This is a genomic window from Bacillus sp. LH1 (genome assembly GCF_057924895.1).
On sequence record NZ_CM175007.1, the window covers coordinates 2,474,774 to 2,590,116 of the forward strand.

The 115,343-nt window shown below is 32.2% G+C and carries 103 protein-coding genes, 8 pseudogenes, 2 riboswitches and 2 other annotated features (2 of these 115 running past the window's edge); of the genes and pseudogenes, 86 read left to right on the top strand and 25 right to left on the bottom strand.

The genetic code is table 11. The annotated features are described in order from the left end of the window. Both ACX9TM_RS12825 and ACX9TM_RS12830 read left to right on the top strand, forming a co-directional pair. Positions 1 to 1,296, top strand: partial view of an acyl-CoA carboxylase subunit beta gene (locus ACX9TM_RS12825; RefSeq protein ID WP_000886744.1) — the 3' portion only. It extends 246 nt beyond the left edge of the window; the window shows 1,296 of its 1,542 coding nt (coding positions 247-1,542); its start codon lies off the left edge, out of view; it ends in the stop codon at positions 1,294 to 1,296. Between the two features lie 49 nt (positions 1,297 to 1,345). Next, on the top strand, positions 1,346 to 3,286 hold the full coding sequence (locus ACX9TM_RS12830; RefSeq protein WP_000806472.1) for an AMP-binding protein: 1,941 nt from the start codon (positions 1,346 to 1,348) through the stop codon (positions 3,284 to 3,286). Positions 3,287 to 3,596: 310 nt separating this feature from the next. Here the strand turns inward: ACX9TM_RS12830 and ACX9TM_RS12835 are convergent, their stop codons facing one another. Then, positions 3,597 to 4,034: a hypothetical protein gene (locus tag ACX9TM_RS12835; RefSeq protein ID WP_172459103.1), complete on the bottom strand. Its 438-nt coding sequence runs from the start codon at positions 4,032 to 4,034 to the stop codon at positions 3,597 to 3,599. 563 nt (positions 4,035 to 4,597) lie between these two features. On the opposite strand from ACX9TM_RS12835, the gene ACX9TM_RS12840 reads away from it, so the two are divergent. Together ACX9TM_RS12840 and ACX9TM_RS12845 are read left to right on the top strand one after the other, a co-directional pair. Continuing rightward, positions 4,598 to 4,954 (top strand): hypothetical protein, encoded by a 357-nt coding sequence (locus ACX9TM_RS12840; protein WP_000535577.1) that lies wholly within the window; start codon positions 4,598 to 4,600, stop codon positions 4,952 to 4,954. A 105-nt stretch (positions 4,955 to 5,059) separates the two neighbouring features. Next, positions 5,060 to 5,593 carry a GNAT family N-acetyltransferase gene (locus tag ACX9TM_RS12845; RefSeq protein WP_000990082.1) on the top strand — a complete coding sequence of 178 codons (534 nt, stop codon included), beginning with the start codon at positions 5,060 to 5,062 and terminating at the stop codon, positions 5,591 to 5,593. Positions 5,594 to 5,860: 267 nt separating this feature from the next. Here the strand turns inward: ACX9TM_RS12845 and ACX9TM_RS12850 are convergent, their stop codons facing one another. After that, a complete protein-coding gene (locus ACX9TM_RS12850; RefSeq protein ID WP_000136052.1) occupies positions 5,861 to 6,469 on the bottom strand; it encodes a hypothetical protein in 609 nt (202 codons plus the stop codon). A 708-nt stretch (positions 6,470 to 7,177) separates the two neighbouring features. After that, a complete protein-coding gene (locus ACX9TM_RS12855; protein WP_000376554.1) occupies positions 7,178 to 7,315 on the bottom strand; it encodes a DUF3956 domain-containing protein in 138 nt (45 codons plus the stop codon). 165 nt (positions 7,316 to 7,480) lie between these two features. On the opposite strand from ACX9TM_RS12855, the pseudogene ACX9TM_RS12860 reads away from it, so the two are divergent. Then, positions 7,481 to 7,591, top strand: a pseudogene (locus tag ACX9TM_RS12860) (DinB family protein); the annotation flags it as partial. A gap of 62 nt (positions 7,592 to 7,653) precedes the next feature. On the opposite strand, the gene ACX9TM_RS12865 reads toward ACX9TM_RS12860, so the two are convergent. The 3 genes from ACX9TM_RS12865 to ACX9TM_RS12875 form a co-directional block, all read right to left on the bottom strand. Continuing rightward, positions 7,654 to 8,670, bottom strand: a complete 1,017-nt coding sequence (locus ACX9TM_RS12865; RefSeq protein WP_001160045.1) for a D-alanyl-D-alanine carboxypeptidase family protein — start codon at positions 8,668 to 8,670, stop codon at positions 7,654 to 7,656. Between the two features lie 175 nt (positions 8,671 to 8,845). After that, a complete protein-coding gene (locus ACX9TM_RS12870) occupies positions 8,846 to 10,003 on the bottom strand; it encodes a sensor histidine kinase (protein ID WP_001243312.1) in 1,158 nt (385 codons plus the stop codon). Further along, positions 9,993 to 10,688 carry a response regulator transcription factor gene (locus tag ACX9TM_RS12875; RefSeq protein WP_001038807.1) on the bottom strand — a complete coding sequence of 232 codons (696 nt, stop codon included), beginning with the start codon at positions 10,686 to 10,688 and terminating at the stop codon, positions 9,993 to 9,995. The genes ACX9TM_RS12870 and ACX9TM_RS12875 overlap by 11 nt, the downstream gene beginning before the upstream one ends. Positions 10,689 to 10,880: 192 nt before the next feature. On the opposite strand from ACX9TM_RS12875, the gene yqeK reads away from it, so the two are divergent. The 6 genes and pseudogenes from yqeK to ACX9TM_RS12905 all read left to right on the top strand — a co-directional run bounded on the left by yqeK (position 10,881) and on the right by ACX9TM_RS12905 (position 17,253). After that, a complete protein-coding gene (gene yqeK, locus ACX9TM_RS12880; protein WP_025689453.1) occupies positions 10,881 to 11,489 on the top strand; it encodes a bis(5'-nucleosyl)-tetraphosphatase (symmetrical) YqeK in 609 nt (202 codons plus the stop codon). Positions 11,490 to 11,502: 13 nt separating this feature from the next. Continuing rightward, a pseudogene (locus ACX9TM_RS12885) lies at positions 11,503 to 12,206 on the top strand (DUF3885 domain-containing protein). Beyond that, on the top strand, positions 12,203 to 12,940 hold the full coding sequence (gene mtnN / locus ACX9TM_RS12890) for a 5'-methylthioadenosine/S-adenosylhomocysteine nucleosidase (RefSeq protein WP_000151939.1): 738 nt from the start codon (positions 12,203 to 12,205) through the stop codon (positions 12,938 to 12,940). The pseudogene ACX9TM_RS12885 and the gene mtnN overlap by 4 nt, the downstream one beginning before the upstream one ends. Before the next feature lie 42 nt (positions 12,941 to 12,982). Further along, positions 12,983 to 13,831, top strand: a complete 849-nt coding sequence (locus ACX9TM_RS12895; protein WP_000617037.1) for a GNAT family N-acetyltransferase — start codon at positions 12,983 to 12,985, stop codon at positions 13,829 to 13,831. A 191-nt stretch (positions 13,832 to 14,022) separates the two neighbouring features. Beyond that, positions 14,023 to 14,397: a hypothetical protein gene (locus ACX9TM_RS12900; protein WP_001059022.1), complete on the top strand. Its 375-nt coding sequence runs from the start codon at positions 14,023 to 14,025 to the stop codon at positions 14,395 to 14,397. A 174-nt stretch (positions 14,398 to 14,571) separates the two neighbouring features. After that, the gene (locus ACX9TM_RS12905) at positions 14,572 to 17,253 is read left to right on the top strand and encodes a M4 family metallopeptidase (RefSeq protein WP_000527065.1); all 2,682 of its coding nucleotides are present in this window, start codon (positions 14,572 to 14,574) and stop codon (positions 17,251 to 17,253) included. 332 nt (positions 17,254 to 17,585) lie between these two features. On the opposite strand, the gene ACX9TM_RS12910 is transcribed toward ACX9TM_RS12905, so the two are convergent. Continuing rightward, positions 17,586 to 18,812, bottom strand: a complete 1,227-nt coding sequence (locus tag ACX9TM_RS12910; protein ID WP_000162827.1) for an AraC family transcriptional regulator — start codon at positions 18,810 to 18,812, stop codon at positions 17,586 to 17,588. 591 nt (positions 18,813 to 19,403) lie between these two features. On the opposite strand from ACX9TM_RS12910, the gene ACX9TM_RS12915 reads away from it, so the two are divergent. The 7 genes from ACX9TM_RS12915 (at position 19,404) to ACX9TM_RS12945 (ending at position 30,022) form a co-directional block, all read left to right on the top strand. After that, entirely contained in the window at positions 19,404 to 21,065 is a 1,662-nt protein-coding gene (locus tag ACX9TM_RS12915) for an LPXTG cell wall anchor domain-containing protein (RefSeq protein WP_000719303.1), read from the top strand. An 87-nt stretch (positions 21,066 to 21,152) separates the two neighbouring features. Then, positions 21,153 to 21,953: a class C sortase gene (locus ACX9TM_RS12920; RefSeq protein WP_072770207.1), complete on the top strand. Its 801-nt coding sequence runs from the start codon at positions 21,153 to 21,155 to the stop codon at positions 21,951 to 21,953. 156 nt (positions 21,954 to 22,109) lie between these two features. After that, complete coding sequence (locus ACX9TM_RS12925; protein WP_065212717.1) at positions 22,110 to 24,347, top strand: MSCRAMM family protein; 2,238 nt, start codon at positions 22,110 to 22,112, stop codon at positions 24,345 to 24,347. Between the two features lie 156 nt (positions 24,348 to 24,503). Further along, positions 24,504 to 25,067, top strand: coding sequence for a class I SAM-dependent methyltransferase (locus ACX9TM_RS12930; RefSeq protein WP_000225731.1), 564 nt, complete (start codon positions 24,504 to 24,506; stop codon positions 25,065 to 25,067). Positions 25,068 to 25,306: 239 nt separating this feature from the next. After that, the gene (locus tag ACX9TM_RS12935; RefSeq protein WP_000559863.1) at positions 25,307 to 25,786 is read left to right on the top strand and encodes an SRPBCC family protein; all 480 of its coding nucleotides are present in this window, start codon (positions 25,307 to 25,309) and stop codon (positions 25,784 to 25,786) included. Between the two features lie 79 nt (positions 25,787 to 25,865). Next, on the top strand, positions 25,866 to 29,036 hold the full coding sequence (locus tag ACX9TM_RS12940; RefSeq protein ID WP_063219960.1) for an ATP-binding cassette domain-containing protein: 3,171 nt from the start codon (positions 25,866 to 25,868) through the stop codon (positions 29,034 to 29,036). Between the two features lie 173 nt (positions 29,037 to 29,209). Then, complete coding sequence (locus ACX9TM_RS12945; protein WP_000472635.1) at positions 29,210 to 30,022, top strand: MerR family transcriptional regulator; 813 nt, start codon at positions 29,210 to 29,212, stop codon at positions 30,020 to 30,022. Between the two features lie 71 nt (positions 30,023 to 30,093). Here ACX9TM_RS12945 and ACX9TM_RS12950 read toward each other — a convergent pair whose 3' ends face one another. Together ACX9TM_RS12950 and ACX9TM_RS12955 are read right to left on the bottom strand one after the other, a co-directional pair. After that, positions 30,094 to 31,320 carry an MFS transporter gene (locus tag ACX9TM_RS12950; RefSeq protein WP_000673890.1) on the bottom strand — a complete coding sequence of 409 codons (1,227 nt, stop codon included), beginning with the start codon at positions 31,318 to 31,320 and terminating at the stop codon, positions 30,094 to 30,096. Positions 31,321 to 31,660: 340 nt separating this feature from the next. Continuing rightward, on the bottom strand, positions 31,661 to 32,377 hold the full coding sequence (locus ACX9TM_RS12955) for an SDR family oxidoreductase (RefSeq protein WP_000029108.1): 717 nt from the start codon (positions 32,375 to 32,377) through the stop codon (positions 31,661 to 31,663). Between the two features lie 353 nt (positions 32,378 to 32,730). Here ACX9TM_RS12955 and ACX9TM_RS12960 point away from each other — a divergent pair, with 353 nt between their 5' ends. The 5 genes and pseudogenes from ACX9TM_RS12960 to ACX9TM_RS12980 all read left to right on the top strand — a co-directional run bounded on the left by ACX9TM_RS12960 (position 32,731) and on the right by ACX9TM_RS12980 (position 36,720). Beyond that, positions 32,731 to 33,069 (top strand): winged helix-turn-helix transcriptional regulator, encoded by a 339-nt coding sequence (locus tag ACX9TM_RS12960; RefSeq protein ID WP_000365536.1) that lies wholly within the window; start codon positions 32,731 to 32,733, stop codon positions 33,067 to 33,069. Between the two features lie 133 nt (positions 33,070 to 33,202). Next, positions 33,203 to 33,955 carry a class I SAM-dependent methyltransferase gene (locus ACX9TM_RS12965; protein ID WP_001003873.1) on the top strand — a complete coding sequence of 251 codons (753 nt, stop codon included), beginning with the start codon at positions 33,203 to 33,205 and terminating at the stop codon, positions 33,953 to 33,955. Positions 33,956 to 34,091: 136 nt separating this feature from the next. Continuing rightward, complete coding sequence (locus ACX9TM_RS12970; protein ID WP_000833447.1) at positions 34,092 to 34,925, top strand: alpha/beta fold hydrolase; 834 nt, start codon at positions 34,092 to 34,094, stop codon at positions 34,923 to 34,925. Positions 34,926 to 35,042: 117 nt separating this feature from the next. Continuing rightward, positions 35,043 to 35,851: pseudogene (locus tag ACX9TM_RS12975) on the top strand (VOC family protein). 116 nt (positions 35,852 to 35,967) lie between these two features. Continuing rightward, positions 35,968 to 36,720 (top strand): aminoglycoside phosphotransferase family protein, encoded by a 753-nt coding sequence (locus tag ACX9TM_RS12980; protein WP_000242836.1) that lies wholly within the window; start codon positions 35,968 to 35,970, stop codon positions 36,718 to 36,720. Positions 36,721 to 36,798: 78 nt separating this feature from the next. On the opposite strand, the gene ACX9TM_RS12985 is transcribed toward ACX9TM_RS12980, so the two are convergent. Beyond that, the gene (locus ACX9TM_RS12985) at positions 36,799 to 37,125 is read right to left on the bottom strand and encodes a hypothetical protein (RefSeq protein WP_002195523.1); all 327 of its coding nucleotides are present in this window, start codon (positions 37,123 to 37,125) and stop codon (positions 36,799 to 36,801) included. On the opposite strand from ACX9TM_RS12985, the gene ACX9TM_RS12990 reads away from it, so the two are divergent. Then, a complete protein-coding gene (locus tag ACX9TM_RS12990; protein ID WP_001069556.1) occupies positions 37,116 to 37,928 on the top strand; it encodes a hypothetical protein in 813 nt (270 codons plus the stop codon). The genes ACX9TM_RS12985 and ACX9TM_RS12990 overlap by 10 nt on opposite strands. A 14-nt stretch (positions 37,929 to 37,942) precedes the next feature. On the opposite strand, the gene ACX9TM_RS12995 is transcribed toward ACX9TM_RS12990, so the two are convergent. Next, entirely contained in the window at positions 37,943 to 39,634 is a 1,692-nt protein-coding gene (locus tag ACX9TM_RS12995; protein ID WP_001190028.1) for a M3 family oligoendopeptidase, read from the bottom strand. Positions 39,635 to 39,804: 170 nt separating this feature from the next. Between ACX9TM_RS12995 and ACX9TM_RS13000 the strand changes: the two genes are divergently transcribed. The 3 genes and pseudogenes from ACX9TM_RS13000 to ACX9TM_RS13010 all read left to right on the top strand — a co-directional run bounded on the left by ACX9TM_RS13000 (position 39,805) and on the right by ACX9TM_RS13010 (position 42,205). Further along, the gene (locus ACX9TM_RS13000) at positions 39,805 to 40,398 is read left to right on the top strand and encodes a DUF4030 domain-containing protein (protein WP_001225383.1); all 594 of its coding nucleotides are present in this window, start codon (positions 39,805 to 39,807) and stop codon (positions 40,396 to 40,398) included. Between the two features lie 70 nt (positions 40,399 to 40,468). Next, positions 40,469 to 41,839 (top strand): aminotransferase-like domain-containing protein, encoded by a 1,371-nt coding sequence (locus tag ACX9TM_RS13005; RefSeq protein WP_000280110.1) that lies wholly within the window; start codon positions 40,469 to 40,471, stop codon positions 41,837 to 41,839. A 20-nt stretch (positions 41,840 to 41,859) separates the two neighbouring features. Then, positions 41,860 to 42,205, top strand: a pseudogene (locus ACX9TM_RS13010) (carboxypeptidase regulatory-like domain-containing protein). A 218-nt stretch (positions 42,206 to 42,423) separates the two neighbouring features. Here ACX9TM_RS13010 and ACX9TM_RS13015 read toward each other — a convergent pair. Next, positions 42,424 to 43,080: a CPBP family intramembrane glutamic endopeptidase gene (locus tag ACX9TM_RS13015; protein WP_000448287.1), complete on the bottom strand. Its 657-nt coding sequence runs from the start codon at positions 43,078 to 43,080 to the stop codon at positions 42,424 to 42,426. Positions 43,081 to 43,401: 321 nt separating this feature from the next. Here ACX9TM_RS13015 and ACX9TM_RS13020 point away from each other — a divergent pair, with 321 nt between their 5' ends. Next, the gene (locus ACX9TM_RS13020) at positions 43,402 to 43,605 is read left to right on the top strand and encodes a hypothetical protein (RefSeq protein WP_000290886.1); all 204 of its coding nucleotides are present in this window, start codon (positions 43,402 to 43,404) and stop codon (positions 43,603 to 43,605) included. A 27-nt stretch (positions 43,606 to 43,632) separates the two neighbouring features. Here ACX9TM_RS13020 and ACX9TM_RS13025 read toward each other — a convergent pair whose 3' ends face one another. Continuing rightward, a complete protein-coding gene (locus ACX9TM_RS13025) occupies positions 43,633 to 43,875 on the bottom strand; it encodes a hypothetical protein (protein WP_002195526.1) in 243 nt (80 codons plus the stop codon). A 110-nt stretch (positions 43,876 to 43,985) separates the two neighbouring features. Here ACX9TM_RS13025 and ACX9TM_RS13030 point away from each other — a divergent pair, with 110 nt between their 5' ends. From ACX9TM_RS13030 to ACX9TM_RS13045, 4 genes are all read left to right on the top strand, one after another. Next, complete coding sequence (locus ACX9TM_RS13030) at positions 43,986 to 44,912, top strand: zinc-binding dehydrogenase (protein ID WP_000438854.1); 927 nt, start codon at positions 43,986 to 43,988, stop codon at positions 44,910 to 44,912. Between the two features lie 81 nt (positions 44,913 to 44,993). Next, on the top strand, positions 44,994 to 45,851 hold the full coding sequence (locus tag ACX9TM_RS13035) for an NAD-dependent epimerase/dehydratase family protein (protein ID WP_061457223.1): 858 nt from the start codon (positions 44,994 to 44,996) through the stop codon (positions 45,849 to 45,851). Positions 45,852 to 45,906: 55 nt separating this feature from the next. Continuing rightward, positions 45,907 to 46,404 (top strand): DUF421 domain-containing protein, encoded by a 498-nt coding sequence (locus ACX9TM_RS13040; RefSeq protein ID WP_001021703.1) that lies wholly within the window; start codon positions 45,907 to 45,909, stop codon positions 46,402 to 46,404. Positions 46,405 to 46,660: 256 nt separating this feature from the next. After that, positions 46,661 to 47,290 (top strand): class I SAM-dependent methyltransferase, encoded by a 630-nt coding sequence (locus ACX9TM_RS13045; protein ID WP_000397610.1) that lies wholly within the window; start codon positions 46,661 to 46,663, stop codon positions 47,288 to 47,290. A 252-nt stretch (positions 47,291 to 47,542) separates the two neighbouring features. On the opposite strand, the gene ACX9TM_RS13050 is transcribed toward ACX9TM_RS13045, so the two are convergent. Together ACX9TM_RS13050 and ACX9TM_RS13055 are read right to left on the bottom strand one after the other, a co-directional pair. Continuing rightward, complete coding sequence (locus ACX9TM_RS13050) at positions 47,543 to 48,244, bottom strand: class I SAM-dependent methyltransferase (RefSeq protein ID WP_001079448.1); 702 nt, start codon at positions 48,242 to 48,244, stop codon at positions 47,543 to 47,545. After that, a complete protein-coding gene (locus ACX9TM_RS13055) occupies positions 48,241 to 49,143 on the bottom strand; it encodes an SMP-30/gluconolactonase/LRE family protein (protein WP_000492432.1) in 903 nt (300 codons plus the stop codon). Before ACX9TM_RS13055 ends, ACX9TM_RS13050 begins: the two co-directional genes overlap by 4 nt. Before the next feature lie 142 nt (positions 49,144 to 49,285). Between ACX9TM_RS13055 and ACX9TM_RS13060 the strand changes: the two genes are divergently transcribed. Together ACX9TM_RS13060 and lysS are read left to right on the top strand one after the other, a co-directional pair. After that, positions 49,286 to 49,456 carry a DUF2197 domain-containing protein gene (locus ACX9TM_RS13060; RefSeq protein ID WP_000551042.1) on the top strand — a complete coding sequence of 57 codons (171 nt, stop codon included), beginning with the start codon at positions 49,286 to 49,288 and terminating at the stop codon, positions 49,454 to 49,456. Positions 49,457 to 49,525: 69 nt separating this feature from the next. Continuing rightward, positions 49,526 to 49,782 (top strand) — a binding site (T-box leader). An 81-nt stretch (positions 49,783 to 49,863) separates the two neighbouring features. Beyond that, positions 49,864 to 51,417 (top strand): lysine--tRNA ligase, encoded by a 1,554-nt coding sequence (gene lysS, locus ACX9TM_RS13065; protein WP_000558598.1) that lies wholly within the window; start codon positions 49,864 to 49,866, stop codon positions 51,415 to 51,417. A gap of 59 nt (positions 51,418 to 51,476) precedes the next feature. On the opposite strand, the gene ACX9TM_RS13070 is transcribed toward lysS, so the two are convergent. Further along, positions 51,477 to 51,905 carry a cell wall hydrolase gene (locus tag ACX9TM_RS13070; protein ID WP_001128402.1) on the bottom strand — a complete coding sequence of 143 codons (429 nt, stop codon included), beginning with the start codon at positions 51,903 to 51,905 and terminating at the stop codon, positions 51,477 to 51,479. A gap of 150 nt (positions 51,906 to 52,055) precedes the next feature. Here ACX9TM_RS13070 and ACX9TM_RS13075 point away from each other — a divergent pair, with 150 nt between their 5' ends. From ACX9TM_RS13075 to ACX9TM_RS13085, 3 genes are all read left to right on the top strand, one after another. Further along, complete coding sequence (locus tag ACX9TM_RS13075) at positions 52,056 to 52,970, top strand: acetamidase/formamidase family protein (protein ID WP_000285667.1); 915 nt, start codon at positions 52,056 to 52,058, stop codon at positions 52,968 to 52,970. Between the two features lie 127 nt (positions 52,971 to 53,097). Further along, on the top strand, positions 53,098 to 53,805 hold the full coding sequence (locus ACX9TM_RS13080; protein WP_000238994.1) for a response regulator transcription factor: 708 nt from the start codon (positions 53,098 to 53,100) through the stop codon (positions 53,803 to 53,805). Further along, entirely contained in the window at positions 53,802 to 54,785 is a 984-nt protein-coding gene (locus tag ACX9TM_RS13085) for a sensor histidine kinase (RefSeq protein ID WP_002183605.1), read from the top strand. Before ACX9TM_RS13080 ends, ACX9TM_RS13085 begins: the two co-directional genes overlap by 4 nt. 236 nt (positions 54,786 to 55,021) lie before the next feature. On the opposite strand, the gene ACX9TM_RS13090 is transcribed toward ACX9TM_RS13085, so the two are convergent. Beyond that, positions 55,022 to 55,648, bottom strand: a complete 627-nt coding sequence (locus tag ACX9TM_RS13090; RefSeq protein ID WP_000376264.1) for a DUF6518 family protein — start codon at positions 55,646 to 55,648, stop codon at positions 55,022 to 55,024. Positions 55,649 to 56,205: 557 nt separating this feature from the next. On the opposite strand from ACX9TM_RS13090, the gene abc-f reads away from it, so the two are divergent. The 5 genes from abc-f to ACX9TM_RS13115 all read left to right on the top strand — a co-directional run bounded on the left by abc-f (position 56,206) and on the right by ACX9TM_RS13115 (position 62,118). Further along, a complete protein-coding gene (abc-f, locus tag ACX9TM_RS13095) occupies positions 56,206 to 57,834 on the top strand; it encodes a ribosomal protection-like ABC-F family protein (protein ID WP_000661373.1) in 1,629 nt (542 codons plus the stop codon). 20 nt (positions 57,835 to 57,854) lie between these two features. Continuing rightward, positions 57,855 to 58,439 (top strand): GNAT family N-acetyltransferase, encoded by a 585-nt coding sequence (locus ACX9TM_RS13100; protein ID WP_000343078.1) that lies wholly within the window; start codon positions 57,855 to 57,857, stop codon positions 58,437 to 58,439. A 258-nt stretch (positions 58,440 to 58,697) separates the two neighbouring features. Continuing rightward, positions 58,698 to 59,468 (top strand): ABC transporter ATP-binding protein, encoded by a 771-nt coding sequence (locus tag ACX9TM_RS13105; protein WP_000404266.1) that lies wholly within the window; start codon positions 58,698 to 58,700, stop codon positions 59,466 to 59,468. Continuing rightward, complete coding sequence (locus ACX9TM_RS13110) at positions 59,443 to 61,377, top strand: ABC transporter permease (protein ID WP_000144161.1); 1,935 nt, start codon at positions 59,443 to 59,445, stop codon at positions 61,375 to 61,377. Before ACX9TM_RS13105 ends, ACX9TM_RS13110 begins: the two co-directional genes overlap by 26 nt. 69 nt (positions 61,378 to 61,446) lie before the next feature. After that, the gene (locus ACX9TM_RS13115; protein ID WP_000744466.1) at positions 61,447 to 62,118 is read left to right on the top strand and encodes a lipoprotein BA_5634 family protein; all 672 of its coding nucleotides are present in this window, start codon (positions 61,447 to 61,449) and stop codon (positions 62,116 to 62,118) included. Between the two features lie 65 nt (positions 62,119 to 62,183). Here the strand turns inward: ACX9TM_RS13115 and ACX9TM_RS13120 are convergent, their stop codons facing one another. Then, complete coding sequence (locus ACX9TM_RS13120; protein ID WP_001165491.1) at positions 62,184 to 62,525, bottom strand: DUF3914 domain-containing protein; 342 nt, start codon at positions 62,523 to 62,525, stop codon at positions 62,184 to 62,186. 279 nt (positions 62,526 to 62,804) lie between these two features. Here ACX9TM_RS13120 and ACX9TM_RS13125 point away from each other — a divergent pair, with 279 nt between their 5' ends. From ACX9TM_RS13125 to ACX9TM_RS13180, 12 genes are all read left to right on the top strand, one after another. Next, positions 62,805 to 64,046 carry an esterase/lipase family protein gene (locus ACX9TM_RS13125; protein ID WP_000517073.1) on the top strand — a complete coding sequence of 414 codons (1,242 nt, stop codon included), beginning with the start codon at positions 62,805 to 62,807 and terminating at the stop codon, positions 64,044 to 64,046. A gap of 87 nt (positions 64,047 to 64,133) precedes the next feature. Continuing rightward, on the top strand, positions 64,134 to 65,159 hold the full coding sequence (locus tag ACX9TM_RS13130) for a homoserine dehydrogenase (RefSeq protein WP_000701770.1): 1,026 nt from the start codon (positions 64,134 to 64,136) through the stop codon (positions 65,157 to 65,159). Positions 65,160 to 65,248: 89 nt separating this feature from the next. Continuing rightward, positions 65,249 to 66,697 (top strand): MocR-like pyridoxine biosynthesis transcription factor PdxR, encoded by a 1,449-nt coding sequence (gene pdxR / locus ACX9TM_RS13135; RefSeq protein WP_000471646.1) that lies wholly within the window; start codon positions 65,249 to 65,251, stop codon positions 66,695 to 66,697. A 4-nt stretch (positions 66,698 to 66,701) separates the two neighbouring features. Continuing rightward, on the top strand, positions 66,702 to 67,616 hold the full coding sequence (locus ACX9TM_RS13140) for a D-alanine--D-alanine ligase (RefSeq protein ID WP_000690435.1): 915 nt from the start codon (positions 66,702 to 66,704) through the stop codon (positions 67,614 to 67,616). A 73-nt stretch (positions 67,617 to 67,689) separates the two neighbouring features. Next, positions 67,690 to 67,795: riboswitch (TPP riboswitch) on the top strand. Positions 67,796 to 67,922: 127 nt separating this feature from the next. After that, positions 67,923 to 68,612 (top strand): thiaminase II, encoded by a 690-nt coding sequence (gene tenA / locus ACX9TM_RS13145; RefSeq protein WP_000144509.1) that lies wholly within the window; start codon positions 67,923 to 67,925, stop codon positions 68,610 to 68,612. Between the two features lie 397 nt (positions 68,613 to 69,009). Further along, positions 69,010 to 69,273 (top strand): DUF3937 domain-containing protein, encoded by a 264-nt coding sequence (locus tag ACX9TM_RS13150; protein WP_002082716.1) that lies wholly within the window; start codon positions 69,010 to 69,012, stop codon positions 69,271 to 69,273. Between the two features lie 361 nt (positions 69,274 to 69,634). Continuing rightward, positions 69,635 to 69,955, top strand: coding sequence for a heterocycloanthracin/sonorensin family bacteriocin (locus ACX9TM_RS13155; protein ID WP_001071366.1), 321 nt, complete (start codon positions 69,635 to 69,637; stop codon positions 69,953 to 69,955). Positions 69,956 to 70,448: 493 nt separating this feature from the next. Then, the gene (locus ACX9TM_RS13160; protein WP_002041181.1) at positions 70,449 to 70,934 is read left to right on the top strand and encodes a hypothetical protein; all 486 of its coding nucleotides are present in this window, start codon (positions 70,449 to 70,451) and stop codon (positions 70,932 to 70,934) included. A 311-nt stretch (positions 70,935 to 71,245) separates the two neighbouring features. Continuing rightward, a complete protein-coding gene (locus tag ACX9TM_RS13165) occupies positions 71,246 to 73,633 on the top strand; it encodes an RNaseH domain-containing protein (protein ID WP_063219965.1) in 2,388 nt (795 codons plus the stop codon). 206 nt (positions 73,634 to 73,839) lie between these two features. Then, positions 73,840 to 74,604, top strand: a complete 765-nt coding sequence (locus tag ACX9TM_RS13170; protein WP_000732187.1) for a DUF3959 family protein — start codon at positions 73,840 to 73,842, stop codon at positions 74,602 to 74,604. Positions 74,605 to 74,746: 142 nt separating this feature from the next. Then, on the top strand, positions 74,747 to 75,163 hold the full coding sequence (locus ACX9TM_RS13175) for a DUF3995 domain-containing protein (protein ID WP_000905581.1): 417 nt from the start codon (positions 74,747 to 74,749) through the stop codon (positions 75,161 to 75,163). Positions 75,164 to 75,283: 120 nt separating this feature from the next. Then, positions 75,284 to 75,487: a hypothetical protein gene (locus ACX9TM_RS13180; protein ID WP_000878369.1), complete on the top strand. Its 204-nt coding sequence runs from the start codon at positions 75,284 to 75,286 to the stop codon at positions 75,485 to 75,487. A gap of 328 nt (positions 75,488 to 75,815) precedes the next feature. On the opposite strand, the gene ACX9TM_RS13185 is transcribed toward ACX9TM_RS13180, so the two are convergent. After that, a complete protein-coding gene (locus ACX9TM_RS13185) occupies positions 75,816 to 76,028 on the bottom strand; it encodes a hypothetical protein (RefSeq protein ID WP_000362067.1) in 213 nt (70 codons plus the stop codon). Positions 76,029 to 76,237: 209 nt separating this feature from the next. Here ACX9TM_RS13185 and ACX9TM_RS13190 point away from each other — a divergent pair, with 209 nt between their 5' ends. From ACX9TM_RS13190 to ACX9TM_RS13265, 16 genes and pseudogenes are all read left to right on the top strand, one after another. Further along, the gene (locus ACX9TM_RS13190) at positions 76,238 to 77,242 is read left to right on the top strand and encodes a DUF1835 domain-containing protein (RefSeq protein WP_000565687.1); all 1,005 of its coding nucleotides are present in this window, start codon (positions 76,238 to 76,240) and stop codon (positions 77,240 to 77,242) included. Between the two features lie 145 nt (positions 77,243 to 77,387). Beyond that, a complete protein-coding gene (locus ACX9TM_RS13195; RefSeq protein ID WP_000282687.1) occupies positions 77,388 to 77,792 on the top strand; it encodes a hypothetical protein in 405 nt (134 codons plus the stop codon). Between the two features lie 159 nt (positions 77,793 to 77,951). After that, positions 77,952 to 79,187 (top strand): cytochrome P450 family protein, encoded by a 1,236-nt coding sequence (locus ACX9TM_RS13200; protein ID WP_000062123.1) that lies wholly within the window; start codon positions 77,952 to 77,954, stop codon positions 79,185 to 79,187. Between the two features lie 267 nt (positions 79,188 to 79,454). Next, entirely contained in the window at positions 79,455 to 80,738 is a 1,284-nt protein-coding gene (locus ACX9TM_RS13205; RefSeq protein WP_000106396.1) for an MFS transporter, read from the top strand. Then, on the top strand, positions 80,728 to 81,360 hold the full coding sequence (locus tag ACX9TM_RS13210) for a Vat family streptogramin A O-acetyltransferase (RefSeq protein ID WP_065382646.1): 633 nt from the start codon (positions 80,728 to 80,730) through the stop codon (positions 81,358 to 81,360). Before ACX9TM_RS13205 ends, ACX9TM_RS13210 begins: the two co-directional genes overlap by 11 nt. A 70-nt stretch (positions 81,361 to 81,430) precedes the next feature. Beyond that, the gene (locus tag ACX9TM_RS13215; RefSeq protein WP_000046095.1) at positions 81,431 to 81,586 is read left to right on the top strand and encodes a DUF1540 domain-containing protein; all 156 of its coding nucleotides are present in this window, start codon (positions 81,431 to 81,433) and stop codon (positions 81,584 to 81,586) included. A 180-nt stretch (positions 81,587 to 81,766) separates the two neighbouring features. Beyond that, positions 81,767 to 81,979 (top strand): annotated as a pseudogene (locus tag ACX9TM_RS13220) (cytochrome P450); the annotation flags it as partial. A gap of 162 nt (positions 81,980 to 82,141) precedes the next feature. Next, positions 82,142 to 82,543: an IS200/IS605 family transposase gene (gene tnpA / locus ACX9TM_RS13225; RefSeq protein ID WP_000606464.1), complete on the top strand. Its 402-nt coding sequence runs from the start codon at positions 82,142 to 82,144 to the stop codon at positions 82,541 to 82,543. Between the two features lie 5 nt (positions 82,544 to 82,548). After that, positions 82,549 to 83,628: an RNA-guided endonuclease TnpB family protein gene (locus ACX9TM_RS13230; RefSeq protein ID WP_000084148.1), complete on the top strand. Its 1,080-nt coding sequence runs from the start codon at positions 82,549 to 82,551 to the stop codon at positions 83,626 to 83,628. Positions 83,629 to 83,778: 150 nt separating this feature from the next. Further along, positions 83,779 to 84,114, top strand: a pseudogene (locus ACX9TM_RS13235) (cytochrome P450); the annotation flags it as partial. A gap of 109 nt (positions 84,115 to 84,223) precedes the next feature. Continuing rightward, a complete protein-coding gene (locus ACX9TM_RS13240; RefSeq protein WP_000954442.1) occupies positions 84,224 to 84,802 on the top strand; it encodes a cysteine dioxygenase family protein in 579 nt (192 codons plus the stop codon). Positions 84,803 to 84,977: 175 nt separating this feature from the next. Continuing rightward, a complete protein-coding gene (locus ACX9TM_RS13245) occupies positions 84,978 to 85,829 on the top strand; it encodes a Cof-type HAD-IIB family hydrolase (RefSeq protein WP_063220392.1) in 852 nt (283 codons plus the stop codon). Positions 85,830 to 86,280: 451 nt separating this feature from the next. Beyond that, positions 86,281 to 88,068, top strand: coding sequence for an ATP-binding protein (locus ACX9TM_RS13250; RefSeq protein ID WP_001088552.1), 1,788 nt, complete (start codon positions 86,281 to 86,283; stop codon positions 88,066 to 88,068). Between the two features lie 234 nt (positions 88,069 to 88,302). Then, positions 88,303 to 90,429, top strand: a complete 2,127-nt coding sequence (locus ACX9TM_RS13255) for a peptidoglycan D,D-transpeptidase FtsI family protein (protein WP_000743775.1) — start codon at positions 88,303 to 88,305, stop codon at positions 90,427 to 90,429. A gap of 76 nt (positions 90,430 to 90,505) precedes the next feature. Further along, complete coding sequence (lepB, locus tag ACX9TM_RS13260; protein WP_063220391.1) at positions 90,506 to 91,036, top strand: signal peptidase I; 531 nt, start codon at positions 90,506 to 90,508, stop codon at positions 91,034 to 91,036. A gap of 258 nt (positions 91,037 to 91,294) precedes the next feature. Beyond that, entirely contained in the window at positions 91,295 to 92,482 is a 1,188-nt protein-coding gene (locus ACX9TM_RS13265) for a macrolide family glycosyltransferase (RefSeq protein ID WP_063220390.1), read from the top strand. Positions 92,483 to 92,572: 90 nt separating this feature from the next. Here ACX9TM_RS13265 and ACX9TM_RS13270 read toward each other — a convergent pair whose 3' ends face one another. After that, positions 92,573 to 93,253 (bottom strand): aspartate/glutamate racemase family protein, encoded by a 681-nt coding sequence (locus ACX9TM_RS13270; RefSeq protein ID WP_065382407.1) that lies wholly within the window; start codon positions 93,251 to 93,253, stop codon positions 92,573 to 92,575. A 154-nt stretch (positions 93,254 to 93,407) separates the two neighbouring features. Further along, positions 93,408 to 93,523, top strand: a riboswitch (SAM riboswitch). Positions 93,524 to 93,663: 140 nt separating this feature from the next. Between ACX9TM_RS13270 and ACX9TM_RS13275 the strand changes: the two genes are divergently transcribed. The 4 genes from ACX9TM_RS13275 (at position 93,664) to ACX9TM_RS13290 (ending at position 96,960) form a co-directional block, all read left to right on the top strand. Further along, positions 93,664 to 94,212, top strand: a complete 549-nt coding sequence (locus ACX9TM_RS13275) for an ECF-type riboflavin transporter substrate-binding protein (protein WP_001038210.1) — start codon at positions 93,664 to 93,666, stop codon at positions 94,210 to 94,212. Between the two features lie 10 nt (positions 94,213 to 94,222). Continuing rightward, positions 94,223 to 95,923, top strand: coding sequence for an ABC transporter ATP-binding protein (locus tag ACX9TM_RS13280; RefSeq protein WP_063220388.1), 1,701 nt, complete (start codon positions 94,223 to 94,225; stop codon positions 95,921 to 95,923). Continuing rightward, positions 95,916 to 96,716 carry an energy-coupling factor transporter transmembrane component T family protein gene (locus ACX9TM_RS13285; protein WP_000556372.1) on the top strand — a complete coding sequence of 267 codons (801 nt, stop codon included), beginning with the start codon at positions 95,916 to 95,918 and terminating at the stop codon, positions 96,714 to 96,716. The genes ACX9TM_RS13280 and ACX9TM_RS13285 overlap by 8 nt, the downstream gene beginning before the upstream one ends. A 136-nt stretch (positions 96,717 to 96,852) precedes the next feature. Next, entirely contained in the window at positions 96,853 to 96,960 is a 108-nt protein-coding gene (locus ACX9TM_RS13290; protein WP_000120182.1) for a YjcZ family sporulation protein, read from the top strand. 92 nt (positions 96,961 to 97,052) lie between these two features. Here ACX9TM_RS13290 and ACX9TM_RS13295 read toward each other — a convergent pair whose 3' ends face one another. Further along, complete coding sequence (locus ACX9TM_RS13295) at positions 97,053 to 98,321, bottom strand: LytS/YhcK type 5TM receptor domain-containing protein (RefSeq protein ID WP_000348330.1); 1,269 nt, start codon at positions 98,319 to 98,321, stop codon at positions 97,053 to 97,055. A gap of 396 nt (positions 98,322 to 98,717) precedes the next feature. Here ACX9TM_RS13295 and ACX9TM_RS13300 point away from each other — a divergent pair, with 396 nt between their 5' ends. Beyond that, positions 98,718 to 98,867: a DUF3954 domain-containing protein gene (locus ACX9TM_RS13300; RefSeq protein WP_000754941.1), complete on the top strand. Its 150-nt coding sequence runs from the start codon at positions 98,718 to 98,720 to the stop codon at positions 98,865 to 98,867. A gap of 313 nt (positions 98,868 to 99,180) precedes the next feature. Here ACX9TM_RS13300 and ACX9TM_RS13305 read toward each other — a convergent pair whose 3' ends face one another. From ACX9TM_RS13305 to ACX9TM_RS13315, 3 genes are all read right to left on the bottom strand, one after another. Then, the gene (locus tag ACX9TM_RS13305; protein WP_072770317.1) at positions 99,181 to 101,178 is read right to left on the bottom strand and encodes a YVTN family beta-propeller repeat protein; all 1,998 of its coding nucleotides are present in this window, start codon (positions 101,176 to 101,178) and stop codon (positions 99,181 to 99,183) included. Positions 101,179 to 101,840: 662 nt separating this feature from the next. Continuing rightward, positions 101,841 to 102,305, bottom strand: a complete 465-nt coding sequence (locus ACX9TM_RS13310) for a hypothetical protein (protein ID WP_001109242.1) — start codon at positions 102,303 to 102,305, stop codon at positions 101,841 to 101,843. A 307-nt stretch (positions 102,306 to 102,612) separates the two neighbouring features. Beyond that, positions 102,613 to 103,077 (bottom strand): hypothetical protein, encoded by a 465-nt coding sequence (locus ACX9TM_RS13315; protein WP_000796393.1) that lies wholly within the window; start codon positions 103,075 to 103,077, stop codon positions 102,613 to 102,615. A gap of 581 nt (positions 103,078 to 103,658) precedes the next feature. On the opposite strand from ACX9TM_RS13315, the pseudogene ACX9TM_RS13320 reads away from it, so the two are divergent. The 5 genes and pseudogenes from ACX9TM_RS13320 to ACX9TM_RS13340 all read left to right on the top strand — a co-directional run bounded on the left by ACX9TM_RS13320 (position 103,659) and on the right by ACX9TM_RS13340 (position 106,562). Continuing rightward, a pseudogene (locus ACX9TM_RS13320) lies at positions 103,659 to 103,893 on the top strand (hypothetical protein). A gap of 59 nt (positions 103,894 to 103,952) precedes the next feature. Next, positions 103,953 to 104,147: pseudogene (locus tag ACX9TM_RS13325) on the top strand (DNA-entry nuclease); the annotation flags it as partial. Between the two features lie 185 nt (positions 104,148 to 104,332). Then, positions 104,333 to 104,713: a hypothetical protein gene (locus tag ACX9TM_RS13330; RefSeq protein WP_000450247.1), complete on the top strand. Its 381-nt coding sequence runs from the start codon at positions 104,333 to 104,335 to the stop codon at positions 104,711 to 104,713. Positions 104,714 to 105,483: 770 nt separating this feature from the next. Further along, positions 105,484 to 105,954, top strand: a complete 471-nt coding sequence (locus ACX9TM_RS13335; protein ID WP_000210489.1) for an NUDIX hydrolase — start codon at positions 105,484 to 105,486, stop codon at positions 105,952 to 105,954. Positions 105,955 to 106,265: 311 nt separating this feature from the next. Further along, the gene (locus ACX9TM_RS13340; protein ID WP_000253417.1) at positions 106,266 to 106,562 is read left to right on the top strand and encodes a hypothetical protein; all 297 of its coding nucleotides are present in this window, start codon (positions 106,266 to 106,268) and stop codon (positions 106,560 to 106,562) included. 33 nt (positions 106,563 to 106,595) lie between these two features. Here the strand turns inward: ACX9TM_RS13340 and ACX9TM_RS13345 are convergent, their stop codons facing one another. Beyond that, complete coding sequence (locus ACX9TM_RS13345; protein ID WP_000654538.1) at positions 106,596 to 107,477, bottom strand: protein kinase domain-containing protein; 882 nt, start codon at positions 107,475 to 107,477, stop codon at positions 106,596 to 106,598. A gap of 127 nt (positions 107,478 to 107,604) precedes the next feature. Between ACX9TM_RS13345 and ACX9TM_RS13350 the strand changes: the two genes are divergently transcribed. The 6 genes from ACX9TM_RS13350 to ACX9TM_RS13375 form a co-directional block, all read left to right on the top strand. Then, the gene (locus tag ACX9TM_RS13350) at positions 107,605 to 108,111 is read left to right on the top strand and encodes a GrpB family protein (RefSeq protein ID WP_065382469.1); all 507 of its coding nucleotides are present in this window, start codon (positions 107,605 to 107,607) and stop codon (positions 108,109 to 108,111) included. Positions 108,112 to 108,276: 165 nt separating this feature from the next. Further along, a complete protein-coding gene (locus ACX9TM_RS13355) occupies positions 108,277 to 109,266 on the top strand; it encodes a zinc-binding dehydrogenase (protein WP_000644512.1) in 990 nt (329 codons plus the stop codon). Between the two features lie 247 nt (positions 109,267 to 109,513). Continuing rightward, entirely contained in the window at positions 109,514 to 110,113 is a 600-nt protein-coding gene (locus tag ACX9TM_RS13360; RefSeq protein WP_001110125.1) for an undecaprenyl-diphosphatase, read from the top strand. 288 nt (positions 110,114 to 110,401) lie between these two features. After that, positions 110,402 to 112,540: a penicillin-binding protein gene (locus tag ACX9TM_RS13365; RefSeq protein ID WP_001170947.1), complete on the top strand. Its 2,139-nt coding sequence runs from the start codon at positions 110,402 to 110,404 to the stop codon at positions 112,538 to 112,540. A 160-nt stretch (positions 112,541 to 112,700) separates the two neighbouring features. Further along, positions 112,701 to 112,959: a binding site (T-box leader), on the top strand. A gap of 65 nt (positions 112,960 to 113,024) precedes the next feature. Next, positions 113,025 to 114,257: an MFS transporter gene (locus ACX9TM_RS13370; protein ID WP_000793342.1), complete on the top strand. Its 1,233-nt coding sequence runs from the start codon at positions 113,025 to 113,027 to the stop codon at positions 114,255 to 114,257. A gap of 167 nt (positions 114,258 to 114,424) precedes the next feature. Further along, positions 114,425 to 115,343 carry the 5' portion of a serine hydrolase domain-containing protein gene (locus ACX9TM_RS13375; protein WP_000598049.1) on the top strand. It continues 107 nt past the right edge of the window, so only the first 919 of its 1,026 coding nucleotides appear in the window; its start codon is at positions 114,425 to 114,427; its stop codon lies off the right edge, out of view.

A 115,343-nucleotide genomic window follows, 5' to 3' on the forward strand; every position in this document is an offset into this window, starting at 1 on the left:
TGTGTAATGGCCAATGATTCTACTGTAAAAGCTGGATCATGGGGATCACGCACAGTTGAAAAGATTTTACGTATTCAAGAAACAGCTGAAAAACTACGTGTTCCGTTATTTTATTTAGTCGACTCTGCTGGAGCGCGCATTACAGATCAAGTAGAAATGTTCCCAGGGCGCCGTGGTGCAGGAAGAATCTTCTATAATCAAGTGAAATTATCAGGTAAAGTTCCTCAAGTATGCTTATTATTTGGACCTTCTGCAGCTGGTGGTGCCTATATTCCAGCCTTTTGCGACGTTGTAATGATGGTAGAAGGAAATGCATCTATGTATTTAGGATCTCCTCGTATGGCTGAGATGGTTATCGGTGAGAAGGTAACTTTAGAAGAGATGGGCGGAGCTCGTATGCATTGCTCTGTATCAGGATGCGGAGATGTTTTATGCAAGACAGAAGAAGATGCGATTACACAAGCAAGACAATACATTTCATATTTTCCAAATAACTACTTAGAAAAGACTCCATTGGTTACACCTCAAGAACCGAAACAATTCGATAAAACGTTAGAACAAATCATTCCAGAAAATCAAAATGCTCCTTTCAATATGAAAGATCTCATTAATAGAGTTATTGATGAAGGTTCCTTCTATGAAGTGAAAAAATTATTTGCTCAAGAGCTAATTACAGGCTTAGCACGTATTGATGGTAAGCCTGTTGGTATTATTGCAAATCAGCCGCGTATGAAGGGCGGCGTATTATTCCATGATTCAGCTGATAAAGCTGCTAAGTTTATTAATTTATGTGATGCATATCATATTCCATTATTATTCCTTGCGGATGTACCAGGATTTATGATTGGAACAAAAGTAGAGCGTGCTGGTATTATTCGCCATGGTGCAAAAATGATTTCTGCAATGAGTGAAGCAACTGTACCGAAGATTTCTATCGTTGTTCGTAAAGCATATGGTGCTGGTTTATATGCGATGGCAGGTCCAGCATTTGAACCAGATTGTTGCCTGGCATTACCGACAGCCTCTATTGCGGTAATGGGTCCAGAAGCTGCGGTTAATGCTGTATATGCAAATAAAATTGCAGCTTTACCAGAAGAAGAGCGTGCTAGCTTCATTGCTGAAAAACGTGAAGAGTATAAGAAAGATATTGATATTTATCATTTAGCATCAGAGATGGTGATTGATGGTATTGTTCATCCAAACAATTTACGTGAAGAATTAAAAGGACGTTTCGAAATGTATATGAGTAAATATCAAGTATTCACGGATCGTAAACATCCTGTATATCCAGTTTAAAAGCCCTATTTAGGGCTTTCTTGCTCAAAAAGTTAAGGAGGGGAAAACATTGAAACAAGCAGTTTGGTTTCCAACAGAAGAGTACAAGGAAAAAACACGTTTATATGGTTGGATGAAATCATTGGGATATGAAGATTATGAAACTTTTTATAATAAATCTATCGAGGAAACAGCTTGGTTTTGGGGAGAGGCAGAAAAGGCAGTAGGCTATCAATGGATGAAACCTTATACAGACGTGTTAGATTTAGAAAATGGTACACCGTTTGCACAGTGGTATAATGGCGGAACATGTAACGTTGTAGAATCAGCTTTATCCCGCTGGCTTGCGGATGAAGAGACGAGAATACAGCCAGCACTTCAGTACGAAGGGGAAAATGGAACTTCAAAATCATTTACATATGAAGAGCTTGACAACTGGGTAAGTCGTGTTGCAAATGGTTTGAAACACGCGGGTATTGAGAAAGGTGACCGTGTAACAATTTATATGCCGATGATTCCAGAAACAGTTGTTGCGATGCTAGCTGTAATGAAAATCGGAGCAATTATTTCACCAATATTCTCAGGCTTTGCGTCTGATGCAGTCATGACACGTGTGCAAGCGGCAGGTTCAAAAATGATTATTACCGCAGATGGATTTTCACGCCGCGGTAAAATTGTTTCTTTAAAAGATGAAGTAGATAAAGCTTGTGAACATTGCCCAACTGTTGAAAAAGTTGTTATCGTTCGTCATGCAGGAAATGATTTTACACCACATAACTATGACTTTTCGTGGAGTACGCTAGAAAAAGAAAAACCATTCATACATGCCGAGGAAATGCAAAGTGATGATCCATTAATGCTCATTTATACATCAGGAACGACTGGTAAGCCGAAAGGAACAGTACACACGCATGCAGGATTTCCTTTGAAAGCAGCTTTTGATGCAGGATTTGGAATGAATATTAAACAAGGTGATCGTGTATTATGGGTAACTGATATGGGCTGGATGATGGGGCCGTTTCTATTATTCGGTTCACTCATTAATGGAGCAACGATGGTTATGTACGAAGGTGTTCCAGACTTCCCAGAAGCAGACCGGTTATGGGAGACAGTTGATAAATATGAGATTACTCATCTAGGTATTTCGCCAACGTTAATCCGAGCATTGATGGCAAAAGGTGATGAGTATGTCAATAAACATTCTTTAAAGAGTTTGGAAGTATTCGCATCAACAGGAGAACCTTGGAATCCTGATCCATGGATGTGGCTGTTTGAAACGGTTGGAAAAGGAAATGTCCCAATCTGTAACTACTCAGGTGGAACTGAAATCTCTGGTGGGATTTTCGGTAATGTTCTTATTAAGCCAATAGCACCGATTAGTTTTAACGCATCTTTACCAGGAATGGCAGCTGTCGTACTGGATGATCAAGGTAAACCAATTCGAGATGAAGTCGGAGAATTATGCTTAGAGAAACCTTGGGTAGGTATGACGAAAAGCTTCTGGGAAGATGATGAACGTTACGTAAACACATATTGGTCGCGTTTTGAAAATAAATGGGTCCACGGTGACTGGGTCATTTACGATGGTGAACAATATATCATCACAGGGCGTTCAGACGATACGTTAAATATTGCAGGTAAACGTATTGGACCTGCTGAATATGAATCTATTCTTGTGAAACATAACGATGTAATCGAAGCTGCTGCAATTGGTGTACCTGACGAAGTAAAAGGTGAAGTTTGTCATTGTTTTGTAGTGTTAAGAGATCATGTAACATTCACAGGAGAATTAAAGAAAGAATTAATGAGTTTAGTAAACTCTCATATTGGAAAAGCGTTGTGTCCTAAAGACATCCACGTTGTAGAAGATTTACCGAAAACACGTAATTCTAAAGTAATGCGCCGTGTTATTAAAGCAGCTTACTTAGGAAAAGAATTAGGTGATTTATCATCGCTTGTAAATCCTGAAGTAGTTCCGTTTATTCAGGGGTTACAGTCTAGTAAATTATAAAGTTAGAAAGGATCTCTATATAAATAGAGATCCTTTTTTTATGTTTATAAAAAGAAAAGAAGTGAATTTGATGAAGAAGAAAAATTTTACTATTAGTGTTAAGTATGTTTTTTAGTTTTAATCAAAATACGATATTATGGAATGTCTATTCAATGGAGAAATACTAATTTACAACAACAAGGTGATGACAAAGTGTGAATGCTTATATGTCTGTTTAAACCTTTACGTGTTAATATATAAAAAGCTGACTATAAGCAGTCAGCTTTTTATATATTACATTCTAGTATTTGCCGGGCAGTAATGCCCCCATCTAAAAATTCAGCAAAAGCAAGGAAGTAGGTGAGGGATCAACTTTCCGGAAAAGCCCGATGGGTTCCAAAAGACATATTCTTTCCTTTACGTTGACATTAAAAATATTACCAATTTTTTCTTTTACAATGGCAACAAATAAAGAAACATTTACAACGACACTTATTTCGTTTAGAACTCCAATTATCATCACGATGACACTTTTCTTTAGATTTCCACCAATCATCATTACAATGTTTTTCCTGAGAACTCCAATCGTCATCACAATGACACTTTTCTTTAGATTTCCACCAATCATCATTACAATGCTTTTTCTGAGAACTCCAATCATCATCACAATGATGCTTTTCTTTAGATTTCCACCAATCATCACAGCAATGCTTTTTCTGAGAACTCCAGCAATCATTTTTCCAGGACATTTATTTCTACCTCCTTTCAATAGTGTTCATATTATTCTATGTTTTAATAAAAAAATGGCTTGTTTATTAACCTACTATTTTATCTTTATATGATAGAGTGTCTTCTACTCGATATAGAATTCATACAAACTATGCTAATTTTTAAGAGAAAGTGGAGAGAACTACTACTAGTTATGGTATTTTTCAATAAACACTTGTTGAAGAAAATGTTCTGATTACAAATAATATCTTATTTTCGAGTACGCTTTTTAAATGTATATTTCACAATGAAAAATGGGAAATCCACAAATAAAGTCTATGTATATGTGAGTTAATGGGAAAATCTAGTGTGTTTTTAAGGGGCGTCTTATTTAAAAGAAAAAAGGTTTGTTTTAGAAAGTGGTGTCTAAACATTAAATGGAGTAGGACTAAATTCACGGCCGCTCATTAAAAAGCTTTTAATTAGGAGAAGTCTGTTTTTATAATGAATAATGAAAAGAAAGTTTGGTACAATTGTTTGTTTTTTTCTTTTTATGTGTTTGCCTCGTACCCTTTTAAGCTAGTGGACATACTTTACTAATAGAAAGGATTAGGGGGTGAGGTATTGGGTTCTCGATTTAATAATTGTAAAAAGAAGTGTACATGTAAACAAGATGATTGTTGGGAAGTATTCGAAGAGTGTAAAAAAGAACAGCATGAGAAATGTGATAATTCTTGTGTACAAGGAATTAGAGATGAACTTAAGAAATTAATTAATCGAACAGTTCAAATTAATACAGAGGGACGTACTTATGTAGGTACTGTTTCGTCTGTCAGTTGTGATGTAGTTAGGCTTGCGGCTATTCCAGGATCGGTTGGAGTAATTATTTCCATTTGTAAAATTGAAGCAATTTTCCCACCTGTTACAACGGTTACTGCTGACTTTGATTTTAATGGTATTGATGTAGCAAACAAAGCATAATTAAGCTGCTTTTTTGTAAAGCCATTCACATGAATGGCTTTATTTTAATTTCATATAAAAGGAGAATATATTCTTTATATAGAAATAAGTTTGAGGTTATAAAGCATGATGTACGAAAGGAGCAAGGAAGTGATTAAACTAGAAAGTTTTAAGAAATCTGATTTTAAACAATTAATAAATTGGATTAATTCCGAAGAATTTCTAATACAATGGTCAGGAAATGCATTCACATTCCCTTTAGACGAACAGCAATTAGAGAAGTATATAGAAAGTGCAAATACACTCGCTTTCAAAGTGGTAGATGAAGAGACTTCAGACGTTATTGGTCATATTTCGCTTGGGCAAATAGATAATATTAATAAGTCCGCTAGAATTGGAAAAGTATTAGTTGGTAATACGAAGATGAGAGGACGTTCTATAGGAAAACATATGATGAAAGCAGTACTTCATATTGCTTTTGACGAATTAAAACTACATAGAGTAACTCTTGGTGTGTATGATTTTAATACATCGGCCATTTCATGTTACGAAAAAATAGGGTTTGTAAAAGAAGGCTTATTAAGAGAGTCAAAAAGAGTAGGAGAAACGTATTGGAATTTATGGGAAATGAGTATGTTAGAATATGAATGGAAGAAGTAGCAACGATAGTAATTTATAATTATATTATGTTAACAAAGGGGCTTGGTGGGTATAGTGGATAATAAAACAAAAATAATTTCAATTGCAGCTGTTTCGGGGGAGAGCTAGTATGTTAAAACTAACAAAGAAACCATTTTTGAAAAAGGCCCACCTGCATTGTTTCTGAGGAATAAGAGGGTGAGCCATAATTAAACGAAACTGAATGAATCTAGAAAAATTGTAACTAAAGTATGCATCAACAATGTATTGAAAGGGATGAATAGTCCTTTATAGATTATTCCATATATAGCAAAACTGGTTAGCTTCTGATTTAAGCGCTACTAAATGATTATTATTAATAGAGTTATTCGTATACATTCTGTTCTTTTGGATGTTAAGTACCGTATAATTCACATCGTTTCGTTCATTTGAAAATGTTGATTCATTTAATAGTGTGAGTGTCGAGTTAATGTTGTATTTATCAATTCGCTCTTTTTTTCCTTTGAAAAACAGTTTGATAAGATGTGGCTCATTATTAATGAATAAGCCAAGTTCAGGTGATGAACGGACGATTAAATCATCTGATTTCCAATGTGATTTACCTGGATCAAACCAAGAGATGTCTTTATTTTTAATGAATTTTTTGTATTGCTTTATGACATCAATGTAGTTTTGTTTTTTTTTCTGATCAACCGTTTGTACTAATGTTTCGAAATATTCAAAAGGTAGTTTGTTTTGATGAAATTTAATAACAGTTTCTCGTAATTGTTTCCAGTAATCAAAAGCTGGTTGATATTCAGGTTGGGATTTTAGATTTTTTATAAAGGTTGTTTTAGCTGTACTACCTTTCAGTGTGAAGTCTAAAAATTGTGTAAGCCCTACTTTAATTTCTGTCATATTACATCCCCTTCCAAACATTATTCATTTAATAATAGACGAAAAATCCGACATTTTTAAAGAAATGAGCTAGATGCTAGAAAATCCAATGTCCATGCACAATAGATACGGGAAAGCCAATCCGTAAGTATAAATGATGGACCATTCAATTGAAGATACATTAGGTAATAGGATTTTACCAGGTGATAGGTTATTAATATAATCAGATAGTGAGCTGATTTTAAAAGATAACAATATAGATTATTTAGCTTGGATTTGAGAAAAAAAGTACATGGGAATAAAGAGGGATATAGGGAAATTGGCCCTCATCAAAAAATATAAGTTGGTATCAGTATACCGTAGAGAATGAGTGTATAGAACATACAAGTAAAAGTATTGGCTAGCACACTTAAAATAAGCCGTATAAAAAGTTAATCATTGGTGCTTTGATTATATAACGTCTGCGAAATAAATAGTGTGAAGGACAGCTATTCTAACAAGTATTTTATGTAACGTTCGTATATTTAAATTTTTTTGTAATTAATCGAATTCTAATTTTTTAGAAACGGATAATGAGGTATGGGTGGTGCTCTTTTTATTGAATAAAATGAGTTTATTTTTCGGAATTTCCTTACAATATAAAAATTAAAATTTTATTTGTTGTTAAGAAAATATATGAGGAAAATAAAAAAAGAGGGCTAATGCCCTCTTTTTCTTTTAATTTGGTAATTAATCACAGATTGGTATCCCAAGTACTCTTAGAGCTAATGCTACTTGAAGGGAAATCTCTAATCTAGCAATTTCAATACCAGCTACTGAAAGAACTAAAAAAGGTTGTCCGTTTACAAATACAACGCAACTATCCATAGTTAAGCCTCCTTTCTAGTAATCTACTATAGTATATGAGTAGAACTTTAAAGTGTAATAGTTCAATTGTTGGATTTAATAGAATTAATAGATTAACCCATTTAAACTAAACAAACGAACACAACGAAAGGAAACAGAGATGGATGTATGCCTCAAAAAACATAGGTTTTAAGACATGTAATGGGATATGAAATTTATCATATTGGTCAGCTATCTATATGGGCGAGAGAGTTAAACTTGCAACCAGTTTCAGCAAATTTGCTTGGAAGAGGATGATAGAATTAAAAACCGACTTGCATCTCAAGCGCAAGTCGGTTTTATATATATAAGAAGATTTCTTAATTGAAATCCTCGGATTTTTTCTGACGTATATGTAAAAACATTAAGGTGGTAATGATTAAAAAAATCATTATAGTTTGTATAATTAAATTTTTAAACTGAAGCAATATTGTCCAAGATGTAAGGGCGTCTTTAAAAGCTTGGAGTGCAGAGTACGAGGAAGGATCAAAACCATACTGGAGCAACTTTTTTGTTTCAATAAATGAAATGTTTTCTTCATCTGCATCTAATATTACTGAAATTAGTCTAGTATCTCCAAGTTTTGCTGTACTGACAAAACTATAATTACCGTTAGTTGAAAAACTAGTTTGTAAGCCATCAACACCTTGAAGTTTAATGTTTTCATTAAGGGAATATATCATTTTATTCGTATTGAAAACCTGGGAATCTTTGAAGGTAAATTGGTAAGAGGTTAGTTTCGTAATATTCAATACATCTGGAAAATCTTTTACTAATCGTGCTGCTAGTTTAGCTGCGTCTATCGCTGTTGTAGTTGATTGTTTATTTGTATTATTATTAATTCCAGTAGAGTTTAGAAATGGAGATGGTTGTAATAACTTTAGTTCTTTTGCTTTTTTATTCATTAATACTGTAAAGTTATCTTCATTTCCAGCAATGTGTTCTGCTAGAGCGAGTGCAGAACGATTATTCCCTGCCAGTAGCAATGCATGAAGTAAATCACGAACCGTTGTTTTATCATTCGATGTTACTTGTATAGGGCTTGTTTCTACTCGGAAAACTTCGTTACTTATTTGTACGAAGTCATCTAACTGTATCTTTTTATCATTTAGTTGCTCCAATACGATATATTCTGTCATTAATTTAGATAAAGCAGCTGATTGTACTGGGGTTTCTTCATTTTTTTTATAAACAATTTCACCTGAATTAGCATTTATTAAAATAGCTGATTTAGCTTGAATAATCGGACCATTTACATAAAGATAAAAATATAAAACGATAAGAGCAGTAATAAAAAAAGATAATAATAAAATAGCAAATTTCTTTAAGAATTGCATAAGCGATCCTCCTATTATGACATCAATAATAGTATTGTAAAAAGGAATGCTTAATTAGGAAGAAAGAAAAGGTAAAGAATTTCTAAAGAATTATAAAGGATTATTAAATTTAGGGTAATTATGGAAAAAGTTCAATTTCTTATATGGTAAGAAATTGAACTTTTTATTTGTAATATTAACATTTGTATGGGAGTAGTTTTACAGTGAATGTTGTTTTTTCGTCATCACTATATACTTCAATTGTTCCTTTATGCAATTCGACTATACTTTTTGCAATTGCTAATCCAAGTCCAGATCCACCAGTGTTTGTAGAGCGAGATTTCTCAACGCGATAAAAACGTTCAAAAATATGAGGTAAATCCGTACTAGGAATAGGTTGTCCGTAATTTGTTATATCAATTGTAATCATATTATTACTTTCATAAGCAGTAAGGTCAATATAGCGACCTTCGCTTCCATAAGCGATAGCGTTTATAATAAGATTTTCAAACACACGCACTAATTTGTCACCATCAGCTAATACCATGAGCTTTTGAGACGGGAAAGAAGGCCGACATTCTATATTAGCTTCTTGAACCTGTATGCGGAATTGAACAGTTAATTGTCCAAGTAACTCTACAATATCAATAGGAACAGAATACAAGCTTAATTCTTTATTTTGAACACGTGTATATTCGAACAAGTCATTCATTAATGCATTAAGACGAGTTACTTTATCGTAAATGACTTGAATATAGTATCGCAATTCCACTTCATCTCTATAATTATCATGATGGATTAAATTTACGTATCCAACTATAGAAGTAAGGGGAGTGCGTAAGTCATGTGATACATTTGTAATAAGTTCACTTTTTGCTTGTTCCGCTTGTCTTTCTTCATCAATTGAGACTTTTAATTGTTCAACAATTTCATTGACCCCGATTGCTAATTCTTCTAGATAATTATGATTTACAATAGAAACTTTATGATTGAAGTTTCCATTTGCAATATAACGAATTTCTTCTATCATTTTTTTTATACAAGTTTCATAATAAAGTTTTTTCTCGTGACGATAAAAAATGTAAAGATAGGATGAAAAAATAGAAAATAAAAACAAATAAGATACAATCATCATCCATAAAGACTCTTTAATCCCTTTATACTTTTCATAACCAAAAATTCGAATGAATTCTTTACCGAGTTCGGTTAGAGTAAGTGAACTTTCAATTACACTCGTAACGAGGCGATAAATAATTAGTTCAGTAATAGGAGTGAGTGTGATAGCTAATAAAAGCCAAAAAATAAGTTTCCATTTAGGAATATCTTTTAATATATCAAATGCTTCATTTCTCAATTTTATAGCCAACTCCCCAAACAGTATGAATAAATTTTTCTCCATTTATTACTGTTTCAAGTTTATCTCGTAAGTTGCTAATATGGACCATTACCGTCTTATTTGAACCATAACCATCTTCATTCCAAACGCGTTCGAAAATTTCTTCTGAACTAAATACTCTTCCTGTATTACTCGCAAGTAAATATAAAATATCGAATTCAATAGAGGTTAGTTTAATGTACTCTCCATTTACTTTAACTGTATGATTATGTTTGTGTATTTCAACAGAGCGAATACGAATAATACCATCTTCATTCTTTTGCGAAGTAGCATTTTGGAAAGAGGATCTTCGTAATAAAGCTTTCACTCTAGCTACTAATTCTAATGGATTGAATGGTTTGATCATATAATCATCAGCACCTGTCATAAGGCCTAATATTTTATCCATATCTTCTGCTTTTGCACTAAGCATTAGAATTGGTACAGTATTATTTTCACGCACTTCCTGACAAACTTCTAATCCGTTTCGTTTTGGCATCATAATATCCAAAATCATAAGGTCAACTTCATATGTAGAAACCTTTTGCAATGCTTCATCGCCATCATAAGCTTTATAAATGTTATAGCCTTCATTTCGCAAATAAACAGCAAGTAATTCAACAATTTCTTTATCATCATCAATAATTAATATATTTTTATTCATTGTGTAGTTCCTTTCCTTACAAATCATCAACATTACTATAATATCAAACATTTATGTACTTGTAGCGATGATTCTGTATAAAATTTCATGTAACGTATTAAAAAGGAGTAAAAAGATTAATAACGAATATAAAATAACAAGGATATTTAGATTCTACATTATAATGAAAGTTAGTTATAAGGGGGATTTTCTATGTTATGTAATGATATATATTCATTTACTCCAACTGGAAAAATAGACAATGATATTAAAGCTTTTCTACTAAAATATAATAAAGAGTTTACATATAAACATTCAATTCGTGTGGCAAATGAGGCAAAAAAGATTGCAGAAAAGTTTCACGTAGATAAAGAAAAAGCAGCAATTGCAGGATATTTACATGATATTAGTGGCATTTTTCCAAACGAGGAGCGGATTGCAGTTGCTGAAGAATTTGGTGTAGCAATAGTGGAAGCGGAAAGAAAGTTTCCTATGATTATTCATCAAAAATTATCGAGGGTAATCGCAAAAGAAATATTTAAAGTCGAAGATGAAGAGATTTTAAATGCAATTTGTTGCCATACAACGTTGCGTAAACATGCAACGAAGATGGATTTAGTATTATTTGTTGCAGATAAAATAGAATGGGATCAAAAAGGGACACCACCATATTTAATAGAAATAAAAAAAGAATTGGGAAAATCTTTGGAAAAAGCAGCTTTTGTATATATTTCATATTTGTGGGAAAGGAAAGATACATTGAAAGTTATACATCCGTGGCTAGAAGAAGCATATTGGGATTTAAAAAGAATTGTACAGTAGAAAGGACAAGGAAATGCAATTAAAAGAATATATGAATCAAACATTTCCAGGAGTTACATTAGGACCCTACTTATATTCTCAGTGGGAAAATCATTTACATTTTGATTTCGGAAAAGATAAATATCAAATTGTAGAAGAAACCGACGATTTAAATATGGAATACTTTTCTCAACTTTGAAGACATATTTTCAAAAGAAGATGTAGTGTTTGCAGTGACAAATGTTTATAGATTTAAAAAGGAAAACATAAAAACTTCACAGAAAATAAATATATACAATAAATATATTAAGAAAAGAGATTTAAGATTTCATATAAGATAAGAAACATTACCGTTTTTATTTGAAGATGAAGAAGCAGATTTATCCCGCTATTTGCCGGGCAGTAAGACCCCCCACTGATTAAAGTTTCACTTTATATTGTACATATCAATTTTCTTTTAAATGTCTTGCGGAAGATATTAAATATGAACCGCTGATACAAGCTGCTAATCATGAGGATTTTTCTGATCTGTATCTTCGATTTGGACGAAAAAAAGAAATCTCTTATCCAGATGTATTTCTCATAAATGCAAAGAAAGATATTGTGATGTTTATGTATGATGATAGAGGATGTGAAGTAATTGCGAAGAATAAAGAAATAATACGAGATTCATATAAGAAATACAAAGAATGGATTCCAGATTATGAACGAGAAAGTATAGATAACTTATTTAAATGACAATAGGGGAAGTGAAGCGTGTAATGAAACGTATTGCAATTGTATCTGCATGGGAACCAGAACTGACGTATTTGCATCAACATTATCCGAGTGAACGTGTTGAAAAAAGAGCAGCTTGGGAATTTCATTTTCATACTATTAATGAGCTGGAAATTATATCAGTTGTTACTGGTGTCGGTAAAGTAAGCTGCGCTAGTTGTGTACAATTGTTAATTAGTGAGTTTCAGCCAGATGAGTTGTTTATGACAGGAATATGCGGAAGTTTATCAAACAAGGTGAAAAACGGTCATATTGTAGTGGCACTAAACGCAATACAACACGATGTTACTGCAGCTGGCTCAGGGGAAGATGTTTTTAATTTATATAACGGTAGAACAGCACCTATTGAAACAACAAAATCACTTGTAAGAAGAATAAAAAAAATACGATCATATGATCCAATACATTTCGGTACATTTTTATCCGGAGATCAACGTATTCGTAGTTCAGAAATGAGATATTTACTCCATACCGTATATGGAGCATTGGCAGTTGATCAAGAAGTAGCAGCTTTCGCCTATGTGTGTCAAATAAATAAAAAACCATTTCTCTGTTTAAAAGCTGCTTCAGATCAAGCAAATGATAAAACGAAAGAAGAACAAAAAATCTTTAAAATGCTAGCATGCGAAAGAGCATGTGAGCATTTAATTGCCTTTTTACGTGTTTATGAGATTAATGTAGTAAATAATAGATAGTTAGAGGGTTTTAACATAAGTAATTGGAGGCATAATTATATTATGATTCAATATAAAAGGTGTAGTGATGTAAATATTGATTTAGTATATGAAGCTTTTAAAGTTGGATTTTCAGATTACATTATTAAAATGGAAGTTTCAAAAGGGGATTTTATACAACGTTTTTTGGGACCAGAAGGTAATTTGCTAGAACATTCTTTTCTTGCTTTAGAAGAAGGCAAACCTGCTGGCGTAATACTAGGTGGTATAAAGGATTATGAAAGTATTAAGACTATGCGCTGTGGAACATTAGCGGTTCATCCTAATTACCGCGGTATTGGTGTGAGTCAAAAATTATTTGAACTGCATAAAGAAGAGGCGATTCAACATGGATGTAAGCAACTTTTTCTCGAAGTCATTGTAGGAAATGACCGAGCGATTCATTTTTATAATAAGTTGGGCTATGAAAAAGTGTACGATCTTTCTTATTATAATTTAAATGATTTGACTAAAATAATGAATAAAGATTGTAAGGATATTGAAGTAAAACAATTAGAATTTCCAACTTTTAAAGATGAAATTCAGAAATGGTTAAACTTCCATATAAATTGGCAAAATGATATTGATTATATCAAAAAAACAAATAATGTATTTTATGGTGCATATGTCGATAATGACTTAAAAGGCTCTCTATGTGTAAATAAACAAGGTAAAATTAGTTTTATTTTCGTAGACAAAGATTATAGAAATATTGGTGTTGGGATGAAATTATTACAAGTAGCAAGAGAAGAATTAAATTTATCAAGTTTATCAATTGGGTTTCCTAACAATAATTTACTGGAAGGTTTTCTTAAGAAATGTGGATTTGAAAAGAATTCTTTAGCGCAATATGAAATGTATTTATTACTCTAAGAGCGGAAAGATTTATTCTTTTCGCTTTTTATTTTGCTGTTATGTTGGTAAATGCTCCGCAACTATAATTTATAATGAGAGGGATTTTGTTTATCCTTAAGTTATTTTTTAAATTGTCAATTTCATGCTAATAATTTTCTTTGTATAATATTCTAATTTTATGTAGAATAGATACGATGGGAGGGGATGAAATGAATAATGGATTAAAGTTTAAGATTTTTGAATTGCATTGTCTCGTTCAAAAGACTTATTCTGATATTAAAATAGCGTGTGATATTGCTATTTATCAAGAAAACACTTCTAAATATTTAATTTCATTAGGATTTTTAAATAAATCATATATGACTTATATAGAAGCAAAAAGATTCTATCGCGAAAATGAAGAGCTTGTAAGTGTAGAATTTGATAATTTCTTTGATATGTATGATAAATTAGAAAACGAATTAAAACAAGTTATTTCAACTGAAGATAAAAATCCTTCATTGTTACATAGCAGACTTGATCAGTTTCAGCAGAAAGTTGAAAATATAAATGACTTAATAAAAGTATTGCAAAATGCTCGTTAATGAATGCTTTTTTCTGTTCGTATAGAAATTATGTATTAAAAACATTTTAGGGATATTACATATTGAAGAGGTGGCTTTTGTAGATTACAAAAGTCATCTTTTTATGTTAGGAATAGATTGTATACATTTTAGCAGTTTCATATAAATAATAGAAATTTATACGAGGTAAATATCATGGGAAATAAAAAAGAAATAGCTATAGTTGCATTAACAACAGGATTCGTTTTAACAAGTGTAACACCATATGGAGTAGGGCATGCAGAGGAACCTGGTCAAATGCAAGTTGAAATTCAAGAGGATTCGTTCCGTACAGGTGATCTGACACAACCATCAAAAAAGGCACCAGAGAATGTAGTGAAAGATGCACTTAAGGAAAATACGGAGCATGCTTTGTCTCCAAAACAAGTTAGTGCAGAAACAGGAGTAGATTACAAGGTTCTTCAAAAACGTGGTTCTTATGATGGAACTACACTTGTGCGCATGCAACAAATATATGAAGGAAAAGAAGTATATGGCCACCAGTTGACTGCTCACGTAGATAAAAAAGGTATTATTAAAAGCATTTCAGGAGCTAGCGCACAAAATTTAACACAAGAAGATTTAAAGAAACCTATTAATTTATCAAAAGAAGAAGCAAAACAATATATTTATAAAAAGTACGGAAACGATACTAAATTTATTTCTGAGCCAGAAGTTAAGGCAGTTATTTTTGTTGATGAAAATCATGGGCAGGCTAGCAATGCATATCAAGTTACATTTGCTGCTACAACACCAAATTATGTATCTGGAACTTATTTAGTGAATGCTCATAATGGTGAAATGTTAAAAGATATGGTACAAGAATCAAGTTTGAAAATAAGTGAAGAGTATGTTGAATCCGTTAAGGAAAATAAAACTAGCAATTTTACATCATTAACTGGAACAGGAAAAGATGATTTAGGCGTAACTCGTACATTTGGTATTTCTAAACAGACCAGTGGGAATTATGCGCTTGCTGATTACACAAGAGGACAAGGAATTGAGACATATGATGTAAATTATAGAGATATTACAAATGAAGAAAGTTATTATCCTGGTATACTAGCAACTAGTGTTTCAACAACATTTAATGATCCAAAGGCGGTAAGCGCTCATTTCTTAGCAACAAAGGTATACGATTTTTATAAAGAAAAATATAAGCGTAATAGTTTTGATAATAAAGGAAAAAAAGTAGTTTCAGTTGTACATGCATGGGATTCTGGAGGAACAAATGATCCTGAAAATTGGGAGAATGCATTTAGTACTAATATTAATAACATTAGTATGCTTTTATATGGAGATCCCATGGTAAAAGCGTTCGATATAGCCGGTCATGAATTTACACATGCAGTTACATCAAGTGAATCTAACCTTGAATTTTCAGGAGAATCTGGGGCAATTAACGAGGCATTATCGGATATTATGGGAACGGCTATAGAGAAATACATAAATAATGGGGAATTTAACTGGACAATAGGAGAACAAACTGGATCGACTTTTCGTAATATGAAAAATCCAACTGCAATTAATTTTTCAGAAGGACTACCGTATCCGGATGATTATAGTAAATATAATGATTTAAATGGAGAGGATTATGGAGGCGTTCATTTTAACTCAAGTATTATTAATAAAGTTGCGTATTTAATGGCACAAGGTGGTACTCATAACGGTGTAAATGTAAATGGTATTGGTGAAGATAGAATGTTTGATATTTTCTATTATGCAAATACTGATGAATTAAATATGACTTCTAATTTCTCTGAATTGAAATTGGCATGCCTTAAAGTGGCAACTAATAAATATGGAGCGAACTCAATTGAAGTTCAAGCAGTCCAAAATGCTTTTGATGCGGCAAAAATTACAGGAACGGTGAAAGAGAACGAAAAAACAGCAGAAAACCAAGCTCCAGAGTTAACTGTACCGTTTACGATTACACTACGTGTAGGTGATACGTTTGATCCAATGAGAAATGTAAAAGCTGTTGATAAAGAAGATGGTGATTTAACAAATAAAGTAAAGCATAAAGGCGATGTAGATACTTCAAAACCAGGTACATACATTGTGGAATACATGGTTGTTGATTCTCAAGGGCGGAATGCAACGGCAACACAGACTGTAATTGTAGAGGGAAATGGAGAAACATCAGATTTAGAACCTAAATTAACAGTGCCTGTTGGAGCGACAATTCATGTTGGAGATTCATTTGTTCCAATGGCAGAAGTATTAGCTATCGATAAAGAAGACGGTGATCTCACTTCTAAAATCAAAGTTGATGGTGAAGTAGATACAACTAAAGCCGGTACTTACGTATTAACGTACACGGTTACAGATTCTAAAGGTCATGAAGTAACGGCGAAGCAAACTGTAACGGTCAAAGTTAGAGAAGAAGTTAAAAATGATAAACCAATACTAAAAGTACCTGCTACAACTTCAATTACTGAGGGTGATCAATTTGATCCATTGGTAGGGGTATCAGCTACTGATAAAGAGGACGGTGACCTTATTTCTAAAGTAGCGTATGAAGGAACTATAGATACAACTAAAGCTGGTACTTATGAAATAATATATAGTGTTAGAGATTCCGTGGGTAATGAGGTAAATGCAATACAAAAAGTATTAGTGAAAGATAAAGAAACTAGCAAAGCTAATGGCCTTGCTAATAAGGAAAATAAGAGTAATATCTCAAACAACAGTAATAGCGATAAAAAAGAATATACATATAAGGAGCTTCCAAAGACGGGTGTAAGTACAACTAACAGTGCAGCAATCGGCATATTGATAATTATTGTAGGCACAGTACTCACTTTGGTTCGCAAATTTAGAAAGATACAAAAATAATAGTAGGGATTATTCGTTTGAAGAAAAGAGTTCATTATTCAAAAGAAATAAAGTAGAAAGTAAGTAAAACAAAATATGGATTTTTTACTTAATAAGATTTTAGTAGTTAAGCGGTGCATTTGACTTCTATAAAAATTTGTAGTTGGATCATGTTCTGTCTACAAAACTACATTACATAAAAAACACGTTACTATTCTCATTAAAATAAAAGAATAGTAACGTGTTTTTTGGTTTGGAAAAAGCATAAATCCTATAGTTCATGAATCTGGGAGTGCTTCTAATCTGCCATTGATGAGTTACTGAAAACATTTTGTTTTAATGGAAGTTTCACTCTAAATGACAACATGAGATTTTCGATATTTACCAGGTGTTTCATTGGTGAATTTTTTAAAAATTTTAGTGAAATAACTTTGATCGCTAAAATTAAGCGAAGCGCATATGTCTGATAAAGGATAGGTGGTGAAAGTTAATAATTTCTTTGCTTCTTCGATTCGTTCACGCTGAATGTACTCAATTAATGAAATACCGACTTCTTTTTTAAATAATATAGATAAATAATCTGAATTCACATTTGCAAATTTAGCAAGTTGTTTAACAGATATTGGATTGTAAATATTTTTAAAAATGTAGTTTTTGCAAATAGCAATAGTCTGTGAATGTTGCTGTGTTTTTTGTGCCTTTACACGGTCTGCAAAGGTACAAAAAGCATTTTTTAATAAATCCCAAACAGATTCTTTGTCTTTTAAATCTTCTGTTCTTTGAATATGTAAATCATAAATTTTGTAAGCAATCCCAGATGGAAGTCCCCCTTTTATCGCATATCTAGTAGCGAGCGTGATGGATGAAATACAAATGTTTTTATGACGTCTTAATTGATGGAATGAAGATAAAGATGAAAGAGTCTCTTGTTGGAATTCGTAATAATATTTGAGTACGGTTTCTTTATCCCCTTCTTCTATAGAACTAAGTAGTTGCTGCTCTATATATAAATTATGATAAATGGATTCATCTTTTTGCATTGAAATATATACATCTTCGTTTAAGATGCTGCTATGACTTATATGAAGTGAGTCACTGTTATTTGAAAAGGTGCTTACATCTGAATTTTTTTTATAGAGAATGTTATAGAACAATATCGCTATATTTACAAAGAAATTTTGATCTTTGACTGACAATGAAAAATAATGGTCTCTTGTTCTTTTATAATTTGGAATAAAATTAAGGTTACTATCCGCTTTACTTGTAGAAGAATTCACATGTGTCAAGGGCCCAATAATAACAGTACCGTTCACCATATAATCGCTCTTTATGTGAATTAAAATAAAGTGCCCTAGATATTCGTGAGTTCTGAAGATGGGGGAATTATATGTATCATTTCTCTGAAAAAGCATATGTAACTCTTCTATTTTTGATGTATATAACGAATGTGAATCATTTTTTGATTTAAATTCTAAAAGAATATTTTTGTTACAATCTAAAAAACAAACTGGAATTTCGAAAGATTGAAAAAACATATTGCAAATGTACTCTATCTCAACTAGACTGAGTTTTTTAGTCATATTCTTCCTCCTTACAGTTATGCGTAATAGTTAAATAAACATATATTCCTTTTTCATAAGTAGATACGGAAAACCTTTATCAATAAAAAATATAAATAAAAGTTATAAACTTCTAAGAATAATACCATAATTTAACATGAATAGCACATATTATTTGAATATACAAGTAATAGTTTTGGACAGTAACGTAAAATATGAATCGTCAAACTTATTTGTTGGTTATTACTTATATGTATTAAAAAATGATTAAGATTGGATTTTAAATAGGGATAGGAAGTGAGAAATGAATAGATTGACAGTAAGTGACTAGTCGAAATTAGCAGTGAAAGCTATTATGTAACAAATGTAATGATTCTTGAAATAGGGATATACGTGTAATTTAGGGGAGAAAATTACATATATCATGTGGAGAGACAACGTAATAATAGAAGATAAGAAAAGTGAATAAGTGATTGTAAACAATGGATTGTTGGACGACTATGTTTTATGTTATTCGTTTAAATCTGATACTTGGCACACTATTGCTTTTAAGAAGGTAATAGTAATAAAGAAATTTTTAAAATGATAGAAATAGTAAAGGGGATAAGAGAAATGAAAAAAATATTTAGTGTGCTTTTAGTGTTATTCTTAACATTTTCTACATGGTCTAGTGTATTAGTAAAGGCAGATTCACCATCTAAAGGTACTTTAACGATTCATAAGTATGAACAAGAAAAAGATGGAGCGCAGGGACTAGAAGGTGACGGTTCTGCAAATCAAGAGGTGCCAAAAGATGTGAAACCATTAAAAGGTGTAACGTTTGAAGTGAAAAGGGTTGCTTCTTTTGAAAAAATTTCAAACGATGGGAAAATCGTAAAAGAAGACGTAAAACCTGTAATGGGAGCCACTCCAAATCAAGTAGTAACAGATGATAACGGACAAGCTGTATTAAAAGATCTTCCGCTAGGACGTTATGAGGTGAAAGAAGTGGCAGGACCTCCACATGTGAATCTAAATCCCAATACGTATACAGTGGATATCCCATTAACGAATAAAGAGGGTAAGGTGCTAAACTATGATGTTCACATGTATCCCAAAAATGAGATTAAACGTGGTGCAGTGGATTTAATAAAAACTGGTGTAAATGAAAAAGCATTAGCAGGTGCAGTATTCTCTTTATTTAAAAAAGACGGTACAGAAGTGAAAAAAGAGTTAGCAACAGATGCTAATGGCCATATCCGAGTGCAAGGATTGGAGTATGGAGAATACTATTTCCAAGAAACAAAAGCTCCGAAAGGCTATGTAATAGATCCAACTAAACGTGAGTTTTTTGTTAAGAACTCCGGAACAATTAATGAAGATGGAACTATTACTTCTGGTACAGTAGTTAAAATAGAAGTGAAAAACAATGAAGAACCAACAATTGATAAAAAAATTAACGGAAAATTGGAAGCGTTACCAATAAATCCGTTAACTAATTATAATTATGATATTAAAACATTAATTCCAGAAGACATTAAGGAATACAAAAAATATGTGGTAACAGATACTTTGGATAATCGTTTAGTGATTCAAGGAAAGCCAATCGTGAAAATTGATGGAGCAGAAGTAAATGCAAACGTTGTTGAGGTAGCTATAGAAGGTCAAAAAGTAACAGCTACAGTAAAAGATTTCACAAAATTAGATGGTAAAAAAGAATTTCATTTGCAAATTAAATCCCAAGTAAAAGAAGGAGTACCATCTGGTTCGGAAATTTTAAATACAGCAAAAATACATTTTACAAATAAAAATGATGTAATTGGAGAAAAGGAATCTAAACCTGTAGTTGTTATTCCGACAACTGGAATAATTGAGTTAACAAAAATTGATAGTGCTAATAAGAATAAATTAAAAGGTGCAGAGTTTGTACTTAAAGATAATAATGGAAAAATAGTTGTCGTAGCAGGAAAAGAAGTAACAGGTGTATCAGATGAAAATGGTGTTATTAAATGGTCTAACATTCCATATGGAGACTATCAAATTTTTGAAACGAAAGCACCGACATATACAAAAGAAGATGGTACAAAAACTTCTTATCAATTATTAAAAGACCCCATTGATGTAAAGATTAGCGAAAATAATCAAACGGTTAAATTAACGATAGAAAATAATAAAAGTGGATGGATTCTTCCGGTAACGGGTGGTATAGGAACGACTCTTTTTACTGTAATAGGCCTTACTTTAATGCTTACAGCGGCATTTGTTTTCTTTAGAAAAAAGTTTGCTAGAAATTAAGATTTTAGGAACATGTAACCATATGAAAAGAGGAGAAGCAAAATGCTTCCCTCTTTTCGATATTTAAGCATATACAGAGGTGGAAATATGAAACGAAATCTTGTTTTGGGAGGTATTTTTTTATTTGGATTAGGTATTTTTTTATATCCTACTATTAGTAATTGGTTGGCGACCCGTGCACATTATTCTGAGATTAGCTCTTACGATAAGAAGATTAAAGCATTACAAAAGAAAGAAGTCGAACGTAGGGAAAAAGAAGCAGCCGAATATAATAAACAAGTTCAAACTTCTGCGAAAACATTTACAGATCCATTTTCTGAAAAAAAAAGTAATCATCAAGCGTATGCTGATGCGTTAAATTTAGGAGATGTAATGGGGTATATTGAAATATCGAAAATTAATATAAAACTGCCAATCTATCAAGGGACCTCTGAGGAAGTATTGAGTCGCGGGATAGGTCATTTAGATTTTTCTTCGCTCCCGGTAGGTGGAGAAAATACGCACACTATTTTAACAGGGCATCGTGGTTTACCATCAGCAAAATTATTTACAGATTTAGATAGGTTGAGCAAAGGAGATCTTTTTTATCTTCATTCTTTAGACAAAGTTCTTGCTTATAAAGTAGATCAAATTAAAGTAGTGTTACCACACGAAACGGACGATCTACAAATTGTACAAAATAAAGATTATACAACTTTAATTACGTGTACGCCTTATGGAATAAACACCAATAGATTGCTAGTTCGAGGTGAGCGTGTGGAGTTAAACGAGAAAGAAAAACAAAAAGTGAGTACAGAGATAGTTATATTTAATAAGTGGACTGTAATAGTTACAATCCTATTGTTATGTGTGTTTCTAGTCGAAATTTATAAGAAAAGGTTTACTTGATAGAATGTATGTATTTATCCTGTATTAATGGGAAGTGGGACCGGAAATTCAAAGATAAGTAAAGAAGGTATATAGGAGATGAAGTAAATCATCATTAATAAAAATTTCATTTTATTCGACTATAGAAAAAATACGGTAAAGGTGGGAACAAAGGAATTGAGGCTACGATTAAAGCTGGTAAGTATTCATTTTATTGTTTTGTTAATGTTAAGTGTAAGTTTTGTCGTATATGTACCAAAAGAAGCATATGGATCCACGACTAACTTAGAAGGTCTAGGAGATATATCGCGTTATAATGCTGTTGTCTTTGGTAACCATAAAGCAATAGGTGGCGACATTGAAGGAGCAATTGCAGTTCAAGGTGATATGGATGCATCGGGGTATACGATTGTAGGTGCTGCAGCGGGAACATCTAATATAGTAGGTGAAAAATGGGGTGATGAGGGATATCCGTCCTTGTTATTTTCTGGAAAATTTAAGAAATCAAGAGAAGAATCTTTTATCATTCAAAACGGAATAGTCGTAATGACAAAAGAGAGTGATCCAGATCGCATCATACAATCCTCTTATGATCGTATCGTTTATAAAGAAAAACTAGAAATTGACGCGAAATTTAATGAATTTCGCAATATAGTGAACCAAGTCAGTAAAAATGCAGGTCAATATAAAACGAATACCCCAATTCCAAATATGAGTCATGGAATCGGAAAAGATATAAACAATCCTAATATTTATGTTTCATCAGAATTGACAGGGAAAATTAATTTAGATATAAGAGATGTATTTTTACCAAATGCTAAGGACAAAGATTTTATTGTTATGTATTCGGATGCAACAGAGGTTACATTTAAAAATGGGTCTATTCTATATGACACGAACAATATTGGAAGGGCTACAGATATAGTTCCTACATCACAACCATATTCTCCTAATTCCCCGTTTACTGAGCTATATGGGAAAGTGATTTGGGTTTTTCCAAATGCGAAAAAAATTATAACAGAGGGATATGGTGTCGTTGGTAGTGTGTTTGCCCCCAATGCTGTATTAGAAACAAAAGGCGGTTCGATTAATGGACAAGCATTTGTCGGTGCGGTACAACAAACTGGTGGATTTGAATTTCACAATTTCAAATTTAACTGGCAACATTGGAACAAGCCTAGTACAGGAAAAGTAAAAATAAAAAAGGTTGATAGTAATAATGATAATAAAAAATTGGAGGGAGCAAAGTTTAAAATTGAAGATTCAAAAGGAAAAATAGTTGGAGAACTAGTAACAAATGAAGAAGGGGAAGCGATATCAAAAGACTTACCAATAGGAAATTATACTTTAGTGGAAAAAGAAGCACCTAAAGGTTACGAATTATTAAAAGATAACATAACTGTAAAAATAGAAAAAGATGCAGTAGTAGAAATTAAAATAGGAAATAAGAAATTGCCAGATCCAATGGGGAAAATGAAGCTTGTGAAAGTAGACATAAGTGATAAAAATAAAAAGCTAGCAGGAGCAAAGTTTAAAATTGAAGATTCAAAAGGAAAAATAGTTGGAGAACTAGTAACAAATGAAGAAGGAGAAGCGATATCAAAAGACTTACCAATAGGAAACTATACCGTAGTGGAAGTAGAAGCACCTAAAGGTTACGAATTATTAAAAGATAACATAACTGTAAAAATAGAAAAAGATGCAGTAGTAGAAATTAAAATAGGAAATAAGAAATTGCCAGATCCAATGGGGAAAATGAAGCTTGTGAAAGTAGACATAAGTGATAAAAATAAAAAACTAGCAAGGGCAAAGTTTCATATAGAAGATTCAAAAGGAAAAATAGTTGGAGAACTAGTAACAAATGAAGAAGGAGAAGTAATATCAAAAGACTTACCAATAGGAAACTATACCTTAGTGGAAGTAGAAGCACCTAAAGGTTACGAATTATTAAAAGAAAAAATAACTGTAAAAATAGAAAAAGATGCAGTAGTAGAAATTAAAATAGGAAATAAGAAATTGCCAGATCCGACTGGGCAATTTGAAATTGAAAAAGTTGATGATATGGATAGTGAATTAAAGCTAAAAGGCGCTGTATTTCAAGTGTTAGATAAAGAAGGGAAAGAAGTTAGTAGATTAATAACGGATGAAAAAGGAAAGGTGATTTCCAACCAATTAGCAATTGGAAAGTATACGATTAAAGAAATAAAAGCACCGAACGGATACATGTTACTTAGAGATCCAATAGAAATAGAAATTACAGAAGCAGTAAAGACACAAAAAATAACAGTGAAAAATGCGAAGAATAATTGGGTAATTCCTAATACTGGTGGGAGTGGAACAACAATTTTTTACGTAATTGGTATTATGCTAATGTTTGCTGTGCTATATTTCTATAAGAAAAATCGTATATTATGAACTAATTTTATAGAGTTAGACAGATCGTTGCGTTAGAGAGTTTTTAGGACATGAGTTCGGTATTGTACTGGACTCATGTTACTAAATTTGTTGAAGGAGGAAGGATAATAGTAAACATAGAATATGTTAATGAATTAAAATATTCAAGAGGTGAACATGGTGGCAATAAAACAAGACGAAATTAAAGTAGTTGTCGGAGCTGGAGTGTTTAATAATAATCCAGGTTGGATTCAAACGCAAGAAGATGAACTTAACTTACTAGATAAAGCTACGTGGGAAGGAAGATTTGAATACAACTCTATTTCAGCTATTTTAGCTGAGCATGTATGGGAACACCTTACTTTTGAAGAAGGTGTAAGAGCAGCTGAAATTTGTTATGAATTTTTAAAACCATCTGGTCATATTCGGTGCGGAGTCCCTGATGCATTCTTTCAGGATGAGGCATATCAAAATATAGTTCAAATAGGGGGCCCCGGTCCGAAAGATCATCCAGCAGCAAGTCATAAAATCGTTCATAATTATATAACATTAACGAAAATGTTTGAAACTGCTGGATTCGAGGTAGTTTTACTTGAATATTGTGATGAAAATGGTCGGTTTTATTACAACGAATGGGATGCAAACGACGGTGTTATTTTCCGTTCGAAAAGGTATGATTCTAGAAATAAAGGCGATAAACTTGGTTTTCCATCGCTAATTGTCGATGCGATTAAGCGCTAATCATTCAACAAAAAAGGAGTTAATCCTATGATTTCATAAGTCGCAAATGCGGCTTTTTTATTTGTACATAAATCTATATTTAATTTTCAATATTATATAATTCGATTTAGAAAATATTTAAGTTTTTCTCAGCACCATTCACTTTAAATTAACACTTCGTTGACATAAATATTTATTTTATATTTATATTCGTGTAAAATGAAATGGGAACATATATTCTATATAAGGAGACAATCAAAATGATAGCTGAAATTAGGAAACTAACTGATGGATATATTGTAAAATTTGAACGCCAATTTCCATATACGGCAGAAGAAGTTTGGTCTGTATTAACAGAAAACAGTAAGCTGAAAAAATGGATGCCCAATTTACAGATTGAAAGCCTTAAAACTGCTGGAATAATAAAGTTCGACATGATGGACGGTTCATTCATAAATATTGATATTTTAGAGTGTCAACTAAACTCAGTACTTGAATTTACTTGGGATAAAGACCGTGTCAGATTTGAAATACATAATGAGGAAAATGGTACCCTTTTACTTCTTAAAGAGTACATTCATGAATTAACAGATCATACACCGAGAGATGTAGCTGGTTGGCATATTTGTTTAAATCTTTTTTCTTTCGTTTTAGAAGGAGAAGAGAAAGAATTTTCTAAAGATGAATGGCAACAGTGGTTTGAAATATACAAGGATAAGATTCATGAAGTGAGAGGATAATTGCATAATAGATAATATTCATTATGTAATTATTATATTGTAAAAATGCTTTTGTGAATAAATAAGAATAGAGGTTAATATGAAAGTAAATCAATTAATTGCTAATAACATAAATAAATTAGATGCAACTATACCGTTTAATAAATCGTTTGGAATTGCTGGTTTATCTGGATCGGGTAAAACAACTTTTTGCCAAACAATTGGTGAAGAATCAAAAAAACGATTAGTTTCTTTATTACCAAAGGCTGAATATCAATATTTATTTCCTAACATTATGGAAACAAATTTTAGTGCCATTAAGATGGAAGAAATGCCTTTAGTACTTTTTCTAGGAAAATCATCGATTTCGTCTAATCCGCGTTCAACGATTGGTACTCATACTGGTGTTTTTACAGAGGTTCGGGAAAAACTTGCTGAAGTATTTAATCTTTCTCCAGAGGTCTTTTCATTTAATAATCAATTAGGCTGGTGTACTGGTTGTAAAGGCCGTGGTACTACAAAAAATGTTGAGTGTAAAAAATGTAAGGGAAAACGTTATAGTGAAGAAATTGAACAACATGAAATTGATTTGTTGGCCAAGCCACATTCAATTTCAAATATTAATGATTTAAGTGTTGAATCTATTCTTTCACTAGCAAAAGAATTGAATATTAGTGAAGAAAAACAGCATATACTGCAAAATATTATTAATATGAACATTGGTTATTTAACATTAAATCGAATTATGGGTACGTTGTCAGGTGGAGAGTTAACACGACTTTATTTGGCTGAATTCATGGCAGTAAGTGAAAATGCTGTAATTATTATTGATGAGATTTCAGTTGGACTTGATCATGAAACATTATTACAAATTTTAGAAGAGATTAAACGATTAGGGTGTAAAAATCAAATTTGGCTTATTGATCATTCAGATACAGTACTAGATACATCTGATGAGCAATTGTTCTTTGGACCTGGTAGCGGAAAATATGGCGGGAAAATTGTGGAAGAATCACCAAGACCAAAGTCAATACTGTGGGATCGAAATAAAGAAATACCAACAGAATTTTATACATTCTATGATTTATATTGCCGTAATATCCAAATAGCTGAGTTTCAAATTCCTAAAAACAGGCTTGTAACAGTTACAGGAGAATCAGGATGTGGGAAATCTACACTTGTCAACGAATGTCTAGCTACAGATTTTTTGAAACGATATCCAAAAGATAAATTAGTTATGGTAGGACAAGACCGAAATCAATCAATTACAAGTCGATCAACTGTAGCAACTTTCCTAGATATTAAAAAGAAACTGACAAAGTATAGTGAAGACATTGATGATATTTTTGAGCGCTCGATTGAGGATATTATTGATGAACTTCCAAATGAAGATATCGCTTATAAACGTTTGAGCCTACTAATTAAATTAGGACTTGGCTATTTAACATTAGAGAGAAAAACACAAACATTATCGACAGGTGAGTTTCAATGTGTTCATTTAGTTTCGGAATTATTTGCAAACACTAGAAATCCACATACATTATTCATTTTTGATGAGCCTTCAAAAGGTTTATCACAAAATATTTTAAATCAATTTATCGATAGTATTAGAGGTATTCTGCAAGATGAATCAGTTTCTATCATTATGATTGAGCATAATCGTTACATGTTAGAAAGCTCTGATTATATAGTTGATTTTGGAAAAAGGCAGAATGAATCTGTAGAGCATTTGGATGTTGTTAATCATGAGGATTACTATCGTCAAAAAAGTAATGTGAATAGCACAAAGAAAATAAATATCTCTTCAATGCTTAAGCAGAAAAAAGGAGTTCACTATTTAGAAGAAAATCATATTAACTATTTTAAAAATGCCGAAAATGTTTATAAGGGCGGTATTTTAAAAAGTTTATCATCAATGGCTAGGTTAATTTATGGTGAATATGAATCTGATACAATCGCACCTGTTATTGCTATTGATCTTGAAAGACATTTATATAGTCAATATAGTTTCTTATATGAGATTGGTGGATTAATTAATCATATTGTAGCTGCTCATCCAATTAATAAAGATACGAGAAGTTTTGATTTCTATTCACAGGACAATCATTGTCCATCTTGTTCTGGACGTCTTCAAATTGAAGTTTTTGATAAAGATATTGCCATTCAAGATAAAAGTGTTCCATTTTGGGATGGGCTATTCGATCCAGAAATCATGAAGGTATTAAAATTTTATCAGCATGAAAAAATAGAATTTCTATTCGAAGAAATAAAAAATGAGCTTGGTCACGATTTGTCAAAGAGCTATAATGATATGTCAGAAGAAGAAAAGCATACGTTTTGGTACGGATATTTTGAAAAATCATTTTATGATAAAAAAGGAAAGACACGTAGAACATGGGTAGGGTTTAATACAATTATTGGTGGGTATATTGTTATTTCAAAAGCACCTATTAAAGAAGAAATTAAGAGTTCAAAAAAAATGATGAAATGTCCAATTTGTGAGGGGACGGTTTTAAATCATCATAAACCACTTAAATTTGGTAACGTAGATATTCGTGAAATAATCAATCAGCCTATTAATAAAGTATTGAAAACAGTTGGTGATTTACCGGCACTTGTTACATTGAAGTCTATTGTTGGTGGCGATATGGTATTGACAGAAGATGTTTCTTTATTGCCAAGAAAAGCACAAGTTGCACTGAAGATGTTTGAATTAGAACAAGCAAGCTTTTCAAACTATGAAATGGTGTTACAAAATGTCTTACCATTCTGGAACGAAATAAAAGGAAATATCGAATCCATTAGTGTTAATAATCAAGTAACTGTTTGTGATTTCCCTAATGTTTATGAAACGAGAGAAACCATTATAGATAAGTATTTCACAAATGGTAAATATAAAAAACTTACGTATGTATACGAAGCGTTTGGATACAAAAAATTAGTTACCCAAATTAATAAAATTAAAAAGAGTAATCCATGTCCATTTTGTAAAGGTAAGAAAGTGATAACCGAAGATAATCTACATGATGGTGTCTTTAAACTAACAATTCCATGTGTAACTTGTAATGCAAGTGGTATTAATGACGAAGGGTTAAAAGAAGTTGTTGAGGGCGTGGATGTACAAACGTGGTTAACTGGAAAAGTAAGTGATGTTGTGAATGAAAGCTTATTAACAGAAGCTGTTGGACAAATACCAATTTTTAATCGCATACGTGAGTTGGATAAACGAGATATGATAGCGGTTTATGAATGTCTTGAGAAAAATAACTAGTGATGGATTTGTCAATTGCAGTAGTCATAAAAACAGGAATATAGGTTTTTAATTATATAAATATAACATGTTAAATTGTTATTTAAATCGTTAAAAATAGTTGACCCTCACACAATGTCATTGTTTAAGATAAAGTTGAGCTTCAAAGTAGATGTAACTTATAGGAGGAAATCATGTTTAAAATAGGGGATTTTTCAAAACTATCTTCCATTAGTATACGAATGTTGAGACACTACGATAAAGTGGAATTACTACAACCAGTAAAAGTCGATGAGCAGAGTGGATATCGATTTTATTCAGCAGACCAATTAAAAAAAGTAAATCAAATTCAAACGTTAAAAGCTATGGGGTTTAATATTGCTACCATCAAAGAAATAATAGAATGCGATAATATAGATACCATAAAAGAGCAATTTTTAAATCGTAGTGCTCAAATTAAAGAAGACATGAATAACCTCCAAAAACAATTACGTCTCCTCGAAGACTCAATGAAAACGATGAGAGAGGATGTTGTTGAGATGAATTATCATGTTTCAATAAAAGAAATTCCAGAAAGAACTGTAGCTAGTGTTAGAAAGATTATTCCATCGTATAATTGCGAAGGTGATTTATGGAGTGTATTAATGCAAGAAATTCAAATGAAAAATATTAGTATTGCCCAACCGAGTTATAGTATTGCGGTTTTCCATGATCATGAATACAAAGAAAATGATGTAGATATAGAAATACAGCTAAGTATTCTAGGTAAGCACGAAAATACAAAAGACGTTACATTTAAAAATATGGAATCGACTAATGTAGCTTCTATAACAGTTAATGGAAGTTATGAACAGATGACAGCTGTAAATGAGGCTGCGGCAAAATGGATTGAGACAGAGGGTTACAAATTAGCAGGCCCGATGTTTAATATTTATCATGTGAGCCCAGCGATGGAATTGGATCCTAATAAGTGGGTTACAGAAGTTTGTTATCCAATAAACAAATAAGTAATAAAAAAAGGCATGTTTTATGCCTTTTTTTATTTTGTTAATATCTCAAAATGTATAATTTTTCCTCTTTACAGTTTTCGTATCGGACTACATAAGGCAATAAAGACTTCAATTATTTTAGTAAAAGCAGCTAAAGCAAATATAAATACAGGATTGTAGGCTGAAATAATTCCACCTACTAATGCCCCCAATGGCATAGATAATCGTGTAAGTACACGAGAAAAACCTAAAACACGTCCTTGCAAATTGGATGGAACAGTTTCCTGCCGAATTGATGTAACAATCGTATTCCATGTGATATTACATGTCATCGCGATTCCGAAAGCAATTCCAGGAGCAAGCCAATATGTACTCCATAAAGCAAATGTTAATCCAAGCGCTCCAAAAAATAGGAGTAAAGGAATAAGTATACCACGTCGAAATTTCTTTTCTAAAGGAACGGCAATTAAGCTTCCTAAAAGCCCACCTATTCCTATTAAAGTATAATTATAACCACTTTGTGCGGAGGTAAGATTTAATGTCGATAATAAATAATACATAAGTACACCTAAAACAGCACTTGCTCCAAAGTTACCTACCATAGCTTGAAGTGACAAAGCTATATTTAACCGATCATTTATGAGCCATTTAAATCCATCAAACAAATCATTTAGTACATTTTGCAATGTTTTTTTATCAGTATTCTTTTTATTTAAGTTTTTCATAGAAGGTAATATAATCACAGCAATTAATGTAGCAATAAATGAAAGAACATTAATCCAAAGTACTTGAAAGCCGCCAATAAAAGATATGAAAAGCCCAGCTATGATTGGACCAAACAAACTAGCCAATTGATTAACCATTTGATATAAAGAATTAGCCTTCGTTAATGATGCACCTGCGATGTGTGGAATGACTGTAACTGTTGTTACATCAAAAAGCATGGACATAACTGCTAAGATAAAAGTAATTACGTATAAATGCCAGACTTCTAATAGATGTAATGCATGTAGAATTGGTACGAGACTTACTAAAATAATATTGATAATATCCGCCATCCAAAGTAACTTTTTTCGATCATATCGATCAACTAGTACACCAACTAAAGGGCCAAATAAAACGATTGGCAATACGTTAACAGCAAATAAAGAACCCATAATTACAGCTGAACCAGTTAATTGATAGGCAATCCAAGGCAGTGCAAAAGTATATAGTGAATCCCCGATTCGTGAAATGAGTAAACCAAAAATAAAAATCTTGTATTCTTTTGAAAAAGTTGTCTTGACAGTTAATCTTCGTTCTTGTACAAATTTCACAATTATATGACCTCCCTTTTTTATAGAGGAATTTGAAAATAATCCGTCCAATACGTATTAAATATAGAATTCTGTAAGAAGTTGTTGAATCCTACTTTATAATATTGATTTTATATAAAATTGTAGGGAATAGAAATTAGGGCGGTTTTTATGCGAGGAGACGGAATGATTTGAGAACAAAAGGGGTTGCTGGATAAAGAGTTAATCTTATGACCTTTTCCGCAATTATTGTTGTTAGCAGAACTTTTGAAAGAAGATCCTACATTAATATATCCCTTTTTTAGTTAATAATAGCCTCCTTAATACTAGTTAATACAAGGAGGCATTAAATTTTTAATAATTAATGGTATGTGTACCCTCCATCAGGAAATAATACATTACCCGTAGTAAAACTATTTTGCATTAAATATAGGACAGTATGTGCAATTTCATCATTAAATCCAGCTCGTTGTACAAGTGAAAGAGATTTATAAGCTTCGTAAGCAACTAGTCTATTTTCATTTTGTTCATTTTCTCTTTGTATTGTTCCAGGAGAAACCACATTAACTCTAATAGGAGCTAATTCCACAGCTAAAGCCTTCCCTAAACTTTCAATAGCACCATTGCAAGCTCCATAAGCAGGAGCGCCTTTAAGTGGTCTTTGACTAAATGCACCAGACATTAACACAATCGATCCAGAGTTTGAAAGAAAAGGAATTGCATATTTTACGGCATAATATTGAGGCCAAAACTTTCCGATGAAGCTACTTTCAGCAATTTCCTCTGTAGAGGTAATCGGTCCAAGTGTGTAAGAGGCTCCCGGTGTGAATAAATGATCAAAGTTCCCAACTATCTTGAAAAAATTTTGTAATTGCTCTTTATTTTGATTATCCAATATATAAGTTTGAAGATGATTGTTATTTATTACTTCTCGAGCAACTTTTAATTTTTCTTCCGAGCGTCCGGCAATAATAACATGTGCGCCTTGTTTAATTGCTTGTGTTGCTGTTGCTAATCCAATACCAGAACTCCCGCCAATGATAACAATACGGCTATTTTTTAATGTAGTAATAGACATATTTTAGCCACTCCTTTAATAAAAAATTTAGAATATAACTAACTGTGCTATGCTTTTATTATTCGCTAAAAGGGAGCAAGTGAAAAGTACGCACTTTATATGTACATAGTCGCAAATTTCGTACTAATCGCTATACATGCGGATAAGTAATAGGAAAAATTTCTAAATATGGTTTATCCGGCATTCACGGGCAGTAAAACTCTCACCTCAAAGTTAGGAAAATGCAAGGAAGTTAGGTAAGAGATCAATTGCCCGTAAAAGCTCGATTGGTTCAACTAATAATCAGTGTGGGATGAACAAAACCCCCACTGATTAAAGTTTCACTTTATGATATCTGAGGAGAGGTGAGAAAAATGGATTTACAAGAACCGAAGTTAAAAGGGGTAATAGCAACATTACAAATAATCGGTGGGAAATGGAAGTCACTCATTTTGTTTATTTTGCTAACAGATGGAATGAAACGTTTTGGTGAATTAAAGCGATTGATACCAGATATATCTCAAGGGACGTTAGCGAAGCAATTACGTGAATTAGAGCAAGATCAACTAATAAAACGCGAAATTTATCAAGAAATACCACCTAAAGTAGAATATTGCTTAACTGAACATGGAAAAACAGTCAGTACTGTTTTGGATAGTATGTGTAGTTGGGGAAGAGGGCATTTAGAATATATAGATAAAGATAAACCATAAAAATGTTATGTAAACTTATTGTAGTGTGAAGGGAAATGTTGTTTTAATAATTTGTATTTTATAATATATAATTAAAGAGTGTCGTAGGTTATTATACATATTTAATTTATTTTTACAAAGGGGAAGTAATAAGATGAACGAATTAGAGTATAAAAGCTTCTATGATAAAGTAGGAAGATTAAATGGATGGGATTTTAGCAAAATAAAATGTGAAACTGTAGGAGATACATGGGACTTTTATAGTGAGGTAAAAGAAAGGTGTAAACCATCACATATTTTACTTGATGTTGGTACAGGCGGAGGAGAAAATGTACTTAACATAGCATCATCAGCTAAATTGTTGATTGGAATTGATAATTCTAACGGCATGATTGCAACGGCACATTCTAACTTGAAAAAATCAGGTGTACAAAATGTTGAGTTTCTTCAAATGGGTTCTGAAGCTTTAACATTTCCACATGCACATTTTGATATTGCTTCAAGTTGTCATGCCCCGTTTCTGGCATCTGAGTTAGCGAAAGTAATGAAAAAGGGTGCCTTTTTCTTAACACAACAAGTAAGTGAGAATGATAAATTAAACCTGAAAGAAGCATTTGGTAGAGGACAATGCTTAGGTGAACGGGATGGTACTTTAAAAGAAAATTATATGAATGAACTTATTAGTGCAGGATTTGATCTCGTGCAAGTACGTGAATATGATGTTACTGATTATTACAGTAGGTCTGAAGATCTCATTTTCTTATTAAAACATACCCCTATTATTCCTAGATTCGGAGAACAGGAAGAGGATTTTACTATTTTACAAAAGTTCATTGATACGTATAGTTCTGAAAAAGGGATTCGTACGAATTCAAAAAGATTTATGATTATTGCTGTTAAATTATAATGTATTTTAGTGTAAAAGCTGCTTTTCATTTAAAGAAAAGCAGCTTTTTGTGTGGAAAAGAATACAGGAAATACTTGAAAATAATAGAAATAAATAAAGTGTAAATTAAAAAATCAAAATATGGAGGATAAATGTTTTGAAACGTTACTATATTAGCAATGAAAAAATAAATGTACATATTACTGAATGGGGGAATAATGACAAGCCCGTTATCTTTTGTTTACATGGATTAGGTAGTACGAGTTTAAGTTTTATAGAAATTGCTGAGGAATTAAAAGAAGAGTATAGATTTATCTCCGTTGATGCACCTGGACATGGTAAAACACCGCCATTTGAAAGAACAGAAGATTATGAGATGCACAATTTAGCAAATTGGTTAAATGAAATAATAAATGAATTGAGAATCAAATACTTCTATTTTCTATCACATTCATGGGGAAGTTTTGTAGCGTTATTTTATTTGTTAAATCATCCAGAAAAAGTACAAGGAAGTATTCTTATTGATGGTGGATATCAAACAAAAAGGCTTCGAGAAGAAACGTTGGAAGAAGAAATTGCTTATTATGAAAAGGACTTTGATAAATATGTTTTTAATAATTGGGACGAATTTTTCAAAAGTGAAAAAGAAGCTTATACTAGATGGTCTTCATTGTTAGAAGTTGCTGTAAAGGATCTAGGGATCGAAATGGATAATAAAGTATGGTGGCATGCCAGGGGGAATACAGCTAGTAATATAATAAGAGGTATGCATAAAGATGAAACAATAGATATATATGAGAAGCTACCGGCTAATATTGTATTACTTCGAGCTACAGTCCCACAAGTTTGGGCGGATTATAGAGATAAGACAGTAAATGTTTTTAAAGAGAAAACGGACAGTATAGTAAAAGTAATTCCTGATACTACACACATGTTGCACTGGGATAAACCAGAAATTGTTATAGCGGAAATAAAAAATAATTGGAGCTAACATATTCATACTAAAGTTGTAGTTTCTATATGAAAAATCCATCCTTCCGTTTGATTTTATCTATTTATAAGTGTAATACAATACGAATAGATAATAAGAAATGAGGGGGAATGTAAAGTGATTACACATATATCAGATATAAAACTACAAACGGTTTCCATAGAAGGGGTAAAACAAGTTTATAAGGACATATTATCTTTTCCAATAAAAAAAGAAACAGCATCCTTCATTCAATTTGAAGTAACACCTTATACAACAATTAGTTTTCAAGAAGTGTATGAACCAATCGCACCTGCACATTTTGCTTTTGAAATTCCATATTCAAAATTCCATATTCAAAATTCCATGAAACAGCAAAATGGTTAAAGGACTCTGGATTACTCATTGTAAAATGGCAAAATGGAAATGTAATTGGTGAAGAGAATGGTCTATTCAATTTATACTTTAAAGACGGAGATGGAAATCTACTCGAAATTATCGCACATAGTTATGTTAAAGAGGATGTATTAGTACCACACTCACCTTTAAACATTTTATACGTAAGGGAAATTGGTCTTCCTGTTAAAAGTGTACCTGTTTTTACGGAATGGTTAAAATCAAATCTAAATATGAAAACGATGGAAGATGGGGATATTTTTAACTTTGTTATAGGTGGCACTGCATATATCGTCGCGACTTGGTGGCAGCGACCTTGGATTCCAATCGCGATGAAAGCTCTATCACCGAAAGTATACGTTTCTTTCGGAACACCAGACGTCGCATTTTTACAGCGAATCCAAAATAACTTTAAGAAAAATAGTGTATCATTTGAATGTAAACGTAATGAAGTATCATTTATTGAGCAAGGATATACATTTTCAATTGTGCATACATTAGAGTTTCATTCTGATATTCCTAAACAATTAAACTTACCGCTTTCTATTTAAGGATGAAAAGCGGTAAGTTTTTTGTATATTCGTGAAGAAGGTTTTAGCTAGGGTTACAGTGAATTTAAAGAGAAGTACAAGGTGTTATTTTAATTTATGTTAAGGGGAGAAATGAAGTGGTTTTAGGTAATCCAATTGCAAAAGGGAATACTGCAGAAATTTATTTAACTGATGATAAGGTTGTAAAATTATTTAAAGATTACCTCCCAGATACAGAGTCTATGAATGAAGCAAAAAAACAAAAATATGCGTATTCATGCGGGCTGCCAGTTCCAAACGTATTTGAAGTAATAAAGATACAAAATAGACAGGCAATTATTATGGAACATGTAAAAGGGGACAACATTGGTGATCTTCTGCTTAATAATTTAAATGAGGCAGAGCGTTATATCGGCCTTTGTGTTAATGAGCAAAAAAAAATCCATGCTATACATGTAAATACAGATGAAATGGAGTTAATGAGGGAAAGGTTAGAGAGTCAAATTAAATCTGTACATAAATTGGATGAAAACAAAAAGAAAAACATATTACTAAAATTAGATTCTATTACATTTGATTTTAGGCTATGTCATGGAGATTTCCATCCATTTAATTTAATTTTGAGTAAGGAAGAGAAAGTGAAAGTTATAGACTGGGTAGATGCTAGTTCAGGGGATATTCGCGCAGATGTATTTCGAACATATTTGTTGTACTCACAATCTTCGGTAGAATTAGCTGAGATGTATTTACATATATATTGCAGTCGTACCGGCTTATCAAGAGATGAAGTTTTTCAATGGGCTCCTATAATTATTGCAGCTAGATTTTCTGAAAAAGTATCACCGCAAAATGAAGTGTATTTGAAAAGATTATTGAATCAGTATTTATAAGTCATAAAAAAGGCTGTCAGCTAATTAATAAATGCTGTTGTTTAACCAAATTTTCCTTGCAGTTAAACAACAGCATTCTTAAATATTGATATAGGTATTCTTATTTTCGATCTTCATCCTATAAAGGTTCATAATCCGTACTTGTTCCTCCGTTAATTCTTCTTTATCCCAATACATATGCATTAAGCTATATTCAAAAATCTCCTTTAATTTAATAAATAACGGAAACTTGTCTTTCATCTCTTTTGGTAGCTCATTTTCCTTTTGGTAGCCTTCAAATAGTGCTTTTGTAATAGAATACTCATAGTCAACGATATTCCCATTTCCAGCAAATGAATATTCTATCGCACTATAAATAGGAACGGCTAAATCGAATATGTAAAAATGTTTTTGGAATGAATCCAAGAGAATATCAACTTAACAAAATGCCTATTCAATCATTTGTTAAACTAAATTTAAATAAAGAAGGGGCGTTTAAAATGAATATTTCTAGAAAAATAGAGTTTGAACAGTTACGAGATAGGAAGAGTGAGCTATTTGATAAAGAGGTACTTAACATATTAAATGGTCAAGTTATGTATGAAGAATTTAAAAACGAAAAGCTAATGGGTGATTCTGATTATGCACCATTTAATGAGGCAATGTGTGTGAACCCTGCTACTACACAAGTTTTTGATGAGGATTTTATTAAAACAAGAGCGGAAGGACATAACAGTTCCGTAGAAAGTTATACAAAAAAGGTTATAGATCCGTTAGAAAAACTTTTTACGAAAAATTATAAATGTATTGTTTTATGGTTTGGTGAAGATATGTTTTGTCAAATGAACCTACTTACCATACTTTCTCACCTTGAACAGTCTGTTTATGAAGGGAAGGTATACTTAAATAGCTTTAGAGAGGATGAATTTAAAGTAAATCAAATTGAACTTGAATTGGGGAAGTATTCTTCTATATACAATGAAGTATTAGTAAACCATAAAAAGACCTCCCATAAGGTACCACCTGTAATGTATCAGGCTATAGACTTATTTTTAGAAATGTTAACAGAAGATAATGCAGTAATGAAATTCATTTCTAAAAATAAAGATTTATCAACTCAAGAATTATTAACGAAGTTGTTTCATCTTTTTCCTACAATCGGATATGGAGATACTCAGTACATAGAACTGATTAATAAAATAAAGAAGAAAGCTACACCAAAAATATAGGTGCAGCTTTCTTCTTATAATTGCTCAAGTAATTCTAATTCTTTTTCTACAAATAGCATTAGTTCTTTAATTGTTTCACCAGAAAAATCAAAACGAATACCGGCTGCATCATACACGTCTTTTATAGATTGCGAGCTTCCTAGTGATAATGCCTTTTTATAATTTTCTAGCGCTTGCTTAGGATCCTCTTTATATTGTTTATACATTTGTAATGCACCAAGTTGGGCGATCGCATATTCAATATAATAAAATGGTACTTCAAAAATATGGAGTACAGGTAACCAACTCGTTGCTATCCAGTTTTCGTAGCCATCAATATGTATGACGCTAGACTGATAATGTTTTTGAAGTTGTAAGTATTTTTCATTTCTTTCTTTAGAAGTATGACTTGGATTTTCATACAGCCAGTGTTGAAATTGATCGACAATAAGCATAATAGGTAAATATGAAATAACATCTTTAAAGAAGTTAATTTTTGCTTGTTTTAAATCTTTTTTGTCTGTATAGAAGGTATCCCAATAATTAAGCGAGAATAACTCCATTGTCATACTGGCTAGCTCAGCTGTTTCAGCTGGAATTTCTATATACTGTCGTAATTTTAATGGTTTTATGAGTTCGTTATGAATACTATGACCCATTTCATGTATAAAAGTGACAATATCATCTTGTGTATAATTTAAGTTCATAAAAATATAAGATAATTGTGAAGCTGGTAAGTACTCACAAAAGCCACCAGCTGCTTTTCCTTTGCGGCTTGTTAAATCAAGACAATTGTGTTTATACATTCGGTTTAAAAGTGCTGAAAATTCAACATCTAGTTTATTAAAGATATGAGTGCTCTTTTCAATTAAATCATTTTCATTTGCAATAGGTTTAAGTACTTTTTGATCTGGAGTTACAGCTGATACATCCCACGGGCGAAGTGTATCCAATTGCAGTTTATCTTTTTTCTCTAGCAATATTTTATCTTTAAGAGGCACAACATACTTACGTATGGATTCAGCTAGTTCATAGCAATCTATCGCTGAATAATCAAAACGCTCGTATTTTTTGAACATATAATCGCGATAATTCTCTAGTTGAATATTTTTTGCTTTTTGATGGCGAATTTCAATTAATTGATTTAATATGTTTTGCAGTTCTTTTTCAACAGATAAAAATTGTTCAGAAATAATGGTTTTTGCCTTTTTACGGGTGTCACGATTCGAATCTTGTAAATAGGATTGTAATTCTGTTATCGTTTTTTCTTCTCCGTCCCAAATTCCACTTAATCCTCCAGTGATTTCAAAGTACTCTGTGACTAATTTGTCTTCCTTTATTTCTAATTCGATATTTTCCTCACAAAATAACTTTTGAGCATTTTTTATTTTTGTATCTAATAAACCATATACATTAGAATCTAATTCCATTCGAAAAGGTGACTCTAAATATTTATTATCCAATAAATTTTGGTATCGCTTTAAAAGTGGCTTTACAAATTGTTGATCATGTTCAAAAGTATCCTTTATTTCTTCATCATCCGTATTACATTGAAAGGCGATGTAATGTGATCTTAATTGTTCTTCGATGTCCCAAATTACTTTTGACTGCTCTTTTAACCAATTTTCAAGGTCTAGTTTTGAAGAAATCATTTTATTTAATAAAGTCGAAAGAGTTTTTTCCAATTGTAGTACATTACTAATATCAATCGTATTTACACGTTGCATTATATATCCCTCACTTTGTATTTATTCATAGAGATATTCTATTTATTAATTGTAATTCCCTTGTTAAGTGGGGTAAATGTGAAATAATGTTAAATTTAATAATTAAAGAAGGTATTTATATGTCAAAGTAAAAAGTTTATCGTAAATGAAAATATATGGAGGGGTGCTGCATGAGAAAGGGAAAGAAGTTACTTGTATTTTTATTTCCACTTGCTTTATTATGTGCCTGTGAGAATGACATTGAAGATGCTAAAAGTGAAGATTCTATAGTGATGGATATTGCCACAGCAGCGGTAAAGGAGGAATCTTTTTTTAGTGCTGCTATAAGAGATGAAAAAGAAAGAATATTAGATTTAGAGATTGCTGATAGCGAAGATAGTAACGAAATAAAAAATGATATTAATAAAAGATTGGTGATACAAGGTGTAACGTCTTATAAAATCAATATAACTCAAAGAAATAGAGAAGTTGTAAAGGCAGAGAGTAGATGGAATCAAGTTTTTGGACATATATTTGATGACGTATTCAGAAAAAATGGATATGAAGGGTTTGGTATTCAGCAAATAAATTATAAAAAGAATCAACCTGTTACCATTGATATAAAAACTAAGATTAGCGATGATGAAGTAGGGGCGAGAGAACTTGGACAGAAAATAGAAAAAGAAGTTGAAGTTGTACTTAAAACAGAAGCAGTAAAGAAATGGATTGAAAATGATTCATATGCTATTGGGATTTACGATATAGATGATCGGAAAATTAACTAATTGAGGAATGAATGCTATATGAATGAAAAATCGATATAATTAAATATAGAATTACTGAAGGAGGTGTAAGATGTATAAGTATTTACATATTTTAAACGACATAGAAAATATGATTAAAAATGGAGAAATAAGAGAAGGAAAGAAATTACCGTCTATACGGTCACTCGTTACGCAATATGAATGTAATAAGGCAACAGTTATACGTGCGCTTCATGAATTAGAAAAGCGTCACATTATATATTCTGTCCCTCAAAGTGGATACTACGTTGTTAAAAAATCAGAGAGTACTATAGAAAATAACGAGATAATTGATTTTGCCTCCTCAGCACCAGATCCAGATGTTTTTCCGTATTTAGATTTTCAACATTGTATTAATAAGGCTATTGATACGTATAAAAATGATTTGTTTGTATATGGAACGCCGAAAGGCTTACCATCTTTAATACCAGTTATTCAAAAACAACTAGCAAATTATCAAGTCTTTACAAAAGAAGAAAATATTTTTATAACATCAGGTGTTCAGCAGGCACTTGCTATATTAACTTCTATACCATTTCCGAATGGAAATGAAACTGTATTAATTGAACAACCAACATATCATCTATATATTGATTATCTAGAAATAAATAAAGTTCCTGTAATCGGTATTAAACGTACGAATGAAGGTATCGATTTGAATGAATTGGAGCAAATATTTCAAACCGGAAAAATAAAATTCTTCTATACGATACCGAGATATCATCATCCGCTTGGAACGTCTTATTCTAAAGATGAGAAAGAAAAAATCACACTATTGGCTAAGAGATACAATGTATTTATAGTGGAAGATGATTATTTAGCAGATTTAGAAACTGATTCAAAAGCAGATCCATTATATAGCTTGGATAATTGTAGTCATGTCATATATTTGAAAAGTTATTCGAAGATTATTTTTCCAGGTTTACGGGTTGGAGTTGCGGTCATTCCACCATCCATTGCAAATGCGTTCTATACATACAAAAAGATACTAGATATTGATAGTCCGATGATTTCTCAAGCGGCTTTAGAAATTTATATAAAGAGCGGTATGTTTGAACGTCATAAAAGTAAAATTAATTCTTCCTACTATAATAGATCAATAAAACTAGCAGAAACATTAGAAAAAGTGCAAAATGAAGATCCATCATTATTTACATATAATAGACAAAACACATTTGGAATACACACTTGTTTAGAAATGCAGAAAAACACAGTTACAGAAACACTTATACAAAAATTAGGTGGCAGGCAAATAAGTGTCGATACTATTGATAAGAATTATATGAGGAATTTTCCTAAAGAAAAACTGTTAAAGTTAAATGTTTCGAATGTAAAAGAAGATAAGATTGAAGAAGGTATTCGTAAAGTAATTGAGGAAATCAAGCAATCAGGGCGTTTAGATTTTCAATTTAAAAAAGAATAATACGTATAGGAAGGTTTATTGTGAGGCGAAAAATAATAACCTTGTTTGTAGCTATTGCCATAGTAATTGGAGCGTTGGTAGTTACGAAATATTATAAAGAAGATGATCAATGCATAGCAATTACTGAGTATTCAAAAGGTATTATCGTATATTAAAATAACCGACCTATAGCAGATGTGAAAATTCAATTAAAAATAAAATGCATAGTATTTCACATGAAAAGGTGAATTTGAAATTGCGGATGGTGTTTGTGATGACATTTTGTTGCAATTAGTTACTCCAAATAACAGAGTCCACACAAGGAAATATGAAAGAGAACATATATCAAAAGTTATACAGTTGAATTATAAAAATGAGGCTGAATAAAATGAAACCATTACAAAGGGAAGTAACAATTGTGACTGGGGCAACAGATACGCTGGAAAAACAGTAGTAGCGTTAGAAAATGAACAAAATATTGGGAGTAATTATTTTGAGGAGAATGTTTTGAATCAAAATTAATATTTTTAAGAGCACTCTAGAGCCGAGTGCTCTATTTTTTATACTGTACACAAATAATGAACTTCTCTTAACTATCAAAATAGTTATTTGAAAAGCATTGGTAAAAATGAAATACAATCAAAAATAAAGTGGCAAATCCAACTCACCCAAACACTTTTTGAATTTTTCCATATATAATTTAGTGCTAATCTAACTGGGATTATAGTTATTAATAATTGCATTGGCACAAAACCGTAAGCTGGAATATGCCATAAAGCGAACAATAAACTACATATTATGGATGCTGTACTAAATTTCAATCCTAATTTTTGTAATGCAATAATTATATTAGTACAAATCAATTCTTCACCCATTAACATAAATGGTATACGGAATAAAATCATATAAATACTTATTACTTCAGCAACAGAATTTTTAGTTGCAGGTTCAAAAATGTAACTGAATATTAAACTGGAACCCATACCCACGATAATAGTTAAAGGCACACCCCAAAGTAAAGTTTTAAAACGAAAATGTTTAAATTGCTCTAATGATATTTTTCCTAAAAAATAGTATCCTATAATTCCACATAATACAAGGTTCCATAAAGCTTCAATAAGTATTCCTAACAATTGGGGTAGATTCCCCCCTAAATAAACCGCAAAAATTTGATATACAATCCCGGTAGTAATTAATAAACTAAAAGCCAAAAGAGATTTCGAAGCAATGTTTTTCTCAGTTTCCAAAATCTTTGTTTCCACAACAACCCCTTCTTTCTTATTTCTTGTTAATTATAAATATATAATAGCACATTAAAAACCTAAATAATGGTAAAAAAGATGGGTATTAAAATAATTTTTTTATCAGTAAATTCAATAGATAATAAAATCGATTGGTTTGAGTATGAACTGCTGAGAATTCAACGTTAAAAGATAAATTATAAAATTATGATTAGGAAATTGTTGTATTTATACATAGTCTTATACATTTTTAAAGTTTTGTTAAACTAATGTTAATATTTTACTGTTAGATGCTATCATTAAATTATAATTTATATTTTGAATAGGAGGGAGATCGAGTCTATGGCGGTACGTATAGTCGATGATTTACAACAATTATCATTGTTACTTATGTTTTTAAGTACATTCATATTTTACAGATACTTAAAGAAGGTTAAACGAGAGAGAAAATTGACTGGCTTTGAATGGACAATGTATTTTGTCACTCAATTTGCGACATTAATTTGGGCAATTACTTATTTTATTAAACACTTAGCTGAATCGTAAATACTAATCATTCAATTTAGTTTACTGTTATCTATTTGGGATATAAATATAGTCCGTATCTAAATCAATGACAACATTGCTTATGACGTCTTCTTGTAGTAACTTTGGAATTTTTTTGTAATGATAGCGTACACAAAATAAGCTTAGCAGATCCTCATTAGATATCTCTTCATTTTTTACATTTAAATACATCGTTATTAATTCGTTAATAGAACAGTTACGGCCAATAACATACTCGTTTATTCTATATCCATCAAATTCAATTATCATGTTATCACTGTTGGGTGCTAGCCAACGCTATAGCTTTAATTTTGGATGAATCTATTATACATTGTTTGAAATTTAGTGAGAATATATTTTTATAAAGTGAGAGGATATGAATGGAACAATATAAGTTAGTTTTAGAAGGTGCGAAACAACTTAAGTGGGAAACAAATGAAATTAAGGACATACAGGACGATGAAATTATCGTTAAAACAATCGCAGGATCGATAAGCATTGGGGCCGAGTTACCACAGTATAATGGATCCGATGTTACAGATCCGCATCCTTTTTATCCAAGAAAAACTGGATATGAAAGTTATGGTGAAGTGATTGAAGTTGGTAATCAAGTAACACATGTAAACGTAGGTGATAAAGTAGTTTCTTTTTATGGACATGAAACGATAGGGATAGTTAAGGCGCATAAAGTAATTCGAGTGCCTAGTTCTATACAACCTAAAATTGCTTTATTATCTATTCTTTCATGTGATGCCGCTAAAGGAGTATTGAAACTAAACCCGCGACAGGATGAAAAAGTACTTATAATTGGAATGGGAGTTATTGGTTTACTCGCTTGTTATTTCTTAAAATACTATGTAGGCATTGAGCACGTGGATGTTGTTGAGCCTAATAAAAATAGAAGAGATTTTGCAAAGAAGTTTGGTACGAAAAACATATATGATTCAGAAGAGAAAATAATAGAAACATATAATTATGGTTTCGAATGTTCTGCTACAAATAGTGGGTTCCATACTTTGCAAAAAGCTCTTAAAACTAATGGTAAAATATGTATACTGTCTGATGGTAATATAGAAGAACTAACATTAACTGCTAACTTTTATCAGAAAGAATTGCAAATTATTGGATCAAGTGACGGATACGATTATCAAAAACATGCAGATTGGTTTTTTGAAGAAATAGGAAAAACACCATTTATAGAGGAGATCTTTCAACATGAAATACATTATACTTCACTCATACAATGCTTTGATGAATTGAGTTTAGGGATAATTAAACCATTAAAAGTATATGTTTCATATGAATAACGAAAAAAATGAGCAAATATTTGTCACATACCTTACAAATGTTTCGTCACATTTATGATTATTAAATGAGGAGGAACATATATGAAAATATTTGTAGCAGGTGCAACTGGTGTAATAGGACGTTCTTTATTGCCAATGTTAATAAAAAATGGGCATACGGTGTTTGCGATGATTCGTAATACTTCGCAAGTAGAAGCAATGAAAAGGGTGGGTGCCATACCAGTAATAGCTGATGTACTTAATAGAGAGGCTGTATTTTCTGTATTAGAAGAAACAAATCCCGATGTAGTTATTCATCAATTAACGTCATTGTCATCATGGAATTTTGAGGATAATGCAAAAATTAGAACAAAAGGCACTCGTAACCTTGTCGATGCCGCTAAAAATGTAGGGGTACAGAAAATAATCGCTCAAAGTATTTCATGGGCGTATGAACCAGGGGATACATTTGCGACTGAAAAAGACTCACTACATATTACTGCTTCTATGCCTCGGCAAGTCACTGTTAATGGCATATTGAAATTAGAAAAAGCTGTTACTGAGTTACCTGAATCGGTTATACTTCGTTACGGCACATTATACGGACCAGGAACATGGTATGCGGAAAACGGATTAATAGCAAATCAAGTTCGTAATAATGAAATTATCGCATCAGACGGGATAAGCTCGTTTATACATGTTGAAGATGCTGCAAGAGCTACTATGCTATCCCTTAATTGGCCTTCAGGAATCGTAAATATTGTAGATAATTATCCAGCAACTAGTAAAGAATGGTTACCAATATATGCAGCAGCGATAGGGGCACATAAGCCTAAAGTTCAAGATGGGAAAAATAGTTGGGAAAGAGGAGCTTCCAATAATAAGGCACGTAAAGAGTATGGATGGACACCTTTATTTCCATCATGGTCTGAAGGATTTAACAATTTAATAGGTAAGTAAAACACACCTTTAATGGCAATGATAGTAAAATACACCATTAAAGGATTGGGTTATTATGAATATAATTTGGGAAAGTATTATATTAACTTTTACTGGAATAATTGTTTTGAAAATGACAGGTAGTACATCTGTGAGCCAAATGACAAGAGCTGAAATCATTATAGTTGTATCAATTGGCCGTATTATTGTAGAACCTGTATTAAGTAGAAAAGTAGTCCCATCTATATTCGCGGCTATCATATTTGCAAGCATATTACTTATCATTCATTTCTTTGAATTGAAATCAAGGAAGGTGGAACAATTTTTAAATGGAAGTAGCATTATAATTGTTGAAAACGGAGAGATTGTAAAAGAGAATTTGATGCAGGCAAAAATGTCGGAACAACAACTTTATATGCAATTAAGAGAAAAAGGGATTCATGACGTAAAGAGTTTACAGCAAGTTACAGCGGAACCGAATGGTCGTATTGGTTATCAATTAATAAAAGAAGCACAACCAATAACTTTAGAAATGTTAGAAAAAGTATTAGATCGGTACAATATAAAAAGATAATTTCTCGTGAGAAAAAGCCAATACTATAACGGAAGTATTGGCTTTTTTATTTTTCTACAAACGTAAGGATTAATAAAATAGGGTGGATTTTAAACCAATCATTATAATAGATATAGGCTTATAATTGTGCTATATTCAATGGACTTATAGTGAATGTGGTAAAAAACTAATTTGGCATAGGTAGACGCAGCGTTAAAATTTATAAGTTTTTCATGTGATACTAAAAATGGATTGAAAATAAGGAGATAGATACATAATGGAATTTTGGGAATCAAGTTTTATCGAAAAACAAACGATGTGGGGATTTGAACCTACAGAATCTGCAATTTTGACAAAAGATTTTTTTCTTGAAAAGAACGTTAAGAATATATTAGTTCCGGGTATTGGATATGGAAGAAATGCAAAGGTTTTTATCGATAATGGTATAAATGTAACAGGTATTGAAATTTCGAAAACAGCAATCGATTTAGCAAGAGAAAACGGACTAGAAGATGTTAGTATGTATCACGGTTCAGTAAACGAAATGCCTTTTGATAATAAACTGTATGATGGGATATTTAGTCATGCACTTCTTCATTTGTTGAATGAACAGGAAAGAGAGAAATTTATTGAAGATTGTTATAATCAGTTAAAACCAGGCGGATATATGGTTTTTACAACTGTTTCTAAAAAAGCTCCCATGTACGGAAAAGGAAAACAGTTGGATAAAGATTATTATGAGATAATGGACGGTGTAAAAATGTTCTTTTATGATTCTGAATCTATAAAAAAAGATTTTAATCAATATAGATTAGTACAAGTTTCGGAAATTGATGAACCAAATAAGAACATGGCAAATAAACCTTCAATCAATTTCTTAATGATAAAATGTAAGAAAGAACGATAACTAAAAGTTATTAAGAATGATTAAAGATGTTTATATATTGATTATGCACAAATAAAAAGGACAAGCATATAATATAAATACCTTTTAACTTTAAGTAACCTTAACTTTCGTTAATAGGGTATCTCAAAATCCCCAAAAGAGCACTTGCGGAAACAAGTGCTCTTTTATTTTTTGTTTCATAAATATTTATAGTTGCAAATTTCGTGCAATAAAAATAAATCTGAGAGAAATAATCATATCTTTATTATACGATTATTTCTGAACTACAAACGATATAGCATTTGTTTTTAATTGAATGTGTCTTTCATTTCGAACAATATCATAAGCTAATTCTTTTATTTCAACTTTTAGTTCTTTCCATTCTTTATAAATGCTTTTTAAAGTACTTATCATTTCTTCGGTTGAAAGATTAATTTCAATTAAAGCTTCTAATTCTTCATTCGTTATTGAATCAATTTCTTGTATGTTAGAGTTAATAATTAAACAATTAATACCGCCGTTTTTTGTACCTCTTTTCATAGAGTGGAGTACATTTTTAAAATCTTCTTCTGATCTGAAATGTTCTAAACTTGATACTGCAACGATATAATCATAAGCGTTAGAGTCAATATGATAGTTTTCAATTGCTGCTTCTTCTGTTTTTATAGCCTCGAATACATCATGTTCTTTGCTATAAATTTGTAGCTTTGTTAAAGCGGAATTAAGTAAATCAACACATGTAACGGTGCCGCTAGTATTTTTTATTTTTTTTGCAATTGGAATGCTATTTCTCCCAACGCCAGAGCCAAGGTCAAGTACTTGCAAGTTGTTTTGTCCGTCAAAGTGGTTCATCAAGTCCATAACCGTTTTAACTGGTTTGAAAAGCCAAGAGCCAGCTTCAAACAGTTTATATTGTTCATAGCAAAGGTCGTGATATTTCTTTTCTTCTTGTCTTATGTAATCGATACGGTTCACATTGTTTCAGCTCCAATATTTTTATTGCAAAATGAATAGGTGGGACAGCCTTTAACATTTGTTTGAATTCGAAAAATACCACCAGCATGTGGATACTCTTTTAATTCGTTATCACTCATTCTTGTTCTGGCTGTTGTAACATATAAATCTGTTAAATTAGGCCCACCAAATGTACATGATGTTACATATAACGCGGGAATTGGAATGCTTAATATTTGTTCTCCAGTAAAGGGATTCCATCTAGTTATTTTTGAACCTCCCCAATGTGCAATCCATAAACAACCTTCTTCGTCAATTGTCATACCATCAGGTAGACCATCATTTTCAGAGAAATTGATTACATCACTTGGATTATGAATGTCTCCAGTACGTATATTATATTGATAGCGAACCACTTTTTTAGTAGGTGTATCTATAAAGTAAAAGTATGTATGATCAGGTGACCAAGCAATTCCATTTGATGTATTTACATGTGAAACTTTTTTCTCTACACTTAAATTATGATGTAAACAATACAAGGAACCTGCAGCATTCATACCGTATGTATCTGTAGAACCTGCCCAGAAACGACCAGCTGGATCACATTTTCCATCATTGAAACGATTTTCTATTAAATGTGGTTCAGGGTCAAAAATATGTGTCAGTTTTTCTGTATTTACATTAATAGAATAAAAGCCGTTTTCCATAGCTAAGAGTAGTACATCCTCTAAATATGGAACAACACAGCCAATTTGTTGATTGAGAACAATTACTCGGTTCGTATTAGCGGTAGGATTATATATGCATAATTTTCTCTCCATAATATCAACCCAATATAAAAGTTGCTTTTTTCCATTCCAACATGGTCCTTCGGCTAAACTTGCTTTAGCATCTAAAACTAATTCTATATTACTGAACAAGATGTTCACCTCGCGTTATAAGATATTAATATAATTCGATAAGAATAGAGGTAAACCTTTTAGTCAAAGGATATTAAAATTTATACTGTAGAAAAATGACCTTCTCAAGTGATTAAAAAAGTGTATAAACAAGGAGAGGAAAATGCATATGATGTTTTATGAGATTGTTTGCTTTTCTTGTAAGAATATATTTCGTGTTTACGAAGGCAGTGAAAAATATAAGCGATTTAAAGAGAAACCAAAAGGGGCATATTGTTGTGATGAGTGTAGCCACAAAATTCAATTAGAAGCGATAAAGAATTTTTTTAGATAATTTTACGATTTCGATTCGGAAAAGTTTGACAATAAAAGTGTTATAAATTATCATATTAAAAAACTAATATTTAAGGCATAGAAGAGAAGAGTAGTTAAGAAAGAATACGTACAGAGAGCTCTGGTAGCTGAGAAAGAGCGGTATACATCTTAATGAAAAAAGACTTGGAGCTGCGCAAGGAACTAATTTATTTAGGGATGGTGCGACGGGTTCTCCCGTTATAGAGATAGGGTATAAGCATATTTTGCCGTACCTGAAGAGGTTAATATGGTGACATATTAACAAACTGAGGTGGTACCGCGAAGCTAACAACTCTCGTCCTCAAGATGAATAATCTTGGGGGTGGGAGTTTTTTTGTTGCATAAAACTGGAAATGAGAAACAAAAAATAATTGAGGTGAGTAATATATGCATTGGGCGTATGAAGTAGCACATGAATTAATTAGGAAACATCCAAATAAAGAAATGTTTGTTTGTGCATCTGGAATTAGTCCGTCAGGTTCTGTTCATATTGGGAACTTTCGTGAAATCGTAACGACTTATTTCGTAGTAAGAGCACTTCAAGATTTAGGGAAAAAGACTCGTTTTATATTTTCGTGGGATGATTATGATAGGTTTAGAAAAGTTCCAAAAAATATTGATCCATCTTTTGCAAAGTATATTGGTATGCCATACTGTGATATTCCAGATCCGTATGGATGTCATAACTCGTATGCGGAGCATTTTGAAAAAGAGTTTGAAAAATCGCTTCAAGCATTTGGAATTGAAGTAGAATTTATTTATCAACATGATGAATATAGAAGCGGAAGGTATAACAAAAATATATTAGAGGCCTTGTATAAACGAAAAGAAATATATGATATTTTAATGGGTTTTAAAACTAGAGAGTGTAGTGAAGAAGAGCGAGAGAGCTTTTATCCAGCTACATTATATTGTGAGAGATGCGGAAAAGATACAACAACTATTACACATTTTGATGAAGTATTAAAAACAGTCCGGTATGAATGTGAATGCGGAAATGAAAAAGAGTTATCCGTATTAAATACAAATAAAATGAAACTAAACTGGAAAATCGATTGGCCGATGAGATGGATGATAGAGGATGTTATTTTTGAACCGGGCGGTAGAGATCATTCATCAGAAACGGGTAGTTATAATGTATCAAAAGAAATTGCAAGGAAAATATTCAATCGAGAAGTGCCTCATTACGTTGCTTACGATTTTATTGGTATTAAAGGGAATCATGAAAAAATGTCTAGTTCTTCAGGGAATAGTATTACACCAAGCAATTTATTGAAAGTGTATATACCAGAAGTAATTCTCTTTATGTTTGCAAAATACAAACCAGGCGCTGCTTTTCATATTGGGTTGGATGAAGATGTGATTCGTAATTATACAGAGTATGAGCGATTGAAAGATAGTTATGAAAATAAAACGCTCAAAAATGAAGATTTATTTGATGCAATTAAAATCTCTAGAGTTGATAGTGAGATTAAAGAATATCCGAAATTTAATCAAGTAGCAGGAACGTTACCATTATTAAATTTTGATTCAACTATTTTACAGGGGATATTAAAGAAAATAGATAGGAGCTATGCATTAGATGAAATGAGAGCGATAAGTAATCGCGCAGAGTATTGGATAAGAAACTTTCAATCTGAAAAATTAATCGCGGTAAATGAGGAGAAAAATGCAGAGTTTTACTACACATTAGATGAAAGGCAGAAAGAATGGCTAGTAGAAGTTTGTAAAATACTTCGTTCTAATAAAGATTACTCTAACTTAATGGAGCAATTATATGGGATTTGTCATCATGAAAATAAAAAAATAATGAAAGAAAATCAAAAACAATTATTCACTATTATATATAAGCTCATTATGAATCAATCAAATGGTCCTCGTATACCATTATTAATACATGTAGTAGGCATAGAAAATTTCATCACACTATTAGATTTCTAAAACACAGTTAAAAGCAACGCAAGTACCAAAATTTCTAAGTACTTGCGTTGCAAATTTTACTATCGTGAATACATTTTCGGACATTCATCACCACTTGGTTCATAAAAACAATGGCTTTTAAACTGTCCTACAAATGGCTGATTATACCATTCAGGCGGACAAGCTCCAACTGGACGGAAATACCAAAGAGCCCATCGTGCAGGCCAGCGCCATTGACCTTGTAAAACTTTTCGTGCGATTTCTTTTTCTGATTCACGAGCGCGTTGATAAAAATATCCATATTGTACTGCTTCAAATCCGCCGGGGCTTTGATATACAGCGTCTCGTACGGTACGGAGTTGTTTAAAATCTAAGCAATCACAAAATACACGGTTTACTACTACGCAGCCAACTAACTCCTCACCTTGGCGACCTTCGCCTTCAGCTTCAGCACGAATTAATCGAGCTAGTAAATCAACATCACTTTCGTTGTATGGAATAAGGGGCATAGTGATACCACCTTTCTGTTATAGTAAAGAGTGTATGTTATAAAACAATCTGCGTGCTTTTTTACATAAAAATAACATTTAATTTTAAGAGGAGCTTGTATAAAAAAAGCTAATTAGTAATAGTAGATAAATATAAAAGGGAGAGGTATTATGTATCGAATTCATAAAGACCATATCATTTACTCAATGTCACCAGAAAATAAGCCGTGTATGGAAGTAGAAATTGGGAGCAGTCTTGTATTTGAAACATATGATTGCTTTGAAAATCAAATCGATTCTGAAGATGTTGTGTTACAAGAATTAGATTGGAACCGAATTAATCCAGCGACTGGACCTGTATATGTTAAAGGAGCAGAACCTGGCGATATATTAGTCGTAACGATTGAAAAAATTGAAATTGCAGAGCAGGGCGTTTTAACTACAGGTGCAAACCTTGGTGTAATGGGTGATGAGTTAAATGAAAATACAGTGAAAATTGTCCCAATACATAATGAATATGTTTTGTTTTCAAGTGAACTACAAATCCCGATTAATCCAATGATTGGGGTAATTGGTACTGCACCGAAAGAAGAGAGCATTTCATGTGGCAAACCGCATGATCACGGCGGGAATATGGACTGTAAAGAAATTAAAGAAGGAACAACATTACTACTACCAGTTAATGTCCCAGGAGCACTATTAGCATTAGGTGATTTACACGCAGCAATGGGTGATGGTGAAATTGGTGTTAGTGGTGTAGAGGTTGCTGGTGAGGTAACGGTAACAGTTCAAATTATAAAAGGAAAACAATGGCCATTACCAATGGCTATTCAAAAAGAAAAAATGATGACGATTGCTTCAGAGAAATTGTTAGATGATGCAGCAAATCGTGCTGTACGTAATATGGTGACATTTTTACATGAAGAATTAGCAATGTCTAAAGCTGATGCAACGCTTTTATTATCGGCAGTAGGTAATTTAAAAGTTTGCCAAGTTGTGGATCCGCTGAAAACAGCGCGTATGGAACTAGGAATGGATTATGTGGAGAAACTAGGATTTACTTTTAGTAAATTTCACATTAAATAGATAAGGGACGAAAAAGGATACTTTTGTATAAAAGCATCCTTTTTTTAATTTACTGATTTTGTGAAAAGAGGTAGTATTTATTTTATATAAGTATATTTGAGATTGTGGATTAAAAAGGAGTTCAATAATGGTCAAAATTATGATTGTAGAAGACGATATGAAAATTGCAGAACTATTATCGACACATGTTGCGAAATATGGTTATCAAGGAGTTATTGTATCGGACTTTCAAAATGTATTAAACATTTTTTTAGAAGAACAACCAGAGTTAGTTTTATTAGATATTAATTTACCGAGTTTTGATGGGTACTTTTGGTGTCGTCAAATTCGGGGAGTTTCAACATGTCCGATACTATTCATTTCGGCCCGTGAAGGCACGATGGATCAAGTTATGGCGTTAGAAAACGGTGGCGATGATTTTATTCCGAAGCCTTTTCATTATGAAGTTGTAGTGGCGAAAATTCGTAGTCATTTAAGACGTGCATATGGAGATTATGCACCGAAATTAGAAGAACGAATGATTGAACAACAAGGTCTTTGTTTATATCCTGAAAGACTTGTATTGAAACTTAGAAATGACGAGATTGATATAACGAGAAACGAAGCCATTTTATTAGAGACATTAATGAAAAATTATCCGCGTGTTGTGAGTAGAGAAGTGTTACTTAATAAATTATGGGATAGTGAATCTTATGTTGATGATAATACATTAAGTGTAAATACAACACGTGTGCGTAAAAAGTTACAAACGTTGCATATAGAAGGTGCGATTGAAACGATTCGTAGTGTTGGATATAGATTTCATATTACTTGGGATAATGGTATAGAAAAATGATAAGGTTGTTTATACGTGATCATATACCACTTATTTGCTTTACCATAATTCAACTACTAGCTATATTTCTCGTATATTGGTTTGATGGGCATAATCATATTACAACGGCGTTATATGCAATGTTTCTAGGTGTTTTCTTTATGGGAAGTTATTTAGTGTTTCGTTATTTTACACATCGTTCTTTTTATGAGCGCCTAGCAAACCCGATGCAATCTTTGGATGAATCTGTTCAAAAATCTGATTTTGCAGCTGTATCGGCTGCTCTTCAAGAACTACTTGAGGTGCAATATCGACATTATCAAAATCAGCTGCAAATGCAAGAGAGAAAAAATAATGACCATTTAACCTTTATGAATCAGTGGATTCATCAAATGAAAACACCTTTATCTGTAATAGAATTAATTACACAGGATGAAGTAGATTCACGTTTTGAAAGTATAAATGAGGAAACTGATCGATTAAAAAAGGGATTAGAAATGGCTCTGTATGTCGCACGTTTAGAAGCATTTACACAAGATTTTTATGTAGAAAGAGTACAACTACATAAAATAGTGAATGATTCGGTACATGAGCATAAACGTTTCTTTATCCGAAATTTTGTATATCCAGAGCTTGAAATTGATAAGGACATTACTGTAGAAAGTGATGCGAAATGGTTACAATTTTTAATCGGACAAATACTATCGAATGCGATTAAATATTCATCAGGTAGTAGAGAGAAAATTAAAGTGAAAGCTTGTAAGGAAGGTAATAATGTTATACTTGAAATTGCTGATAATGGTGTAGGTATACCGAAGCAAGATTTACCAAGAGTATTCAAACCTTTCTTTACAGGAGAAAACGGTAGAGATTTTAAAGAATCAACTGGAATGGGGCTATATCTCGTATATGAAATTACGAAGCAATTAGGACATAGTGTAGAAATCTATTCAGAAGTTGGTAAAGGTACCGTTGTACGTATTATATTTTTTAATGTGTAAAATGACTCAGGCTAAAGAACTTTTGAAATAAGTTTTTTAGCCTTACTTTATATGGATTAAATGAAATGATATACAAGACTGGTATGATTCTAATAAAAGGTCGTGTAAGTATGTGTAATGACACAATAATAAATAAGGCTGTTAAATGAGAGGGATTTAATAATTTATTAATATATAAATAGTTTATTGTAAGAAAAAAGCTCGCCCTTTAAAAGAGCTAGCTTTATGAATTTTAATTAAGTAAACAAACTTAATAATTTATATCCAATTAATCCCAAAATAGTGATAGGAATCATCATTAAGAAAGAAGAAATTCGATGAGCATTAGAGCGTTCTAATACAAGAATCAAGATAATCCCGACTATGACTTCGGTATATCCAACAGGTAACATGTGACTATAGTCTTCAAAATTTAAAAGAATGTGAAGTCCATCTGTTACAAAAACTCCACTAATAAGTGAGCTTCCGAATTTATGAAGTGGATTTGTAGTATCTTTCCATAGAAAACCTGCAATTCCAAAGATAGTTCCTCCTATACATGCACATACAATCCATACAGATATAAAATAAATAGAGTGAGCTATATTTTTAATAACTATTGCATAACCATAGTAGCCTAATACCATTCCGAATAGTGCAAGGATACCAGAAAGTATAGCTGTACGCTTAGAATAACTAAAGCTAGCCACAAAAAAGGATGGAACTAACCAAACGCTTCCTAGATTAGCTAATGAATTCCAATGTCCAGGAAGTATACTTTGCCCCAATTTAGTTAGTATACCAACAATTATCCCTACTATAATCGGGATGAGAAAAATCATTAAAAACATATTTAACTTTGTGATTTTTAATGTCCTGTCCATAAAATCAATCCTTACATTATTATTTTCTGTAAAGATATAATAGCTTATCACAAGGGAATAATCAATAAAAATTTATCGAAAAACAATAAGTGGTTATTGGATAACGAATAACATTTTGTTTTTATATAAAATTTATATAAGAGAGAGTGCTTAGAAGTTTACTACTGGGGAAATCTAAAGGACGTATTACAATCAATGTAATTTGTGCTTGTTCAATATGAAGCTAAGAAATGATAAATAAGCCTAAAAGAAAGCGATCTTTTTAACAGCACAAATAATTGCATTTACTCATACAGTACTAGTATGGTACAATATGGTTATTAATGACGGAAAGGAATGATGGGTGGACGATGATTAACTAATCTTATTTTTAAATGTTGAAATTCAATAAATTTCAATTTCTAAAAAATAGGATTAGTCTGCCCAATTCCAAACAACGGTATTGCTATTTATATTGCGCAATAGCTTATTTGGGTATAAATAATGTAATGACTAATCCTGCCAAATTTATTTGGGAGGATTTTTTTATTCTCCCTTAATGAAAGGGATCGATATTTATGAAAGAACTATTAAAATTAAATGATGTTTATGTTGAAATAAAAGAAAATATGTTGTTAGAGAAAATGAATGTGACAGTAAAACAAGGGGATGTTATCGGATTAATCGGTAAAAATGGTGCTGGTAAATCAACGTTACTTCAATTAATAAACGGGAAGATTGAACCTTCAAAAGGTACTGTTGAATGGATGCAAATGAATATGACAACAGCATATGTTGAGCAAGAAATAGAATCTTTTATTAGTAATGATGTAATTGCAAAAGAAGCAGAACTTCTTGCGAAATGGGGCGTGCCAACGAACGATTTTCATACTTTAAGTGGTGGTGAAAAGCTGAAAATTCGATTAGCAAAAGGATTTGCTGAAAATCCTAATGTCTTAATATTAGACGAACCGACAAATCATTTAGATGAGATCAGTACGGGATTTCTCATTAAACAAATAAAAAACATGAAAGGTACAGTTATCGTTGTATCGCATGATCGATATTTTTTAGATGTTGTCGCAACAAAGATATGGTCAATTGAGGACAAAAAATTAATTGAGCATAGTGGTAATTATACGAGCTACATGAAAGCACGTGAGCAAAAAAGAAAGTCGCAGCAGCGTGAATATGAAAAGCAGCAAAAAAAGATAGAACAAGTAGAAACACATATAAAAGAATTGAGTTCATGGTCACAAAAGGCACACGCGCAGTCTACAAAACAAGAAGGTGTGAAAGAATTCTATCGTGTAAAAGCGAAGCGAATGGATGCACAAGTGAAGTCAAAACGAAAACGACTTGAAAAAGAGCTGGAGAAAGCGAAAGTAGAACGTGTGAAAGAAGAGTATTCAGTTGAGTTTTCTATTCAAGCGAACAAAAAAGTAGGAAAACGTTTTTTAGAAGTGAAGCAATTAAAAAAAGACTTTCATGGGAAAGTATTATTTGAAAACGTTAATTTTACAATTCAGCACGGTGAGAAAGTTGCGATTGTTGGACCAAACGGTAGTGGGAAAACAACATTACTGAAGATGATTATGGGAACGGAAACTGCTGAAGGAGAAATATGGATTTCACCATCTGCAAACATCGGCTATTTAACACAAGAAGTTTTTGATTTACCGCTTGATAAAACACCAGAAAATTTATTTTTTAAAGAGACGTTTGAAGAAAGAGGAAAAGTCCAAAATTTAATGAAACATTTAGGGTTCCAAGCTTCTCAATGGAAAGAGCCGATTGAGCATATGAGTATGGGAGAAAGAGTAAAATGTAAGCTAATGGCTTATATTTTAGATGAAAAAGATGTACTCATTTTAGACGAACCGACGAATCACTTGGATCTACCTTCACGTGAACAACTTGAAAATACATTAGCTGAGTATAACGGAACATTAGTAATTGTATCTCACGATCGATATTTTTTGGAGAAAACAACTAACACAAAACTCGTGTTTTCAAACAATACGATACAAAAGCAGCTAGAAGAACCTACGAAAACAAGAGATGATATTGAAGAGCTACGTTTAACGTTAGAAACAGAGAGACAAGAAGTACTAGGGAAATTAAGCTTTTTAACTTCTAACGACAAAGAATATAAAGCACTGGATGAACGGTTTATGGAACTTACGAAGCAGATTAAGGAGCTTTAATGTAAGTAAGGGGGATTAACATGGATGAAGAGAGATTCACTAAGTTATTTAAAATAGATTGTGGAGATATATACCTACAAGAGTTTACGGTCAAAGATGCAGAGAGTATTTATAACATATCCAATCAACCGGAAATAGAAAAATTTTTACCGGACTGGAAATCGATGAAAGAACAAAGGGTTAATTGGGTTGTAAATTATGAAATACCAGAAAATAAAGCGTTTCTTCATGCAGTGAGAACTACGACTAACATAGATGATCACATATTAAGACTAGGAATATTTAAGAAAACCACAAATGAATTTATTGGATGGTGCTGCACAGGTATGAAAGAAGAACTCTCTTCACCAAACAGAGAGATAATGTATGCTATCTCAAATGAACATCAAAATCATGGCTATGCTACAAAAGCGACTAAAGGTTTAATTGACTTTTTGTTTAAAGAAACAAATTTAAATGTCCTTAACGCAATTGCTTTAATTAACAATGTAGCATCAAATAAAGTTATTGAAAAATGCGGGTTTATTTATAAGAGCCAACAGAGGATAGAAAATCAAATATATAATCATTATATATTGAGAAAATCTGAGTGGATAAAAATATAACGTTGGGTAGTAAAAGACCGATAGCAATCGGTCTTTTACTCATTTATATAATAAAGATTTATTATACATTGTATTTCCTACTACTATACAATTATTATAAGATAGTTATGCGCTAATTTTAGTTTGAAAATAGTTTTATTATCAGTTTTTTTAGAAAACTTACAAGCGTGTAAGATAAATGAAAGACGAATCAATATGAGCTGTAAGACAATTCATTTACACTCTGTTATGAGACGTGCAAATGAAGGGAGAATATACATGGAAATTTTACATGCAAAAAGTATTAGTAAAGTATATAAAGGGAAAATACCTTATAAAGCATTAGTTGATATTGATTTATCAATTCAAGAAGGTGAATTTGTAGGGATTATGGGGCCATCTGGTAGTGGAAAAACAACGTTATTAAATATGGTATCTACTATTGATTCTCCATCATCGGGAGAAATTTTAATAAATGGTACAAATCCTTTCCAATTATCATCAGAAGATTTAGCGTTATTCCGCAGAAAACAATTAGGATTTGTTTTTCAATCATTTAATCTTCTTAGCACACTTACTGTAAAAGAAAACATCGTATTGCCGATGACTTTAGATGGTGTTTCCGTCCGAGAAATGAATAAACGAGTGGAAGAGATTGCAGAGAAGTTAAACATTACTGATATATTGAGTAAAAGAACATTTGAAATATCAGGGGGACAAGCTCAAAGAACAGCAATCGCTCGTGCGATCGTTCATAAGCCGCAATTATTACTTGCAGATGAACCAACAGGGAACTTGGACTCTAAATCTTCAAATGATGTAATGGAGATGCTTGATACTCTTAATAAAGAAGAAAAAGCAACGATGATGTTAGTTACACATGATCCGTATGCTGCGAGTTTTTGCAGTAGAGTAGTATTTATTAAAGATGGTCAACTATATAACGAAATTTATTGTGGTGAAAGCAGACAAGCCTTTTATCAAAAGATTATGGATGTTCTTTCTTTGTTAGGAGGGAAAAGGCATGACTTTTCGTCAGTTCGCATTTAATAATATTTTTCGTAATAAGCGTACATATGCTGCCCATTTTTTAAGTAGTGCATTTTCTATTATGATTTTCTTTACGTATGCTCTTTTATTATTTCATCCTGATTTACAAGGTGAGTTGAAATCGACAAGTGCAACAATAAGTGCATTTGGTACATTGGGATTTTCAGTTTCGCAAGGATTGATTTTTGTATTTTCATTTTTCTTCATTTTATATTCAGTTAGTTCGTTTTTAAAGACGCGTAAGAAAGAATTTGGCGTTTTAATGATGCAAGGTATGTCAATGAGACAGCTTAAGAAATTATTATTAATTGAAAATATGTTGATTGGACTTGGTTCAATTTGTATAGGGATTTTCATTGGACTCATATTTTCTAAACTAGTCTTATTGATAAGTGCAAGTGTATTAATGATTAATAATGGTTTACCTTTTTATATACCAGTGCGGGCTGTATTATTAACAGTTATCACATTTCTTTTCTTGTTTTTAATTGTTTCATTATTTACATTTAAAATGATAAAAGTAACGGAACTTGTGGAACTTATTCGAGCAGAGGAAAAGCCAAAACCTGAACCGAAATCTTCAGTTTTATTATCGCTACTTTCTTTAATTAGTATAGGATATGGATATTTTTCAGTATTTCGCTTCATACCAAGTACTAATTTTATTACGCTTGGAATAGGTGTGCTCCTAGTAATTATAGGAACGTATTTTTTATATACACAGTGTAGTGTTTATATATTGCACCTTGCTAAAAGGAGAGAAACTTTCTTTTTAAAGAGAACAAATATACTAACATTTTCAGAATTAATTTATCGTATGAAAGATAATGCAACAATGTTTTTTATAGTATCTATTATATCAGCAGTTGCTTTTACAGCAATTGGCACGACAGCTGCTCTTGGAAATAAAGATTTAGTAAGGATGACGAATCCGTATACATTACTATACATGGCTCCTGAAAACAACAAAATAGCGGATAAACATCTCTCTATTATAAAAAACCATCTGGCTGATGCTAATATTCCGTATCGAATGGCTTCATCTTCATATATATATACAGAAAGTAATGTATATGTAATGAAATTAAGTGAATATAACGAACTTGCGAGAGCACTAGGGTATCAACAAGAAACGATTGAAAAAGAAGATGAAATGTTATTAATTCCTGGAATGGTATCACAAAAACAAGAATTTAAAAATGGTGATTATAAGAAGAATATTGAAGTCATTCAAGGCGATTGGACAAAGACATTTCATGTGAAAAAAACTGTCGATAATTTAGTTTTGCCACATGATACGAAAGGGATATATATTGCTATTCAAGATCATGTATATGATGGAATTCCACTGAATAGTGGTCCAGATAATGAAGATATTATTCAATATCGTACTTACGGATTTGTTGTAGATGATTGGATAAAAACGAAAGAGGTTTCAAACCAATTAAATAATATATTTGATCAAGAACCTAGAGATATACATTTTGAATTTAGAGCACTAACAATAGAGTTGTTAAGTGCAAAACAAACGAATGGGTTATTACTTATGGCTAGTGTTTTAGTCGGAATCGTTTTCTTCACATTTGCTGCTAGTTTTATTTATTTCCGATTATATACTGATTTGAATCGTGATCAACAGCAGTATAAAATGATTTCGAAAATGGGGTTAAGTAAACGGGAGCTAAAGAAAGTTGTAACGAGACAGTTATTATTAATGTTTTTCTTACCAATTGTCGTTGCAGTAATACATACTGTAGTCGCTTATATGGCATTACAACAATTAGTCGATTTTTCTATTCTAAATAGCTCTATCGTCATTTTAATTTCATTTATATGTATACAAGTTTTATATTTCTTTATAACTCGTTGGCGTTATTTACAAAAGCTTCATAAGACAATGGAACAATAGAGAAAATCAGCAAGTAAGATTGCAGAAAAGCATGTAAAAAAACAATTTGAAGTTATGGAAGGAACTGTGATGAAAAAACAATTATCTATTTTCATATTAAGTATATTATTGTTATTAAGTGTAAGTGCATGCTCTAAAAACGAAAACAGATTTCCAGCTAACGGTGTGTTAATCATTGGAGATGAGAATCATACTGGAGCAATTATGAATCGTTATAAGGAAAACACGAAAGAACAGGAAGCTTTTGCAGTGAAAACAGGTAGATTTGACCAAAAAAGGGTTCTGATAATAAATGAATCTACTGCACAAGCGATGATGAATGCAAAGCTTTTTCGTAAACGTGATCAAGCATCCCTTTCTAAAACGTTAGATACGTTGCCGAATTTTCCAAAAGAAAGTTCCCTATTATTTATAAATGAAGAAGAAAAGAATATAAAAAGTATTGAAATAGAAGGAAACAAGATACCTGTTACATATGGTAGTGATGCTTGGCTTGGCAATAAACGTGACTATGGAGCACTATGGTATATCGTTGTGGCGAAAAATAGTGTGTATAAAGAAATAAAAGCAAATGAAACGAATATGCAACTTCTACACTTTAAAAAGTCATTAGGTGATGAAAACCCTAAAATATCGACAGATAATACGTTGATTAATGAAAAAGTAAAAGTAAGAAAGTTAATTGAAGGTTATAGAGATGAGGTATCAATTCAGTTTGTAACGATTGGAGAAAAATCTTAAAAAAGAGCTCGAGGTTGATGGATACTTTATCAACCTCGAGCTCTTTTTAATACCGTTTAAATAACTTACATTACTTCATTTAATCGAGTCTCACTCGTTTCCTCAATCCCATTTGAATTTTGAACTGAATTATTTTGGGCTTCTTTTTCTTTACGAGCCTTTTGTAGCATTTCAAGTATAATCCATAAAGGAACACCTTTATCTTTTAGCATCTTCCATAAATCTAATTCATTAAATTTATGCTCAGGCTGTTTCATTTCTTTTTCAGATAAACGAATATCAAACTTGATAGGATCATTTATTTTCTTACTTTCAAGTTTAGTAGAAGAGATAGTATTATGCTCAAGATGAGATGGAGTTATTTTAGTAGGTTGAGACAATGTATGAATATTTGATCCGATTTGCATGATTTTTCCTCCTTTTCAAGCAATGAGATTAGTTTTCTTATGGTTTTTAAATCTTTTTAACATGAGGAAACTATATCTAATTATAAATCTAAATAAATAGATTTACAAGTTATATTGTAAAAAGTAAATATTTACTTGAATTAATATTTATCAACATTTGTATATGTTTTCTATATATACAAAGTATATAAAATACTTTACATTATGTTTAAGTTGTTAAATTATTCTGTTAATTAGTTAAAAAGAAAAATGTAAACGTTTTATTAGGGGGGAGAAAGTATGGGGAAGTTATTTTTAAAAATATGTTTTTTTGCATTAGTGACCGTATGTTCATTCGCAGCGAAAATATCATACGCTGAAGAGAGGCAACAAAATAATTATCCTATCATATTGGTGAATGGATTTGCTGGATGGGGTAGAGAAGAAATGCTTGGCGTAAAATATTGGGGTGGTGTTCATGATATACAGGAAGATTTGAAACGAAATGGTTATACGGTACATACCGCAGCTGTTGGACCTGTTTCTAGTAACTGGGATCGTGCATGTGAATTGTATGCACAAATTAGCGGTGGGACAGTAGACTATGGTGCAGTCCATGCTGAGAAACATGGACATAATCGTTTTGGCAGAACTTATAGTGGTTTTGCGCCGAATTGGAGTGAAACAAATAAAGTTCATTTAGTTGGACATAGCATGGGTGGACAAACGATTAGAACATTAGTACAGCTATTAAAAGAAGGTAGTTTTGAAGAAAAGAATTATGTGAAAAATCACCCAGACACCAAAATATCACCACTATTTGAAGGCGGAAAATCATATGTTCATAGTGTTACAACATTAGCAACCCCTCACAACGGTACAACACTTGCGGATGGTAGTCTTCTACTGCCGTTCGTTAAAGATTTACTCATTACAACTGCAAGCTTTGGGGGAAACAATAATTTATCATTATATGATTTTAAATTGGATCAATGGGGTATAAAGAAGAATGCTGGAGAGTCCTTTTTCCAATATAGTAATCGTATTCTAAATAGTTCACTTTGGAAAAATACAAAAGATATAAGTCAATGGGATTTAAGTACAGATGGTGCAAAGGAGTTAAATAATTGGGTAAAGACGCAACCAGATGTGTATTATTTATCATATAGTGGACATGCATCACAAGCAGCACCTATAACAGGTTTACATTTGCCTCATATAACGATGAATAAAGTGTTAATGGGAAATGCATTTTTCTTAGGTTCTTATGCGAGATATGAAGAAAACCGTCCGCTAGTTGATACTTCTTGGTGGCAAAATGATGGTGTAGTAAATACAAATTCTATGATTGCACCATCTTCTAATGTTACTGTAAATAATAATGAGTCATTACAGATTGGAAAATGGAATCATATCGAAACGAAAGCGAATTGGGACCATCTCGACATGGTAGGGTTAAGTGTTTCAGACTCGTTAGGTTTTTCTAGCATTCAAGAGTTTTATAGAACAATTGCTGAAAAGCTATCACGTTTACCGAAATAGGTAATAATAAAGCGCTCTCGATGGAATTCGAGAGCGCTTTATATTATATTGAAAGAGGGATTTGGTAGAAAAATATGGGGGGATATTATGAAAATTCAAGTTGTATTATCGGGATACGGAACAGTAGGTAGAGAGTTTATAAAATTATTAAATGAAAAATATTCATATATATATGAAACATATGGGATTCAATTAGTTGTAAGCGGCGTATTAGGGAGAAATATCGCAATACATAATGAAGAAGGCTTATCTCTTCATCATTTATTGATGTATGGTGGCGGTACCGCTGCAATTGAAAAATATTTAGAGTATCATCCGAAGGAACGTGCAACAACTAGCATAAGTGGTACTGTATTGGTAGAATCAACAGTTACAAATCTTAAAGATGGAAATCCAGGGAAACAATATATGAAACAAGCGATTGAAAAACAGATGGATATAGTAGCAATTTCTAAAGGTGCGCTCGTTACAAATTGGAGAGAAATAAATGAAGCAGCAAAAGGCGCAAATATACGAATTCGATATAGCGGTGCAACAGCCGCTGCACTACCGACACTAGATATCGGACAATTTAGTTTAGCCGGTTGCAGTATTGAAAAAATAGAAGGAATATTAAATGGAACAACTAATTATATTCTTACGAAAATGTATGAGGAAGATATGACGTTTGAAGAAGCATTGAAAGAAGCACAAAATAAAGGAATTGCTGAGACAAACCCTATATTAGATATAAGTGGTTCAGATAGTGCGTGTAAATTGTTACTTTTGACAAACAGCTTAATGGAAACAGAGAAAACACTTACTGATATACATATAAAAGGAATCGAGCACGTTACAAAACAGCAAATTCGAAATGCTAAGGAACAACATAAAATTATTAAATTAATAGCATCAATATATAAGGATGAGGGAGGCAATGTGAATTTAAATGTTGAACCGTGCCAAATAGAAAAAGATCATCCATTAGCAAAAGTAAATGGAACCGAAAAAGGAATTACGTTCTTTACAGATACGATGGGACAAGTTACTACAATTGGTGGGGCTTCTAATCCAAGAGGCGCTGCAGCTGCAGCTTTAAAAGATGTAATAAACTTATATCGAAAAGATTTGTAAGACCGTACCGCCCTTTATAAAAAATACATATGCCGTGGACCTTTTGAGAATGAAATAAATATGCAAAAATGATTGCAGGGGGTAAGAAATTGTTTAAGGATTTTAAAGTTGTTAAAGAACGTCCCGTTTATATTCAATTGAAAGATTATTTGAAGAAAATGATTATGAAAGGGCATTTGCTCGGGGATCAAAAAATCCCATCAACAAGGGAACTAAGTGAATTACTAAGTGTGAGTAGAAACACTGTACTCGCTGCTTATGCAGATTTAGAGCAAGAAGGACTCATTTATGCAGTTAAAGGAAAAGGGAACTTTGTTGCCAAGGTGGATATATCTAACACTTCGTCTGTTAAAATAGATTGGAAAAATAAACTTAATACAGTGACCGCATTAGCGGACGAATTAGATTTAATGAAACATGGTGTTCGTTGGGAAAAGGGAATGATTGTTTTTAATAGTATAGCCCCGGATGAGAAGCTATTTGATGTTGAAAATTTCAAAAGAGCTTTTCTTACTCGTATGTCCATTGAAGGGGACATCGTATTGAACTACGGATATGCAAAGGGATATAGACCGTTAATGAATTATTTACTTCATTACATGGAAATGAAAGGTGTAGACATTTCGAATAAAGATATTCTAATTACAAATGGATTTACAGAAGGATTGGATATTGTACTCTCTTCTTTATCAAAAAAATCCGGTCGTGTCATTTGTGAGAATCCAACTCACCATGCTGCACTTAAGCTTTTCCGTTTACATGGACTTGAAGTTCATGGGATTGATATGCATGAGGATGGTATTGATACGAATGCAGTTGAAAAAAGTTTGCGTGAAAAAGATTTTGAGTTTGCTTATTTAATTCCTTCTTATCATAATCCAACCGGTATTGTTACGAGTTCAGAGAAAAGAACGGAATTGATGAGGTTATTCTCAAAATACAACGTTCCTATTATAGAGGACGGATTTAATGAAGAATTACGTTATTCAGGTTCACATTTAGCTCCATTATTAACTTTTGCGGGAGCTGGCAATAATGTGATTTATATTAGTAGCTTTTCAAAGGTACTTTTCCCTGGTTTACGTGTAGGCTGGATTATTGCAGATAAAGAGCTGATTCATTATTTAGAAAGCGTAAAAAGAGCAAGAACGATTCACACATCTACGCTAGATCAAGCTGTTCTGTTTCAATATTTACATGAGGGATATTTTGAAAAATATTTAAAAAAGGCAAGATCTGTTTATAAGAAAAAATATGAGTTAGCTGTCGGGGCATGTAACCAGTACATTCCTTTTAAAAGAATGACTGGAGATGGTGGGCTGCATTTATTTATAGAGCTAGAAGAGCATATGAATGCCCGCACACTTTTACAAAAGTGTTATGAGAAAGGCGTTACGTTTTCACCTGGAGATGTTTTTTACTCTGATGGAGAAGGAGCAAACACTTTCCGATTAGGGTTTTCGCGCTTGAAAGAAGAAGAAATAGTTCGTGGAATTAAAATAATTGGTGATACATTAAAAAATGAAATTTGGAGTTGAGAAAATGAAAATCGGTGTTATTATGGGCGGGGTATCGTCTGAAAAACAAGTTTCAATTATGACGGGGAATGAAATGATTGCTCATTTAGATAAAAATAAGTATGAAATAGTTCCAATTACATTAAACGAAAAAATGGATTTAATTGAAAAAGCGAAAGACATTGACTTTGCATTGCTCGCATTACACGGAAAATACGGAGAAGATGGGACAGTTCAAGGAACACTGGAGAGTTTAGGGATTCCTTATAGCGGAAGTAATATGTTATCTAGCAGTATATGTATGGATAAAAATATTTCGAAAAAGATTTTACGTTATGAAGGTGTAGAAACACCAGATTGGATTGAACTTACAAAAATGGAGGATCTAAATCTTGATGAGTTAGATAAGTTAGGATTTCCATTAGTGGTAAAACCAAACTCTGGCGGATCGAGTGTCGGGGTGAAAATCGTTTACAATAAAAATGAACTGATCTCAATGCTAGAAACTGTATTCGAATGGGATTCTGAAGTAGTAATTGAGAAGTATATAAAAGGTGATGAAATTACATGTTCTATTCTGGATGGAAAACAGTTACCTATAGTTTCAATTCGACATGCAGCCGAGTTCTTTGATTACAATGCAAAATATGATGATACTAGTACGGTTGAGGAAGTTATCGAACTTCCAGCAGAAATTAAGGAACGTGTAAATAAAGCTTCACTGACTTGTTATAAAGCATTAAAATGTAGTGTTTATGCAAGAGTTGATATGATGGTGAAGGACGGAATTCCATATGTAATGGAAATTAATACATTACCAGGGATGACACAATCAAGTTTATTGCCAAAAAGTGCAGAAGCAGCGGGGATTAGTTATAGCAAACTATTAGATATGATTATTGAAACATCATTAAAAGTTAGAAATGAAGAAGGGTTTTAAGGAGATTATATAACGAATTCTTTTGACAGTTTCACGAAGTATGCTATGATGAATACATTATAAAAACAAAATATTCATCCACTAGGGGGGCCTTTTATAGGCTGAGATCAAATGTGATTTTGAGACTCTTAGTACCTGATCTGGTTAATGCCAGCGTAGGGAAGTGGGAAAGACGTTGCTATTTAATGAGTAAATAAATACTGTCAATTTCACTTTCTTTACGCCTGTAAAGAAAGTTTTTTTATTTTACAGCTTTAATAATTGTGGATAAATACTTATATTTTATACATTATTGGAGGGATTTAAATGACTTTTTCACAATCATTACGTAAAGAAGTAGATTCAATTTGGGAAGCGAGTTTTAACCATCCTTTTGTAAAAAAACTTGGTGAAGGAACGTTAGATTTAGCTAGTTTTCGTTATTATGTGCTTCAAGATTCGTATTATTTGAGTCATTTTGCTAGAGTACAAACTTTAGGAGCTGCAAAAGCTCTTGAATTAGAGACGACAGCTCGTATGGCACATCATGCTCAAAATACATATGAAGCAGAGTTATCTTTACATGAGAATTTTGCTAAAAAACTAGGGATAACGAAAGAAGAAAAAGATAATTTTATTCCTGCGCCAACTGCATATGCGTATACTTCACATATGTATCGTGCTGCGTATGAAGGGCATTTAGGAGATATCATTGCAGCAATTTTACCTTGCTATTGGTTGTATTATGAAATTGGCGAACGCTTAAAAGAGTGCCAGCCGGAAGAGCCAATTTATAACGAATGGATTTCTGCTTATGGATCTGATTGGTTCCGTACGCTAGTTGAAGAACAAATTACACGTTTAGATACTATCGCTGAAAAAGTAACAGAGGCAGACCGCAAACGTATGAAACAGCATTTTATTATTAGCAGTCAATATGAATATTCATTTTGGGAAATGGCTTATACATTAGAAAAGTGGCCAGTGGATACAGACGTAAAAGACGTAATTGGATAAAGAATAGAAGTAATGTTATAGATAGGTCTGGATCATACCTATCTATATATTTTTTCTTGTCAAATTTGCGTAAAGTTATTAGTGCTACGGATATGGCGAAATAGAATATCGATAATTTAGCTCATTTACTTGTCTACGCATTAACTGGATAAACTTCTGTCACATTTATTTTACAATTAAAGAACGTAAATGTTGGTGGTATGAAGTTAAATAAGAAAAGAAACCCGAGCTATTAGCTGTAACGGAGTTGTTTTTTCTTCGCAGGAATTCCTAAATTATCATGGAGTGTTGTTAATACGATATGCAAATATGCATATCGTATTTTTTTGAGTTCTTTATGTGTTAAAATTAGATATAAAGATATAAAAATATAAAGAAGCAAAAGCAGGAATATCCAATGAATTTTGAGAGGTGTTATATGTTTACAAATAAGAAATTAATTCGATTTGGTTTATCGTTGTTTGTATTTTTAGGGATAATTAATTTTACAATCAGCTATTTCCAAACATATCTTGAAACAGCAGCAGATATTAAATGGGTAATTCCAGAAATTTGGAAAACTATTTTGCTAGATGTTCCTCAAGGTATACTTGTTCTTTTAGGCGCAATTGCTTTATATGATTTCACAAAAGAGGCATCACAAAAAGACGCATCAATCTAAGTGTGTCTTTTTTCTATTAGGAATTTCATAGAGAGTTTTGCTGGAGAAATAGAATTCATATTTTTTAATTTTTATTTATCCCGCTATTTGCCAGGCAGTAAGCCCCCCACCTCAAAATTCAGCGGAAGCAAAGAAGTTAGGTAGGGGATGAACAAAACCCCACTGATTAAAGTTTCACTTTATAAAAATGAGCCCATAGCAAAAATAGGTATATGAACAAGGTGCATCATTTAGTGATAAGTCATACTTTGTTGGTGTACGTATTGAACTTAGTTTGTAGCGCTATTCCTACTTAGATGTAACGAACAGAAACATAGGGAAGCATCGATGAGGTTGTATTTTATAAACGGAGGTTATGAAAATGAATCAGTTTCAACAAGAACTACAAGCGCTAAGTCTTAATGATTACCGATCTGGAAATATTGTCTATTGGGACCAGCAAAACCAATATCCATATTACTATATTGAAGATGCTGCTCGTCGCTGTGGCGGTTGTGGTCGTTGTGGCGGTTGTGGTGGAGGTCGTTGTGGCGGATTTCGTTGTGGTGGATTCCGTTGTATTGGTTGCTTCGGTTGTTTTGGTTGCGGAAGTTGCGGAGGTTGTGGCGGCTGTGGTGGTTGCTCTAACTGTTTTGATGGTTTTACTGATACTACCGGTACTATTGTAACGTATGAATATTAATTACATTTATCCCATTATTTGCGGGCAATAAAATCTTCCTTAAAATTCAGAGAGAGCAAAGAGAAGTTAGGTGGCGGACTGTCCATAAAAGCCCGATTGGTGAGAGCTGATTAAAGCTTCACTTTATCAATTAAAAAACATTAGTTTTATATATGTACTTGCCGACAAAGAATATAGCCATTATTAATGGATATATTCAGTCATTCAAGTGAAAGAGTAACAATAAGATATATAGATGTAATTAACAGGTGATGGATAAAGCAATGACTAGATTTAAAATCTAATCATTGCTTTTTTCTTATGGTTTTATCATCAAATATCTGTCTGGTTTAGGGATTGATTTCTTCTAGCTAATGAATTTATTACAACTTTGTAAGGTTAATGTAATGTTAATCGATAGTAAATGAAGATGCTTGAGTGTAATTTAAATAAGATTAAAAAGTACTGTTTATCTATACAATAATCGGGTAAATAATATGTAATTAGGAAGTGTATGAATATGATTGAACTAAAATCTATTATCCATTCGTATAAACTAAAGAGAAAAATAGCTAAAGATTTATACGGAAAAAGAGATGAATTGACACTGTTATTAAATGAATTTAATAAAATGAAATGTACAGTAACATCTGAAAAGAAGAAAAACAATATATTATCTCGTTTGCAACTAATTTATCAAAATATGAAATTAGATAAGCAGTATCCTCTATCAGTTGCTTTTGATAGTAAATTATTGGAGCGATTAGAAAAAGAACCTCTACATACTATTGAGGATGGTGTAACATGTTTACATCTAATGTTAGATGTGAATTATGAGAAAATAAAACAATATGGTTCGAGTACAAGTAGGTCATTTGTTCCATTATCGCAGTCTTCTATTTGTCTTGCTGATTGTATTTGTTTAACAGGAGTTGTAGTAGGTTTACTAGGAGCAATTTCATTTGGGGGATTACTGTTATCTATATGTTCAATTACATAAAGGTTGATATTTGTAAAAAGGGCACCGAATTAAGGTGTTCTTTTTTGGTTTTTTTGTAAAGATATTGTAAATGATAAGTACAATGCATTAAGTATAATGTATAATTCGAATGTATTGAAATTCAAATATAATAGAGGTGTTATACATGATAATTACTTTGAATTTTTAAAAGAGTCGGTTTGATAATAATTTATGTAGATAAACAGTTTTTACGTTTTTTTTAAATACTTGGTTTAAATGGATTAGATTAAGTAACTATTGTTCTAGCTTTTTGATAATCAAGACAACTGAAGAAAGGAAGCAATCATTTTATGAAAAAATTAAGGCTGCTAACATTTGAAAATATAGTAGAACCCCTTTTAAATGAAAAGGTATCATTTATATACTTTCCTATTGAATGGCTGGACATCGTAGAGATACATTATAAGACATTTTTATTAACGAGTAAGTTGAAACGTTTGAATGAAAGATTGTATGATATGTTTTCGGATATATTGTTTATTCAGCATAACCCGTACGTATTAAATGAAAATACACCATGGATTGTATCGAAAGAACCTATTAGACCAGAGCAGCTCGATTATATTTTTCAAAGTTGGTATGAGATTATTCATGATTGGAAACCAAATAGATTAGTAGAACCACCAAAATATGAATGGCAATCCGATTTGATTTCTCATTTGCCAGTACTACATGATAATGAAACGTATTCTAAGTGGGTGCCCGCTTTAATCTCACATATTTTTTGTGAGCGTCCTATATATTTAGAAAATACAAATGCAGAAGAAATCTATTTTTCCCCTCTTAGATCACAAAATATTTGTGAGGCGATGTCAGGGCCGATAAAAGATGAAAAAACACAAGATTTTTTCTCCTATGTATATCGATTCGAATGCATAACCCGCGGTGGTGAGAACGCTCCATTATTAAATATTTCAATAGGGATTCGGAGATTTTATCAAGAATATAATCATCCAGATATTCCTTTACTTTTAAGACGAAAACGAGGCATGATATTGATTTCTACCTCAGAGTTTGCGTCAAATAATAAAAAAATACGGTTTGTAAAACTAAAAATACAACAAGCTACAACCGGCATGAAATGGATTAAGATATTTAGAAATTTAAAAGATGATTTTCAAATAGGGGGAGAGGTGGATTTAGACCATATTCTCCAATATCCGAAAGATTATATTGTAGGAGAAAATAAAAGGGTGTTATTTCCATACAATGAGAGAATTTATAAAGTTCAAGGTACTAAAATAGAACCGGGTATAACAGTAAAGGAAAGAGAGTATTTATTTAAAGAATTTCAGCGTAAATTCTCTTATTTCACAATACTTCCAGAATGTAAAAAGGTAGCAACAAATAACAAAAATGAATTATTTCCTTTATTTGCACCAAAAGGATTAGAGACATTAACATTAGAAGTTTGGTCTGAAAATATAGCGCTGGAAATAGAACAAGCATTACTTGATAGCGAAATTGTTTTGACTAAAGTTGGTGAAAATTCGTATGTATTGAATACAGATTTTCCAGTGTTATTAAAGATTGTGAGATACAATATTGAAAAGGTGTTACAAAATCCATATAAAATGCAATATTGCCAAAAATATAAAACAAATCTTGTAGATGATGTTAAGAAAGCTGTCTATACTACCGCGGGTAAGCGCAGTGATGCGACATTAGCATTAATCGCGATGAAGAATTGTGATGGACGCGAAAAAATTGATCCAAAACAAATCATTAGAGAGGGATTTGCACGAACAAACCGTATTTCAACATTTATTAATTTATTTATAGGACAAAATGTATCTCGTAAAACAATTGTAAATAGTATTTTTAGTCTATTAGAACAAAAAGGATTTTTGAGGCGTAGTTGGAATAAGATAAATTTACCTTGTACATATGTTAGTTTATCAATTGAACGAATATCGAAATTCGATTTCTTACCTATTTTTTCAAAAATAAAAGGAAAAGAAATTTTATATAAATTATATGGGAGTACAGAGTGGCAAACGATTGATTACGTATTATTAAATATAAATAAACATAATGCATTTTTACCACAACCATCAAAGAGAAATGATATGGGGGCTCTTTTTAAACAATATGTTTTCGAAACATTAATGGAAATTGTACAATATGCAAAAGACCAAAATGAACAAGTTTACTTCATTGTAGATGCAAATTTGAGAAAATATTGGATAAAAGAGTTACAAAATAAAGAAATTAATATAGATATTTTACCTGATATTGTTCCAGAGGTGTTAAAGGTTCCAAATTTAAATATTATTAGAATAAATACAGGTTTTGATGTACCAAGTTACGGTGTAATAGAATCTGATGATGCTCTAGATAGCATTGGCTTATATGCAGATCAAAAAGGGATGTATTATAGCACTGGTGAATATTCACTTAATTGTAGTGGGATTTTTCAACGATATATACTTGAAATTTTACCATTGGGTGTAAAACCTGTAGAAAGGGATTATATCGCTAAAATGATACATTACATGTGCTGTAATTCTAGTATGCTTTCGAAAAAGAATGTACACATGACATATTCCGTACATATGGAAAAGGTAATGAAGACTTATATTACTGACATAGATGCAAGAGAGTTTAAAGAATTTGATGATGAATTGGATGTAGATGTAGTAAAGGTAGAAAAGAAAGATTCAATTACTCTACTTTAAATACTAGTAAACAAATCCTGCTCGTTATATCGATTAGGATTTGTCATTTTTTTATGTAAATAAGGATATCCTTTGTCAAGTATCTTTTCGTTTACATATTTACTTTATGTGCAGACAGGATTAATATGTTTTTTAGAAATACAAAAACTATTTCATATGGAAAAAGATTTTTATTAATTGAAAAAAATTGAAAGGAATGGGGAATTGTGAAGAAATTAGATGTGCTCTTAATGCTATTGAGCGGCCTCTTTCCAATTGCAGGACTTACAAAGCAAATCCCTCTAGAACAATCTATATATATTGGAGGGCTTTTATTTTTTACTAGTTTCGGTAGTTATTTTGCTAAAAAGATGTATTCACGTATATGCAGTTGGATAGCGTATGCGCCATTTATAACACTACTGTTAGTTATTTGGCATCAAGATATTTCAACAAGTTCAATCATAGCAAATGCGAAAATTGCTGCATGTGTCGCGTTAATTCCATGTTTATTCCGTTTTCGTACATATGGACTTACTTTGGGCTTATTCTCATTATGGGCCGCTTTACTATGGGATATAAAAGAAGTACAGTCGTTAGTCATACTTGAACGCATAACGAGTTTAATGACAAGCCATTATGTATATATATTACTATTAATTGGAGGACTTGTATTAGGAGGATTACTTGCGATGTTCATTCACCGCAAAGAGAAAGATAATCAAGAAAATATAAATCTACTTGGACCAAAAAAGAAACGCAAAAGATTATCAATTAAGATTCGACTTCCAAGATTGCCGAAATTAAAGATGAAACTATTTAAGTTTGGTGGGAAAGAATCTAAAAGTAAAATGCCAGAAAAGATCCATGAGTATAAGTACGAAGAACCAGTTGCAACATATGAAATGACAGAGCAAATAGATCCATACAAAGAAAATGCAGTTCAAGGTCAAACAAGGATGGAACGCCGAAGAAATAGGTATAATGCATAATGAGGTTTAATAACCCCGTAATGACTTATCTTAATATTGATAAATCATTACGGTTTTTTTATGTAATGAAATGAAGGTTGCTAATGTGGGGGAACAGCATATTTTATAGGTGGGAACCAAAATGAAATAAGGGGAGGATAAAATGCTTATCATTACATATATATCTGCTTGTATATTATTCTTAGTTAGTTTTTCACATGTATATTGGGCTTTCGGAGGTAATTGGGGGACAAATAGTGTTATTCCAACTAAAGCAGGGGAAAAGGCGTTTACACCTCGTGCCGGAATGACATTGGTCATTGCATTATTATTAAGTATGGCAGCAATAATTTTGTTGCAACAAGCAAATATTGTTCATTTTGCAGTTCCTAATGTTATTATTCAAGTCGGTTCCTGGATTTGTATGATCGTCTTTTCTATTAGAGTAATTGGTGAATTTAACTATTTTGGTATCTTTAAACGACAAAAAGATACGCACTTTGCAAGAATGGATACCGGTTTATATATTCCACTTTGTGCATTTTTATCTTTATCTTTCTTATTAGCAATAATTTTGTGAGTGAATAATAGTAGTTTCCGTTCTCAAAATATATATAAACGTGAGAAATCTAAGAGTAAATAAAAAGGATGTAAGCGCCTTCTTGTCGAAATGTAAATTATTATGAAAGGCGGTGACACTATGAAGTATGTAAAAGTTAGTATGAATGGTGGAAGTGAACATAAATTCTCAATGACTTTAGATCGGTTTGAAGAACTTATTACTACAGAGAATGGGATATTAGAAAATAAATTAGTATGTATTGAAAATGTAATGATTAATCCTACTAATATATCTTCTGTAGTTGAAAAAATTGGTGTACCGGCTAAGTTTATGGAAGCTTAAAATCTTTAGATAAAAAACATCCATTGAGGATGTTTTTTAATTTATAAATATGAAATTGTGCAGTGAAATTTTGAGTAGATTTTTTAGCAATGACTGTGCATATATTAAGTACCTGAACATGGTGCTTAATACATGCACGAAATAATAAGTACAAGCATATATTATGTAGTAGGACAAGATCTTCGTGTCCTACTTAATACTCAGAAAAAACCTCTAATCACATAAGAGCAGCTAATTGCAGGGTGCTCTTATTTTTTATGAAAATCTACTATGAGCCTTATTTTATAGTAGGATGCAATAATAAAGGGCTATTTTGAAATAGTGTTTTTTAGCCTTTAATTTTAAATTTATCTTTAACGTTAATAAATATTAAAAATAATATGATAGCAGAAATTAAGTTAGATAAGTAGAAATTTTGATGAAACAGTAGTTCAAAGATGACATCGAAAGTAACGAATAAGGCAATAGCAGGTAGTATGCAAATAAATATAAATCTCCAATTTTTTAAGTAATGTTTATAATTTGTAAGTACTTTATCCATAAATATAGCTCCTATATTTTTGTTTTTATATAATTATACATTTAGATACAAGGATTTTCAAAGTAAAAATATTTAGCAATTCAAAAATATAAGGAGAGCTTTTGTTGAAAATCCAGATTGCTGTAGTAATCTGGATTTGACTTTAAAGAACTATACTAAAATGATACACTATAATCTACGTTATTTTTGAAATGAATAGAGGGATTTGTGTGATAGATAAAATTAAAAATGCTGTAGAGGATATGTACGAAGATGAGGCTAAAGATTTACTTCAAAGTATTCTCATACAGTTAAACTTATTAGAAGAAAACTATAGTGAAGATACAATTAAAAATTTGATGGATATTCCGAAACAATTAACAAGTAATCCTACTTATAAAAGGAATGTAAAAGAAAGTACGCACGTACATATTGCTTTTGATGATTCAACGGCTGGTTGCTTAAAATATATGTTAAGTCAAGAAGAATTATTTGAAGAGAGTGTTGTTGCTTTTTCGGAATTTTTTTCAATTGGACCGATATATAGGTTGCATACGAATGAGGGGCAACTAGCAAGACAGGAGTGGTTAATAAATAACTTAACTGCTTATGATAGTTATTTTGAAGAAGAATATTTATCAAGATTTATAGCAACTATAGAAGAACTACATACTATTCCTGTTGAAACACCTATTACAATTTGGAAGGCTGATAATGCACATGAACATGTAGGCCTAAGTTTTGTAATAGCACAATTAAAGGATAAGAAAAACATTCGAGTTATTAATACGTCTGAAGCAAGTAGAGAAATATTAAAACAAGAGTATGATATTCGTGGAACGGGAGAATTACCACCTGAAAGTTTAGCTCTATTCCAAAAAAGTTTTATAAAGTTACCTTATTTAACTGAAGAGAAGCGAATGAAGTTTGAACATGAGTGGGATAGATTATCGGAAAGCATAGAATGTTTAAGAGTGTGGAAAGAAAATGAAGTGCATTTTGTACAAGAAGATTATTTTGATCAATTTATAATTGAATGCGCGAAAAGTGTGGGTGCTGATCGAGAGTTCCTCAAAGCTCCTAGAGTAATTGGTGAAGCACTTGGTCTTGTTGAACAATTGGTTGGAGATACATTCTTAGAATATCGCTTGAAACAATTAATTAAACAAGAAGTATTTGAATTTGAAGGTTCGTTAGATGAAATGCGTTTTTATAGTGTGAAGTTAAGGAAATAATAAACACATTCTATTTTTGAAAGGCTCGTATTTTTAATAATACGAGCTTTTTAAGTTGAATTTGGGCTATACATAAGCTTCCTAGAGAGGGCATATCACATATGAATGATAAAGGTAATGAATGAAAAGAAGGTGATTTGTTAATATGTATAACCAACAAAATTATCCATATGATCAAGCGATGTATTATAATCCACAAAACTACGGGTATGAACCTACAAATGAAGTGAGAGATATTGAACAAGAAGATTACAGACCAGATGATGCGGAGGATGCTCCAACGTCACCACCACCGTCACAAGCGCCATCGTTACCGTCTACATTTGCTTCTCCAGCACAACCAGGCAATATGAAATCATGGATGTGTAACTGTTTAGGAAGATGGGGCTATTTACGTTTACATCGTCCTGGACCTTTTGGAAGGGATTTATGGTTCTTTCCGACTGAAGTGAGAAGAAACGGAGTATCAGGTTACACTTGGCAAGGTGGTCGTCGTCGTAAAGTAAGTTATCGCTATCAACAAATTAGTAATTTTATGTGCTTCGCATAAAGAGAGGTGGGAAAGTGAAACGATTTTACTTTCTCACTTTTTTATTTTTCAATATACGAAGTAAGATTTTGATTAAAAATTTACAATTTTCACGTTTTTATTAGAGTATAATGCATATGTTGGTTGGTTTTCAAAAACAAATGAGAGTGAGGGAATACAATGTCAATGAAAAACAAAGTTGGGTTAAGCATAGAGGATGGCATTAATTTAGCTTCAGCTCAGTTTAAAGAAGATGCGTATGAAATTTATAAAGAATCGCGAAAAAAACAACCTATATTATTTGTAAACCAAGTTGAAATCGGTAAAGAATGGCTCATTACTAGATATGAAGATGCTCTGCCACTTTTAAAAGATAATCGTTTAAAAAAAGATTGGACAAATGTGTTTTCTCAAGATATAAAGAACATGTATCTTTCCGTTGATAATAGTGACCACTTAACAACACATATGCTAAATTCAGATCCACCTAACCACAGTCGTTTACGATCTTTAGTTCAAAAAGCTTTTACACCGAAGATGATTGCACAATTAGACGGAAGAATTCAGAGAATAGCAGATGATTTGATAAGTGATATAGAGCGAAAAGGTACATTAAATCTTGTGGATGATTATTCATTTCCATTACCAATTATTGTAATAAGCGAGATGCTCGGTATTCCAAAAGAAGATCAAGCGAAATTTAGGATTTGGTCTCATGCTGTTATTGCATCACCAGAAACACCTGAAGAAATAAAAGAGACTGAAAAACAACTATCTGAATTTATTACATATCTTCAATATTTAGTTGATATTAAAAGAAAAGAGCCAAAAGAAGACTTGGTGAGTGCTTTAATACTTGCAGAGAGTGAAGGGCATAAACTTAGCGCTCGGGAACTATATTCAATGATAATGCTATTAATTGTCGCAGGACATGAGACGACAGTGAATTTAATTACAAATACGGTATTAGCACTTCTTGAAAATCCAAATCAATTACAGTTATTAAAAGATAATCCAAAACTAATTGATTCGGCTATTGAGGAAGGATTGCGTTATTATTCTCCAGTTGAGGTTACAACTGCAAGATGGGCAGCGGAACCTTTTCAAATTCACCATCAAACAATACAGAAAGGAGATATGGTTATTATTGCATTGGCTTCAGCGAACCGTGATGAAACAGTATTTGAAAATCCAGAAATATTTGATATTACACGGGAGAACAACCGTCACATTGCCTTTGGTCATGGTAGTCATTTCTGCTTAGGAGCTCCACTTGCGAGGTTAGAAGCAAAGATTGCTATTACTACTTTGTTTAATCGAATGCCTGAACTACAAATAAAAGGGAATCGTGAAGAAATTAAATGGCAAGGTAACTATTTAATGCGTTCTTTAGAGGAATTACCTTTAACTTTCTAGAATAGTTAAAAGGAGACATGCATACATCGAAAATGATTTACATAGAGTATGTATGTGTTATTTAAATTCGAAACGGAAGGGTGAAGACATCCCAATGATCAACTAATTCTATTTGTAAGAGATCTTCGTTAAAAAACGAAATATTCTTCTGAATAGGGTTAGTCTGTACATTTATAGAAAAGGGATGTATTTCGCTCTGCGAATATATAGTCTTTTTATATGATTTGTGCTGCCTCCTGTTCAGAACATGAAATAGGAGGCTTTTTTATGTCGACAAATGTAGTAACGAAACAAAACAATGGGGTATCACAAGTATTAAAAAATCGGTTTGTACAAGGGATTTTAGCATCAGCATTATTTTTACAAATAGGAATATGGGTTCGAAACTTTGCGGTATTACTATATGTAATGGAAATGACAAAAGGTGATGCTTTTGCTATTTCTATGATTTCAGTTGCTGAATTCGCTCCAATTTTTATTTTTTCATTTATTGGCGGTACCTTTGCTGATAGGTGGAAGCCAAAGAAGACAATGATATGGTGTGAAACGTTAAGTTCCATTTCAGTATTCGCTGTATTAATTACGCTTATGTTTGGAACGTGGAAAATTGTGTTTTTTGTGACACTCATCTCTGCAATCCTTTCACAGTTTTCACAACCATCTGGAATGAAGTTGTTTAAACAACATTTATCAACGGAACAAATTCAATTAGCGATGTCTATATATCAAACGATATTTGCAATATTTATGGTATTAGGACCAATTCTAGGGACATTTATCTTTCATAGTTTTGGAATTTATATTTCAATCATCATAACAGGAATCTCGTTTTTACTTGCGGCAGTTGTATTGTTATTTCTTCCGAAAGATCTTGAAAACGACGTAGAAAAGAAAGATATCACTCTGCTGCAGGAGATGAAGGATGGTATTAAGTATGTCAAAAAGAAAAAAGCATTAACTTTGCTAGGGCTTTGCTTTATGGCTGCAGGACTAGGTATAGGATTAATTCAACCATTAGGTATATTTATTGTGACTGAGCAGCTAGGATTATCAAAAGAGAGTTTACAGTGGCTACTAACAGTAAATGGTGCGGGAATGATTGTTGGCGGAGCATTAGCAATGGTATTTGCGAAAAACGTTGCTCCGCAAAAGATGTTAATTATCGGTATGCTTGGTCAAGCAATTGGTATTGGCATTATAGGATATTCTACAAATTTATGGGTGACACTTACAGCTCAGCTTTTTAGTGGCTTAGCTCTTCCTTGTATCCAAATTGGTATTAATACGCTTATTATTCAAAATAGCGATACCGATTTTATAGGTCGTGTAAATGGTATTTTAAGTCCGCTATTTACCGGTTCAATGGTAGTAACGATGAGTATAGCTGGCTCATTAAAAGAGATGTTTTCATTAAGTATGATGTATGAAGGGACGGCTTTACTTTTTATAATTGGATTATTGTTTATTTTACCTATATACAATTTAAAGCCAGTAATAGCGGTAGAAAGTGAAATAAGTGGTAAAGGAAGTGCTGTACAAAATGAATCCTAATCCAAATATTAAATACCCTATTGAAGGAAATCAAAACGTTCAATTTATAAAAAATACAATAACAAAACCTAATATACTTGTTGGTGACTATTCTTATTATGATGCGAAAGATGGAGAAACATTTGAAAATCGAGTATTATATCATTATGAATTTCTTGGGGATCGCCTTACTATTGGAAAGTTTTGTTGTATTGCATCTGGAGTTAACTTTATTATGAACGGAGCGAATCATCGGATGGATGGATTTTCGGCATATCCATTTAATATCTTTGGAAATGGGTGGGAGAAGTATACACCTAGTTTGTCTGATTTACCTTACAAAGGCGATACAGTTATAGGAAATGACGTTTGGATTGGTATGGACACAACTATTATGCCCGGAATAAAAATAGGAGATGGTGCAATCATTGCAGCTAAATCTGTTGTGACTAGAGACGTCGCACCATATACAATTGTTGGTGGAAATCCAGCAAATAAAATAAAAGAGAGATTTTCAAATGAAATAATAGAAGAATTATTACAAATTCAATGGTGGCATTTTGACATTGAAAAAATAACTGAAAATATAGATGTGATTGTACGAGGAGATATTGAACCATTAAGAAAGCTAAAAAGGGAATAAAAAATGCATGACAAAGAGTATCATACCTCCGAATTTTGTTAATGATAATAGAACAAGGAGGTGTGATACTATGGCACAAGACGTTTTATGTGAAGTAAATAACTGTAAATTTTGGGCGAACGGTAATAAATGTAGTGCAGAGGCAATTTACGTAGTAAGTCATAAAGGTAAACATGCATCTACAACGGAAGAAACAGATTGCAAAACTTTCGATCCAGAAGTGTAAATGTTTGAAGGGTAGCCAAATCGTGGTTGCCCTTTTATTAATTATAGTATTGATAATAAATATCATTTTCATTCATTATTTTTAACTTTTCTTGTTATTTTTTCATATTTTTTCATAAGTGATGTAATCCAACTCAATTCATGTTCAATTCGTGATTTACTAAATTCAATGACTTCAGTAATAACCGATGGGGAAATTGTAACCTTTTCATTAGGTTTACTAGCGGCTGGGAATGAAACCACTACAAATTTAATTATTAATAGCTTTTATTGCTTTTTAGTAGATTCACCTGGAATTTATGAAGAGTTAAGAAAAGAACCTAACTTAATTTTAAAAGCGATTGAGGAAGTATTACGCTATCGCTTTCCTGTTACATTGACCCGGAGGATTACAGCCCTTTCCGAACGGGAAAGCCCATCGCCTTTAGGCATGGGATGAAAGTGAGGTTGGATACGGAGTACCACTAAAAATCGCTAAGTTTGTGGTACTTTAAGTATCCAAAATATTGGTATCTTTTGTGGTGTAGTTTAAAAGTAAAACTGATACAATGTGAATATGATAAATGATTATAGAAGAACCAAAACAACTGTGTCATTAATTAACTACCATTTTGTGTTTTGCCCGCGATACAGAAGAAAAATTTTTCTTAACACAAAAGTAGAAGAACGTTTCAAAGAGTTGGTTCAAGAAATATGCGGAGAAATGGATGTTGCTATTGTCGCAATGGAATGCGACAAAGACCACGTTCACTTGTTCTTAAATACACTACCAACACTTAGTCCTGCTGACACAATGGCGAAAATTAAAGGAGTGACATCGAAGCGTTTGAGAGGAGAGTTTCCTCATCTTCAACACTTGCCAAGTCTATGGACACGTTCCTATTTTGTTTCTACTGCTGGAAATGTATCGACTGAGACAATTAAACAGTGTGTTGAAAATCAAAAGACGAGGGCGTGAAAATTGTGTCACAAACAATCACAGTCAAAGTTAAATTGCTTCCAACAAAAGAACAAATTCAGTTATTGGAACAAAGTAGCTATGAGTATATCAAAGTCATTAATACACTTGTATCTGAAATGGCTGAAGCGAAGAAGAGCACTAAGAAAAGTACAAAAGATGTTGAAGCGAATCTTCCAAGCGCAGTGAAGAACCAAGCAATTAAAGACGCTAAAAGTGTGTTTTCTACAAAGGTGAAAAAAAGTAAATACAAAGTTATTCCGATTCTAAAGAGACCTGTTTGTGTATGGAACAATCAAAACTATTCGTTTGACTTCACGCACATTTCAGTTCCACTCATGGTAAATGGAAAATCCACTCGCTTAAAGGTTCGTGCTTTATTAACTGATAAATATAATCGCAATTTTAATTTGTTAACACACAAGTTAGGTACACTTCGTATCACGAAGAAATCTAATAAGTGGATTGCTCAAATATCTGTCACAATTCCTACAAATGAAAAAACAGGAACGAAGATTTTAGGGGTAGATTTAGGTCTTAAAGTCCCTGCGGTAGCCATCACAGACGATGAGAAAGTTCGTTTCTTCGGCAATGGTAGACAAAACAAATATATGAAACGTAAGTTTCGTAGTGTTCGTAAGAAGTTAGGTGAAAATAAGAAATTAAATGCCATTCGACAACTTGATGATAAAGAACAAAGATGGATGCAAGACCAAGACCACAAAGTAAGTCGTGAAATCATTGACTTTGCAACTGATAATAACATTTCTGTTATTCGTTTAGAACAACTAACGAATATTAGACAGACGGCAAGAACAAGCCGTAAAAACGAGAAAAATCTACACACTTGGTCATTCTATCGTTTAGCACAATTCATTGAATACAAAGCGAATTTAGTTGGTATTAAGGTAGAATATGTGAACCCTGCTTATACAAGTCAAACATGTCCGAAATGTTCTGAAAAGAACAAAGCACCAGACAGAAAATACAAGTGCCGATGTGGATTTGAGAAACATCGTGATATTGTTGGGGCGATGAATATTCGCTACGCAACTGTGATTGATGGTAACAGTCAATCAGCCTAAGATGCTATACGCACTGTCTTAGGAGGGGCAATGAGATGCCCTCATCTTGAAGTCTGTTCAAAACAGAAATGGACTGCGAACGTTTAGTCATTCAAGAATCCCACCCGTCAATCCGTAAGGATTAGGGCTTGCGACTTTAGTCGTGGGAGTCTCAAAGAGGATACAAATATATTTGGTCCTTTCATGAAAAAGAATCAGATGATTGTTGCGTGGGTTAGTGCAGCGAATTTAGATGAGAAAAAATTTTCACAAGCCTCTCAATTTAATGTACATCGAACAGGAAATGAAAAGCATTTAACCTTTGGGAAAGGTCCTCACTTTTGCTTAGGAGCACCACTTGCACGTTTAGAAGCTGAGATTGCATTAACTACCTTTATAAATGCTTTTGAAAAAATAGAGCTATCTCCATCTTTCTGTTTAGAAAAATGTATATTGGAAAATGAACAAACATTAAAATACTTACCTATTCGATTGAAAGCCAAATAAAAATCTTAACAAGGTGCATACATTTGCATCTTGTTTTTTTGTTTCTCAATTGTGAGTTTTCGGCAATTACCTTAATATGGAATTGTATAAAACGTAGAGGAGGATTCTTATGTTGACTTGTAATGGAAGTAAATCATTTCAAAAGTTTATTAAAGGTGTTACAAATCTTATGGAAAACGGTTTATTTGAAGAAGAAATAGTGTGTGGCATTGAAAAGTTACTAGAAGAACTTTTAGAAAAGAAAACATGGCTTCCGTTAGATAAACAGAAGGCCAATTTGACTCAATATGCACGACATTTATTGTATGAAGATCCGCTCAAACGTTTTGAAGTACTAGCTCTCGTATGGAAAGATGGACAATCTACACCTTTACATGACCATGACGGCACATGGGGAGTAGAAGGCGTTTTTTCAGGAAGGATTATGGTGAAGAACTTTATACAAACGAAACAACTTGGAAATTCACTTGTTTATTTAACACATACAGGAAATCTTTATTTGGGAGAAGGAGAAACAGATAAAGTAATTCCACCAGCGGATTGTCATATTCTTGAAATTAGTAAAAATGAAAGCGTTATTACGATTCATGTCTATGGAAAACGGCTAGAAAAGTTTAAAGTATATATCCCAACTGAAGAAAAAAATGTGTACATGTGTGAGACAAAATACATTAGTTATAATTCATAGTTTAAAATCCAAAGCTTTTTTAAAAGGAAAAGCTTTGGATTTTATTTTTAATTATTTCTTGACCTGAAACGCTTTTCATAAATTATAAATAAGAAGTACCTCACGAGGATTGTATGAAAACGATACCTAATAATTAATTAGAACTCGTGTATTTATAGAAAGTGGTGAAGAAATAATGAAATTAATCGCAATTGATTTAGATGGAACTCTTCTTTCGGGGAATAAAATGATAAGTAAAGAAAATGCAGAAGCAATTCGAACATGTCAAGAAGCTGGCCATGTTGTAGCAATTTGTACAGGACGTTCTATTGTTGACATTGAGCGATTATTGTTAGAAGTTAATTTAGAGTGTCCAATCATTGCGGAAAATGGGGCTCTTATATATAAAGATAAAAAAATGATGAAGAGATATCCGATTCAAAATATGCAGGCACTTGAAATTGTAGAATATCTTGAAGAGAATGGTTTATATTATCAGCTTTATACTGATAAAGGTGTGTATGTACCGGATTATGGAGTAGAGAGTGTACGTAATGAAATTGAGTATGTGAAGAATTCAAAAGAAAATTTCGACTTGAAAGAGTTAGAAACAATCGCAGCATTATATCTTGAGCATACAGCGTTTCATAGTGCGGAAAGTTGTAAACCAATTGTAGAAACAGATATACATGTGCATAAACTATTACCATTTTCTTATGATATTGAGAAATTAAAAAAACTAAAAGAAACATTTCTTGATAATACAGATTTAGCAATTACATCTTCATATTGGCACAATTTAGAGATTAATCATCGAGATGCTCAAAAAGGGAATGGATTATATACTTTAGCAGAACATCTTAATATTCCGGTTGAAAATACTGTAGCGATAGGTGATGGCCTAAACGATGTTTCTATGATGGAAAAAGCGAACATATCAATTGCAATGGGAAATGCAGTTGAAGAAATAAAAGCAATGTGTAAATACGAAACGTTATCAAATGAAGAACATGGTGTGGCACATGCTTTATATAAATATGTAATGTAAATAAAAAAGAAAAAAGAATCCAAATGGATTCTTTTTTCTTTTTTATTAGGGGTAAGGTATTCTATGAGATTCATAGAAGCCTTATTACATTTTATTATATAGAATATATTGGAATAAATGTTTATATTTTTCATAAAAATTGTGAATATTTTATGAACTTTATACTTATTGCATGTTTATACCGCTATTAGTAACGTGTATGACTCTCGAGTAAAAATTCAGTGAATGTAAGAAGGAATTCAAGTTATCTAGATAATAAGTGAGGAATCAACGAAATATATACTAATTAAAGGTATATTCAGTATATATATTCTTTTCTTGTTTTAATTGAAAAATAAAATTTGTTCGAATAATTATTCTACAGCTATATACCTACACTAGCTTTCTTCGTATAATGGAGAAGTATGAATTTTAGATTTGTATTAATTTTACATATTGAGGTGAAAAAGGAATGAATTCGCGGCTAATGGAACTTATTGATGTGAGTACAATAGAAACCATGGCAGAACAATTTTATAAATTAACTAACATATCACATCAACTTCTTGATGCTGAAAAAGAGTGTGTTTTTTCATTCGGAATGAATGAGATAAAAAAGAGTAAACTTCCAAAGATTGAAATCCCCATTTTCTTATACAATCAACATTTAGGATCTTTTGTTGTATGGTCCAAAAAAAGTGAAATTTTCAGTTGTCAAAAATACTTTGAAATGCTCTCAAGTTTAATTTTAGATGGTGCAATAAAAGTATTTCAAAGTAAAAATACAACGTTGCTTTCTCGGAAAGAAGAGGAACTACATACGATTTTACAAAACATGCCTGTTATGGTCGATGCGCTTGATTATAATGGAGATTTTGTTTTGTGGAATCGAGAATGCGAAATTGTAACAGGTTATACCGCTGAAGAAATAATTGGAAATCCCAATGCACTGCAATTATTGTATCCTGATCATAATTATCGCCATCAAATACAAAAGAAATTTTTAACTTGTGGAAAAAATTTCAGAGATTGGGAAATGCACTTAACATGTAAAAATGGTGAAATCAAAACAATAATGTGGTCGAATATATCAGAACAGTTTCCTGTAACAGGATATAGTTATTGGGCTGTTGGTGTAGATATTACACATTTAAAAGCGATAGAAGAGCAGTTAAAACAACAAACATCTGAACTGGAATTAATTTTTAAAGCTTTACCAGATTTATGTTTCTTAACAGAAGATGATGGCACAATTATAGATTACAAGGCAGGATCTCCTACAAAGTTTTACGTACCCGCAGAAGCTTTTATGGGAAAAAAGTTTTACGAAGTATTACCAACGTCAGTAGCACAGCAGTTTCAGGAAGCCATTAATCAAGTGAAGGAAAAAGGAACGAATGTAATTGTAGAATATCCACTCACACTTAATGGAAGTATTGATTTCTTTGAGGCTAGGTGCTTACCATTATTACATGATAAAATTATGATTATTGTACGCGACATTACAGAGCGAAAAAAAACAGAAGAATTGCTAAATAAATCAGATACGCTTGCAGCAATTGGTCAATTAGCAGCTGGCGTGGCTCATGAAGTAAGAAATCCTTTAACTGTAATTAAAGGTTTTATACAGTTATTTCAAATTAATAAAGAAGATCAAGAAAGATATTTTGATCTTATGCTTTCTGAAATTGAAAGGATAGAAGCAATCCTGCAAGAATTTCTATCAATCGCTAAAACAGATGAGATAAATACAGAAAAGAAAAATATTTATCGAATTTTTAAAAATGTCGTATCGTTAATGAATACAAAAGCAATTATGAAAAATATTCAAGTTGAACTATTTACGGATGACAAAGATATAATTATTGAATGCTCAGAAAATCAATTGAAACAAGTATTTATTAATATTTTGCAAAATTCAATCGAAGCTATGCCAAATGGTGGGGAAATTTCAATTCACATAAAAGAAATAAATGATGATGGTGTCATCATTCATGTAATAGATGAAGGAATAGGAATACCTGAAGAAAGAATTAAGAGATTAGGTGAACCTTTTTATAGTACGAAAGAAAAAGGGACTGGTATTGGATTAATGTTAAGTTATAAAATTATTGAAAGTCATCAAGGGACAATTAGTATCATGAGCGAGGTTGGTGTCGGGACAACAGTAACTATTTACTTACCGAAAGTACTAAGTAAACAATCTCTTTCTAATTGTGACGACAAATGTATAGCAATACGCACTAGTAGTAATTCTTAAATCAATTAATACCCAATAACAAAGCGATTAGTGAAAACTAAGCTTTTTGTTATTGGGTATTTTTTATATTTAATTTAGTAAACTTTACCTTTTCTTTACCTTTGTTTTAATTTCTATTAAGTTTTAAACATTATATTAATATTTGTACAAAGCAATGTATAGAAATTGTACATTACTTTTAATATAGAAATGTGATTATTATTTGAAATATTGTAAGGAGGAGATTATGACAAGGTGAAAAAGCAAGAGAAGAAAAGTGGTAGAGTAGTACCTCTCCGGTTAAATATTTTATTCCTTTGTGTATTTTTATTATTTTCTGGCATTATTATTCAGTTAGGGAAAGTGCAAATTTTTGATGGAGAAACATATAAAAATGAAGTAGAAAAGAGAGAAAATGCAACCGTGGGCCTTTCTGTACCACGTGGGAAAATATTTGATCGTGAAGGAAATCCAGTAGTTGATAATAAGTCTTTACGTACGATTACATATACAAAGGTGAAAGGTGTAAAACAAGAAGAAATATTAAAATCAGCAAGACAACTTGCAGATATTATTGAAATGCCACAAGAAGATATAGATAAGTTAACTGAGACTGATAAGAAAGACTTTTGGATGCAATTAAATCCAGAACTTGCTCAAGACTTAGTATCAAAAACAGAAATAGATAAGTTCAGAGATAAGGATATTACCGGAAAAGAGCTAGACAAAAAAATAGAAGATTTAAAAAGGAAACGCGTTACAGATAAAAATCTTCAAGAACTAACGGCTAAAGATATAGAAGTGTTAGCTATTAAAAGTAAAATGACCTCAGGTTTTCAAATGGCACCTCAAATTATTAAAAAGGACGTTAGTGAACAGGAATATGCGGTGATTAGTGAAAATTTAGCGAACCTTCCAGGAGTAGACGCATCAGTTGATTGGGAGAGAATCTATGTAAATGATGGATTATTCCGTTCTGTCCTTGGTAACGTTTCAAATGCTGATGAAGGATTGCCACGTGAACGATTAGATTATTATTTAGTGCGTGATTATAGCCGAAATGATAGGGTCGGCAAAAGTTATATCGAACAGCAATACGAAGATGTACTTCATGGTACAAAAAAAGAAGTAAGAAGCATTGCTGATAAACAAGGAAATACTATTAGAACGGAAACGGTTTCGGAAGGGAAAAGCGGTAAAAATTTAACTTTAACAATAGATATGGAATTGCAAAAAAAAGTAGAGGAGAGCATAGAAAAAATATTAAAACAATATAAAGGATCAGAATCAATGTTAGACCGTGCTTTCGTAGTGATGATGAATCCGAAAAATGGCCAAGTATTATCAATGGCTGGGAAAAGGCTTGTAGAAAAAGACGGGAAAATGGAAGTTGAAGATTATGCTTTAGGCACGCTGACAAGTTCATATGAGCTTGGATCAACGGTTAAAGGTGCGACAGTGTTAACAGGGTTTGAAACAAATGCAATAACTCCTGGAACACATTTTTATGATGCACCTATGAAATTTAAAGGAACTAAGGAAAAGAAGTCTTGGAAAAATTTTGGTGATATAGACGATCTAAGAGCGTTACAAGTTTCTTCAAACGTTTATATGTTTAATATAGCATTAAAAATTGCTGGCGTGGGTTATGTGAAAAATAGTTCACTAGATATTAAACAAGAATATTTTGATAAAATGAGGTATTATTTCAGGCAATTTGGACTAGGCGTACAAACTGGTATTGATTTACCAAATGAAACCGCAGGACAAATTGGAAGAAAAGATAATCAGCCTGGTTTCTTATTAGATTATTCTATTGGACAATATGATACGTATACACCACTTCAGCTTGCACAATATATTTCGACTATCGCAAATGGAGGGTATCGAATGAAACCACAAATTGTTCAAGAGATTAGAGAACAAACCGTTCAAAAAGATGAGGTTGGTAAAGTAGTACAATCAATAGAACCCGTTGTTTTAAATAGAATCGATATGAAACAAGAATATATTAATCAAGTAAAAGAAGGATTTAGAAAAGTATTTCAAGAGGGAGATGGAACGGGAGTAAGAGCATTCCAAAAAGCACCATATAAACCAGCTGGTAAAACAGGGACCGCACAAACTGTATATGGTGGAGAAAATGAAATTGGGCGAAATGCGAAAGGTGATCGTAGAGAATGTTATAACTTAACATTGGCTGGATATGCGCCATATGATGATCCAGAAGTAGCATTTTCTGTTGTAGTACCATGGGTTGAAAATGATAAATCGGGCATTAACTCCGATATTGGAAAAGAAGTTTTAGATGCTTATTTTGATTTGAAAAATAAGAGATTAACTGGTGAAGCGCCAAAAACAGATGCCTCTAAAGAGAATTAAAATGTACGAAACGTCTCTAGCATTCCTGTAAACTAGAGGCGTTTTTATCTGGGAATAGATTAGAAATGGGGTATATATGAAGCTGTTTATTCTAAAATATTGGAGGAACATATGTAGCTACATATTCATTATAATAGGGGTTATTTTTATTAATAAGTCCTTTTTATTTTGTATGGTAGAAGGAATTTCGATGCAACCTACTTTGAATGAAAAAGATTATATACTTGTTAATAAGGTAAACGTCTGTTTATCGTCTTTTCATCATGGAGATGTTGTCATTATAAAAAAAGAAGACGCGCCTACTTACTATGTGAAACGAATTATTGGATTATCGGGGGATAACATACAACTAAAAGAGGATGAGGTATTTATTAACGGTAAAAAGCGTGATGAGTCGTATATACATTTAGATATGTCACAAGTATCCAATCGTTTTTCAAATTTTAGAGAAATAAAAGTTCCTACGCATAAATTATTTGTGTTAGGTGATAATCGTAATCATAGTAAAGATAGTAGGAATACACTTGGACTTATTGATGAGTCAAATATAATAGGTAAAGTAGAAATGATATTTTATCCATTTGATCATATAAAATGGATAAAATAATTCTATTAACGATTCACGTTTTATAAAATCAATCATATATTGATAGCATAGGACAAGCAGAAAAGCTTGTTCTAACCTCACAGAACACTCCTTATCACGGTTAGGCATCTACATAGGTAGATGCTTTTTTTATGTTGATGACTGAAAATTATTTATCAATATAATGTAGCAAGCATATTAGGACTATTAGGGGGAGATTACTTGTACAAATAACAGTATGCTTAATTAAAACAGTGAAATGTAAGGAGTGAGGAATAAGTGCTAAATATTTTAGTAGTTAATTTTCCAGCAGAGGGGCATGTAAACCCTACATTAAATTTAGTAAAAGCCTTTACTGAACGAGGGGATAATGTACATTATATTACAACGGCAAACTTTAAGGATAGAATTGAAGATTTAGGAGCTACTGTACATACTCATCCGGATCTATTAAAAGAGATTTCTATTGATGCTGAAACCTCATCTGGGTTAAATGCTTTCTTTCATGTGCATGTTCAAACTTCTTTATATATATTAGAAATTACGAAACAATTATATGAAAGTATAAAATTTGATTTCGTAATTTATGATATATTTGGCGCAGGAGAGTTAGTAAAGGAATATTTACAAGTTCCAGGTGTAGTGTCCTCACCTATATTTTTAATTCCGCCAGAATTTTTGAAGACATTACCTTTTCATCCAAATGCAGATATGCCATTTCAACCAGAGGAAATCTCTGAAAAATTACTAAATCAGATGGAACATAAATTTGGAGTAAAACCAAAGAATAATCTTCAATTTATGAATAATAAGGGTGATGTTTGTCTCGTATACACAAGTCGTTATTTCCAACCTAATAGCGAATCGTTCGGGGAAAATAACATTTTTATTGGACCGAGTATTTCAAAGCGTAAAACAAATATAAAGTTTCCACTGGAATCACTTAAAGAAAAGAAAGTTATTTATATTTCAATGGGAACACTGCTTGAAGGACTCGAACCATTCTTTAATACTTGTATTGATACTTTTTCAGATTTTGATGGGATAGTTGTAATGGCAATTGGTGATAGAAATGATATTTCTAAAATTAAGGAAGCACCAGATAATTTTATAATTGCTCCATACGTACCTCAATCAGAAATATTAAATGAAGCAGATGTTTTTATTACACATGGCGGTATGAATAGTGTACACGATGCCATTCATTATAATGTCCCATTTGTAATAATACCGCATGATAAAGATCAGCCAATGATAGCGCAAAGATTAACTGAGCTTGAAGCGGCACATAGATTATTGAAAGAACATGTTAATGTACACACTTTAAAAGAGGCCGTAACAGATGTACTTTCAAATGAAAAGTATAAATATGGTATAAGAAAACTTAATGATAGCTTTTTAGAATGTGGTGGTTCAAAAGAAGCGATTGCAGTTATTGAATCTCTTTTGAATAAAGTAAAACTTTAATTGGTGGGGCTTTACTGCCTGCAAATAGCGGGATAATTAGTCGTAACTGTATACAAGCATAGAGGTTCTCACCTTTATGCTTGTGTATTCTTATCCAGCAAATTGTACAGCAGTATTTGCATGTAAAAAAGCAGTATCAAAAACGGGAACAGCAAGATCATTTTGGGAGATGAGTAAAGGTATTTCAGTGCAGCCTAATAATACACCTTCAGCGCCGTTTTGAATTAATGATTTTGTAATTTGTAATAACCTTTTTTTAGATGTTTCTGAAATGATCCCTCTACTTAATTCATCTAATATGACATGGTGGATAAAAGTTCTTTCCTCGTCATTTGGGATAATTGTCTCAATGTTATATTTCGCTAATCGTGATTTATAGAAATCTTGCTCCATCGTTTGTTTTGTTCCTAATAGTCCGATACGTTTTATATTCTGTTCTACCATTTCTTTAGCACTTACATCACCAATGTGAAGAAGCGGGATAGATATTGCTTGTTCTACCTCCTCGGCAAATAGATGTACAGTATTTGAACACATTAATAAACATTCAGCCCCAGATTTTTCAACTTTCTTTGCAACTGTAACTAGTTCATTTTTCACTTCTTCATATTGATGGTTTTGTAATAAAGTAGTTACTTCACCAAAGTCCATACTATATAAAATTAGCTTCGCATTTTGATCGTATTGAGAGAGTGTAAGTGTATTAATATGTTTATAGTATAATGATGTAGATTCCCAACTTAATCCTCCAATCAAACCAATAACTTTCATAATGCATTCCTCCCCGAAACGATTTTGAATTCATTATTTCATAATTCCGATAAGAATACAATGATTTAAATGCGCTATTTAATAAAAAATAAAAATAGTAAGAAAAGTGTTGAAATTTACATTCTTTAGTGCCATAATACGAATTACAAATTAATACTTATCCAGAGAGGTGGAGGGAACGGCCCTAAGAAACCTCAGCAACCCCTATGCAATTTTATAGGAAGGTGCTAATTCCGCAGAGGACACGATGTGTTTTTTGAAAGATAAGAGGATTCTTGAAAGTGAAAGAAAGTGACCTCTTATGTAAGAGGTCATTTTTTTGTTGTATAGAAAGGGAGTGTCGATGCATAATTCATTTTTAAATTAAATATAGAGTAATAAAAGTTGACTAATATGAGAGGGGAATTGTCATGAATAAATTATCAACAAAGTTAGTAGTAGCAATCGGTATTGGAGCAGCATTATACGGGATATTAGGACTTTGGGGATTTTCTATTGCACCGAATACATTTATTAAACCAGCATTAGCTATATTAACTGTTTTTGGAGCATTATTTGGTCCAGTGGCAGGACTGTTAATCGGACTTATCGGTCATACCGTAACAGATACGATTGCTGGATGGGGTATTTGGTGGGGATGGGTTATTAGTTCAGGAATTATTGGTTTTTCAATGGGGCTTATTCAAAAAAGAGTTGGTTTTAGTGTGAAAAACGGGTCGTTTAACAAGGGGGATATTTCTTATTTAGCAATTACTGGGCTAGTTGGTATTGTCATTGCTATTATATTTGCTGGGGCATTCGATATTATTGTGATGGGAGAACCATTTGACAAAATTGTTATACAAGTATTAGGAGCAACAATTTCCGATGTCATCGTTTTCTTAGTACTTGGATTGCCACTTACAATTGGTTTGGCGAAATCCAATAAGAAACATACACATTTAAAAATTGAAAAGTAGGGATGTTAACATGCAACCAATTATTTCGTTTGAACAATTCACCTTTCAATATGGGCATGCTGCGCAGCCTACTTTAAGTGATATTACCTTTCATATATACCCTGGGGAAAAAGTGCTAATTGCTGGACGAAGTGGTTCAGGAAAGTCGACATTAGCTCATTGTATAAATGGGCTAATCCCATTTTCTTACGAAGGGAATAGCACAGGTAACGTTTTAATTGCCGGTAAAGACCCAAGGGAAGGAAGTATTTTTGAACAAAGTAAACAGGTAGGAACAATTTTACAAGATCAAGATGCTCAATTTATTGGTCTGACAGTAGAAGAAGATGTAGCTTTTTATTTAGAAAATGAATGTGTAAAGCAAGATAACATGAAAAAGATTGTTTCGGACTCATTAAGAAAGGTGAAGATGCATACGTTTCATAAACAAAGTCCACATGAATTATCAGGAGGTCAAAAGCAAACAGTTTCTCTTGCTGGTTTATTAACAACAAATGCGGATATATTATTGTTCGATGAACCATTAGCGAACTTAGATCCACTAAGCGCCATACATACGATAGAACTTATGAAAGATATACATGAGCAGTATAATAAAACGATTGTTATTATCGAACATAGGATAGAAGAAATTTTAAAACTGGATTTAGACAAAGTTATATTAATTGATGAAGGTAAAGTCATTGCGATGGGAACACCAAAAGAAATCTTAGCGTCAAATATATTACCACGTATTGGCTTAAGAGAGCCTATTTACATCGAAGCATTAAAGAGATTACACTTTGATTGTAATAATGACGTAATATATCCAATGGAAAACCTTCAAAAAGAAAAGGTAAGCAACGTTATAAAAGAGTGGATGGAGAAACAAGTCATATTAGAAAGGAATGCTAAAAACAAGGAATTACTTAAAGTGGAGAATTTATCATTTTCATACCCTAATAAACAAAAAGTATTAGAAAATGTAAACCTTTTAATATATGAAGGAGAAATTGTGGCACTGTTAGGACATAATGGAGCAGGGAAATCCACATTAGCTCATAGTCTTATAGGTATAAACAAAATGAAAAATGGGAAAATTGCGTTAAAAGGTGAAGATATTAGTTCTTGGTCTATTCGTAAACGTGGGGAAATCATATCTTACGTGATGCAAAATCCAAATCATATGATTACACAGCCTACTGTTTTTGAAGAAGTTTCATTTACATTAACATTACATAATTTTTCTAAGGAAGAAATTAAGAATAAAGTAGAAGGGATTTTAAAAATTTGTGGCTTATATCCATTTCGTAATTGGCCAATTCAAGCACTAAGCTATGGGCAAAAAAAGAGACTAACAATCGCATCTGTATTAACAACAAATCCTAAGCTTATCATATTAGATGAACCGACAGCGGGACAAGATTATTATCATTATAAACAATTTATGTCGTTTATTAAAAACCTAGCTAAAAAGGGAATTTCATTTGTTGTTATCACTCACGATATGAATCTCGCGCTAGAATATACAGACCGTGCAGTAGTTCTACATGAAGGGAAAATTATTGCGGATAACACAGTGTTTGATGTATTAGGCAATCAAGAAACGTTACAAAGAGCCAACTTAAGAGAGAGTTCTTTAACCAAGCTTATTAAATTTAGTGGGATTGCATGTCCAGAAAAATTTATGGAGCTTTATTTAGACAGTACTAGGAGGGAGGAAGGTGCATAGTACATATTTTCATCGTATGGATGGGGTAGTGAAATTGTTTTTATTTATTTTTTGTATGACGCTTACTTTTTTGTTTTTTGATTTTCGGGTGTTGCTAATATTATTTATTATTGGGTGTATCGGACTCAGCATTGCTAAAATTCCATTTCGTAAAATTTTAATTGTTTTTAGTGTCATATTTACATTTAGTTTATTAAACTCTGTCATGATTTTATTTATTACACCAACTCATGGATCTGAATTAACTGAATCATATACCGCGTTTTTACATGTTGGATATGCAACGATTACATATGAAACATTATTTTATGCAGCTACACTTTCATTAAAGTATTTTACGTTATTACCATTTACACTTCTTTTTATTTACACGACAGATCCAAGCGAATTTGTAAGTAGCTTAAGTAAACTTGGTATTCATTATAAGATTACATATGCAATAAATATTGCACTACGTTATATTCCTGACATCCAGTCTGAGTATAAAATTATTAAACACGCGCAAGAAGCGAGAGGAGTGGCTTTTGAAAAAGGAGAAGCAAGTTTATGGGTTCGTATGAAGAACCGTGTTTTAATTTTCTGGCCACTAATCATTCATTCTCTAGAAAGAATAGATACGGTTTCAAATGCAATGGATTTAAGAGGATTTGGAAAGAAGGATAAACGTACATGGTTTTATACAAGTAAGGCGAAACGTGAAGATTTCATCGCTTTATTTGCCGGTATTTTCATATTTATTGTTGCGGTATATTTAAAATTAAACGTATTTCAAAACTTTTGGTATCCATTTTAAAGCACTCTTTAAACGAGTGCTTTTACTTATTTTTATGTAGACATGCTCAAAAAAGGGATATATACATAATGTATAATACGAACCAGTTAAAATGATCAACTACCTATTAGTTTTCAAACCAAAAGGAGGAGAAAATATGAGTTACGGTGGTTCTTGTGGTTTTGGTGGAGGTTTCGCTTTACTAGTTGTGTTATTCATTCTATTAATAATTGTAGGATGCAGCTGCTGGGGCGGAGGATACTAATTTTTAATTAGTCTTCACAAATGTAAACTAAAAAAACATTGAAGATACTTATGTATCGAAACAAATAAAAAAGGAGCAACTATGCTCCTTTTTTATTTGTTTAAATGCGTATTCTCACTATATTTCGGGAACGTAATCGTTAAAGTCGTTCCTTTACTAACGATACTTCGGATTTTTAAACTTCCATGCATCGTCTCAATAATCTTAACAGCAACCATTGTACCTAAACCAGTTCCTTTTGTTTTTGTACTAAAATACGGTTCACCGAATCGATGTATTTGCTCCTGTGACATTCCAACTCCGCTATCTTCAATTCGTATTTCAACTTTACTATTATTGATAGATGAGGAAATATTTAAGGTACCACCATTAGGCATTGCTTCAATACTGTTTTTTATTAAGTTTAAAAAACATTGTTGAAAGTGCTGTTTATTACCAACAATGGTTGCCTCAGAAAAATCCTGTGTAATATGTATCGTATTCATATTACACAATGGCAATATCATATTAATAACTCGATTTAACTCTTGTTTTACTGAAATTTGATCTAATTTTTCTGGAGCAGGTTTGGCAAACGTTAAGTAATCATCGATAATTTCTTGGGCACGATTTAACTCTTCAAGTATATGTTTAATATATTCGTCTCTTGATTCAGGAGTTAAATTTTGTGTTTTTAAAAGCTGTGTAAATCCTTTTACAACCGTTAAGGGATTCCTTACTTCGTGCGATATACTTGCAGCGAGTTGGCTAACAATCTCCATTTTTTCCATTTTAATTAATTTAGAGCGCATTAATACAGCATCCTTTATAACTTCATTTATATAAACAATAAATAACATTAAAGTAGTCGGTAATACCATGAAATAAATAATATACAAATTATTCACTTCAAAATCTGATAAAGTTAATACAATTAAAGTTGTAAATATTGCTAGGAAAAAGGTTAAAAACATGGAAAAAGCTACTTTAAGTTTTCTATTATATGTATTAAATTTTGAAGATGCGAGTGCTGTAACGATGAACATTATTCCGTAAACAACGACTGTTAGCATATTAAATCCATAAAATATAAATCTTGTAATTAATAAAATTGTAAACAATATGATACCGACAGGGAATCCACCATAAAGCGTAGCTATTATGACCGGAATTTGTCTTAAATCATGAATACAACTTTCATCCATATAGATAGGGTATCGCATACATAAAATAAGCGGAATACTAGAACAAAGGGTAATCAGTAGTATTTTATATTTCTTTAAATAGTGCCGGCTATCATATATGAAATAAAAAACAAATATACTACATAAAATGTATAGAAGATTATTTAACACGTTTTGATTAATATAAACAAAGTCCATAATATTTGCCTCGTTATTCTGAATTTACTTAACATATGTATTATACATGATAACATATGTTAAAGTGAATAAACCTTGTTAATACAAGATTTGTTTGGCTTTTTGATATAAAATGCAAACATTCTGCAAACGTTAGCTATCCAAAGATATTTTCACCAAAATTTTTTACTCCTTCTTCCTGCATGCTCGGTAAAACATGAGAATAAATCCTAAGAGTTAATGAATACACGGAGATTTCAAAGAGTTGTAGACAAGTTTTCCAATTGGGATACAGCTGAAGAATTGTGTAAGGCAGTGAGGGATAAAAAAGAAATAATTCCAGTAAGGGTTTATTTGGGAAGTGGCTTTAAAACTGATGTTGTCGAGTACATGCGGTAGTAAAAGAGAGATGGACATTTGAAAAAAGTAGAAATTGATGTTGGTAGCAACAAACTTTTAATAGTGAAGGGCGGAAATGTAACAGTAGTCAATCCACCAATGAGTGGATTTGGTGAGCAAGTCGCGGTTTGGATAAACGGTAAAGTTGATCGTGTAGATGTGAAGTGAAAATCGTAATAAAAAAGAGCCATGAGTGGAAAGGCTCATAGCTCTTTGTATAAGGGTAATAATTTTATAGGTAAATATTATCATGTAATTCCAAAAAAATCAATTTCAGTAAATTGATTGGTATTTGATTTGGATTTTATAGAAAGAGAGCAGCTAACAACAGCTAGCGGCTCGGCAGGTTCTGTAAGACAAAACAGAAAAGAATATTAACAGAATATAGAGGTTTATCCTGGTTGTTTGAACGTAGTTAAAGAAAGAATATCACATACTATCAATGTTAATAAAAACTATCTGTGGCTTTCATTTCTTTATTTTATTCACAAATAGTTCCAGTAGCTATTCCGGTTGGAGCGACACCTACTGGGATATTAGTGATAATAGTATTCGTAGCAATATCAATAACGGAAACAGTATTACTAGCTTGATTTGTAACATATGCTCGAGTGCCATCAGGTATGATGGTTACTTGATCAGGAGATAAACCAACAGAAATTGTATCAATTACAGTATTTGTCGCCACATTTATTACAGATACATTATTACTAACTTTATTTACAACGTAAATAAGATTTCCACCCGGTGTAATATCTATACCAACAGGTTCGATACCTACGTTAATTGTATTAATAACTGCATTGGTAGCGGTGTTAATAACAGAAACAGTATTGCTGTTTTGATTTGTCACATAAGCACGAGTACCATCTAGTGTGAAGACGATTATTCTAGGGCGAATACCGACAGGAATGGTAGCGATAACTGCATTGGTAGCAGTATTAATAACAGAAATTGTGTTGCTTAATTCGTTTGCAACATATGCAAAGGTCCCATTTGGTGAAACAGTGATTCCTTGTGGAGCGAGGCCAACAGGAATGGTCGTGATAACTGCATTGGTAGCTGCATTAATAACAGAAACAGTATTATTACCATGATTTCCAACATAAACAGTTGTGTTATCTGGAGAAACAGCTACACCGATTGGATCAGTTCCAACGGGAATGGTAGCGATAACAGTATTCGTAGCAGTATCAATAACGGAAACGGTATCAGAAAAAATATTAGTAACATAGGCACGAGCTCCATTTGGTGAAACCGTTACTTCAAGTGGTGCATTACCTACAGTAATTGTATCAACTACTATATTTGTTCCGGTGTTAATTACAGATACTGTATCATTTGTAGGGTCATCTATGAGTCCTGCATTTGTAGCATATACTAGGAAATTACATGCAGGTCCGGTTGGCCCAGTAGGTCCGGTCGGTCCAGTAGGTCCCGGTGGACAATCACAATCTCCGGTAGGTCCCGGTGGTCCTTCCGGCCCTTGGATTCCTTGCACACCTTGAGGTCCAGTGGCTCCTGGTGGTCCTTCCGGCCCTTGAATTCCTGGCACACCCTGAAGTCCAGTGGCTCCTTCCGGTCCTTCCGGCCCTTGAATTCCTTGTACACCCTGAGGTCCAGTGGGCCCTTCCGGTCCTTCCGGTCCTTGAATCCCTTGGATACCCTGAGGCCCAGTAGGTCCCGGTGGTCCAGGAATTCCCATTCCGGTCCCTGAACCAGTAGGCCCAGGTGGTCCTGGTGGTCCTTGAATCCCTTGTACACCTTGAGGTCCTTCCGGTCCTTCTGGTCCTTCCGGCCCCTGAATTCCTTCTACACCTTGAGGTCCTTGAGGCCCTTCCGGCCCTTCCGGTCCCTGAATCCCTGGCACACCTTGAGGTCCTTCCGGTCCTTCTGGTCCTTCCGGCCCCTGAATTCCTTGCACACCTTGAGAACCCTGAGCGCCTCTAGGTCCAGGAAATCCTCTAGGTCCAGTGGCTCCAGTCGGCCCCGGTGTTCCGATGTTACTTAATAGCGAACTATTTAAGATTCCTTGTAAAATTAAGTTGAATGTTTGCTGTAATAAGGGGTCCGATATATTTGAACAACTTATAAGTGAAGACAAGCTTTGGAATAGAAATTGGAATAATGCTGAGATTTGAGTGAGAGATGCGGTAGGTAAAGAATTAATTAATTGATTTATAGTTCTTATAACTAAATTTCTATTTGGTGTATTTGGTTGTACTGCTATTAATAAATCATTTAATGCCTGTAATGCTGATTGGAGTATTTGTATAGTTGTTGGATTTGGTGTTGTGAAAAAAGAAAGGATGGCTTGATTTAATTGATTTATTATTTGCAATAATTCTTGTTGTTGAGCATTCGAGAAAAAAACAGGTGTACAGCAATTACTTTGATCACAAGGGGATATAGAAACAAAGCAGGGTTGCTGAAATTTATCACACGAATTTGATGAGTTTGATTTTCGATTGAATCTCATAAATACCTCCTTTAAAAAATTAAATGTTAAGTAATTTTTGGTAAATTATTAGCAACTGAATTTGTAGGTATATGTTTAATTGAAATGTTTTTTCCTTCAAAGTATATGCCAATAAAATTGAGGTGTTCATATGGGGGATATAGCCAATACTTGGTTGCTAGGAGGAAATTGTAATCATAGGAAAGGAAATGAAGGTTACAAAGTTTATAGAAAAACGATTGTATTTTAAAAAAGCGTTATTGTAATAAAAGTTGAAGTTTATTAAAAAGAAGGAATGAAGGAAGATGTAAAAGATTTTGAAAGATCCATAAAAAAAGAATTCAGTGAAACTCTGAATTCTTCTACACGTATTTTTATTTGTTAATCCATTTAGAAATAATAGGAATTTGTTGTGCCTATTAAAATATGTACTGTTGGTAATTATAACATGAAAATGGATTGTAATAGAATAATGCATTAAAAAGAACAAGTAATAAATTAAACAAATGCTTTATTTTGTTATAGATAAATAGGTGACTCAGCAATTGTGCTAGCCGAGTCACCTAGTACTATCGAACCAAATAATGTTCTTTTTCTATATGTAGTTATGTTGAGTTCCTAGAGGCTAGCCCAAAAAACAGTTAAAGGACAAAGAAAATCATAGTAGAGAGTTTTACATTTCATTATGTCAATGCTACAACAGCAAGAGTTAAGCCCAACGTATTTAATGTATTAGAATATGGTCCTACATTTACAGTAAGAGTACTTGTTATACCTGGAGGTGTAGTGAAAATTGCGGGGGCTGATACAGAAGTGAATCCGGCTGTATATCCTAGAGAAGTACCTGATCCAATGATTGGATTATTATTCAGATACATAGTGATACCTGCCGAATTACCTCCTGGTTGAATGATAACTTGCACTTCATAGATTGCCAAATAGGTTCTTCCACCTTCAAGTAAAACAGTTGTTGGTGGTGTGAATGAGATTGCCGTGCCATTAGAATTTACCACAGTATCTAGTGGAATCGCAGAGTTTACAGAAACTATTGATGGGGTAGTCTGAACAACATTTAAACTGTTAGCCGTGGGAGATGGACAAGAACAAGGTTTGTGAATGTTAGAGTTGTTATCATTTTGATAATTCACAAATAATCAAGCTCCTTTACTTAAGATAATTTTTTATCCTATATAAAACGTAGCTTTTTTGTATCTAAGTTATTTTTAATAAGTTTTTAAAGATAATTCGAATATTATTGGTCAGTCAACTCTTAAAAGTATTTGATACTCTGGGATTTAAAAGTGCATCTGATAAATATATATGAATGTTTTTTAAGGACATTACTGTAAGTTAGGAAACATAATAAAATCGTTATTTTAATAAAAAACGGGAAAATGAGGGGAGTAAAAGGAAAAGAACCCTTTATATAAAGGGTTTTTCTGGTGATTTAATCTATCAATTACATTCTTGGTAATATTCATCACATGAATCGTTATTATCGTTACAGCATATACAAAATGTTTTTTGAACAAATAAACTAACTACACTAGTAGAACCTTCCTGCTTTGTAAGAGTAAGACTTTGAAAATCTTCAACTTGAAATATTTTTGTTTGAACAGGTTGTAATGTAGTAGTAATTGGTACGCTAGATCTTCTTGTTAGAATAGTTACTTGAACGGGTGCACTCATACCGACAACGAATAACTGAATTAATGTTTTGTTATGATTGTTTGTAAAATCCTCAAATACAGTTTGTGGAGCGGTGGTTTCAAGGAAAACTGACACAGGTATATTTCCATTTTCATTTTCTGCAGAACCAGCTATCGTATGAGTTTCAATAAAACAGTTATTTTTTTGATTGTTGGAATGTGATTGGTTTTTATAATATTTTTTACCATCTTTATAAAAGTAATCAGCCATATGAATTTAAAGCTCCCTTCTTTTAAATATCTATATAGTCTATTTAATAAAGTGAAGTAGTGCTTGTACAACATAATAAAATCCGCTCTCGTAATTATCTAAAAATGTTATTTGGAAATTAAAGAGCGCCATTCAAGGCGCTCTCGGATAAACATTAATATTGAAAAAGAATACCACATTATATTTTATGCATGTTCTTAATAAAGGTGTAGTTTTTTAGCAAAATCCTTATTTGAAAACAAGAAGCCCTAGAGTTAGGGCTCTAGGGCTTCTTATTTTGGTATTCTCACATGGTTTTTCAAAAAGAATAGAACATATTGAAGATAACATGTGAATGTTTCATAAATGTATCAAAAAAGTGAACAAAATTGCTAGTGGAGAAGAAGCAGAAATGAAGTTTCTAATACGTAAGTACGTGAAAGGTATTATTTCCAATGAATAAAATGCGCATGGGACACCTAATCATTATTTTATCGGGGGAAAAGAATATGTTATGAACTTGGTTGAATGAAAAAATGAAAATTTTACTTTTAGAGTGAAACTAAACAAAAACGCTATTTTATTAGAAAAGGAGGATGAAAATGGAGGTCCAGTTAATTCACAAACAAACATATAAAAGTCAGTATGATTTAGAAAATGCAGTAGAAAAATTCTACGATAGTCTCCCAGAAGAATTCGGAATGTTAGAGGACGAGGATATCAAGAAATTTGATCATATAAGCGGAGTATTTGAGGCGACGGCCGTAATGAAGAATGGTTTGAAATTGAAGGTAGAAATATTCTTTGCGGATTGATGCAGACGAAGATGAATCATGAGTTTGTAAAGCTTATCAAGTAGCTTAATAAAAACTTCATTTGAAAGGAAAGTGATCAAGGTGGAAGTTCAATATGATGCGCAGGGCCGAATGAAGTATCATCCCGATTACCATCCGAATCATAAGAAGCCGTATTCAACGAAAGGATTAGCCTACATATATAAGTATTATGGATTCGGAAAGGTGAAGGAAATTGCTTTAGCATTAGGAAGAACGGAATTAATGATAAGGCAGCTAGTAAATACTCTCCGGAAGGAATGTTTGAAAATTATAAAACTAAATGTATACAAAGATATAAACTTATTAATAGTCATGACAATGAAGATTTTAAAACTGGTAAGATGGGGATATTTAGTTATTGTAAATGTGAAAAGTGCTGGAATTGTTCTAAAGGAAGGAATATCTGAAATATAAATATAATTGAGGGGAGTGAAATAATAATGGAAACTAGTACTTTTTTAGGGCTGTTCTGGGGATGGATGACGGTTATCGTATCGGGAATACTTTTCGTCCGTCCATCTGTGCTACGTGACTTAAAAAAATTAGTGGTTGAAGACAGAGGATTTGGTATTATGTATGGTTTTCTATCGATTTTCCTAGGATTAGGTACTGTAATTCTACATAATGTATGGGTATTCAACTGGCAGGGATTCCTAACGGTTATTGCATGGCTTGCATTATTAAAGGGAATTTACATAATTGCATATCCTGAACCCTCCAAGAAAACAGACTTTGAAGTAAGGATACTATCAACACGTATAGTACTCGCTATCATTGGTGCTTTGGCTTTATGGATGCTTATAGTAATCTATATAAAATAATCTTTTTTTAATAAATAAAAGAGCCTGATATGAGAGAAAAGGCCTTTTCAAAAATTGCATATGAGGAAAATCAATGTCAATACTTAATACCAATAAATTAGAAATAATTCCAGGTATTAAGTATTGAGAAATAAAAAATATTTAACGCAACGAAGTGGTTAACTTTATGAGCTAACCACCTGTTCCGCAAAAGAAAATTAGGCCCTACAAGTAATAGATGTGTAATTTAAAGTTACAGTTATAGTGTAAGCGAGATTGAAAATGTTATACGAAAGTAATTTTGTTTAAAAGTTTTATTTTGTCATAAATAAAAGAGCATTTAGCCCAGCCTAACTGCTCGATACAGAGGTAATAGTCTAGCTACATAGATATTATATGCTGAGTTATTGATTTTATTTGTGTAAAACACAAAAGAGCAGCTAACAAAACCTAGCCGCTCTAAACAGTGATGTGTCTCTAGATGTAGTTGTAGTATAAACAGAACATTGAGTTTTATTCATGGGGAGATAGAAATGGGCTTGAAAATAGAATATAGTCCGGCTAGAAAACTAGAGGACACCAATTTTTAGAACTGCGATAAAATTGTTTTAAGAAATGGTGGTCTCTTTATTTTGAAAGGGGATTTAGGAAATGAAGGTATTAGAATAGAAATGGTTAATAAACGCATAGATTGATAAAAAGTAAAGGGCAAATCCCTTATGAGAATAAGGAATATTATCATTTTTGTTACTATTTTCTTCTATCTTTATATATAAATTAGGAGGGAATTTATGACTACAAATAAGGACTACATTCGTTATATCCGGGGAAAAGTAGGGCATGATTTAATATTTCTTAATTTTGCTGGAGGTATTGTTTATAACGAACGAAATGAAATTCTTTTACAAAAACGGGGAGATAGAAATGAATGGGGTCTTCCAGGTGGTGCTATGGAACTTGGAGAATCTCTTGAAGAAACCGCTAAACGAGAAATATTTGAGGAGACAGGATTAAATGTTGAAGTTGAACATCTTATAGGTGTCTATTCTAAATATTCTGGTGAGTTTCCGAACGGAGATAAAGCTCAGACTATCACTCATTGTTTTCAATGTAAGCCAATTGGTGGAGAACTTACTGTAGATGGTATTGAGACTTTGGATTTAAAATACTTCCCAATAGACCAAATACCAAAATTATTCACAAAACTACACGAAGATGCCTTAGAAGATTGGCTTTCCAAAAGAAAAGGTGTATTTAGATAAAAAACTTTCAAATTAATTATCCATAATCTTTAACTAACAGGTGCTTTAATTGAGCAAGAAAATAAAAACCTTTAACTTCCGCTAAAGATAATTATGTTAATGATCTAGTGATGGCAGTTCTCGTAAGGACAAAAAGAGGAACGTATATAAATAGAGTTGTAGAAATAGAAAGAGTGGATTCCTTGTGAGAGAGTAGGGATCCACTTTTTTCTTGCCACTGATAAAGAGACACTATATCTGACTTACATAAATATCCTATTTATTCAAATTTGTCCTTTCTAATGGTACAATTAGATTCATGGAGGGATATTATGGTAAGTTTTTATGTAACACTGTTTCTTATATTTGGTACTGCGATATTTTTATTTTTCTTGTCTGGTTCATCAAAAATTAAGGCTAAAAATCTATCATTGATAATGATCTGTTTAGGGATAAATCTACTCACAAGTCCAATGGCTTTATTTATAGGTGTGATGGCAACAGACTCTCCATATAGCACTACGCTTGATTTTTTTGGAGGATGTCTCTTTATTCAGGGAATACCGCTCCTCCTCCTACTTGCAGCTTTTTTGAAGTTTGCAATAGCAAAGAAAACAAAACAAGTATAGTATAAACTCTATATTTCTTTTAATAATTTAGGGTTATATCCTTTCCGCATTAGCCGCTTTTAACCACGCTTCATAGAATTCTATAACTGATGCATACCGTTCTGCTCGATTGGCATTTACAGCACGATACGCTACCTCATATAATTCCTTACTTGCTTCCCATTTTATAAAAGAACGATCTTTTTCACCGCCTAAAAGTGAGAAAGCCATTGCTCCCATATTAAATACATTTGTTCTTTCATCAATTGTTGCGTTTAGTTCAAATTCCTCTGGTGACATAAAACGGGAGGAACCCCATAGCCGGCCCATTCTATTTATGTAAGGTTTCTTACTGTATAAATCTATATCACAAATTTTTGTCTCGTTTGTATTAAAATTATATAAAATACTACCGTCATAAAAATCTATTGCTACATAGTTTTTCTTTTCTACATAACTATGGAAAGAAAAAATGGAATGTAAGGAATGAATTCGTTCTATAGCAGATAAATGTCTAAATTTATAAAATGGTGAGTTTGGATTTTTATATTTTTCAGGAGATGGGAAACGCCAATGCGAATGAAGACACTCACCATCAAACCAATCGAAAATTAATACATATCCAGATTGAACTGGAAAATGATCAATTAATCTTATGAGCGATTTATGCTTTAAATCTTCATAGATAGTAACTGAATTTTTTAGCCTTTCAATAGCATCACCCGTTGTTCCTTCATATGCAATTGTTTGTGCTCCTGCGTATTTGATAAATTTCTTATGCCCATCTTTTTCTACACCAAAACTTATATTACCTGAATCTTGTTGGTCAAAAACTGCAAATACGGTCCCTAATTTAATAAGCCAATCAAAATTATGATATTCTTTTAATTGGAATGTTACGTTATTTAACTGAATTTCCACGGAATTATCTTTCATAGATTACCTCACATTTAATATAATTAAGTTGTACATTCCACTATTCGACATATTTTATGGAAATCCTATGCTAATAATATAAAATTTTATAAATATAATGATAAATATTTATAGAGAGGTGAATACAATGGATCAACAAATTGTTATTAAACCGTATCAAAAAGAATGGGTTGAAGAGTATATAAAAGAAAAAGAGAAATTTTGTTCCTTGTTAGGACAAGAAATAATTGCTGTTGAACATATAGGAAGCACAGCAGTAGAAGGATTAGGAGCTAAACCTCTTATTGATATGATGATTGGCGTAACAGAATTGCAAATAACTGAAAAGTGGATTGAAGTTCTATCGGAAATTGAATATGAGTATGTTCCAAAAGATGCAACGAATTGGCGTTTTTTTAGAAAAGGAAAGTGGAGAGCAGGTACTCATCATTTGCATGTTTATATTTATAATAGTGACGAGTGGAGAAACAATATTTTATTTCGTGACTTTCTAATAAGCAATGAATGGGCACGTAAAGAATATAGAGAATTAAAAGAGATGCTTGCTATTACATATGCTTTTGATCGTGTTTCATATACAAAGGCAAAAGCGCCGTTTATTCGAAAAATATTAGAATTGGCTAGAATTCAATAAATTTATAGATTCGTATCTAACTAGTTTTGAAACCTCTTCCTATACTTTTTATAGGGAGAGGATTTTTTTCATAACAAAATATATAATTTCTAATTATTGGAGGCAAACTATTTTATTTATTTTGATATTTCTAGTACATTGGAAATATTAAGGGGGAATTAAGCAATGAAAGCTATTGTACATCAATATGAAAAAGGATTAGAGGGGTTAGAATATAAATTTTCACCTGAGATAAGTCCTAATGCAGGTGAAGTAAAAATAAAGTTAAAAGCTGCAGGGTTAAATCATAGGGATTTATTTATTATAAACAATAGAAAAGAAATGGATCTACCATTAGTAATAGGTTCAGATGGCTCAGGAATTGTTACAGAAATAGGAGAAGGAGTTTCAAATATTACACTACATACAGAAGTTATTATTAATCCTAGTATTGGATGGGAACATGCTACTGAAGTACCGGAGTTACCGGAAGTACTAGGTGGGCCGAAAGATGGAACGTTTGCTGAATATGTAATTGTACCAGCTGAAAATGTAGTAGAAAAGCCGTCATATCTTACTTGGGAAGAATCAGGTGTTTTATCTTTATCTGCATTAACTGCATATAGAGCACTTTTTACAAAGGGTAGATTGAAGTGCGGTGAACACGTTTTAATTCCGGGAATAGGAGGTGGTGTAGCTACATTTGCCATGTTATTCGCGAAAGCAATCGGCGCAAAAGTGAGTGTTACTTCAAGGGTAGAGAATAAAAGGGAACTTGCTGAAAAATATGGTGCAGATATTTCTTTTAATAGTACCGGAAATTGGGAAGAGAGCTTACAAGGTGAAAAAGTAGATTTAATAATAGATAGTATAGGCCCGGCAACTTTCTTGAAATATTTTGATGTATTAAAACCAAATGGAAGAATCGTGAATTTTGGTGCAAGCTCAGGAGATAAAATTGAATTACCATTACGCGCATTATTTTACAATCAAATTGATATTATGGGAACATCCATGGGTAGCCGTGAGGAATTTAATGAGATGATAAAGTTTATTGAAAAATATCAAATTAAACCAATTATTGATAAGGTGTACTCGTTAGAAGAAGCAATTCGAGCACTAAGCCGTATGGAACATGGAGAACAATTCGGAAATATTGTACTTCAAATGAATTAAAAAATATGATTTTGCAATTAGTATATTTAAATGAATATGTTATGTATTTCAAACATGAAAAAAATACGAACCGCCTTATTATAAAGGCTTACCGGCTTTATACATAAATAGCGTATAAAATTTGTTTAATAATTGTCATATGAGTAATAGTAAAATGAGAATTAGATGAAAAAAGTTTAAGCCTATTTTCATAATGGTATTGTATACTGTGTAAATCAAGAACACTTGTATGTAAGGAGAGAGTTTAATGAATTACACAGTATTTCAGTGGTTTAATAATTTTGCTGATTCATCCAAACTATTAGATACGTTAATGATTGCTATTACAAATAGCGCTGCATACGTAGCCGTTCTATTTATGTTTATCTTATGGTTTAATAATGGAAAGAAAGAAAAGGCAATTAGAAAACAATATACAGTTTTATATACGACGCTTTCGGTTATTATTGCATTATTAGTAAATGTTCTTATACACGCGGTATATTACCATCCGCGTCCGTTCGTATCACATGATGTACATCAATTAGTACCACATGCAGCAGATTCATCATTCGTTAGTGATCATTCTGTACTTGTATTTTCAATCGCCTTCGTATTTATTCTTAGAGGAGAAAAACTAAAATATATCGTGCTATTATGGGCAGTACTAGTCGGTATATCACGTATGTACGTAGGTGTTCATTATCCTTTAGATATACTTGGTGCAGCATTCTTAACACTTATTACGAGTGCTTTAGTAATGCAAAGTACTCGTATGTTTGAACCAATAGCGAAACTTGTATTCAAAATGTATGCATTAGTAGCGAGACGAATTCCTTTCTTAGCGAAATATAACCATATCGCATAATTTTCCTATAAAAAATTCCCCTTTGGACATCCAGAGGGGAATTTTTTTATAGGAAATACGAAAAGAGTTTAGAGTGCTCTGTAATCAAGTTGTACTAATTAATATTCTGAAATTTCACGCACCGTATTTTAAATATATAAAATAATAACACAAAATAACAACAGTTAGTTTTGCATTGTTTTAAAGGAATTAAAAAGAAAACTTCGAAACATATAGTATCGTAAACAAAAACTACAAATTTTAAAACGGATCTTCGTACGAATCCATTCCAAAAGAGAGGAGATAAGTATGCAAAAACTCCAAACGAATAAAGGCGCTCGATATATGATGATTGCTTTTATTGTTTTGTTTCTTATTATGATTTTGCGTATATTCTATATTCAGGCAGTAGGAGTCGTGCATAATGTGAATGTAAAGGATCTCGCGAATGAACAACATAATAAAAAAGGTGTTTTAGAAGCGAATCGTGGCACTATCTATGATCAAACCGGAAAGGTGTTAGTACAAGATTCTACAACGTATCGAGTTGTTGTGAATTTAAAAGGAAAAGATAAAGTGAAAAATAAAGATGAAACCGCACAACAATTAGCCGATGCGCTTGAAATTGATAAAGAAGAAGTATTAAAAAACTTTCATGAAGGGCGTACGCAAGTTGAAATTGGGAAAATTGGTCGGAACTTATCTAGGGAAAAGAAGGAAAAAATTAATGATTTAAAAATACCAGGTGTATCTTTTATGTCGGAAAAAGCAAGAGTGTATCCGAATGAAGACTTTGCATCCTATATACTTGGTTTTGCTAGACCAGATGATAAAGGGAATACGGAAGGAAAGTTTGGGCTTGAAAAGAGTTTGGATAAATATTTGCGCTCTACAAACGGGAATATAGAATATGTGGGTACACGAAGAGGGATTCCGCTTACAAATGATATAGGTAAAGTAGAACCTGCTAAAAATGGAAATAACGTATATTTAACACTTGATAAACAAATTAATAGCTTTTTAGAAGAAGCGATGAACAAAGCACAAGAGCATTATGATCCGTCTATGTTAATTGGAATTATTGCTGATCCAAAAACAGGAAAGGTTTTAGCGATGTCTAGTAAACCTAGTTACAATCCTAATGTAGGTGATATCGAATATTTTTTAAATGATCCGATTGCAAATGCATATGAACCAGGTTCAACAATGAAAGTTTTTACGTTAGCAGCTGCCATTAATGAAGGTGTATATAACGGCAAAGAATATTTTCAATCTGGAAAATATTCCGTTGGTTCATCTGATATAAAAGATCATAATGGTGGATTTGGATGGGGATCAATTACATTTGATGAAGGTTTTGAAAGGTCATCAAACGTAGCTTTTTCTATTTTAGAAGATCAGTTACTGAAACCAAATAAATTTAAGCAATATATGAATAAATTTGGATTCAATCAAAAAACAGGAATAGATTTACCTGGAGAAAGTAAAAATACTTTATTATTAAATACGCAAATTCAACAGGTTACAACTTCTTTTGGTCAAGGTTCTACAGTAACTCCAATTCAATTAATCCAAGCGGCTACTGCTATAGCAAATGACGGGAAAATGATGCAACCATATATCGTTGATAAAGTTGTAAATCCAACAAACAAGGAAGTTATTATGGAAAATCAACCGAAAGAAATTGGGAATCCGATAAAAAAAGAAACAGCGGACAAAGTTAGAAGCTTAATGGAGCGTGTTATAACATCTTCAAAAGGAACTGGTACAATGTATAAAGTGGATGGTTATCCAATTGGAGGTAAGACAGGAACAGCACAAATACCGAATCCTGAAAACGGCCGATATATGGAAGGGAAAGAGAATTACATTTTCTCCTTTTTAGGAATGGCTCCAATTGATGATCCGGAGTTAATCGTATACTTAGCTATTAAGCAGCCAAAGTTAAAAGGAGATGAGTATGGAGCTCAGCCTCTTGCTGAAATATTTAAACCTGTTATAAAAAACAGCCTTGAATATTTAAAGGTGAAACCGTATACAGAAAAACAAATAGCTGATGCAATGAAACAATCTCAATTAAAAGTACAAAATTATGTAAATCAATCGATGGATACAATAGAGAAAAGTGTAGAAAAAGAGAAGCTACAGCCGGTAATTTTAGGAGAAGGAAAAATAATAAAACAATATCCACAGTCTGGCGAGGTAATGAGTGAAGGTGATCGTATATTTTTATTAGGGAATAACGCACAAATGCCAAATGTAAAAGGTTGGTCCATGCGTGATATTATGTATTTCTCCAAACTTTTGAAATTAGATTTGAAAACTTCTGGTACGGGTTATGTAACGAGTCAAAGTATTGAAAAAGGACAAGATTTACAAGAAGGAGATACACTAGAACTAGAATTAGAACCGCCGTTACAACCGTTAACAGAGGCGAATACGAATTAATCCAGGCATTTGGAAAGAGCTATATGCAAATAGCTCTTTCTTTAGAGTTGCGAGTAATTTCACGCACCGTAATTTTTAGAAAAAATAATAAATGATAAGTTGTTAAATATCTGATTATTTTTTATTTACAGTTAAATACATATGTGATAATATGGAAAAAATAAATGCAGTGAAGAGAAGAGTAAATAAAATGAATTTTTCACAGAGAGCTCCATGTAGCTGAAAAGGAGTAAAAATTCTTTATTGAACCAAGCCTCTGAGCAGCACATCGGAACCTATTATTAGGGGATGGTGTGACGGGAGCTCCCGTTATAGAGCTATGGTATAAGCATGAATTAGAATGCAGTACCTAATAAGGTTAGTATGGTGACATATTAACAAACTAGGGTGGCACCGCGATGATAAATCTCGTCCCTAAGATTAAAAGTCTTGGGGGTGGGATTTTTTTATTGTTGTAAAACAATTTTGAAAGCGGGGGCCAAAAATGAAAAATTTACTTAAAGATTGGAAATATCCTTTATTACTATTGTCCGGAGTTGGTATTGCGAATTTAGGGGCATGGATTTACTTAATAGCACTGAATGTACTTGTCTATAATATGGGTGGCTCAGCCTTAGCTGTTGCTACTTTATATGTAATAAAACCATTAGCCACTTTATTTACAAACGCTTGGTCTGGGAGTATGATTGATCGTTTAAATAAACGGAAATTAATGATTCACCTCGATATATATCGTGCGTTATTTATCGCTATTTTACCTTTACTTCCGTCACTTTGGATTGTTTATGTATTCGTATTCTTTATAAGTATGGCCAGTGCAATTTATGAGCCAACTGCTATGACATATATGACGAAATTAATTCCAGTAGAGCAAAGACAACGTTTCAACTCATTACGCAGTTTAATAGGATCTGGTGCATTTTTAATTGGTCCAGCGATAGCGGGGGTTTTATTAATTGCAGGTACACCAGAGTTTGCTATATATATGAATGCTATAGCATTTCTCTTATCAGGATTCATTACATTACTTTTACCGAATCTTGATAAGAAAGAAGATTTGGATACAACTAGTAATACATTATCACTTACAGTATTAAAAAAAGATTGGAACACTGTTATAAATTTTAGTAGAAAACATGTGTATGTCGTATGTGTGTATTTCTTATTTCAAAGTATGTTCGTATTAGCAACTGCTACTGATTCACTTGAACTATCGTTTGCGAAAGATGTATTACTACTAACAGATAGTGAATATGGTTTTCTAGTTAGTATAGCTGGTGCAGGATTTATTTTAGGTGCCATAACAAATACAATTTTGTCAAAAAAATTAGCACCTTCATTTCTAATTGGAATAGGATCATTATTCATCGCAATTGGTTATTTAATTTATGCTTTTTCAAATGTATTTTTAATAGCTGCTATTGGATTCTTTATTTTATCTTTCTCTATGGCATATGCAAATACAGGATTTTATACATTTTACCAAAATAATGTTCCCGTTCATATAATGGGACGGATCGGGAGTATATATGGACTTGTTATTGCGTTAGTAACAATCTTTATTACAATACTATCTGGTGTTGCGACTCAGTTCATTTCTATACAACTTGTAGTTATTGTAGGGTCATTAATAATGTTATTTATTACTATCGTCTTGTGTGTGTTTACTTTATTCCCATCACAATCTAAGTTGTATTCTACTGAGTCAATAAAGTGAAAATTTAATCAGTGGGGGTCTTACTGCTCATAAATAGCGGGATAAATTTGAAATGGACTTTGTGTTTTCATTAATAATTTATCGTATTTAATAAGAGGGTTCCTTCCTCTTTATATGGAAAAATTAATAAGAGGAAAGAACAATACCGAAAGATAAGGGTGGTTGTCGTGATAAAAACAAAAGATGAAATTGATAAAATTGTAAAAGAAATACAAAAGAAAATAGATTTCTCTGGAGTAGTTTTAGTAAAAAAAGAAAAAGATTTAGTCTATGAAACAGCATTGGGTTACGCAAACAAAAGTGAATGTATAAACAATACGATACAAACAAGATTTGGCATTGCCTCAGGATGTAAAATCTTCACTGCAATTGGCATCTGTCAACTTGTTGAAAAAGGTGTTATTTCTTTTCATACAAAATTAAAGGATTGTCTAGAGATAAAACTTCCAAACTTCGATGAAGATATTACAATACATCAACTACTAACGCATAGCTCTGGTATACCAGATTATTTTGATGAAAGTATTATAGATAACTTCGAGGATCTTTGGAAACAAACACCTATGTATCTATTAAAGAGCTTAAAAGACTTTTTACCATTATTTCAAAACAATAATATGATGTTTGCACCTGGGAGTAAGTTTCACTACAACAACGCAGGTTTTATCATACTTGGATTAATAATAGAAGAACAGACGGGACTTAAATTTACGGAGTATATAGAAACAAACATTTTTAATTCGATTGGCATGAATGATTCTGGCTATTTTTCATTAGATAAATTACCAAGACATACAGCTCTAGGATATATAAAGGACGAAACCAACCAAAATTGGAGAACAAACGCTTACTCTATACCAATAAAAGGAGGGGCTGATGGAGGTGCATATGTTACTGCACCAGACATGTTGAAATTTTGGGCGGCACTATTTAATAATGAAATTTTAGGAAAGGAATATACAAAGTTACTTTTAACTCCCCACATTTATGTAAATGATAAACAGTCTTACGGATATGGAATATGGATTGAAACACGAGAAAACAAGGTATTCAAATATCATGTAATGGGATATGATCCAGGCGTCA

Excerpts from the sequence above, each read along its gene's own strand:
- ACX9TM_RS12990 (WP_001069556.1), top strand. The coding sequence starts at position 37,116 with ATGAATCCAAGAGAATATCAACTTAACAAAATGCCTATTCAATCATTT.
- ACX9TM_RS13155 (WP_001071366.1), top strand. The coding sequence starts at position 69,635 with ATGAATCAGTTTCAACAAGAACTACAAGCGCTAAGTCTTAATGATTAC.
- ACX9TM_RS12945 (WP_000472635.1), top strand. The coding sequence starts at position 29,210 with ATGTTTAAAATAGGGGATTTTTCAAAACTATCTTCCATTAGTATACGA.
- ACX9TM_RS13185 (WP_000362067.1), bottom strand. The coding sequence starts at position 76,028 with ATGGATAAAGTACTTACAAATTATAAACATTACTTAAAAAATTGGAGA.
- ACX9TM_RS13060 (WP_000551042.1), top strand. The coding sequence starts at position 49,286 with ATGCATATGATGTTTTATGAGATTGTTTGCTTTTCTTGTAAGAATATA.
- ACX9TM_RS13045 (WP_000397610.1), top strand. The coding sequence starts at position 46,661 with ATGGAATTTTGGGAATCAAGTTTTATCGAAAAACAAACGATGTGGGGA.
- ACX9TM_RS12935 (WP_000559863.1), top strand. The coding sequence starts at position 25,307 with ATGATAGCTGAAATTAGGAAACTAACTGATGGATATATTGTAAAATTT.
- ACX9TM_RS13210 (WP_065382646.1), top strand. The coding sequence starts at position 80,728 with ATGAATCCTAATCCAAATATTAAATACCCTATTGAAGGAAATCAAAAC.
- ACX9TM_RS12930 (WP_000225731.1), top strand. The coding sequence starts at position 24,504 with ATGGTGGCAATAAAACAAGACGAAATTAAAGTAGTTGTCGGAGCTGGA.
- ACX9TM_RS12845 (WP_000990082.1), top strand. The coding sequence starts at position 5,060 with ATGATGTACGAAAGGAGCAAGGAAGTGATTAAACTAGAAAGTTTTAAG.
- ACX9TM_RS13365 (WP_001170947.1), top strand. The coding sequence starts at position 110,402 with ATGCAAAAACTCCAAACGAATAAAGGCGCTCGATATATGATGATTGCT.
- ACX9TM_RS13250 (WP_001088552.1), top strand. The coding sequence starts at position 86,281 with ATGAATTCGCGGCTAATGGAACTTATTGATGTGAGTACAATAGAAACC.
- ACX9TM_RS13270 (WP_065382407.1), bottom strand. The coding sequence starts at position 93,253 with ATGAAAGTTATTGGTTTGATTGGAGGATTAAGTTGGGAATCTACATCA.
- ACX9TM_RS12850 (WP_000136052.1), bottom strand. The coding sequence starts at position 6,469 with ATGACAGAAATTAAAGTAGGGCTTACACAATTTTTAGACTTCACACTG.
- ACX9TM_RS13360 (WP_001110125.1), top strand. The coding sequence starts at position 109,514 with ATGAATTACACAGTATTTCAGTGGTTTAATAATTTTGCTGATTCATCC.
- ACX9TM_RS13120 (WP_001165491.1), bottom strand. The coding sequence starts at position 62,525 with ATGCAAATCGGATCAAATATTCATACATTGTCTCAACCTACTAAAATA.
- ACX9TM_RS13205 (WP_000106396.1), top strand. The coding sequence starts at position 79,455 with ATGTCGACAAATGTAGTAACGAAACAAAACAATGGGGTATCACAAGTA.
- ACX9TM_RS12905 (WP_000527065.1), top strand. The coding sequence starts at position 14,572 with ATGGGAAATAAAAAAGAAATAGCTATAGTTGCATTAACAACAGGATTC.
- ACX9TM_RS13125 (WP_000517073.1), top strand. The coding sequence starts at position 62,805 with ATGGGGAAGTTATTTTTAAAAATATGTTTTTTTGCATTAGTGACCGTA.
- ACX9TM_RS13070 (WP_001128402.1), bottom strand. The coding sequence starts at position 51,905 with ATGCCCCTTATTCCATACAACGAAAGTGATGTTGATTTACTAGCTCGA.
- ACX9TM_RS13080 (WP_000238994.1), top strand. The coding sequence starts at position 53,098 with ATGGTCAAAATTATGATTGTAGAAGACGATATGAAAATTGCAGAACTA.
- abc-f (WP_000661373.1), top strand. The coding sequence starts at position 56,206 with ATGAAAGAACTATTAAAATTAAATGATGTTTATGTTGAAATAAAAGAA.
- ACX9TM_RS12895 (WP_000617037.1), top strand. The coding sequence starts at position 12,983 with ATGATTCAATATAAAAGGTGTAGTGATGTAAATATTGATTTAGTATAT.
- ACX9TM_RS13090 (WP_000376264.1), bottom strand. The coding sequence starts at position 55,648 with ATGGACAGGACATTAAAAATCACAAAGTTAAATATGTTTTTAATGATT.
- ACX9TM_RS12940 (WP_063219960.1), top strand. The coding sequence starts at position 25,866 with ATGAAAGTAAATCAATTAATTGCTAATAACATAAATAAATTAGATGCA.
- ACX9TM_RS13110 (WP_000144161.1), top strand. The coding sequence starts at position 59,443 with ATGACTTTTCGTCAGTTCGCATTTAATAATATTTTTCGTAATAAGCGT.
- ACX9TM_RS12865 (WP_001160045.1), bottom strand. The coding sequence starts at position 8,670 with ATGCAATTCTTAAAGAAATTTGCTATTTTATTATTATCTTTTTTTATT.
- ACX9TM_RS13115 (WP_000744466.1), top strand. The coding sequence starts at position 61,447 with ATGAAAAAACAATTATCTATTTTCATATTAAGTATATTATTGTTATTA.
- ACX9TM_RS13035 (WP_061457223.1), top strand. The coding sequence starts at position 44,994 with ATGAAAATATTTGTAGCAGGTGCAACTGGTGTAATAGGACGTTCTTTA.
- mtnN (WP_000151939.1), top strand. The coding sequence starts at position 12,203 with ATGACAATAGGGGAAGTGAAGCGTGTAATGAAACGTATTGCAATTGTA.
- lysS (WP_000558598.1), top strand. The coding sequence starts at position 49,864 with ATGCATTGGGCGTATGAAGTAGCACATGAATTAATTAGGAAACATCCA.
- ACX9TM_RS13000 (WP_001225383.1), top strand. The coding sequence starts at position 39,805 with ATGAGAAAGGGAAAGAAGTTACTTGTATTTTTATTTCCACTTGCTTTA.
- yqeK (WP_025689453.1), top strand. The coding sequence starts at position 10,881 with ATGTTATGTAATGATATATATTCATTTACTCCAACTGGAAAAATAGAC.
- ACX9TM_RS13215 (WP_000046095.1), top strand. The coding sequence starts at position 81,431 with ATGGCACAAGACGTTTTATGTGAAGTAAATAACTGTAAATTTTGGGCG.
- ACX9TM_RS13295 (WP_000348330.1), bottom strand. The coding sequence starts at position 98,321 with ATGGACTTTGTTTATATTAATCAAAACGTGTTAAATAATCTTCTATAC.
- ACX9TM_RS13150 (WP_002082716.1), top strand. The coding sequence starts at position 69,010 with ATGAATTTTGAGAGGTGTTATATGTTTACAAATAAGAAATTAATTCGA.
- tnpA (WP_000606464.1), top strand. The coding sequence starts at position 82,142 with ATGATAAATGATTATAGAAGAACCAAAACAACTGTGTCATTAATTAAC.
- ACX9TM_RS13350 (WP_065382469.1), top strand. The coding sequence starts at position 107,605 with ATGGATCAACAAATTGTTATTAAACCGTATCAAAAAGAATGGGTTGAA.
- ACX9TM_RS13100 (WP_000343078.1), top strand. The coding sequence starts at position 57,855 with ATGGATGAAGAGAGATTCACTAAGTTATTTAAAATAGATTGTGGAGAT.
- ACX9TM_RS12855 (WP_000376554.1), bottom strand. The coding sequence starts at position 7,315 with ATGGATAGTTGCGTTGTATTTGTAAACGGACAACCTTTTTTAGTTCTT.
- ACX9TM_RS13140 (WP_000690435.1), top strand. The coding sequence starts at position 66,702 with ATGAAAATCGGTGTTATTATGGGCGGGGTATCGTCTGAAAAACAAGTT.
- ACX9TM_RS12965 (WP_001003873.1), top strand. The coding sequence starts at position 33,203 with ATGAACGAATTAGAGTATAAAAGCTTCTATGATAAAGTAGGAAGATTA.
- ACX9TM_RS13130 (WP_000701770.1), top strand. The coding sequence starts at position 64,134 with ATGAAAATTCAAGTTGTATTATCGGGATACGGAACAGTAGGTAGAGAG.
- lepB (WP_063220391.1), top strand. The coding sequence starts at position 90,506 with ATGAAGCTGTTTATTCTAAAATATTGGAGGAACATATGTAGCTACATA.
- ACX9TM_RS13200 (WP_000062123.1), top strand. The coding sequence starts at position 77,952 with ATGTCAATGAAAAACAAAGTTGGGTTAAGCATAGAGGATGGCATTAAT.
- ACX9TM_RS13040 (WP_001021703.1), top strand. The coding sequence starts at position 45,907 with ATGAATATAATTTGGGAAAGTATTATATTAACTTTTACTGGAATAATT.
- ACX9TM_RS12910 (WP_000162827.1), bottom strand. The coding sequence starts at position 18,812 with ATGACTAAAAAACTCAGTCTAGTTGAGATAGAGTACATTTGCAATATG.
- ACX9TM_RS13290 (WP_000120182.1), top strand. The coding sequence starts at position 96,853 with ATGAGTTACGGTGGTTCTTGTGGTTTTGGTGGAGGTTTCGCTTTACTA.
- ACX9TM_RS13105 (WP_000404266.1), top strand. The coding sequence starts at position 58,698 with ATGGAAATTTTACATGCAAAAAGTATTAGTAAAGTATATAAAGGGAAA.
- ACX9TM_RS13165 (WP_063219965.1), top strand. The coding sequence starts at position 71,246 with ATGAAAAAATTAAGGCTGCTAACATTTGAAAATATAGTAGAACCCCTT.
- tenA (WP_000144509.1), top strand. The coding sequence starts at position 67,923 with ATGACTTTTTCACAATCATTACGTAAAGAAGTAGATTCAATTTGGGAA.
- ACX9TM_RS13020 (WP_000290886.1), top strand. The coding sequence starts at position 43,402 with ATGGCGGTACGTATAGTCGATGATTTACAACAATTATCATTGTTACTT.
- ACX9TM_RS13305 (WP_072770317.1), bottom strand. The coding sequence starts at position 101,178 with ATGAGATTCAATCGAAAATCAAACTCATCAAATTCGTGTGATAAATTT.
- ACX9TM_RS13315 (WP_000796393.1), bottom strand. The coding sequence starts at position 103,077 with ATGGCTGATTACTTTTATAAAGATGGTAAAAAATATTATAAAAACCAA.
- ACX9TM_RS13335 (WP_000210489.1), top strand. The coding sequence starts at position 105,484 with ATGACTACAAATAAGGACTACATTCGTTATATCCGGGGAAAAGTAGGG.
- ACX9TM_RS12995 (WP_001190028.1), bottom strand. The coding sequence starts at position 39,634 with ATGCAACGTGTAAATACGATTGATATTAGTAATGTACTACAATTGGAA.
- ACX9TM_RS13195 (WP_000282687.1), top strand. The coding sequence starts at position 77,388 with ATGTATAACCAACAAAATTATCCATATGATCAAGCGATGTATTATAAT.
- ACX9TM_RS13175 (WP_000905581.1), top strand. The coding sequence starts at position 74,747 with ATGCTTATCATTACATATATATCTGCTTGTATATTATTCTTAGTTAGT.
- ACX9TM_RS12960 (WP_000365536.1), top strand. The coding sequence starts at position 32,731 with ATGGATTTACAAGAACCGAAGTTAAAAGGGGTAATAGCAACATTACAA.
- ACX9TM_RS12955 (WP_000029108.1), bottom strand. The coding sequence starts at position 32,377 with ATGTCTATTACTACATTAAAAAATAGCCGTATTGTTATCATTGGCGGG.
- ACX9TM_RS13340 (WP_000253417.1), top strand. The coding sequence starts at position 106,266 with ATGGTAAGTTTTTATGTAACACTGTTTCTTATATTTGGTACTGCGATA.
- ACX9TM_RS13370 (WP_000793342.1), top strand. The coding sequence starts at position 113,025 with ATGAAAAATTTACTTAAAGATTGGAAATATCCTTTATTACTATTGTCC.
- ACX9TM_RS13025 (WP_002195526.1), bottom strand. The coding sequence starts at position 43,875 with ATGATAATTGAATTTGATGGATATAGAATAAACGAGTATGTTATTGGC.
- ACX9TM_RS13245 (WP_063220392.1), top strand. The coding sequence starts at position 84,978 with ATGAAATTAATCGCAATTGATTTAGATGGAACTCTTCTTTCGGGGAAT.
- ACX9TM_RS12875 (WP_001038807.1), bottom strand. The coding sequence starts at position 10,688 with ATGAATAAAAATATATTAATTATTGATGATGATAAAGAAATTGTTGAA.
- ACX9TM_RS13075 (WP_000285667.1), top strand. The coding sequence starts at position 52,056 with ATGTATCGAATTCATAAAGACCATATCATTTACTCAATGTCACCAGAA.
- ACX9TM_RS13085 (WP_002183605.1), top strand. The coding sequence starts at position 53,802 with ATGATAAGGTTGTTTATACGTGATCATATACCACTTATTTGCTTTACC.
- ACX9TM_RS13345 (WP_000654538.1), bottom strand. The coding sequence starts at position 107,477 with ATGAAAGATAATTCCGTGGAAATTCAGTTAAATAACGTAACATTCCAA.
- ACX9TM_RS13355 (WP_000644512.1), top strand. The coding sequence starts at position 108,277 with ATGAAAGCTATTGTACATCAATATGAAAAAGGATTAGAGGGGTTAGAA.
- ACX9TM_RS13030 (WP_000438854.1), top strand. The coding sequence starts at position 43,986 with ATGGAACAATATAAGTTAGTTTTAGAAGGTGCGAAACAACTTAAGTGG.
- ACX9TM_RS13280 (WP_063220388.1), top strand. The coding sequence starts at position 94,223 with ATGCAACCAATTATTTCGTTTGAACAATTCACCTTTCAATATGGGCAT.
- ACX9TM_RS13160 (WP_002041181.1), top strand. The coding sequence starts at position 70,449 with ATGAATATGATTGAACTAAAATCTATTATCCATTCGTATAAACTAAAG.
- ACX9TM_RS13275 (WP_001038210.1), top strand. The coding sequence starts at position 93,664 with ATGAATAAATTATCAACAAAGTTAGTAGTAGCAATCGGTATTGGAGCA.
- ACX9TM_RS12915 (WP_000719303.1), top strand. The coding sequence starts at position 19,404 with ATGAAAAAAATATTTAGTGTGCTTTTAGTGTTATTCTTAACATTTTCT.
- ACX9TM_RS13180 (WP_000878369.1), top strand. The coding sequence starts at position 75,284 with ATGAAGTATGTAAAAGTTAGTATGAATGGTGGAAGTGAACATAAATTC.
- ACX9TM_RS13330 (WP_000450247.1), top strand. The coding sequence starts at position 104,333 with ATGGAAACTAGTACTTTTTTAGGGCTGTTCTGGGGATGGATGACGGTT.
- ACX9TM_RS13005 (WP_000280110.1), top strand. The coding sequence starts at position 40,469 with ATGTATAAGTATTTACATATTTTAAACGACATAGAAAATATGATTAAA.
- ACX9TM_RS12920 (WP_072770207.1), top strand. The coding sequence starts at position 21,153 with ATGAAACGAAATCTTGTTTTGGGAGGTATTTTTTTATTTGGATTAGGT.
- ACX9TM_RS12900 (WP_001059022.1), top strand. The coding sequence starts at position 14,023 with ATGAATAATGGATTAAAGTTTAAGATTTTTGAATTGCATTGTCTCGTT.
- ACX9TM_RS13240 (WP_000954442.1), top strand. The coding sequence starts at position 84,224 with ATGTTGACTTGTAATGGAAGTAAATCATTTCAAAAGTTTATTAAAGGT.